The sequence below is a fragment of the Streptomyces sp. NPDC015139 genome, assembly GCF_043079785.1.
Classification (GTDB): domain Bacteria; phylum Actinomycetota; class Actinomycetes; order Streptomycetales; family Streptomycetaceae; genus Streptomyces; species Streptomyces albidocamelliae.
In genome coordinates this window covers 111,071-225,260 of the sequence record NZ_JBIBUW010000006.1, presented here as the reverse complement: position 1 = coordinate 225,260, position 114,190 = coordinate 111,071, and the positions used below count along the sequence as shown (strand labels likewise).

The window sequence follows — 114,190 nt, the reverse complement described above, 5'->3', positions numbered from 1 at the left end:
CGGCGCGGCCGAAGACGGCCAGGTCGTACGCGGAGGAGACCTGTCCGGGGGCGTCGTAGCCGTCGGGGGAGACGACGTGGGTGTCCATGGCGCCGAGCGAGCGGGCCTTCTGCTGCATGCGGTCGGTGGTGGCCCGCCAGCCGCCGTTCAGCGAGGCCAGTACGTGCACGGCGTCGTTGCCGGAGCTGAGGAAGACCCCGTGCCACAGGTCGGCGACCCGGTAGGTGTGCCCCTCCTCGACGCCGACGAGGCTGCTGCCCTCGCCGACGTCGGCCAGCTCCTGGTAGCGCACGGTGTGCTGGAGGCCGCTGGGCAGCGTGGGCAGCACGGTGAGGGCGAACAGGGTCTTCATGGTGCTCGCGGGCGGCAGTCTGCGGTGTGCGTGGTTCGCCGCCAGCACCTCTCCGCTGTCGGCGTCCGCGACCAGCCAGGAGAGCGCCGAGACCTCCGGCACCTCGGGCGCGCCGCGGTGCGGCCGGACCTGCGTGTCGGAGCCGTAGAGCAGGGAGGGCCCGGGCATCGCCGCCCGGGGCTGCGGCGGCGCGGGTTCCCCGGCGCGGGGCCCGGCGGCGGCGGTGGCCGGCGACAGCGCCAGCACTCCGGCCACGCAGAGGGCACAGGTCGATACAACCGCCCGATGAGAAAGTCCGGTGATCATATGATTCAACGTACGAACGGGAGCGCCGCCCAACGCGCTGCGAGGGCCGTTCGGCCCACGGGAGCAACCCGGACGATGCACCGGGCCGTCAGCAGGCGGGCAGCGTGGGCAGGATCCGCCGCAGGAACGTGGCGTTGTCCGGAGTGCTCCGCAGCCGCTCCAGGAGGGTGTCCAGGGGGGCCGGTCCGCCCTCGCGCGGGCGCAGGGCTCGGCGCAGCCCGTGTACGGCGGCCAACTCGGCCGGTTCGAGCAGGAGTTCCTCGCGGCGGGTGCCGGTGGTGTCGATGTCCACGGCGGGGAAGACACGGCGGCCGGCGAGCTCCCGGTCCAGACGGAGTTCCATGTTGCCCGTGCTCTTCAGCTCCTCGAAGAAGTAGCCGTCGGCGCGGGATCCGGTGTCCACCAGCGCGGTGGCGAGGATGGTGAGGGACCCGCCTTCCTCGGCCTGGCGCGCGGCGCCGAAGAACCGCTTGGGGCCGAGCAGCGCGCCGGCGTCGACGCCACCGCTCAGGGTGCGCCCGCCGGCGGCGGAGGCGTTGTTGTGCGCCCGGCACAGCCGGGTCAGCGAGTCCAGCAGGACGACGACGTCCTCGCCGGCCTCCACCAGGCGTTTGGCCCGCTCGACGACGAGTTCGGCGAGGGCGATGTGCTCCTTGGCCGGCCGGTCGAAGGTGGAGGCGTAGACCTCGCCGCGTACCGATCGGCGCATCTCGGTGACCTCCTCGGGGCGCTCGTCCAGCAGCAGGACCATGAGGCGGCACTCCGGGTGGTTGCCCGCCACGGCGGCGGCGAGTTGCTGGAGCAGTACGGTCTTGCCGCTCTTGGGCGGGGCCACGACGAGGCCGCGCTGGCCCTTGCCGACCGGCGCGAAGAGGTCGGTGACCCGTCCCGCGAGGCCGGACGCGGGATGTTCGAGGCGGAGCCGCCGGTGCGGGTGGAGCGGGGTGAGGTCGCGGAAGTTCCGGCGGGTGCGGAGTTCGGCGGGGACGCGCCCGTCGACGCGGGCGACGTCGGTCAGGGCGCGCCGGGCGTCGCGGACGCCCTCGACCAGGTCGCCCTTGCGCAGTCCGTACCGGCGGACGAGTGCCGCGGGGACCTGCGGGTCGGCGGGGGAGGGCAGGAGGCTCGCGCCCCGCAGGTGCCCCTTCCCCTGTGCGTCGACGTCCAGGACGCCGGTGACGAGTCGGGCGGCCGGTGGCTGCGGGGCCGCGGGAGGGTGTTCGAGTGTGGTGGTCATGCGGTGTCCTTTCACGGACGGAAGGGAGGAGCAGAAGGGGAGAGGCCGCGATCGGGAGGTGTGCACACCTGTCTCCGGCGGCGGGAACGGCACCTCGGGTACGGCGGCGAGAGCCCGCCGACGAGATGGTGCGGAAAAGCTGACGCGCCGAGAGCCGGAGATCCGGGACAACGGCGGAACGATCAGCGTGAAGAGAGGAACCTGCACCGGCGTCCATGGAAGGACGTGCACGAGTGCTTTCGGCACAGTACCACTGGACGGGTCGCTGTGTCCGTGACTCTCCCAACAAGGCGCCGCACCGGGGTATTCCCGCGGTCGGGAGAGGCAGGCCGGGCGTACGGCACCGCCGGCGCGGCCCGACGGCCTGCCGGTACCGCCCCGGCGACCCTACGATCGACCCGTCTTGTCATGGGAACGTCAGGAGATTCCGTGGAGCACCCGCCCGCCCGTACCCCGCACCGCCTCGACCCCTCCGGTGGCTGCCCGCACGCCGTCAACGCGCGTCTGCTGTCCGGGGGTGCCGTCGCCCCGGTCGAGCTGCCCGGCGGGATCGAGGGGATGGCCGTCCTCGGGCACGAGGCGCTGAAGGAGTTCCTGCAGCACCCCGAAGTCGCCAAGAGCGCAGCGCACTTCACGGCTCTGCGCGAGGGCCGGGTGGCGGAGGGCTGGCCGCTGCTGACCTTCGCGACGGTCCAGGGCATGACCACCGCGGACGGCGACGACCACCGGCGTCTGCGGTCGCTCGTCGGCCGCGCCTTCACCCCGCGCCGCGTGGAGGAACTCCGGCCCCCCGTCGAGGAGTTGACCGCCCAGCTCCTCGACGGGCTGGAGCGGGCCGCCGCGGCGGGCGGTGGCACCGCCGATCTGCGGCGGCATTTCGCGCTGCCCCTGCCGATGGACGTCATCAGCGAACTGCTCGGCGTGGACGTCGAGTTCCGGGCGCGGCTGCACCAGCTGAGCAGCAAGGTCGTGGCCACCGACACCGAGCCCGCCGACGCCATCGCCGCCAACCGCGAACTCGTCGCCGTCCTCGGGGAGATCGCCGCGGCCAAGGCGGCCCGTCCGGCGGACGACCTCACCAGCGCGCTGATCGCCGCCCGGGACGAGGGCGGGGACCGGCTCAGCCACCAGGAACTCATCGGCACCCTCGTGCTGATGATCATCGCCGGCCACGAGACGACCCTCAACCTCATCACCAACGCCGTCCGCGCGCTGTGCGCCCACCCGGACCAACTCGACCTGGTACGGGCCGGCACGGCGAGCTGGGCCGACGTGGTGGAGGAGACCCTGCGCTGGGACGCGCCGGTCAGCTACTTCCCGTTCCGCTACCCGGTGCGGGACCTGACCGTCGACGGGACGGTCATCCCGGCCGGCACACCCGTGCTCGCCGGCTACTCCGCGGCCGGCCGCGACCCGGCGGCGCACGGCCCGGACGCCGACCGCTTCGACGTCACCCGCCCGGTGCGGCCCGACGCCGCACGCCATCTCTCGCTCGGGCACGGCGCCCACTTCTGCCTGGGCGCGCCGCTGGCCCGGCTGGAGGCGACGGTCGCGCTGGAACGGCTCTTCACCCGCTTCCCGGCACTCGAACTCGCCGTACCCGAGGCCGAGCTGGCTCCCCACGCCGGTTTCGTCGGCAACAGCGTGCGCAGTCTGCCGGTCCGCCTCGCGCCCGCCGGAGCCTGAGCCGCGCACCGGCCACGCGCACCCCGGCCCGGTTCATGACCGCTGTGTCACGGAACGGCACCGGATGACCCCGGTCGTCGACGATCGCCGATCCCGGGGGACTTGACCGGCAACCGTCCACTATGTTCAGGACATGTCCACGCCACCGCAGTCCCCGCAGCCGGCCGACCAGCCGCCGCAGCAGCCCGCTCCGCAGCCGGCCGTCCCGTCGCAGCCGACTGCCTACCCGTACCCCGGCCCGCAGTCCGCTCCGCCGGGGAACTTCTACGCGCAGCCCACGCTGGTCGGCCACCCCGGTCAGCCGCAGCCGCCCGCCAACCCGTACACCCAGGCTCCCCCGTACGGTCCCGCACCCGCCCCGCCGCCCGCGACCGGTGGTGGCGGGGCCGGAAGAGCCGTGCTGTGGGCGGCCGTCGGCGCGGTCGTCGCCTCCGCCGCGTGGGCCGGCGGGGTCTTCCTGCTCGGCGGCACCGGCGGCAGCGCGGACCTGCGCGGCTACTCGGCGCCCGCGAACATGTGCTCCAGCGCCGACTACTCCTCCTTCAAGGACGAGTACACCCAGGACGACTCCGCGCCGACCCGGACCTCGCTCAAGGACCAGGCGCTGGACGAGAGTTACTGCAGCGTCAATCTGAAGAAGACCGGCTCCAGCTACGCCGACGCGTATCTGTACATGCAGCTGGACCTGCACAAGAAGACCGACCCGGGGCCCGAGTTCACCGCGACCTGGAAGAACTACGGGGACAGCCACAAGGACTACGACGTCGACCCGGTCGAGGGTATCGGCGACGAGGCCTACCTGGTCAGCCAGGACACCAGCAGCGGCTCCTCCAGCAGCGGCTCCCGGTACGCCACGCTCGCCGTCCGCGACGGCTGGGTGACGTACACGATGAGCTACAGCGCCTACCTGAGCTCCTACAGCCAGGACAAGACCCCGCCCGTCCTGACCGACGTCACCGACTGGCTGAAGACGGACGCCAGGGCGACCCTGAAGCAGCTCAGGGACTGACGCCCGTGCCTCCTCCGGTCGGCCGGCACCGCGCTCAGGCCGACCGGGCCTCCGCCTCCTTCGCGATCTGCTCGAAGCGTGCGCCCATGGCCTCGGCCAGGGCGTGCGCGCCCGACAGCGGCCGGACCATGACCATGAAGTCGTCGATCAGGCCGTCCTCGTTCACGTGCAGGAAGTCGCAGCCGGTCAGCCGGCGGTCGCCCACCCGGGCGGTGAAGACCAGCGCATGGTCGTGGCCCGCCGGGTCGCCGATCTCCCGCTCGTACCGGAAGTCCTCGAAGACCTGGGCGACCGCGCGCAGGATCGCCGCGGTGATCGCCTTGCCCGGATACGGCTTGAAGACGACCGGGCTGGTGAAGACGACGTCCTCGGCCAGCAGCGCCTCGGCGGCGTCCATGTCCCCGGCCTCGACCGCCTCGCGGAACGCGCGCATCGGATCACCTCGCATACTCAACTTTTTGAATAGGTGCGGATGACATTAATCAATGGCTGCTAGCCTGTCCACATGTCGCTCAGGTACGCCGTCCTGGCCGCCCTGCTGGAGGGCGAGGCCTCGGGCTACGAGCTGTCCAAGTCGTTCGACGTCTCACTCGCCAACTTCTGGCCCGCCACTCCCCAGCAGCTCTACCGGGAGCTGGAGCGGCTCGCGCAGGACGGGCTCGTCGAGGCACGCACCGTGCAGCAGGAACGCCGTCCCAACAAGCGGATGTTCACGCTCACCGGGACCGGCCGGGCGGAGCTGGCCGCGTTCGCCGCGGATCCGCCGAAGCGGCCCACGGCCGTCCGCGACGAACTCCTCATCAAGATCCAGGCGATGGACGGCGGCGACCCCGACGTCACCCGGGCGCTGATCGAGGAGCGCATGGGCTGGGTGCGCGGCAAACTCGACCGCTACCGCCGGGTGCGCGACCGCCTCCTCGACGGGCGCACCGAGGACGAGTACCTGCGCACCTCCGACCGCGTCGGCCCGTATCTCACCCTCATGGCCGGGATCGGCTTCGAGGAGGAGAACCTGCGCTGGTGCGAGCGTGCCCTGGCGGTCCTCCGGCAGCGCGTGACCATGGGCTGACGGCATGTACGGTCCCGACGGTCCCACCTTGCGCGAACTCGCCGTACAGGCGCTGTCGTCCGTCGAGCACGGGTACGACCTGCTGGCCCCGAAGTTCGACCACACCCCGTTCCGGACGTCCGACTCGATCCTGGAGTCCGTGGCGAGGGCGCTCGCCCCGGCGGGACCCTTCGGGGACGGACTCGACCTGTGCTGCGGCACGGGCGCCGGCACGGAGGTGCTCACCGGGCTCTGCCGGAACAGTGTCACCGGGGTCGACTTCAGCGCCGGGATGCTCGACGTCGCCCGGCGCCGGGTCCGGCCGGGCGCCGGGCCCGCGCTCGCGTGGGTGCGCGGTGACGCCCGGGCCCTGCCCTTCACGGCCGCCTTCGATCTCGTCGTCTCCTTCGGGGCGTTCGGCCACTTCCTGCCCCGTGAACTGCCGACTCTCTTCCGTCAGGTCCACGCGGCCCTGCGCCCCGGCGGCCGCTTCGCCTTCCCCGTCCTGGCCCCGCCGCGCCCCACGCACCCCGCCTACTGGACGCTGCTCGGCTTCGACGCGGTGATGCGGGTGCGCAACGCGCTGTGGCGGCCGCCGTTCGTCATGTACTACAGGGCCTTCCGCCTCGGGATGGTGCTGGAGGAGCTGGGCCGCGCCGGGTTCGCGGTCGAGCTGTCCGCGCTTCCCGGGTTCGGGCGGCGCGACGACGGCAGCCCGCGGGCCCGCCTGGTGGTGGCACGCCGGCTCAGCCCGCCGCCGGCAGCGTGAACTCGTAGACCAGGGCGTCCCGTTCGGCGTTCACCACCAGATCGGTGATCTCCAGTGGGCGGGCGTACTGGTCGTGCACCCGCCGCGTGACCCGGACCGAGGCCGTGTCCCCCACCTGCGAGATGGCGTCCCGGTGGTGCAGGGTCAGACCCGCTCTGCGCATCCAGTCGTAGGCCCGCCGCAGCTGCGCCGGGGTCGCGCCGTCCGCCCGGTCCCGGTAGCGGGCCAGCTCCGCCACCTCGGCCAACGCCACCGCCGAGAACGACGTCACCGCCGCCCGCAGCGAGCGACCGTCCGGCGCGACCGACCGGTAGCGGTGCACCAGGGTCGGCCGGTGCGGGGCCAGACCCAGTACCTCGGCGTGCCCGGCCGGGGGCACCTCCCAGGTCACCGTGGCCCGGTCGACCGCGCGCGGGTCCGCCGAGCGGGCGCCCACCGGGAAGGCGAGCGACTCGGGGGCCTCGACCGGCCCCCCGGGCAGCGTGGCGTGGCTGCCCCGCCGGTCGGTGGCGACGACGCCGTTGCGGCGCAGCATCTCCAGCGCCTGCCGGACGGTCTCCCGGCTGACCCCGAAGTGTGTCGCCAAGTGCCGTTCGGACGGCAGTCGTTCCCCGGGCGGGACGACGCCGTCACGTAGTTCGTCGAGGAGCAGTGTCGCGACCTGCGCGTAGAGGGGCCGGTCGGTGCTCTGCGGGGGCTGGTTCGGGGTGGTGCGGGCCATGCCGCGCCCTCCTGTGGTGACAAGACGTAGCCGTGCGGGCTCATTGCGCGACCACAATTAGCATTGGTCTAAACCACAAGGGAAGAGCGGTCGGGTGGTTCGGCCGAAAGAGACCCGCGCCCCGGCTCGCACCGTTCCCGGTGTCACAGAGCCTGGTACAGAGCCTCGACGAGTGCCGTCTTCCGTGGGTCGTCGGCGATACGGGGGCCCATCCGGTTCATGACGTAGCCCAGCGACACCCCCGCCTCCGGGTCGGCGAGCCCGCACGAGCCCCCGAACCCGTCATGACCGAAAGCCCGCGGGTTCGGGCCGTACGACCCGTGCGCCCCGCTGAGCCACAGCCCGAGTCCGATCTCCGTCTCGCCCTCGAAGCCGGCCCCGAGCACCAGATCGCGGCAGCTTCCCTGCCCCTCGCGCACCCGCTCGGCCGCCTCGGGCGACAGGATCCGCCGGCCGCCGTACGTGCCCCGCCCGGCCAGGACGCCGTACAGCGCGGCCACGGCCCGGGCGGTGCCGTGCCCGTTCGCGGCGGGGATCTCCGCCGCCCGCCACTCGGGCGAGTTCGCCTCGGCGGCACCGACCAGCGGATTGGCCAGGGCCGCCAGAGCCGCCGGCGCCAACTGCTGGAAGACCGCGCTCTGTTCGCCGCCCGCCGCGGGTGAGGGGCGCACCAGCTCGGCGACGCGGCCCGCCTCCTTCGCCGGCAGCCCGAACGTGAAGTCGATCCCGAGTGGCCCGGTGACCTCCCGTTCCAGGAAGGCCCCCGGCCGCAGCCCCGAGATCCGCCGGACGACCTCGCCGACCAGGAAGCCGTACGTCAGCGCGTGGTACCCGGACCGCGTGCCCGGCTCCCACCAGGGTTCCGTGCGCGCCAGCCGGGCGGTGGTCAGCTCCCAGTCGTACAGCTCGGACAGGGAGTGCGGCTCGCGCAGCCCGGACAGTCCGGCCCGGTGCGCCAGCAGATGACGTACCAGCACCCGTTCCTTGCCCGCCGCCGCGAACTCCGGCCAGTACGAGGCCACGGGGGCGTCCAGATCGAGCAGCCCCCGGTCCGCGAGGATGTGCGCGCACAGCGCCACCGGGCCCTTGCCGGTCGACCACACGTTCACCAGTGTGTCCCGCTCCCAGGGCCGGGTGCGGTCCGCGTCCGCCCACCCGCCCCACAGGTCCACCACCGTCTCCCCGCCGACGGTGACCGCCACCGCGGCGCCGAGTTCGCCCCGCTCGCGGAAATTCGCCTCGAAGACCTCGCGGACCGCGGCGAACCGCGGGTCGCAGTGTCCCTCGACCCGGACCCGCGCCGTCTCCTGCGTCTCGGTCCTCTGCGGTTCGTGCACCGACATGCGGCCTCCGTCGTCGCCGTGGAGCCCCGGCCGCGACGCTGCGAACGGGGCAGAGTGAACGTACCGACTGGTCGGACTGGAGGGAAGGGGGGGAGGGCGGCGGGGACCGCTCCGCACTGCTCCGCGCTACGCGTACGACCGCAGCCAGTGCAGCTGCGCCGCCTCCTGGTAGGGGCCGCCGCCCTCGTGGTCGTTGAAGTCGTAGACCTCGATCGCCTTGTCCTCGTGCGCCCAGGCGTTGAACGCGGCGAACACGGTGGACGGCGGGCAGGTCTGGTCCTCCAGGGCGGCCGAGAACAGGGCCGGGGCCCGGCCGCGGGCGGCGAAGTGCACCCCGTCGAAGTAGGACAGGGTGCGCAGCACGTCCGCCGCGCGGCCACGGTGCGTCTTCAGGAACAGGGCGATCTCCCGGTACGGATGACGGTCGGTCAGTGTCGCCGCGCGCGGGAAGTCGCACAGGAACGGCACGTCCGGGGCGACCGCGACGAGGTCCGGGACCAGGCCGCCCACCGCGAGGGAGATGCCGCCGCCCTGGCTGGCGCCGAGCGCCACGGTCCGCGTCGCGTCGGCCAGCGGATGCGAACGGGCCGCCTCGACCGCGCGGACGGCGTCCGTGAACACCCGGCGGTAGTAGTAGTTCTCGGGGGCGTCCACGCCCCGGGTCAGGAACCCCGGGTAGGCCGGCGCCGCTCCCACCGGGTCCGCGGTGCCGCCACCGCCGCCCCAGGCGCTGCCCTGCCCGCGCGTGTCCATCATGAAGTGCGCCCGGCCGCTCGACGCCCACAGCAGGTTCTCGTGCGGCAGCCCGCGCCCGCCGCCGTAGCCGAGGAACTCGACGACCAGCGGCAGCGGTTCCGTCGCGCCGGCCGGCAGCCGCAACCAGCCCTTGACGGGGTGGCCGCCGAAGCCGGCGAACGTGACGTCGTACACCTCGACCGTGGACAGTCCGCTCTCCACCCGCTCGAAGCGGGCGCCCAGTTCGTGCGCACGCGCCTCCTGGAGGGTTCCGTCCCAGAACGTGTCGAAGTCCTCGGGCTCGGTGGACTCACCGCGGTACGCGCGCAGTTCCTCGAGGGGAAGATCGAACAGGGGCATCAGCAACCGCCTTTCAGGTACTCGCCGTCCGGGGCGAACGAGTGGGTGAAGGTGAAGGCGTGCGGCGCGGAGCCGTGGTCGTGGAGGTGCTCCAGCCGGGAGACCCCGTCCTGCCAGGTGGGTGTCACGCCGTCGGAGACCCACCAGCTCACGTGACTCGGGTGCCCTGTCCTCTCGAACCAGTCGTGACGTGTGTGCAGCGCCGCGCGGTGCAGACCGGTGTAGACGGCGTCGAAGGCGGGGCGCAGACCGGTCCAGAGCGAGAGGGTCGCGGCCAGCGCGGTCGTCTCCGCCGTACGGCCCTTTCCGTACCAGCTCGGTACGGCGAACTCTCCCCACGCACCCCAGTCCGCGCCGAAGAGCACGCCCCGCTCGCCGTCTGCCGCTTCGGCACGCGCGAGGTACCCGGGGTGCTGACTGATCATCTGGTAGACGGCCTCCCCCATGTCGTAGAACTCTTGCGTGAGAGGTGCGGGATCGGCGAGAGGCGACTTCAGGACGCCGAAGGTGTACAGCGCGAGATGGGGCATGCGTCTCTTCCTGGTCGGGGGTGCCTGGTGTGGGCTTACGTCCGGGGGGGCTCAGCCCGAAGGAACTCCGGTGCGACCGTGGGCGATCGCCGAGGACCAGGTGAAGGTAGCCGCCTCCGCGGGCCCTGTCGAAGTTGCGTTCTCCCGGTGCAAGTGGCCTCTCGCACCGGCCGTCACGGCGGCCGCGGCGGTGAGGGTCGGGGCAGGCCGCGGGGTGCAGGTGACCCACTTCGGCCGGGCGGTTCACCCGCCCCGCCGGTCCGTCCACTTCTCCGCCGTCAGGTGAGTCGGCCCGCGTCCGCCCGCCGTACGCGGACGTGTCACGTCCTCGGCTGGGTCCACCTCGGGCCCGTCCTGGCCCATTCCCGCTCCCACTCGGCCAGCCGGTGGCGGAGCGCGAACCGCCGGGCGATCGCGTGCGCGAGGAGCACCGCGCCGGCCGCGCCGCCCGCCGCGCACAGGCCGAACGTCACCGAGTGCTGCCAGACCGCCACGTCGTCGGGCGGCGGTGCGACACTGCGGCCCCTGGAGTCGAACCACACGGGAACGACCTCACCGGTGTGCGTCCCCGCCGGGACACGGGCCCACGCCGTTCGGGGTGCCTTTCCCGGCTCCGTCCAGCGCACCTGGGCGCGATAGGGATGCCGACGCTCGCCCTGCCCGGAGGCCGGCCGCACGGGCGGGTCACCGATCACCGTGGCGCGCACCTGGTGACGTTCGGCCCGCTGAGCCGCGGCGAGCGACCGTGCCTGATCGTGGGCGTGCAGTCCCGCGGCGATCCCGACGAGTGGTACGACCACGGACAGCAGGACGGCGACCACCAGCACCGTCCACGCCTCCACGACGTCCGACCGGCGTCGCAGCGGATTGCGCCGCCAGCGCCAGCCACGCACCCGGGTACGCATGTCCACCTCCTCGCCGGGGCGGGAGGGTTGGAGCGAGCCGGTCCTCGGGCCCGTCGCCCCCTCCGCCCGCGCACACGCGCGTCCACACCCGTCTCGTACCCCGTACGGCGCACCTCGCGCATGCCGTGAACCGCGAGTTCGAGCCCGCGTGAAGCACGGAACGCGCCATGCGCCCCACCATCGCGCGACCGACCTCCTCGCGCGACCGGAGTACAGGGCGCAGGCACGCGGCTACGGACAGCCGCTGCCTGCGGGGGGTCTCCGGGCGGGGGCGCAGCTCCCCGGCGGGCGGGAGCGTTCGCCTCGAACGGGGACCTGGGCCTGCGCCCACGTCCTGGGGCGTGCGCGAGGGCCTCACGCGCCGCCTCCGGCTGATCTCGCCCGAGGCGACCGGCTGATCTCGGCCGAGGCCTCCGCTGATCTCAACTCACGCGCCGGCCGGAGGTCGGCAAAAGCGTGCAGCTGCCTCAGCCGAAGCGTTCGATGCGGATGCGTTCCGTCGGCTGGCCCGCCTCGACCAGGAGGCGGGAGGCGTGTTCGGCGAAGCCGTTGGAGCCGCACACATAGGCCTCCCAGCCGTCGGTCGGCCGCTCGGTCAGGAGCGATGCGACGTGTGCGGCCGTCATACGCCCCACCGGGACCCCCGCCGGGGCGCTGCGGGTGTACACCGGTGTCGTCTCCGTACCCAGTTCCCGCGCGTAGATCAGTTCTTCGGGGCTCCGCGCGGACACCAGCATCCGCAGCGGCAGGGTGAGGCCGCGCGTGCGGTGGTGACGGACCATCGACATCAGCGGCACGATCCCGGAGCCGGCCCCGAGCAGCAGCGCGGGTCGGTCGCCGGGCCAGGCGAAGAAGCCGCTCAACGGGCCGCGCACCTCGATCGTGTCGCCGGGCCGGGCCACCGTGTGGAACCACCCGGAGACCTCCCCGTCCGGCACCCGGTCCAGGGTCAGCTCGATGTGCCCGGAGTCGTCGGGCGCCGACGCGATCGAGTAGTGGCGCTGCGCCACATAGCCGTCCGGGGCGGTCAGCCGCAGCATCAGGTGCTGGCCGGGCAGATGGCCAGCCCACCGCGGCACCGCGAGCCGGAAGGTCGAAGCGTGGGGGGTCTCGCGCCGGATGTCCGTCAGGGTGGCGGTCTGCCACGTCGCGGCCACCTGACCGCTCACCTCGATGCGCCCGGGCACGGCGAACCGCGGCACGCCGGCGCCGGCCGGGGCGGGGGAGTTCGCGCTGCTCGTCACCGTCTCAGTCACCGGAGTACCGCTGCTCCTCCCAGGGGTTGCCCCGGGCGTGGTAGCCGTTCTTCTCCCAGAAGCCCGGCTCGTCGTGGTCGAGGAGTGTGATCCCCGCGATCCACTTGGCGCTCTTCCAGAAATACAGGTGCGGCACCACCAGCCGGGCGGGACCGCCGTGCTCGGCCGGCAGTGGCGCGCCGTCGTACTCCCAGACGATCCAGGCCCGTCCGCCGGTCAGGTCGGCGAGCGGCAGGTTGGCGGTGTACCCCGTGTGGGAACGGGCGACGGCATGTGTGGCGGACCCATGGGGCCGCACCACATCGAAGAAGGCGTCCAGCGAGACACCGCCGAAGCGCACGCCGAACTTCGACCAGCCGGTCACGCAGTGGATGTCACCGTCGTACGCCGACGCCGGGAGTGCGTGCGCCGCGTCCCAGTCCCAGGTGTGCGGCTGCTCCACCAGTCCGTCGATGCGGAAGGACCAGTCGGTCGCCGCGAGGGCGGGCGTGACCTCGGCGGACAGGACGGGCCAGTCGTCGCGTGCGTCGTACTGCCCGGGCGGCAGTCCCGGGTCGTGGACGCGCGGACGGCCCGTGAAGCCTCGCGTGACGTTCATGGTTCAACCGTACTGTGTCGTTCCGTGTGCCCCGGCCCTGGTCATCGGTGTGCGCCGGCCGGATCATTGCGGCCGCGTGAACTCCGCCCCGGCGCGGGAATAGGGGTCCGCCGCCCCTGCTTGCCCCTTCAGTGCGGCGCTCAGTGCCGGCTCCGGCGGCCGGTGACGATGCCGGAGGAGCGAGGAGAGGAAGAGGATGCGCAAGGCCCCCGTCTGCAGGACCGTGATCGAGGTGACCGCGTGAGCCCCACCACCGGTTCCGGCGCCCCCGGCCCGAGTGCCGCCGGCGTCCCCCACGTCCTCGACAACCCCGCCCTCGCCTCTCTGACGGGCCCGCACGCCCATTTCGCCGAGCGGCGCGGCCGGGTGCTGCGCTACCCCGTCGACGTGTCGCCGTGGCTGGCGCTGCCGGCCGATCCGGACGCGCGGGACTGGGCGGACCTCGCCGCCCTGGCCGGTCCGGGGGCCGAGGTCCCGCTGCCCGGCTTCCGCGGTCGGGTGCCGGCGGACTGGGAGATCACCTTCCGGATCGAGGGGGTGCAGCTCGTGGACGACGGCCTGGCCGCCGCACCGGATGCGGAGGCGGTCCGGCTCGGCCCGGCGGACGTACCCGAGATGCTCGACCTGGTGGAGCGCACCCGGCCGGGCCCGTTCCTGCCGCGCACCGTCGAACTCGGCACCTACCTCGGCATCCGTCGCGACGGCGCGCTGATCGCCATGGCGGGGGAGCGGCTGCACCCGCCGGGCTGGACGGAGATCAGCGCGGTCTGCACGGATCCGGCGTTCCGCGGGAAGGGGCTGGCCGCCCGCCTGATCCTCGCGGTCGCCCACGGCATCCGGGAGCGGGGCGAGACACCGTTCCTGCACACGAGCGCCGAGAACGCGAGTGCCATCCGGCTGTACGAGTCCCTAGGCTTCCGGCTGCGCCGCCGTACGGCGTTCCTGGCCGCGCGGGCGCCCGAGCGGCTGGCGGACGGCCTGGCCGCGGTGCCGGTGGCGTAGCCGGACGCGGGGCGGGCTCCGTCAGTCGGAGTCCGCGCCGGCCGGCCCGGCGTTGTACCGCTCCAGATAGGCCGCGAACCGGATCAGGTCCTCCGCCGGCCAGGTGGCGAGCCGCTCCCGGAACGCGGCCCGGCGGCTGCGGGTGACCTGGGCGAGGATCTCCTCGCCGGCCGCGGTCAGATGCAGCACCTGGACCCGGTGGTCCTCCGGGTCCAGCCGGCGTTCGATCAGCCCGGCCCGCTCCAGCGCGGCCACCTGGCGGCTCACCGTGGACTTGTCCAGTGCGTAGTGGGCCGCAAGATCGGTGGCCCGGCAGCCGCCTCGCTCCTCCAGGTGCCCGAGCAGGGTGTACGACACCAGGGACAGCTCGGGGTGCATGCGTCCCGCCGAGGCGCGGGCCCGGCGCGCGAAGACCGTCATCTCGCGCTGGATGGTCTCGACGGCCGACTCCGACTCCGCTGTGCTCACGGGAATACCTCCTCCGGCGTTCTAGTTGTATAGTACAACTTGAAGTGAGAGTTGTATAAGCCAACCATATGGAGGTCGTGCGCGATGAGGTCACCGGCACTGCGCCATGTGCTCACGCACCTGGTCACCCCGCTGCTGATGTGCATAGGCATGGGGCTCGCGTACATGGGGGCCTTCGTCACCCCGGAGCCGCACCACCTGCCGGTGGCGGTCGTCGGCAGCGGCCCCCGGGCCAAGGTCTTCGCGCAGACGGTGAAGGACACCGCGGGGGACAGACTCGACGTCCGTACCGTCGCCACCCGCGCCGACGCCGTCGGTCTGCTGAAGTCCCGTGAGGTGACCGGCGCCTACGTGCCCGGCGCCAGGACCCCCGAGCTGATGGTGGCCACGGCGGCCTCCGACATGGGCGCGACGGCCGTGGAGAAGGTGTTCACGCCGGTCGCCGCGAAGGAGGGCGCGCCGCTGAAGGTCACCGACGTGGCGGCGCCGGTCGCCGACGACCCCACCGGGCAGGGGCTGTTCTTCCTGCTGATCGCCCTGAGCATCGGTTCCTACGCCTCGGTCGCCGCGCTCGGTGCCGCGGGTGCCGCCCTCGCGATGCGGGTGCGCGCACTGCTCGCCGTCGGCGTCTCCGCCGTGGTCGGCGGCATCGGCGCGCTGCTCGCCGGGCCGGTGTTCCACCTCGCGCACCACGATCTCGCCGGCGTGTGGGGGATGGCCTGGCTGTACTCGGCGGGCATCCTCCTGATCGGCGTCGGCCTGCACACCTTCCTCAAGCGCTGGACCACGCTGACCATGATGGTGCTGTTCGTGATGCTGAACTTCACGAGCTCCGGCGGGTTGTTCCGGCCCGAACTGCAGAACGGCTTCTTCGGCTCCCTGCACGCCTTCTGGAACGGCGCGGGCTTCGTCGAGGGCGTCCGCAGCCTGCTGTACTTCGACGGTGACGGCCTTGCGTCCAACGCGTGGACCCTGGTGGTCTGGCTGCTCGTCGGCCTCGCCGCGACCGGCCTCGCGGCCCTGTACGAGCGGCCCCGCCGGGCTCGGCACGCGGCCGCCACCGGGAGCACGCCCGTGCCCGGGGCCACCACCGGATCCCCCGAACCCGTCGCGGAGCCGGACGCCGTACGGGCGGCGCGGGCGGCCGAGGAAGAGGCCGAGGAAGAGGCCGAGGAGACGGTCGGCGTCTGACCTTCGGGCCGGCACCGGCCGGGAAGCCCGGCGCCAGTCCTGGCTTCGGGCCGGCACCGACCGGAAGCCCGGCGCCCGACCTGCTGGCCGGCACCCGCCGCGAACATCCGCGTCCGACCTTCCGACCGGGGCCGGCGGCGAGCTATGGCGTCCCGTCTCCGGGCCGGCACCCGCCGCCAACGTCGGCGTCCGAGCTCCCGACCGGGGCCGGCGGCGAGCTACGGCGTCCGACATCCTGACCGGCACCGGCCGGGGAGGCCGGCGTCCGACCTCCCGACCGGCCCCGGCGGCGGACCCTGGCGTCCGCCCCCTGGCCGGGACCCGCACGCGAACATGGGCATTCGACCCCCTGGCCGGTACGGGCGAGAAATCTCGAGGCTCGACAGCCTGGCCGGTACGGGCGGGGGACCTCGGGGCCCGACGGTCTGGCCGGTACCCGCCGGAGCAGGGGTCCGCGCCCACCCGGGGCGGGGGCCCTTGACGTCTCCGGCCGCGGCCCGGCCCCCGTCCCGGTGGCCGCGCCCCGTCATCGCCCCGTCGCCCCGATCGTCACCACCCGGGCCCACGCCGGGGGTGTGTCCTGCCGGTAGTCGGGGTTGTTCTCGTTCGGGGTGCGGCCGGTGCGGGGGAACAGGCCCACCACCGTGCGGCAGGGCGGGCGTGCTTCCGGCCATGGCGTCTGGCCGTCGGTCAGGACCACGATCACGTCGGGGCGTGCCTTCAGCGCCCGGGCGAACCCCTGGCGCAGATCCGTCCCGCCGCCGCCCACCAGCTCGATGCCCTCCGCCCGGCACAGGGGCAGCACGGTGCCGGCCGCGGCGTCGCACGACACCACACCGACCAGATCCCGCCGCCCGCCCACGGCCCGGCAGATCGCCGCGACCTCCAGCAGCGCGCTGCCCAGTTCGGCGTCGCTGACCGATCCGGACGTGTCGACGACCACGCACACCCGCGGCGGCCTGCGCCGCAGGCTCGGCAGCACGACACCGGGCAGTCCGGCCGAACGCCGCGCCGGCCGGCCGTAGCTGTAGTCCTCGCCCGCACCCGGGCCGGAGACCGCGGAGCGCACGGCCGCCCCCAGCAACTGCCGCCAGGGCTGCGGCGGATGGAACGCCTCCTCGGCCCAGCGCCGCCACCCCTTCGGTGCGCTGCCCGGCCGGCCGTTGATGGCCTGCGCCACCCGGAACCGGACCGCGTCCCGCTCCTGGTCGCTCAGCCCGTGCGCGCCGTCCGGGCCCACGTCCCACTCCCGCGCGAGCCCGTCGGCCCCGCTGCCGCAGTCCAGCCAGGCCAGCCGCGCCAGGTGCGGCCCCAGCCGGAACAGGCGCAGGTAGTCCTCCATCAGCTCGCCCTCGGGCAGCCCCAGGCTTCCCGGGGTCACGGCTCCCTCGGGTCGCACGAGGCCGTCGCCGTACACGTCGTCGTTGATCTCGCAGTCCGCGGCGATGTTCATCCGCAGTCGGTCGCCGGCGCCGGTCAGCCCCCGTTGCCGGGCGACCCGGTCGCCACGCCCGTGATGGTCGCGCAGCAGATGGGCGACCTCGTGCACCCACACCCCGGCCAGTTCCTCCACCGGCGTGCGGTCCACGAACCCGGGGGAGACGTAGCACCGCCAGTGCCGGTCCACGGCCATCGTCGGCACCTGCCGCGACTCCACCGGATGCAGGGCGAACAGCGCCGTCGCCAGATAGGGCCGTACCCGTGCCGCGTGCAGCCGTGCGGCGAACAGCTTGCCGAGGTCCAGCGCCCCCGCCGCCTCCACCGTCATCGGTTCCCCCGGGCGGCGGGCGTCGCCCGGCGGGCGGCGTCGTCGGCCCGCCGGGCCAGGGTCACGACCCCGGACAGCTGCTCGATCGCCGCCGGTACGTCCCAGTCGTCGCGGCGCAGGGAGGCCAGTGTGGACGCCGGTACGACCACCACGTCCGGCGCGCCCGTCTCCAACGCCCGCACCAGCAGCTCCCAGGCCGCCTCCCAGCGGGCGCGTTCCGGCCGGTTGCGGACCGCGTCCACCACCCCGTCCAGGACGGCCTGCCGCAGATCCCCGCGCTGGGGCAGCTCGGCGCCCGCCGGGTCGGCGAGCAGCGTCTCCGGGTCGGGCAGGTCCATCCGGTCGAGGGCCGCCAGCAACTCCAGGCCCGGACCGTCCCCGACGGTGCCCCGGACCAGCAGCGACAGCACATCGCGGGACGCGCCGGCGGCGGTCGCGAAGGCGAGCAGCCGCAGGGTCGCCTCCCAGCTGCGGGGCGACGGCCACGCACCGCCCCGGCGGCTCTCACCGCCGGGCAGCCGGTGGACGAGCCCCGGGCGTGCGGTGAGGAACGCGCACACCGCGCGCCGGGCGTAGGACACGGCACCGGTCAGGCGCTCCGGGTGGAGCCGGGGCAGGGTGGCCCGCGGCCAGGTCCCGCCGAGCCCGCGTACGACGACGTCGTGGTCGTGGGTCCACTGAAGGTGCACGAACCGGTTGGCCAGGGGAGGGCTGAGCTCCCAGCCGTCCGCGGCCGAGGAGCGCGGATTGGCGGCGGCCACGACACGTACCCCGGGCGGCAGGCGCAGCGTACCGATCCGTCGCTCCAGCACGAGCCGCAGCAGGGCCGCCTGCACCGCGGGCGGGGCGGTGGACAGCTCGTCCAGGAACAGCAGCCCGCGGCCGGCGCGGACGAGCCGTACGGCCCAGTCCGGCGGGGCCATCGGAACGCCCTGGACGGCGGGGTCGTCGCCCACGACGGGCAGCCCCGAGAAGTCGGACGGCTCGTGGACGCTCGCGATCACGGTGGTCAGGGGCAGGTCGAGGGCCGTCGCCAACTGGGTCAGGGCCGCCGTCTTGCCGATGCCGGGCTCGCCCCACAGCAGTACGGGGAGGTCGGCGGTCACGGCCAGGGTCAGCGCCTCCAGCTGGATGTCGGCCCGCGGTTCGGTGGTGGTCTCGTGCAGCAGGGCCAACAGGGCTTCGGCCACGCCGAGTTCGGTGGCTTCGGAGGGATCGGGCATCGTGGCGGAAGTTGTGCGTGAGGGCATGGGGGATCACCTTTGGGTGTGAAGTGGGCGGAGAGGGAGTGGAGTTCAGCGAGCGGAGGCCGCGTGGCGCGGGCGCCGGCGGGGCTGACGTACACGGCGGTCGGTGGCGCCCGGCGTGACGGGAACGGCGTGTCCGGGGTCGTTCAGTCCGGCGCGGTAGAGGCCGTAGGCGATGTGCCGCTCGGCGGCCGTCGCCAGGGTGTCCCGCAGGGGGCCCTCGCGGAGTACCGCCTCGGGGCCCAGCAGGGCCTCGACCACCGCAAGGGCACCGGCGGTGTCGCCGTGGTCCAGCCGTTCCCGGACTCCGGAGAGGCAGTCCGGTCGCCGGTGCGCCGCGTCGACGGCCCGCAGGCAGGGCAGCGGAGGACCGCCGAGGGCGGCCAGCAGTTCCTCGCGGCGGATCTCGGCCGGGTCGTGGTCCAGCGCGGAGAGCACGCCGTCGACCAGTCCGATCCGGTGCGTCGCTCCCCGGCACGCCACGAGCCGCGCCCCGTGCGCCGGATCCGGGTCATCTGGCGGACCGGGGGCGGGGTGACCGGGCGCGAGCGCGGCGGCGACCAGCGGGTGCAGCCGGCCCGGGGCGAGCAGTCCGGCCCGCAGGAGTTGCAGGTCGGGCGAGAGCCGGGTCGCGGCGTCCGGCAGGACGGGCAGTGCGCGGAACCCGCCCGCCGGGTGCCCGGCCGCCACCGTCAGTCCGAAGCCACCGTCGTCCGGGACGAGTTGCAGCGCCACCCGGCCCGCGCCGCCGAAGCGCACCGCGAAGGCACCGGGGCCGCGCCCTTCGGCGCGGAGCAGGAGGGCCGCCTCCGCCGCCCAGCGGCCGACGGCACAGCCGAGGCCGGCCGGTACGAGCCCGAGGGGGTCGTGATCCGGAGGCGCCGGCCCGTCGGCCCCCGATCGGACCCCCAGTTCGGCGGCCCGGTCGGCGTCCCACAGATGGCGGTGCAGGTCGAGCCGGTACCGGCGGTTCGGCCGCGGGTGCGGATGGTTGCCGGCGTCGGGGCGGTCCGGGTCCCACAGGGCGAGACCGATCCGCTGGCCGGCGTCCGCCGAGGCGGGCGGGGTGCGCGCCACGAGATGCACGGCGGACGCGCGGCCGGGCCCCCCAGCCCGGCCGGGCTCCCCGTAGCGGGCCAGGGAGAGGGTCAGGCCCGGGCGCAGCAGCCCGTCCGGCGCGATCCTCGGCATGTGCCAGCGCAGCAGGTCCGGGGCGAGCCGGCGGAGGTCGGACCGCACGCGGGCGGCGAGTTCCCGCCCGTGGACGCGGGCGACGGAACGCAGATCGAGGTCGACGTCGACGCGGGCGGCGGCACAGGCGCCCGCCCAGTCGCCGGCGCCGCGGCGGACGGCCGCGGTCTCGATCATGGACGGTGGCACGGCGTACCGGCGTACGCGCAGCCACAGGGCGAGCCGGGAATCCCCGTACGCGGTCGAGGTGGGCATCAGCACTCACCTGGCGCGGACGGGACCCCCCATCGACATGAGGTCTGAGTCGTCATCGCGGCGAGCGTAGCCGCCCGCCCGGCGCCGGGCACGTGGTTTTCCCGGACTCCGTTCGGCCGACGGCCCGTCCGCACTGCTGGGGTAAGGTGGCCGTCCGGTCGCGGACGTCGCGGCCCGACGAGCCATGACGAGGGGGAGGTGAGACCCATCACCGCTGTGTCAGCCCGGGTGCTCTCTCCTCATGACGGCGCGGTACACCGGCAGCGGTGACCGCGGGAGCGCCACTGGGCCCCGCGCTCCCGAAAGGCCTTCGGCTTCCATGCCTTCATCGCCCTCATCGCCTTCTTCACCCGCGGATCCGTCCTCGCGTACGCCGTTGTCCCCCGCCCGGGTCGTCTCCGTGCTCCGCGCCGCCGGGTGCGTCTTCGCCGAGGACGAGGCGGAACTGATCCTCGCGACCGCCCGTTCCCCAAAGGAGGCGGCCTCGATGGTGGACCGGCGCGTCGCCGGGCTCCCGCTCGAACAGGTCCTCGGCTGGGCCCTGTTCCACGGCCTGCGCATCACCGTGGAGGCGGGGGTGTTCGTGCCCCGCCGCCGTACCGAGTTCCTCGTCGACCAGGCGCTGGCCGCGGCGCCGCAGGCGAGCGTGGTCGTGGACCTGTGCTGCGGTTCCGGCGCGCTCGGCGCGGCCCTCGCCGCCGCCCTGGACGGTGCCGAGGTGCACGCCGCCGACATCGACCCGGCGGCCGTCCGCTGCGCCCGGCGCAATCTCGCGGCCGTCGGCGGCCGGGCCCACCAGGGCGACCTGTACGACGCCCTGCCGGCCGGACTGCGCGGCCGCGTCGACGTCCTGACGGCCAATGTGCCGTACGTCCCCACCGCCGAGGTCCCCCTGCTGCCGGCCGAGGCCCGCGACCACGAACCACTGGTCGCCCTGGACGGCGGCGCGGACGGTCTCGACGTGCTGCGCCGGGTGGCCGCCGGGGCGCACGAGTGGCTGGCACCGGGCGGGTGCCTCCTGACCGAGACCGGTGAGCATCAGGCGGCGGTGGCCGGGGAGGTGCTCACCCGGGCCGGCCTGACGACCCGTCTGGCGGCCTCCGAGGAGCTGTACGCCCATGTGCTGATCGGCGTACGACCCTGACCGGCGTACGACCCTGACCGGTGTGCGGCCCCGGGCCCGCTCCGTCGGGTCCGGAGACCCGCCGTGCCCACCCCGACGCCCGCTCGACGGCGCCTGTGCGGCCGTCACGGCAGCTGCTGCGCCCGGGCGATGAGCAGGGCCACGTCGTCGTGGTTGTCGGGGTGGTGCAGCGTCCGCAGGAGGAAGTCGCAGACCTCCTCCAGCGGGCGTTCGGGGTCGTCGAGCAGGGACAGCAGCAGGTCCAGCCGTTCGTCCAGCGAGTGGCGCCGGGTCTCCACCAGACCGTCGGTGTAGAACACCAGCTCGTCGCCCGGCTCGAAGTCGACGGTCACGGTGGTGAAGCCGACCCCGCCCACGCCGAGAGGAACCCCGGTGGGCAGGTCGAGCAGTTCCGGCGGGCGGCCGGGCCGGACCCGGACGGGCGGCAGATGGCCGGCGTTGGCGATCCGGCACTGCCGCAGATGCGGGTCGTGGACGGCGTAGACACAGGTCGCGATGGAGTGGTCCAGGGCCGAGGTCGTCTTGTCCAGGTGCTCCAGCAGCAGGGCCGGGTCGAGTTCGAGCGAGGCCAGCGTGGTCGTGGCGGTACGGAGCCGGCCCATGGTCGCCGCCGCGCTGATGCCGCTGCCCATCACGTCGCCCACGACGAGCGCGGTCCGGCCGCCCTCCAGCGGGATCACGTCGAACCAGTCGCCGCCGACCTCGCTGGTGGCGCCCGCCGGCTGGTACCGGGAGGCCACCTCCAGGCCCGTGGTGACCGGCGGATGGCTCGGCAGCAGGCTGCGCTGGAGGGTGAGCGCGGTGTTGCGGGCGTTCTGGTACCAGCGCGCGTTGTCGATCTGCACGGCGGCACGGGACGCCAGCTCCCGTGCGAGCAGCAGGTCGTCCTCGTCGAACGGCGCCGGATTCCTGGTCCGCTTGAGGTCGAGCGCACCCAGCACCTCGCCGCGCGCGATCAGCGGCACCGCGAGGTAGGAGTGCAGGCCCGCGCGGCCCAGCAGCACGGCGGCCTCGGGAGAGCGGGCGATCCGGGGCAGGTCCTCGTCCTTGACCTGGGGCACCAGCACCGCCTCGCCCGACCGCACGCATTCGGTGACCAGACGGTCGGGTGCGTACCGGGCCATGTGCCCGGGCGGATCGGCGGCCCGTACGGCGTCCGAGCCGTCCTCCGGGCGGAGCGCGAAGGCCCGGAGCATCGCGGACTCCGAGGGCCCGAGCGTGCTGGGCCGGCCCTCCACCACCGCCTCCAGCAGGTCCACGGCCACGACGTCGGCGAGTTCCGGCACGGCCACCTCGGCCAGCTCGCAGGCCGTGCGGTCCAGTTCGAGCGTCGTCCCGATCCGGGCCGAGGCGTCCGCGATGACGGCGAGCCGGCGTCGCGCCCGCTCCGCCTCCACCGAGGCCCGGTACTGCTCCGTGATGTCGGCGAGCGACACCGCCACCCCGAGCACGTTGCCCATGGCGTCCTCGAGCCGGTACAGCGAGTGCGACCAGATGTGGTCCTGGTCGGGATCGGCGGACGTGCGGCCGACGAGCGTGTCGTCGATCGAGGGCGTGCCCGTCTCCAGCACCCGCCGGGCGGCGGCCTCCAGCGCCTCGGTCTCCACCAGCGGCAGTACTTCGCGCGGCGTCCTGCCCACGTGCTCGGCGGCCGGCAGACCGCTGATCCGCTCCAGGGCCGGGTTGACCGAGACGAACCGCAGCCGGATGTCCAGGACGCCGTAGCCGATCGGCGCCTGCTTCACCATCCGCTCGGACAGCGCCACGTCCTGCTCCAGCCGCCGTACCGTCGACTGATCGGCGGCGAGTCCGAGCGCGTACACCTCGCCGCGGTCGTCCAGCAGCCGCATGTTGCGGAACTCCACCACACGGGTGCTGCCGTCCTTGTGGCGGATCGGGAAACCGCCGGCCCAGCTCTGTCCGGTCCGCATGACGTCCGCGAAGAGCGTGCCGACCAGATCCAGATGCCGCTCGTGCACCATCAGCCGGGCGGCGAACTCGCCGAGCGCCTCCTGCGCGGTGTACCCGAACAGCTCCTCCGCCTGCGGGCTCCACAGGACGATGCGGCCGTCGGTGTCCAGCACCACCGAGGCGACGCCCAGCACGTCGAGCAGCCCGCCCGGCCGCATCGCGCCGCGCGCGGGCCCGTCGCCCTCGGCCACCGGAGCCTCGGCTGCACTCATGCCACGCACCGCCTTCGCCCGTCCGCACGGCACGCCGTCCCCCGTGCCGACTCCCCTTGTTCTACCGCGCTCACACCCGACTCTCCGAGGCCTTCGCCGTCCACCTCCACCATCTCTCGACACGACGGCGGACGTCCGCCGCGGCCACCACGCCGGCGGTGGTCGCGGTGCGGGCCTCCTGCGGAGACCGTACAGGCCGGTTCCGCGGTCCGTGAGAGTTCACGCTCATGTTGCTGCATTGGCCTGTACATGACTAAGGCGCCACGCCAGACTGTCCGCCGACCGAGTGCCCCACACCCCCCACGCCCGAGGAGTCGGCCATGCCCGCACGCACCCGGCAACGTCGTCACACAGCCCTCGCCGGACTCGTCACCCTCGCCACCGCAGCCACCCTGTCCCTCGCCGTGTCCCCGCCCGCCACCGCGGCCGGCACCTGGACCGAGACCGGCTCCGACCGCGCCGACCCGCTGACCGAGAGCCAGGGCCTGACCTCGGTGGAGGTGCCGGCGAACAGCCCCAACCGCTACACCGGCATCGGCACCATCCCCCTCGGAGTCTCCAGCCGCGGCTGGAACCACGTCGGCGACCCCGACGCCTCGTACAACGGCTACTACATCGAGCCCTACCAGCGGGACTCCGGCAACTCGAAGATGTACCGCGTGCAGGCGCCCGGCGGTACCTGGTCGGAGTACGTCCACACGCTCGGCCCCGGCGAGGCCCTCAACAACTCCTGGGACGCCGTCTCGCCCGACGGCCAGTGGATGCTCTCGGGGGAGTGGGGCACGATGACCCGGCTGCTGGTCTTCCCGGCCCCCGGGATCAACGCCGCCACCTCGCCCTCGGCGAACCTGCCGCAGGTCTCGACGGTCCGCCTGGACCACGCCGTGCGCGACGTCCAGGGCTGCGACTTCTCCGGCCCCACCACCCTGCTGTGCTCCTCCGACGACCCCGAGGGCAGCCTCTTCGGCATCACCAAGCCGCTGCTCCAGATCGACCTGTCGGCCGCGCCGAACGGTTCGTCGGACGTCACCGGCCATGTCACGGCCCTGCGGCAGCTGCCGCTGCGCAGCTCCTGCTCGGGCGGCTTCGAGGCGGAGGGCATCGACTACGACCGGCGCACCGGCGTGCTGCGCGTGATCGTGGTGTCGCCGGGCTTCTGCGTGCTGACCGACAGCAAGACGTACAAGTTCTCACGCGGCTGAGGTGTGCTCGCGGGACCGTGGTGCTTTCCTGGGGATGGACGCGGTTCGGCGGGGTACCCCGTTCCACCGCAGCGCGGCCACGAGAGGAGCGATCAATGGCAGACACGGAGCGGTCGCATCCGGAAACGGTCACGGTGGAGATCAGCGGCTCCAAGGAAGACGCCCGGCTCGTCTTCGAGGCCCTGAGGTCCTGCTTCGCGTCCGACCGGGGCGCCGACGAGGATCCGCAGCAGCTCCACGAGACCCGTCCGATGGTGTGGCTCGGAACGTACGACGTCGCGGACAGCCGTGAACACGGGTGTCCGCCGGTCCACCTCGATGCGTCCGTCCAGGCGGACATCCAGGGCGGCTACTGGGCCGTCGACCGGTTCCGCACCACCCTGGACTCGATGTTCACCGTCGAGGAGACCTGCGCGGCCTCCGGCGACCAGGAGAGGGACTTGCACCTCCGCCTGGAAAGCCGCTGACGCCACAGGTCCGTACGACGCCCACGCCCCGGTCCGGCCCACCGCCGGCCGGGGCGTCCGCGTGCCGTGCCGTGGCCGCCGTCCGGCGGGGAGTGGTCCGAGTCACCTCCACGCGGTTGTGCAACTAGTTGCATAAAGAGTCGGGGTTCCTCTACAACAAGAGTCGACGACACCGCGCACGGAGGGCCCAAATGAGCCGTTACCCCCACCTGACGACCCCGCTCGACCTGGGCTTCACCACGCTGCCCAACCGCGTGCTCATGGGGTCCATGCACGTCGGCCTGGAAGAGGCCGAGCGCGGTTTCGAGCGGATGGCGGCCTTCTACGCGGCACGCGCGCGTGGCGGCGTCGGCCTCATCGTCACCGGTGGCATCGCGCCCAACGACGAGGGCCGGCCCTACGAGGGCGGTGCCAAGCTCACCACCGAGGACGAGGCCGGGCAGCACCGCACCATCACCGAGGCCGTGCACCGCGAGGGCGGCCGGATCGCCATGCAGATCCTGCACTTCGGGCGGTACGCCTACCATCAGGACCTGGTCGCCCCGAGCGCGCTCCAGGCGCCCATCAGCCCCTTCGTGCCGCGCGAGCTGTCCGACGCCGACGTCGAGCGGACCATCGACGACTACGCGCGCGCCGCCCGTCTCGCCCGGCAGGCCGGCTACGACGGCGTGGAGATCATGGGCTCCGAGGGCTACCTCATCAACGAGTTCATCGCCGCGCAGACCAACCGGCGCGAGGACCGCTGGGGCGGCTCGTACGAGAACCGGATGCGCTTCCCGGTGGAGATCGTGAAGCGGGTGCGCGAGGCGGTCGGCGAGGACTTCATCATCATCTACCGCCTGTCCATGCTGGACCTGGTGCCGGGCGGCTCCTCCCTGGCGGAGGTCGTCACCCTCGCCAAGGAGATCGAGGCCGCCGGGGCCACCATCATCAACACCGGCATCGGCTGGCACGAGGCCCGCATCCCCACCATCGCCACCTCCGTACCGCGCGGTGCGTACGCCTGGGTCACCAAGAAGCTCATGGGCGAGGTGTCCGTGCCGCTGGTGACCACCAACCGCATCAACACCCCCGAGCTGGCGGAGGAACTGCTCGCCGAGGGCTACGCGGACATGGTGTCGATGGCGCGCCCGATGCTCGCCGACCCCGACTTCGTCGCCAAGGCCGCCGCCGGGACGCCCGAGGCGATCAACACCTGCATCGGCTGCAACCAGGCCTGCCTGGACCACACGTTCAGCCTCCAGATCACCTCCTGCCTGGTCAACCCGCGCGCCTGCCACGAGACCGAGCTGGTGCTCGCCCCGACGCGGCTGAAGAAGCGCGTCGCCGTTGTCGGCGCCGGCCCGGCCGGTCTCGCCTGCGCGGTCTCCGCCGCCGAACGCGGCCACGCCGTCACCCTGTTCGACGCCGCGAACGAGGTCGGCGGCCAGCTCAACGTGGCCCGCAAGGTCCCGGGCAAGCAGGAGTTCGACGAGACGCTGCGCTACTTCCGCCACCAGCTGGACGCCCACGGCGTCGACGTACGCCTCGGCACCTGGGTCACCCCCGAGACCGTCGCCGACTTCGACGAGGTCGTCGTCGCCACCGGCGTCACCCCGCGCACCCCGGACATCCCCGGCACCGACCACCCCCGGGTCGTCGGCTACCTCGACGTACTGCAGGGCGGCGCCCCCGTGGGCGACCGCGTGGCGATCCTCGGCGCCGGCGGCATCGGCTTCGACGTCGCCGAGTACCTCACCGACGGCGGCGACAAGGCGAGCGAGTCCCCGGAGACGTACTTCCGCAACTGGGGCGTCGACATGGACTACCGGGCGCCGGGCGGCCTCGCCGCGCCGCGGCGGCCGGCCCCGCCGCGCACCGTCCACCTGCTCCAGCGCAAGACCACCAAGGTCGGCGCGGGCCTCGGCAAGACCACCGGCTGGATCCACCGCGCCGAGCTGAAGCACCGCGGCGTGACCATGGTCCCGGGCGTGCGCTACGACCGGATCGACGACGCCGGCCTGCACATCACCGTCGGTGACGAGAGCACGGTGCTGGAGGTCGACACCGTCGTGCTGTGCACCGGCCAGGACCCGCGCCGGGACCTGTTCGACGCGCTGGTCGCCGCCGGGCGCAGCGCCCATCTGATCGGCGGCGCGGACGTCGCGGCCGAGCTGGACGCCAAGCGGGCGATCAAGCAGGGCACGGAGCTGGCGGCGGCGCTGTAGGGCCGCGAGTGACGTCCCTAGGATGAGCCCATGTCACTCCCGCACGCGATCCTCACCGCCCTGCTGGAAAGGCCGTCGTCGGGGCTGGAGCTGACCCGCCGCTTCGACAAGTCGATCGGCTACTTCTGGTCCGCGACGCATCAGCAGATCTATCGCGAGCTGGGGAGGCTGGAGGCCGAGGGGCTCATCCGCACCCTGCCGTCCCCGCAGCCGGCCCGAGGGCAGAAGAAGAGCTACGAGGTGTTGCCGGCGGGCCGCGCGGAACTGGCCCGCTGGACCGCCGCGGCCCAGGACCCCAAGCCGCTGCGGGACTCCCTCCTGCTGCGGCTGCGGGCGGCGGCCGTGGTCGGCACCGCGGGCCTCGAGGACGACCTGCGCCGCCATCTGGAGCTGCACCGGAAGCAGTTGGCCGAGTACCGGGAGATCGAGAAGCGGGACTTCCCACCGGACCGCGACGCCCCGCAGGACCGGATCCGTCATCTGGTCCTGCGGGCGGGCATCGACCTGGAGACGTTCTGGACGAGGTGGCTCGCCGACGCCCTGACGGACCTCACCGGTCCGGCCGGTCTCGGCGAACTCCCGGACGACGTAACGGCGCCCGCCGAGCCGCCGGAGAACTGACGCGTTCCACGGGCCGGTTCGACGGCCGCCGGCCGTCGGGACGGCCGGCGGTGGTCGAACCGGCCGGCCGTCGGGACGGTGCCGCTGTCTCAGAGGCGGTACGGCTTGGAGCGGCGGCGCAGGAACCAGGCCGTCGCGACGACGCCGGCGCCGACCAGCGCCCCGCCGACCCCCACGGTCAGCGGGCCGTAGTCACGGGACGCGCCGCCCAGACCGCCCGCGACACCGCGGGAGGGAGCCGCCGTCGCCGTCGACGCGGTCGTCGGCGGCCTCGCGGCGGAGGAGACGATCACCGACTGGCTGCCCGCGGTGCTGCCGCTGGAGCAGACCACCACCACGGTGTAGGTTCCGGGGCTCACGCCCGACCAGGCGGCGGACTGACTGATGGTGGTGCCCGCCAGGGCCACTTGACGGCCCTGCGAGAAGCTCGCCTGGCTGCTGGTGAGCAGCGCGGCGCTGCCCCAGCTGCCGTTGATCTGCGAGCACGCGCTGGTGACCACCGAGACCGTGGTCCCGGTGGTGCTGACCGAGATGCCCGAGGCGGCGGCGGACGGCCCGGCGAGCGCGGCCGGGAGGGTGGCGGCGGCCGCCAGGGTCAGGCCGGCACGGAGGAGATGACGCGTTTTGTCCATGGGCTTAGGCCTCCGGCGGCACGGTTGGCGGTACGTCCCATGCGCCGCCGAGGGTCGGGAAACGCCCGTGCTGCCTCCACCGCAGCCAACGCGGTCCCGGCCCCACCCGCACGCGGGAGGCGCCCGGTCAGGTGACGGGTTCCTACGTCCGGCGCAAGACGACACGCCGTGGAGGTGCGCCCGTCAGCCGCCCGTGGTCACCGTCCGTTCCGCCGAGTAGCCGCCCCAGGTCCCGTCCGGCAGCCGGGCCCGCAGCCGCACCCGGTGTTCCTCCCCGGCGGCCCGGCCCAGGTAGAAGCTGTACTTCGCCCGGCCGCGCGGCGGATCACCGCCCCAGACCAGCGAGGTGGCCGCAGCGCCGTCGAGCCGGATGCGGTACTCGGTGATCACGCCGTCCGTGCGCGGCGGATCCCAGGACAGATCGAGGTAGTAGGCCCCGCCGGTTCGGTGGGTCGCGGCCGTGAAACCGGTGGGCGCGGTGCCCCGGCCGTCGTCCGTGCCGGGGGTCCGCAGGCGGACCGCGGCGCTCGCGGGGGAGAGGTTGCCCGCGGCGTCCCTGGCCCGCACCGTGAACGCGTAACCGGTGCCGGGACGCAGCCCGGTGACCACGGTCGCCGTCTGGTTCCCGCCGACACTGTGGATCTTCGCCCCGCCCTGGAAGACGTCGTACGAGATCACGCCCCGGTCGTCCCGGGACGGACTCCAGGACAGCTGGACCGCGCGGCTGCCGACGGCGCGCCCGGCGGCCGCCGGCGGCCTGGTCGGCGCCGCGCGGTCCGCCGCCACCCTGGCCGGCGTCCGCGCCCGCGCCGCACGGCTGGGCGGGCCGAGCCGTCCCCGCGTGTCACGGGCCCGCACGGTGAACGCGTACAGGGTGGACGGCCTGAGCCTGGTGACGTCCACCATGTGCTGCGAACCTGGCACTTCCCTCACCTTCGTGGCGCCGCGATACACCTCGTAGAGACGGATTCCGGGGCCCGCCGGGACGGCGTTCCACATCACGTGCACGCTGTCGGCGCTGCCCGCCGTCGCGGTGACCCCGGCCGGAGCGCCGGGGGCCCGGCCCTCGTCACCCTCCGAGGAGGGGCTGAAGCCGCAGGCCGCGGCCATCAGAAGGACCGCGCAGACCAGTACGGGCGGAAGAGGAACGCGGCGCACGGCTCTGCCTCCCCGGGGACGGCGTGTGGGCGGCACGGCAAAGGTCCGGACCAATATGACGCGCCGGTGCGGCGGCGGCAAGAGGGAGGCGCGGGCGAGTGCGCAAGTCGCCGTTCTCGGGGGTTTCTTGCCGGCCACCCGGCGGGGTTACGTATGCTGAACTCTCCTGTATGGCTGAACTGCCCTTGAGATCAGGGAAGTTCACGTCTGTGGCGCGGACACGCTGTCGTCGCCGACCCGCGCCGCGGCGGGCGGCCGAGGGGTCCGGGATTATCATCTGCCCGGATCCTCGGCCCCTGTTGTCCACTACGCCCGTGTTCGCCCCGTTTTGCCGCCGACTTCGTGCGGTGTCCCCTCACGGGGTGTCAGAAGCGTGCTCCATCCGGCCCCTTCGGTGCTGCCGTGACGGCCCGTTGCTCGCGGGCGCCCCACAGTGGGCTGGTCTTCCCCCGTGTCCCCGAGGAGAGGGTCCCCCGTCGTGCGTGTGCGTGTCCCTTCGCTGACGCTGGCCGCGGCCGGCGCCGCCCTGCTAGCCCCGGCATCGCTGCCCGTCCCGGCAGCCGCCGTCCCGGCCCGGGAGGAGCCGGTGGCCCACAGTGAGAGCAAGGTCGCCGCCGCCGACCTGCTGGCCCGACTGGGGTCGTGCTCCCAGGTCTCCAGAGGCCGCTACCGCACCGACGCCGACAGTGCCAAGAAGGTGCCCGTCTGCGGTACCCGGGACGCCGTGTACTGGAAGGCCGATCTGGACATCGACTGCGACGGACAGCCCACGGCCCGCTGCAACCGCCGTACCGACCCGCTGTTCGCCGCCTCCACGGCCTTCCAGCAGTCCGACGGCCGCCACCTGAAGGCCGAGAGTCTGCCCTACATCGTCGTCCCGCCACCCAGCCGCATCTGGAACCACCGCGCCTCCGGTGTGAAGGGCGGCTCGGTCGCCGCCGTCGTGTACCGGGGGCGCGTGCAGTACGCCGTCGTCGGCGACACCGGACCGCGCGACATCATCGGCGAGGCCTCCTACGCCACCGCCCGCGGCCTCGGCATCCAGGCCGACCCGCGCGACGGCGGGGCGGCCTCCGGCGTCACCTACATCGTGTTCCGCGACTCCCGGCTGCGGCACATCGAGGACCACGCCGCAGCCGTGGCCGAGGGCCGGCGACTGACCGCCCGCCTCATGGCGACCCTGCTGGCGAAGAGGTAACGGGCGGAGCCCGGACGCCCCTTGGCGGCCCCGGTGCGCGATGGCGGCAGCCGCACTGCGGCCGGGGAGCGGCCTGTTACCACGCCCACGGAGCGCTGCGCGGGCGGGCGTCCGCGACGGCGGTGGCAGGCCGCGCCCCTCGCGTGGTTCCCCTTCGTCACCGGGCCTGCCGTTCTCCGGATGCCCGGACGGTGTCAGACCTTGCGGTAGCCGTACGCCTCCGTGGCCGCCGCCTCCACCGCGGCCAGGTCGGCACCCGTGGCCGCGGTGACCACCGCGGCCACCGCGCCCTCCAGGAACGGGGCGTCCACCAGCCGCGTGCCGTCCGGCAGTTCGTCGCCCTCGGCGAGCAGCGCCTTCACGGTGAGCACGGCACTGCCGAGATCCGTGAGCACCGCGACCCCGGCGCCCCGGTCCACGGCGGCCGCCGCCGCGGCGATCAGCTCGGCACTGGTGCCCAGTTCGCCGCCCTCCGTGCCGCCCGCGGGCGCCACCGGCACCGACGCGGCCCCGCCCGCCAGCCCCTTGGCGAGCTCGGCCACCGAGGCGGCGACCTGCGCGCTGTGCGACACCAGCACGATCCCTACCCGCTTGTCGTCGCTCAACGGTCAGCCCTCCACCCCGGCGGCCGCCTCCTCGAGCGCGGCGATCAGCAGCGCGGAGGAGGTCGCCCCGGGATCCTGGTGGCCGATGCTGCGCTCGCCGAGATAGCTCGCCCGGCCCTTGCGCGCCTGGAGCGGGGTGGTGGCCACCGCGCCCTCCTCGGCGGCGGCCCGCGCCGCGGCGAAACCGTCCCCGAGGGCGTCCACGGCCGGCACCAGGGCGTCCAGCATCGTCTTGTCACCGGGGGCCGCCCCGCCCAGAGCCATCACCCCCTCCACGCCCGCGCGCAGCGCCTCGGCCAGCTCGGCCCGGTCGACCTCCGCGCCCTCCCCGAGCGCCTTGCCGGTACGGCGCAGCAGGGTGCCGTACAGCGGACCGGACGCGCCGCCGACCGTCGAGATCAACTGCCGTCCGGCGACGGTCAGGACGGCTCCGGGGGTGTCCGGCGCCTCCTTCTCCAGGGTGGCGGCCACGGCGCGGAACCCGCGCTGCAGATTGCTGCCGTGGTCGGCGTCCCCGATGGCCGAGTCGAGGGCGGTGAGCCGTTCCGCCTCGCGGTCGACGGACGCGGCGGCCACCATCATCCAACGGCGGAAGAAGTCGGCGTCGAGCACTGGATCTCCTTGCGTGGTAGGGCTGTTGACCGGTGCGCTGACCGGCGTGCCGGGGAAGGTGAACGCCTCGTCCGCGCGCTCACATCCCCCAGCGCAGCGCCGGGGTCCGCACCGGCGCGTCCCACAGCCGCAGCAGTTCCTCGTCGGCCTGGCACAGCGTCACCGAGGCGCCCGCCATGTCCAGGGAGGTGACGTAGTTCCCGACGAGCGTGCGGGCCACGGCGACCCCGCGTTCGCGCAGCACCCGCTGCACCTCGGCGTTGAACCCGAACAGCTCCAGCAACGGGGTCGCGCCCATGCCGTTGACCAGGACCAGCACCGGACCACGCGGAGGCATGTCCTCCAGGATCGCGTTCACCGCGAAGTCGGCGATCTCCCCGGAGGTCATCATCGGCCGCCGCTCCCGGCCCGGTTCGCCGTGGATGCCGATACCCAACTCCAGCTCCCCGTCGGGCAGATCGAACGTCGGGCTGCCCTTGGCCGGGGTCGTACAGGCGCTGAGCGCGACACCGAAGCTGCGGGAGTTCTCGTTCACCTGGCGGCCGACGGCCTCCACCTGCTCCAGCGGCCGGCCCTCCGCGGCGGCGGCTCCCGCGATCTTCTCCACGAACAGCGTGGCGCCGGTGCCGCGCCGGCCGGCCGTGTACAGGCTGTCGGTGACGGCCACGTCGTCGTTGACGAGCACCTTGGCGATCTGGATGCCCTCGTCCTCGGCCAGCTCGGCCGCCATGTCGAAGTTGAGCACGTCGCCGGTGTAGTTCTTCACGATGAACAGCACTCCGGCGCCGCTGTCCACGGCCGCCGCGGCACGGGCCATCTGGTCCGGCACCGGCGAGGTGAAGACCTCCCCGGGACAGGCGGCGGACAGCATGCCGTGGCCGACGAACCCGCCGTGCAGCGGCTCGTGCCCCGACCCGCCGCCCGACACGAGGCCGACCTGCCCGGCCACGGGTGCGTCCCGGCGGACGATCACCCGGTTCTCCACGTCGACCGTCAGGTCGGGATACGCGGCCGCCATCCCCCGCAGCGCGTCCGCCACGACGGTCTCCGGCACGTTGATCAGCATCCTCATCGGTATCTCCTAGTGAGCCTGGCTTGTGGGCTGCGTGGTCCGACGTCGGGCCGAGTTCGCCGATAGGGCTAATGGCAGTATCGACCTTGCACCAGTCGTGGTCACGTGCAAGCGCCCGTCGTCACGGTGCGCGACGGCCGGGGCGCCGTGGCCGCCTCCCGGCCGGCCCCCCGCGCTACACAACGTGAGGAGAGCCGGGGGCCGTGTGAGACCCCGCATCGGCCGGGCCGCGCGGGGAACCCGGGCAGCCGGGGCACGGAGCCGCCGGGCGGCGGCGGAGGAGGTGCCGTAGCCGTGGACGACTGGGAGATGTGGGACATGCACGACGAGGTGCGGCTGTCGCCGCGCGAACGCATCACGCTGCTGCAGATAGAGGCGGACCTGCGCAAGGACCGCCGGCTCACGCGCCGCATGGCCGCGGTGCGCCGGCCCGGGCGACGCGAGATCTGGCTGCCGGTGTCGGCGCTGCTGCTCGCCGCGGCGTCGGTGTTCGTGGCCGTCATGGGCATCCGTACGTCCGACACCACGCTGCTGTGGTGCTTCGCGCTGCTGTGGCCGCTGACCCTCTTCCAGGCGTTCCGTCTGCTGTGCCGCGCGGCCGGCCGCGGCCCCCGTGCGAGCGGCCGGACCACACCCTGGCTCTGAACCGGACCCCGCACCCGGACCTGCTCCACCCGGCCCACCTGCCCCCGTGAGTCACGGAAAGCCCCCGTGACACGGAAAGCCTCCCGGTACCCGCCGCCCCGAGGGCCCGCTGGAACCGGGAGGCCGGTCTCCCTCTGTACGGCGGCCGGAGCCGCCGCGCTCGGCTTCCCCCGCGCCGCCCGCGCCTCAGCCCTCCTTGCCCCGGCCCGAGAGCGCGTCACGCATCCGGTCGACCAGCCCCATGCCCGGCGCCAGCAGCTTGTTGGCCGGGGGAGTGTCGGGCGCCGACGGGTGCGGCCGGGTGGGGGCCGTCTTCTTCGCGCGGCGCACCTTGTCGCCGAGATCCATCAGCGCGTCCGGGGGACAGGCCTTCTGCAACTGCGGGAAGAGGTTCTGCTCCTCGTCCGCCACGTGGGACCTGATCTCGCTCATCAGCTGCGCCATGAGCGTGTCGAACCGGGGGTCGTCCGCCTGACAGCCTTCGAGATCCTTCATGATCTGCTCGGCCTTGGCGTGGTCCTCCAGTTCCTTGTCGGCCAGGGCGTCCCCACCCGTGATGTGCTCGCGCACCGCCGGGTAGAGGTAGGCCTCCTCCGCGACCGAGTGGCGCACCAGCTCGATCGTGACCTGGTCGGCGATGTCCTTGCGCTCCTTGGCGCCCGACGGCAGTGCCTCGATGCGGGCGAACATCTCGTCGACCTCGCGGTGATCGGTCGTCAGCTCCTGGATGACGTTTCCGCCGTGACCCATGTCGATACCTCCTGCGAGAATCGCGGCGACCGTGACCGGCCGGCCGTCGCCGCGCCGAGTGCCCCGGCCCCGCCGCGTTACACGGCTCCCGGGCCCGTTCGGCCCCCCCGGGCGCCCACGACCACCCGTCCGGCCCGCTCACCGGCACCGAGGGCGGGCACCGGTGCGCGGTGGGTTGCGGACGACGGTCCGCCCAGGGACCGGCGGTCCGGCGACCGGGCCCGTACCGCCGTGCGGGGAGCTTCGGACGGTTGCGGACCCCGCCGCCCCCGCGCCGCCGTGGTGCGAGGTTCTGCCCGCCGTGGTATCAGCTTCTCGAAGTCGCGCGAGCAGCCCCCGTTCCGGACAATAGGGGTCAACGTGTGAACCCAACCGGCAGGGGAACCCTGCCTGCCGGTGCCGTCCAGCCAGTGGCGGCCGACCAGGGCGGTCCTCCGGAGCAGCGGGGGCCCGGGCCCTGTCCTCTGTTCCCCCCCGGGCCGGCGACCGGCCCGCGGACGCGACGCGCGCCGAAACGCCCAGGCAGGAGCGTTCCCAGCGGCGCGGGCGAGCGCACGACGCGGACGAAGGAATGGACCTCATGACTGGTGACACACCGTTCTCCTGGCGGCGCGCCCTCGTGACCGGCGGCGCCGGCTTCCTCGGCTCCCACCTGTGCGAACGGCTGCTGGATTCGAACGTCGAAGTCGACTGTGCCGACAACCTGGCCTGCGGGCGCCGCGAGAACGTCGCCCACCTGGAGGACCGGCCCGGCTTCCGCTACCTGCACTGCGACGTCTGCGACCCCCACTGCCCGCGGGAGCTTCCCGGCCCCTACGACCTGGTGCTCCACTTCGCCTGCCCGGCCTCGCCCGCCGACTACCTGCGCCTGCCCCTGGAGACCCTGGACGTCGGCAGCCTGGGCACCCGCAACGCCCTGGCGGTCGCCGCACGCGACGGCGCCCGCTTCCTGCTCGCCTCCACCTCCGAGGTCTACGGCGACCCGCTCGTGCACCCCCAGCACGAGGGCTACTGGGGCAACGTGAACCCGGTCGGCCCGCGCAGCGTGTACGACGAGTCCAAGCGGTTCGCCGAGGCCCTGGTCACCGCCCACGCGGGCACCAGGGGAACGAACGCCGGGATAGTGCGGCTGTTCAACACCTACGGCCCGCGCATGCGCGCCCACGACGGCCGGGCCGTGCCCACGTTCATCAGCCAGGCCCTGGCCGGGGAACCCCTCACGGTCACCGGCGACGGCAGCCAGACCCGCTCGCTGTGCTACGTGGACGACACGGTCGACGGCATCCTGCGGGTCGCCGAGAGCCGCTCCGTGCGCCCGGTGAACATCGGCGGCAGCGACGAGATCACCGTCGCCGAACTGGCCCGCCGGGTGGTCGCCCTCACCGGCTCCCGTTCCCCGATCGCGTTCGTCGACCGCCCCGTCGACGACCCCGGCCGGCGCCGCCCCGACACCACGCTCGCCCACGAACTCCTCGGCTGGTCGCCCCAGATCCCGTGGGAGGAGGGCCTGAAACAGACCATCGCCTACTTCGCGGCGCTGCCTCCGCTCCTCCTCCGGCCGGAGGGGGACAGCGCCCCGCGGCAGACCTGACCGCCCGCCCACCGTCGTACTGGAGACAGCGCATGCACGTCCTCGGTGTCAACGCACTCTTCCACGACCCCGCAGCGGCCCTGATCACGGACGGCAGGGTCGTGGCGGCGGCGGAGGAGGAGCGGTTCTCGCGCCGCAAGCACGGCAAGCGGCCCGTGCCCTTCTCCGCCTGGGAACTGCCCGAGCAGGCGGCCCGCTGGTGCCTGGAGCACGCCGGCCTCACCCCGTCCGACCTGGACGCCGTCGCCTACTCCTACGACCCCGCCCTCGCCCGCCCCGCCGACCGGATGGGGCTCGACGACCCGTGGGACCCTCTGCGCCAGGAGTACGCCCGCCGTGCCCCCGCCTTCCTCGCGGAGGCCCTGCCCGGCCTGGACCCCGCCAAGGTCCGCTTCGTGCCCCACCACGTGGCGCACGCCGCCTCCGCCGGACCCGTCTCGCCGTACCCCGACTGCGCCGTCCTCGTCCTCGACGGCCGCGGCGAGTGCGGCTCCCACCTGGCCGGCCGCTACACCAACCGTGAACTGACCGTCCTCGGCGCCCAGGAACTGCCCGACTCCCTCGGTCTCTTCTACGAGGACCTCACCCAGCACCTCGGATTCCTGCGCAGCAGCGACGAGTTCAAGGTCATGGCACTCGCCTCCTACGGCACCCCGCGCTTCGCCGGCCGGCTGCGGGAGTACGTCCGGCCCGACGGCCGGGGCGGCTTCCGGGCCCGCCCGGTCCCCTGGACCGACCTCGTGCCGCCACGCCCGGCGGGGGGCGCCTGGCACCAGGATCACGCCGACCTCGCGGCCAGCGCCCAGCTGTGCCTGGAGGAGACGATGCTCGCCCTCGCCCGGTGGCTGCGCGAGCACACCGGCGAGGACGCGCTGACCATGGCCGGCGGCGTCGCGCTGAACTGCGTGGCCAACACCCGGCTGTGGCGGGACAGCGGCTTCCGGCACATCTGGGTGCAGCCGGCCGCCGGGGACGCCGGCACCGCCCTCGGCGCGGCCGCGCACGTCGCCGGCCGGAAGGACACCCTCGAACCGATGCCGACCGCGGCGCTCGGCCGCGGCTGGAGCGACACCGAACTGCGCGACCGGCTGGAGCGGGCGGCCGTACCGTACGAGGAGCCCCCGGACGTTGCCGAGACGGCCGCCGAGGCACTGGCCGCCGACGGCATCGTCGCCTGGTTCCAGGGCCGCGCCGAATACGGGCCGCGTGCGCTCGGCCACCGCTCCCTGCTCGCCCACCCCGGCCGGGCGGAGAACGTGGAACGCCTCAACGCGGTCAAGGGCCGCGAGGAGTTCCGGCCCGTCGCCCCGATGGTCCTCGCGGAGCGGGCGGCCGAGCTGTTCGACGGACCGCTGCCCAGCCCCCACATGCTCTTCGTGCACGACGTGGCCGCCGACTGGAAGGCCCGCGTCCCGGCCGTCGTCCACGTCGACGGCACGGCCCGCATCCAGACCGTGGACCGCGCCGAGGAACCACTCGTGGCCCGCGTGATCGACGGCTTCGCACGGCGCACCGGGCTGCCCGTCGTGGTCAACACCAGCCTCAACACCGCCGGACGCCCCATGGTCGACGACCCCCGGGATGCCCTGGAGTGCTTCGGCTCGGCACCCGTGGACCTGCTGGTGCTCGGCCCGTTCGCGATCCGCCGTGGAAGGGCGTACGCATGACCGACGCTCCCGCCTACACCGTCGTCGTGCCCACGATCGGGCGCCCCTGCCTCGCCGAGTGCCTGCGGGCCCTCGCCGCGGCCGACGACCACGCCCCGCACGAGGTGATCGTCGTGGACGACCGGCCCGAACCGGACGGCGACCTGCCGCTCCAGTCGGCCGGACCGCTCCTCGACCGGGTCCGGACCCTGCGCACCTGCGGCAAGGGGCCGGCCGCCGCCCGCAACGCCGGCTGGCGGACCGTCCGCACGCCGTGGACGGTCTTCCTGGACGACGACGTCCAGGTGCTGCCGGACTGGTCCCGGATGCTCGCCGAGGACCTGCGGGAGGCCGGCGAGGACGTCGGCGGCATCCAGGGGCGGCTGCGTGTCCCCCTGCCCCCGGACCGCCGGCCCACCGACTGGGAACGCAACACCAAGGGCCTGGAGAACGCGGCCTGGGCCACCGCCGACATGGCCTACCGCACCCGGGCGCTGACCCGGGCCGGCGGCTTCGACGAACGCTTCCCGCGGGCCTTCCGTGAGGACGCCGACCTCGCCCTGCGCATGCAGCGGGCGGGCTGGTCCCTGATCCGGGGCCGGCGCGTCACCCGGCACCCGGTCCGCGCCGCCCACTGGTGGGCCTCGCTGCCCGCCCAGCGCGGCAACGCCGACGACGCCCTGATGAACCGGCTGCACGGCCGCGACTGGTGGGACCGCGCCCAGGCACCCCGCGGCCGGTTCCGCCGGCACCTGCTGGTCACCGGCGCGGCGCTCGCCGCCGCCTCCTGCGCCCTGACCGGCCGGCGCCGCGCCGCGACGGTCTGCGCGGCGCTGTGGACGCTGGGCACCGCCGAGTTCGCCCTCGCGCGCATCATGCCCGGCCCGCGGACCGCACGCGAGATCACGGGGATGCTCGGCACCAGCGTGCTCATCCCGCCCCTCGCCGTCCGGCACTGGCTGCGCGGAGTCGTCCGCCACCGGCACGCCGAGCCCCTCGGGGGTGCCGGATGACGAGCGTGTCCGCCGTCCTGTTCGACCGCGACGGCACGCTCGTCGCGGACGTGCCGTACAACGGGGAACCCGGCCGGGTCCGGCTGCTGCCGGGCGCCGCGGAGGCCGTCGCCCTGGCGCGGTCGCACGGCCTGGCCACCGGGGTGGTCAGCAACCAGTCCGGCATCGGGCGCGGGCTGCTCACCACCGAGCAGGTGCTGCGCGTCAACCGGCGCGCCGACGCGCTCCTGGGCGGTCTGGACGCCTGGGTGTTCTGCCCGCATGCCCCTGACGCCGGCTGCGGGTGCCGCAAACCCCGGCCCGGCCTGGTCCTCGCGGCGGCCGCGCGACTGCGCGTCGCACCCGCCGCGTGCGTGGTGGTCGGGGACATCGCCGCCGACGTCCTGGCCGCCCACGCGGCCGGCGCCCGGGGGCTTTTGGTCCCGAACGCGGTCACCGCACCCCAAGAGGTGGAACGTTTCGCCGATCTGACCGCCCCGGACCTGCCCACGGCGGTACGCCGAGTCCTGGACCGGTGGCACCGCCCGGCGCCGGAACCCGGTCACCGGGACGGCGCTCGTCCGGCCCCCGGTCGCGGGCGCACGCACCGCCCGGCCGCCCACGGCACGCCGGTCACGCCGGCCGGCCGGCGGTCGCCGTGAGAGCCCTGGTCGTGCGCCTCGACGGCTTCGGCGACGTGCTGCTCGCCGGCCCCGCCGTGCGCGCCGTCGCCGCCCGCTCCGCGCACGTCACCCTGCTGTGCGGCCCGCGCGGCGCCGACGCCGCCCGGCTGCTGCCCGGCGTCGACGAGGTGCTCGTCTGGGAGTCGCCCTGGGAGGGCTTCGACCCGCCCCCGGTCGACCCGGCGGACATCGACGCACTCCTCGGCCGGCTGCGCACCGGGTCCTACGACACCGCCCTGATCCTCACCTCGTTCCACCAGAGCCCCCTGCCCACCGCGCTGCTGCTGCGGCTCGCCGGCATCGGGCGCATCGGCGCCGACAGCGTCGACCACCCCGGGCGGCTGCTGGACGTACGCCACCGCAGGGCGGCGGACCGGCACGAGGTGGAAGCGGCGCTCGACACGGCCGCCGCCCTGGGCTTCCCGGCACCGGCCGGGGACGACGGGCGGCCGCGGACACTGCCGCCCCCCGACACCGCCGGCCTCACCGGTCACGGCCCGTACGTCGTCCTGCACCCCGGGGCCAGCGCCCCCGCCCGTGCCTGGAGCCCCGGCCGCTGCGAGGAGGCCGTCGCCCTGCTCGCCGACGCCGGGCACCGCGTGGTCGTCACCGGCGGCCCGGACGAGACCGCCCTCACCCGGCGGGTCGGCGGGCACGTGGCCGTCGACCTCGGCGGCCGGACCGATGCGCGCACCCTGGCCGGGGTGCTGCACACGGCCGACGTCGTGATCAGCGCCAACACCGGCCCCGCCCATCTGGCCGCCGCGGTCGGCACGCCCGTGGTGTCGCTGTTCGCGCCGGTGGTCCCGGCCGGACGCTGGGCGCCGTACGGCGTCCCCGTCATCCTGCTCGGTGACCAGTCGGCGCCGTGCGCGGACACCCGGGCCCTGACCTGCCCGGTGCCCGGCCATCCCTGCCTGGACGAGGTCACCGGACAGGACGTGGTGCGCGCGGTCCACAAGCTCATCCAGGAGCGGCCCTCATGAACATCCTCGTCTGGCACGTGCACGGATCGTGGCTCACCGCCTTCGTGCAGGGCCCGCACACCTACCTGGTCCCGGTCACCGGGGACCGCGGCCCCGACGGCCTCGGCCGGGCCCGGACCTGGGACTGGCCAAAGACCGTGCGGGAGCGGACACCGGCGGAACTCCGGCACTGCGAGATCGACCTGATGGTCCTTCAACGGCCGCACGAACCCGGCCTCGCCCGGCGCTGGACCGGCCGCCGGCCCGGCGTCGACGTGCCCGCGGTGTACGTCGAGCACAACAGCCCCGACGAATCGCCCGAGCGGCAACGGCACCCGCTGGCCGGGCAGTCCGCGATCCCGGTCGTCCACGTCACCCACTTCAACCGGCTGATGTGGGACACCGGCCGGGCCCCGACCGACGTCGTCGAGCACGGCATCATCGACCCCGGCCCGCTGTGGACCGGCACCGAACGGCGCGCCGCCGTCGTCGTCAACGAACCCGTGCGCAGGGGCCGTACCACCGGCACCGACCTGCTGCCCCGGTTCGCCCGGTCCGCGCCCCTGGACGTCTTCGGGATGCGCACCGAAGGACTCGCCGACCACCTCGGCCTGCCGCCCGAGCGCTGCCGCACCCGCGACCTGCCCCAGCACGCGCTCCACCGCGAGATGGCCAGGTGCCGGGTCTACCTGCACCCCGTGCGCTGGACCTCGCTCGGCCTGTCCCTGCTGGAGGCGATGTTCCTCGGCATGCCCGTGGTCGCCCTCGACACCACGGAGGTCCGGGAAGCGGTCCCCGACGGTGCCGGGGTGGTCTCGAACCGCCTCGACGTACTGGAGGACGCCCTGCGGGTGTACCTCGCCGATCCCGAACAGGCCCGCCGCACGGGCGGGACGGCCCGGGCCGCGGCACAGGCCCGCTACGGAGAGCGGCGCTTCCTGGACGACTGGGAGCGCCTGATCAAGGAGGTCACCCGATGAGCCGTATCCCGCACACGGCCGGGCGTGTCGCCATGGTCTCCGAGCACGCCAGCCCTTTGGCCGCGCTCGGCGGACCGGACGCGGGCGGCCAGAACGTGTACGTGGCACAGGTCGCCGGGCAACTCGCGAGAAAGGGCTACCGGGTCACGGTGTACACCCGGCGGGACTCGGCGGGCCTGCCGGACCGGATGACCCTCATCGACGGGGTGCAGGTGGTGCACGTGCCGGCCGGGCCGCCCGCACCCGTCCCCAAGGACGAACTCCTGCCGTACATGGCCGAGTTCGGCGACTTCCTGGCCCGGCAGTGGTCGCCGGGCCCGCCCGACGTCGTGCACTCCCACTTCTGGATGTCCGGCCTCGCCGCCCTGGCGGGCGCCCGGGGCCTGGGCATCCCCGTCGTGCAGACGTACCACGCGCTGGGCACCGTGAAGAAGCGCTACCAGGGCACCGCCGACACCAGCCCGGCCGAACGGCTCGCGATCGAGGAGGCCGTCGGCCACGACTGCGCCCGCATCATCGCCACGTGCAGCGACGAGGTGGCCGAACTCAAGGCCATGGGGCTGCCCGAGGACCGGATCGGCATCGTGCCCTGCGGTGTCGACCCCGACCAGTTCACCCGCGCCGCCGACACCCGGCTGCCCGGCGCGCGCCGGCGACTGCTGTCCGTCGGCCGACTCGTGCCCCGCAAGGGCTTCGACCGGGCCATCCGCGCCCTCGCGGGCGTCCCCGACGCCGAACTCCTCATCGCGGGCGGCCCCGAGGCCGACCTGCTCGGCACCGAGCCCGAGGCCGCGCGCCTCCACGCCGTCGCCGGCGAGTGCGGGGTCGCCGACCGGGTGACCCTGCTCGGCGGGGTGGGCCGGGACCGCATGCGGCGGCTGATGGCCGGCGCCGACCTCGTCCTGTCCCTGCCCCTGTACGAGCCCTTCGGCATCGTCCCGCTGGAGGCCATGGCCTGCGCGACCCCGGTCGTGGCCACGGCGGTGGGCGGCCAGCTCGACACGGTCGTGGACGGCTCCACGGGCGTCCTCGTCCCCGCCGACGACGACTACGACCTCGGCGCGGTCGTCCGCTGCCTGCTCGCCGACCCCGACCGGCTCGCCCGCTACGGAGCCGCAGGCCGCGAACGGGTCCTCGCCCACTACACCTGGGACCGCGTGGCCGACGGGGTGGCAGGTGTCTACGGCGAGGTGTCCCCGATCCGCTCGCTCTCGGGAGTCGTCCGATGAAGACCGTCACCGACACCACCCACTGCGACGACCTGGTCAAGGCGCTGGAGACGTTCCGCGACAGCGGTCCACTCATCGAACGCTGGGGCACCGAACTCGCCCGGCGCCTCGGCCGCGGCTCCCGGCTGCTGGTGGCCGGCAACGGCGGCAGCGCGGCGCAGGCACAGCACCTGACGGCCGAACTCGTGGGCCGCTACCGGGACGAACGGCCGCCGTTCTCCGCGGTCGCCCTGCACGCCGACACCTCCTCCACCACGGCGATCGCCAACGACTACGGCGTCCAGGAGGTGTTCGCCCGCCAGACCGCCGCCCACGGCCGCCCGGGAGACGTCCTCCTGCTGCTGTCCACCAGCGGGGCGAGCGCCAACCTGCTGGCCGCCGCCGAACGCGGCCGCCGGCTCGGCATGGCCGTGTGGGCACTGACCGGACGGGCGCCCAACCCCTTGCAGCTCGGCGCGGACGACTCGCTGTGCGTGGACGCACCCGTCGCGGCCACCGTGCAGGAACTGCACCTGGTGGCCGTGCACATGCTCTGCGAGGCCTTCGACGAGGCGGTCGAGCGGGGCGAGGCCGACCGGGCCGCCGCCGACGCGGACGACCTCCCCGGCCCCGCCGGCCGGCCGGAAGCCCATGACCCGACAGCTGTCGACGGCACGCCCTGCCCCGACGGCAAACCGGGTGTCGTCGGCCGGCTCGTGGGCCGGGCCCGCACCGTCGGCCGGGCCGCGCCCCACCGGCCCGCGGCCCCCGGGAAAGGTCACGCATGAGCACCCCGCGCACGCCCCTGGTCGTCGTGGGCGACGCCCTGCTCGACCACGACCTGTGCGGCCGGGCCGAGCGGCTGGCCCCGGACGCGCCCGTGCCGGTGGTGCACGGCACCCGGCGCAGCTCCCGCCCGGGCGGCGCGGCCCTCGCCGCCTGCCTCGCCGCCTCGGACGGCCGACCCGTCACCCTCGTCACCGCGCTCGGGACCGACCCGGCCAGCGACACCCTGCGCGAACTGCTGTCCGGCCGGGTCACGTTGGTGGAAGTACCGCTGGAAGGCGCGCTCAGCAGCAAGACGCGCGTCCTCGCCGGGGACCGGCCGCTGCTGCGCCTGGACGACGGCGACGGACGCGCCCGCGAGACGACCAGGCCCGCCGTGGCCGCCGTGACCGGGGCCGGCGGCGTCCTGGTCGCCGACTACGGCCGTGGCACCGCCGACGTCCTCCGGGCGGCCCTGACCACCGCCGCCGCCGAGGCGCCCGTCGTCTGGGACCCCCATGTGCGGGGCCGGGCGCCCGTCCCCGGCGTCCGCCTGGCCACCCCCTCGGCACAGGAGGCCCGCGCCTTCGCCCGCCGACTGGAGGACGGCCGGGACTGCGACGAGCAGGCCGGGCTGCGCACCGCGGCGCGGGACGCCCGCACCCTCGTCCGGGCCTGGCGGGCCCGGGCCGTCGCCGTGACCCTCGGCGAGCGCGGCACCCTGCTGTCCCACGGCGAGACCCCCCTGCTCGTGCCGACCCCGGCGGCCGCCGCCGGCGACCCGTGCGGAGCGGGCGACCGGTTCGCCGCGACCGCCGCCGCACTGCTCGCGGACGGCGCCCTGACCGAGGCCGCCGTACAGGAGGCCGTGCACGCGGCGACCCGCTACGTCGCGGAGGGCGGCGCCCGGGCGCTGGCCGTGCGGGAACTGCACGACGCGCCCGAACACGTCCCGGCCGACGCCGACACCACGGCGGACGCCGTACGCACGGCCACCCGGGTCCGGGCGGCGGGCGGCACGCTCGTCGCCGCGGGCGGCTGCTTCGACCTGCTGCACGCCGGTCACGTGGCCCTGCTGCAGGCCGCCCGCCGGGCCGGCGACTGCCTGATCGTCTGCGTCAACTCCGACGACTCGGTGCGCCGCCGCAAGGGCGGCGGCCGGCCCCTCGTCCCGGTCGCCGACCGGGTCCGGGTGCTGCGCGCCCTGGAGTGCGTCGACGCCGTGGCCGTCTTCGACGACGACACACCGGAACGCATCCTCGGCGAACTGCGCCCGCACATCTGGACCAAGGGCGGCGACTACGCCCGCACCCCGCTGCCCGAACAGCCCCTCGTGGAGAGCTGGGGCGGACAGGTCCTCCTGCTGCCCTACCTCGACGGCCGCTCCACCACCGGCCTCGCCCGTCGTGCGGCCCTGTCCCCGGCACCCGCCACGGGACCGGCGCGATGAGCCACCGCACGCGCGAGCCGGCTCCGGTGCCCGCACGCCGCCCAGGCCGGCCGCCGCGACCGGCGCCCCGGATCGTCCCGCCGATCGGGGTACCCGGGCGCTGCCACCACCCCGCCCCGGCATCCACACCTACCGGAGGTCCGACCCGGTGACCCGAACCCCGCACCCCCCGACCGTCCTGGTGCTGCGTGCGCTGGGGCTCGGTGACCTGCTGGCCGGAGTGCCCGCGCTGCGCGGTGTCCGCCGCGCCTTCCCCGGCCACCGCATCGTCCTCGCCCAGCCGGCGGGCCTCACCGAACTCGCCCTGGCCACCGGTGCGGTCGACGCCGTGTTCCCGGCCGAGGCACCCGGCCGCGCGGTGCCCTCACTCGCCCACTGGGCCGCACCCGCACCGGACGTGGCGATCGACCTGCACGGCAACGGTCCCGAGAGCCGCGACGCGCTCGCCGCCCTGCGCCCGCGCCGGCTGCTCGCCCACGCCTGCCCGGACGGGCCGCCGTGGCGCGGGCACGCCAACGAACGGGACCGCTGGTGCGCCTTCCTGCACGCCTACGGCATCCCGGCCGACCCCCTGGACCTGAGGCTGCCGCCGCCCACCGCGCCGTCCCCGGCGCCGGGCGCGGTGCTCGTGCACCCCGGGGCCGCCTCGGGCGCCCGCCGCTGGCCGGGGGAGCGGTACGCCGCCGTCGTACGGTGCCTGCGCGCCGCCGGACACCATGTGGTGCTCACCGGCGGCCCCGGCGAGGAGGCACTCGTGCACTCCGTGGCCGAGCGCAGCGGTCAGCACACCCGCGACGTGCTGACCGGCGGCCTGCCCTTCGTGGAACTGTCCGCCCTGGTGGCGGGCGCGTCCCTGGTGCTCAGCGGCGACACCGGCCTCGCCCATCTCGCGGTGGCCCACGGCACCCGCTCGGTCACCCTGTTCGGACCGGTCTCCCCGCGGCTGTGGGGCCCGCCCCCGGGACCGCACCACCTGGCCCTGTGGAAGCCCGGACCCCCCGGCGACCCGCACGGCCGCACCCCCGACGCCCGCCTGCTGCGCCTGCGCACCGGCGAGGTCGCCGCGGCCTGCCTCATGCTGCTCCGGCCGGTCCGTGCCGAAGCCCGGCGGCCCGGACCGGAGATCGCGCACGCCCGCTGAGCACGCCACCGGCCACGCTCGCCGCGCGCCCCGGAGTGCGGCCCCGGAGTGCGGCCCCGGAGTGCGGCCCACGGATCGGCCACCCGAGGCCCGGCCTGCTCGCCGCCCGCACTCTGGCCGGCGAGCGGGCCGCCGGGGATCTGCTCGACGCCGTCCTCGCTGCGTCACCCCTGCCGCCGGAACCCGACTTGCCCTGCTGCCCGGCGCCCGGCTTCCCCCCTGCGCCGCGTGGTGCGCGCGCCGACAGGTCCTCCGGAGCGCGGGCGGCCTCCACCCGCCGCTCCCGCCCGCCCACGACTCGGCCGCCCGGGGCCGGGGCGTCTTCGGGCCGCTGCGCGCCCTCTCGACACGGACGCGCCGGAACTCACCCGCCCGGCGGTACGCCGGCCGACTTCCTGGACGCGGAGCCCGTCACGGCGGCACACGGACGGGACGCGGGCCGGGCGGGCCGCGCCGGGCCCGGCCCGACACGCCCGGGTGACGTCGTTGCGTCCGGCCCGCGCCCGGGGGCACTCTGATGCCCCGGTCAAGACGCGGCCGGCTGGTCCTTTCCCGTCCAGGAAGCCGGATCCCCATGGAAAACGGTCAGCTCTCCCATGCCCGCGTCCGCCCCGGCGGGCCCTCCCCGCTCCTGCTGCGGACCGTGCACGAGCACCGCCCCGAGGCCGGGGACGTCAGCGTCCTCAAGGCCCGCGGCACGGTCGACGCCTCCAACGCCGCGGACTTCTCCGCGGCCCTCGCCGGGCACATCGGCCACGCCGACGACACCGGGGAACACCCCGTGCTGGACCTGACGGAGGTGTACCTGGCCTGCTCGGACGCCATGCGCGCCCTGGAGCGGGCGACCGCGTTCCTCGCCGTGTCCGGCCGTGTCCTGCCCGTCGTGGAACCGCGACCCCACGTGCGGGAGGCGCTGCGCACCGCCGGACTGCCGGGTGTCCGGGTGCATGCCACGATGGCGTCGGCCCTGAACACGCCGGAACCCCGACCGGCACCGGAGCCACCCGGCGACACCCACTGACACCGGCGCGGGACGATCCCGCGCCCCCACCCCCGGGACCCGCGGGCCGGGGTCGGCAGCCTGCCGTACGAAGTGGTTCATCGAGGTCGGGAAGAGGCCGACACACTTCTGCGCGACGTCCTGACTGGTGGTGCGATGAAAGCCTCTTCCGACCGTCCCGGCGCACCGGCCCCGCTCGTCATCGAGTCCTCGGTGGTCGAGGGACTGCCCGCCGAGGGCGCGCTGCTCCTGCGCATGTCCGGCAGCCTGGACGCCCAGGGGGCCGAAGCCTGGTCGGAGGAGCTGCGCGGCCACCTGGACCAGGCGGACCGCGCCGGGCTGCGGCCCGTCCTCGACATGGCCCATGTGCAGCTCGGCGGTGCCGCGGTGCTGCGCACCCTCAGCGAGACCACCCGCGTCCGCACCGGACGCCCGGACCTGATCATCGTCCGCGCCCGGCCGGGGGTGCGCGAGGCGGTGCACCTCGCCCGCCTGGACGGCGTCCGGCTCTTCGCCACCCTCGACGAGGCGCTGCGGGAACTGGCCCGCACCGCCACCCGGGTCGAGGAGCTGCCCACGTGGCGGTCGCAGATGTCGGACCCGCTGCGGCCCTCGTACGAGGAGCTGCACAAGGAGGTCCGGGCCCTGCGCGCCCGGGTGCGCACCGCCCCGGTGATCGGCATGGCGCAGGGCACGCTGATGGTGCGCTACGGCCTCCCGGACTCGGGCAGCGCCTTCCGGGTGCTGCGGGAGGCCTCGCAGCGGTTCAACGTGCCCCTGCGGGTGCTCGTCTCCGCCGTGGTCGCGGCCCGGCCCCCGGACGGCGAGGAGTGGTTCCCGGGCCGCCTCCCGCTTCCGGTGCCCCAGCTGCGGCTCCTGGGACGCGGCGGCCGTGATCCGCGCTGCCGGCGGCAGATGATCGACGCCGTGCTGCACGAGTCGCTGGCCGTCGGACGGGCCCCCGCCGGATACGTGCAGTTCGTGGACCCCGCCGTCGGCACGCTGGCGCCGGAGACCCACCACGGCTGTGCGGAGACGTTCCTCGACCATCTGGTGCGGGGCCGGGACGAGGGCACACCGGACGCGCTGGCCCGGACGCGGCGGCGCCGGGTGAGCGTCCCCGACGTGGCCGCCGACACACTGCTCTCCGAGGACTGGCGGCGCGTCCTGCTGACCACGGGCACCCGCGCCCTGCACAGCGTCCCCGTCCTGTCCTCGGCCGGTTCCTGCACCGGCGTGATCACCCTGCACTGGGCCGAGGCCGGGCACCGGCCGACCGCCGCCCAGGCCGAGACCGTCGCCCTGCTGGCCGCCGACACGGCCGCCTGGCTGAGCTGGTACCACCGCTCCGTCCTCCTCGACGCCCTGGAACATCTCCACCGGGCGCTGACCGACTCCGGGTGAGGCGATCCGCCGGCGGTGCGCGTCACCCGGGCCGTGCTGGGAACCCGGACCCCGCAACGATCACGCACCACCCGGAGGGAGTCCGGCGCATGTCCAATCCGCAACAGCCCGAACAGCGGCGCAGTGACAAGGGAGGCGCCACCCCGCAGGACAGCGGCAGGCTCAAGGCGGGCCAGCCCACCGACCGCGGCACGGGCGGCCACCCGCACGGCTCGGACAAGGGCCGCAAGGGCGGGGGCGAGGGCGGCGGAGTGCCCCCGGCGCAGAAGCCCGAGCACCCCTGACCGACCGGCCCGAGCCGGCTCGGGGGCCATCCGCCCCGGCTCCGGGCCACGAGACCGTCGCGGCTGAGACCGTCACGGCCGAACGGCCCCGCAGGCGACTGCGGGGCCGTTCTCCGTGGGCGGTCCGCCGGCGCCCGGCAGGGGCTACGCTCCGCGGTATGCGGATCTCCGTCTCCTCCGACATGGACGAACCTGTGGCCCGCCGCCTCGTCGAGGATTTGCGCGAACGCGGCCACGAGGTGCGCGTCCACGGCGCGCTGCGGCCCGGCGCCGACGCCCGGTGGGCGGTCTGCTCCGAGGCGGCCGCCCGGGACGTCGCCGAGGGCGCGGCCGACCAGGCGGTGGTGTGCTGCTGGACCGGCACCGGGGCGTCCATCGCGGCGAACAAGGTGCCGGGCGTGCGCGCGGCCCTGTGCACCGACGCCGCGACGGCGGACGGCGCCCGCCGCTGGAACGACGCCAACGCGCTGGCGCTGAGCCTGCGGCTGACCTCACAGCCGCTGCTGACGGAGATCCTCGACGCCTGGTTCGCGGCCGAACCGAGCCGGGACGCGGAAGACGTGCAGAACGTGGCCCGCGTCGGCCACCTGGACGCCGCCCGGAAGGATTCCTAGGGGGCGTCCGGCGGTCCGGCGCGGGCCGGGGGACCGCCGGACTCGTCGAAGGGCTCGAGGGTGGGGGCCGTCCGGGCGCCGTTCACTCGGGCCCGGGCCGCCGGATCAGTGGGCGCCGAGTCCGCCGCCGCCGAACGAGCCGCTGGATCCGCTGCTCCAGCGCGGCCGGTCCTTGGAGTCGCTGGGTCTGCTGTCCATGTTGCTCAGCTCGTACGGGGTGAGCGGGCGACCGCCCTCGGGCATCTGCGGAACCTCCTGGGATTCCCTGTTCTCCCGGACCTCGTGCACCGGTCCTTCCGGTGGCAGCTTGGGCTGCTCGTCGGGCCTCGGGCGGGGGGACTCGCGGTACTTGACGCGGGAGTTCATCCAGAATCCGCCGCCGAGCAACGCGAGCAAGGCCACGGCCACGAGGAAGAGCACGAGGCTCATGAGGCCGCTCGCCGCGGCCAGCTGCATCGATGCGGTACTCATAGAACAGGGATACCCCACCCAGAACAGGGCGAACCGGACACTTTACGTGACCGGGTGCCGACGGGCGGCGACACGACACGCACCCCGTCCGGCGGAGGGTCCTTCCGTGTCGCCGGGGAGTGTTTGCCGCTGCCCGCCCCGGCTACCCGCACGGTGTGACGACGCCGACTTCGCAAGCGCAGCTCTACAGGTTCCTGGAGGACCGCTTCACCTGTGCGCAGGCCTGCACGGAGTGCGCCCGGGCCTGCGCGGTGCGGGCGAGCCTGGTGGACCCGGACGGCACCGAGCGCCAGGAACGGGTGCGCCGGCTGGGCATCATGTGCGCGGAGGTGTGCGACGCCACCTGCCGTGTGCTCTGCGAGGAGAACCACCAGGACGAGGAAGGCATCCGGGTGCGCCTGGAGTGGTGCCGCTCGGTGTGCCTCGAATGCGCCAAGGCCTTCGACGAGTACCCCGGCGCCGAGTCCGCGGCGGCGACCTGCCGGGCCTGCGTCGACGCGTGCTCGGACTTCCTGGACATCCTTCGCTGACCGCTTCCGCACGGCCGTGAGGCCTTCCCCGGCCCCAACTCGCCGGAGCCCCGGGCATTCCCAATTACTGGAACACGTTCTACGGTGTGCGCCGTCAGGACCGCCCTTGGGGACCCTGGAGGCGCCGTGCACCTCGATCACACGCCCGAGCAGCAGCGACTGCGCGCCGAGCTGCGCGCCTACTTCGGCCGGCTGGTCCCGGACAACGCCTACGCGCGCTACGCCGACCCGGCCGCCCAGAAGCGGTTCTACCGTGACACCGTCCGCCGGCTCGGCGAGGACGGCTGGCTCGGCGTCGGCTGGCCCCGGGAGTACGGCGGGCGCGGCATGACGGCGATGGAACAGTTCATCTTCTTCGACGAGGCGGCGCAGGCCGGCGTACCGCTGCCGCTGATGGCCCTGAACACGGTCGGTCCGACGCTCATGCGGTTCGGCACCGACGAGCAGAAGGCGTACTTCCTGCCGCGCATCCTCTCCGGCGAGATCGACTTCGCCATCGGCTACAGCGAGCCGGACGCCGGCACCGACCTGGCCGCCCTGAAGACGCGGGCCGTACGCGACGGCGACGAGTACGTCGTCAACGGGCAGAAGATCTGGACCACCAACGGCGACACCGCGGACTGGGTGTGGCTCGCCGTGCGCACCGACCCCGGGGCGCCCGCGCACCAGGGCATCACCATGCTCCTGGTGCCGACCTCCGACCCCGGCTACTCCTGCACGGTCATCAACACCCTCGCCTCCCACGACACCACCGCGAGCTACTACGAGAACATCCGCGTCCCCGTCTCCCGCCGGGTCGGCGAGGAGAACCAGGGCTGGCGGCTGATCACCAACCAGCTCAACCACGAGCGGGTCACCCTCGCCGCGCACGGCACGATGGCCGTCCGCGCCCTGCACGACGTGCAGCGTTGGACGCACGAGACCAAGCTCGCCGACGGCCGGCGGGTGGCCGACCTGCCGTGGGTGCGCCGGCTGCTGGCCCGCACCCACACCCGCCTCGACGCGTTGAAGCTGCTCAACCGGCGGATGGTCTCGGCCGTCGAGAACGGCACGCTCACCCCGCAGGACGCCTCCGCCGTCAAGGTCTACGGCTCCGAGGCCCGCCGGGACGCCTACGCCTGGCTCATGGAGATCGTCGCCGCCGCAGGCCCGCTGAAGGAGGGCTCCGCGGGCGCCGTCCTGCACGGCGAACTGGAGCGCGGCTACCGATCGGCGGTCATCTTCACCTTCGGCGGCGGCAACAACGAGATCCAGCGCGAGATCATCTCCTGGATCGGCCTGGGAATGCCGCGCGTACGGCGGTAGCCGGCGTGGTGACCAAGCATGTCAGTGGGCACTAAGGCTGGATGAATGACATCGGCTCGTCGTCACCCACCCCGGTGCACGGGTCCTGATCCGTCACCTTCCGTCGCCACGGCGGCCCGCACCCGCCGCTCCTCGCGAGCAGAGCCGACGTCCCGTTCCAGGGGGGTGCGGCTCACGGCTGTCGCGAGGTCCTCCAAGGCCCGTTTTTGCAGTTCCGCCTCGCGCCGCACGACCGGGCTCCCGTTGCCGGCGGCGGCGTCCTCCCACGCGTGGAGCGCCTCCTCCACGCGTCCCCAGTCCGGATTCCTGTGCTCGCGCACGGCGACTGCCGCCTTCGCGGTGTCCGTCTCCAGGGCCTCGGCGAATTGCTCCGCCTCGGGGACGAAACGGCTGTCGGCCCGCGGGACGTGGCTCTCCATGAGCATCGCTGCCCGGCCGAACCCCTTGAGCGCCTCCTGCGCCTCCTGCGCCTCGCGCGACGTCAGACCCCTGGGGCGGACCGGTTCCTGCCTTGCCCGGTCGTATGCCTCCTGCCAGGCGGCACGTGCCTCCCTGCTCTCCAGCAGTGCCCTGCGCATGTCGGCGTGATGCTTCCGGGTCGGTTCGGCATAGTTGCGGAGCACCGCGGCCGCATAGCGGCCGTTGGCGGCGAGCCAGTCCGCAAGCCGACTCGGCAGTCGGGGTGTCTCCCATGCGGGGTACACCACGTACGCCAGCATGGCCAGGGCCCCGCCGAGCAGGGTGAGCACCACCCGCTCCGGGACCGTCTGCTCCCATGCCTGGCCGCCCATGCCGAGCAGGAAGACGACGTACGCGGCGGTGAAGCACTGGGAGTAGGCGTAGCCGGTACGGTTCAGCGTGTACGACAGGCCCGCCGAGACCACCGCCAGCGCGCCGGACACACGGGCGTCCGTGCCCAGGGCCCGCACCATGCCGGTGGCGAGTGCGACCCCGGCCAGGGTCCCGGCGAGACGGGCCACCGCACGCGCGTACGTCCGGTGGAAGTCCGGCCGCATCACCATCACCGAGGCGATGGGCGCCCAGTAGCCGTGGCCCAGGGGTAGCCGGGCGGCGATCAGATAGCCGAGTGTGGCCACCGCCGCCAGGCGGACGGCGTGCCGGAACACGGGCGAGTCCCGGCGGAGCTCACGGCGCACCGCCCGGACGACGACCGGGACCAGCCGGAGCATTGTCGGGCGCACCAGAAACTGAGCGCCGGCGGGGCCGGGCGGCGTGGGCGTCCTCCCGCGCGCGCAGCCGCTCCCGGCGATCTCCAACGCCTCACCGAGCAGTTCCACGAGCCGCTCGGCGGTTTGCCGCGCGGAACCCTCCAGGACCTCGTGCTCCTCGTCGACGCGCAGGACGTCCGTGCTCTCGGGCCGCACCTCGGCGGGAGTGCCGCGTCGGATCGAACGGGCGGCCGCGTCCAGGACGTCGGCGGCCGCGTCGAGCAACTCCCGCGCCCGGTCCCGCCCCGGTCCCTCCGCCGGGGCGCCCACGTCCGGGTCGGCGAGCGCCGCGACCACCGGCCGAATGCGCTCGGCGAGTCCCCGGGGGCCGTGCAGGACGGGGGGACGGGTGCGGGCCTGTGACGGCGTCACGGCAGCCGCGTCCCTGGCCGTCATCAACGCCTCCGGGTCGAACGGTGCGGTCGGGTCGTGCCGCAACCGTCGGGCGTAGTCCGCCACGGCGGCCAGGGCGTCGGCGAGCGCGTCACGATGCGCTCCCCAACGCCGGATCGGGAACAGCAGGATCAGCACGGCCTGCGTCACGCCCCCGAGTGCGATGATCCCGGCGTGCTCCAGGGCTCGCCCGACGCTCGTGGGCAGGGTGATGGTCACCAGCATGCTGCCCACGGTCGTCGCCGCGACGATCCCAGCGGTCGATCCGACGGCCCACGCCATCCCGGCGGCAAAGGCCCATACGGCCAGCAGCGGAAGGAAGGTCACGAGTCGCCCCGCCGCCAGGTAGCCCACGAAGGTGCTGAGCGCCAGACCCGCGCCCGCGCCGAGCGCGACCACCTTGCGCGGACGCCAGCTGCGCTGGAAGGTGGCCCCACCCGCGGAGTAGGCGCCGAGGGCGGCGGACGCGGCATACGCAGGGGAGACCAGCCACAGCGTCGGCCCGATGACGATCGCCACCCCGGCGGCCGTGCGCAGCGCGAGCAGGGGCTCCAGCCGCGTCTCCTCGATCGTGAGCCCGGATCGCACGACCTCCCCGAAGGCCCGCAGCCACGTCACGGGTGTCCGCCTGGCCGGAATGCCCTGCCGGGTCGAGTCGGCCTGGTCGAGGTGCGGCAACCGTAGGGCAAGGAAGCCTCCCACACGGCCCGCCGGCCGGCCGGCGGCCGCAGCCGCTGGGCGGGGCTGCCACGGCGGACACTGCTGAGCGTCCGCCGTCCGTCCTCCGGGCCGGCCAGGGAAACAGGGGGCACGGCGGCCCTGGGTCTCTTACCGCTTGTGGCCGTTGCCGTGTCCGTTGGGGTGCAGGACGACCTTGGTCCAGCCGTCGTCACGGGCGTCGAAGTGCTCGTAGGCGGTGGGGGCCTCGTTCAGGCTGAGTTCGTGGGAGACGACGAAGCTCGGCTTCGCCTTCCCGCCGGCGATCAGATCCCGCAGCGCCCGGTTGTACTTCTTCACCGGCGCCTGCCCGGTCCCCATGTGCTGGCCCTTGAACCACATCATGCCGAAGTCGATCGGGACCTTGCCCTGCGCTTCCAGTTCCCCCTGGGCCTCGGCGCCGCCAGGGTCCTGGGGCAGGAACACGCCCACCACGCCGATGTCGCCCGTGAACCGGACCGAGTCGATCAGTCCGTTGAGCGTGAGGCTGGCGTCCTCGTGTCCCTGGGGGTCGTGCGCCTGGTAGCCGACGCATTCGCAGCCGTTGTCGGCGCCCAGCCCGAGGGTGGCCTCCTTGACGACCTCCGCCGGGTTCTGCTCGGCGGTGTTGATCGGGATGGCCCCGATCTCCTCCGCCTTGCGCAGCCGGTCGGGCTGGTGGTCAGCCGTCCAGACGCGCCCGGCGCCCTTGAGGAGGGCCGAGTAGGTCGCCATCAGCCCGACGGGACCGGCCCCGAAGACGATCGTCTGGTCACCCGGTTTCACATGGGCCATCTCGGTGGCGTGGTACCCGGTCGGGAAGATGTCGGCGAGCATCACGTAGTCGGTCTGCCGCTCGGCGGCGTCCTCGCCCAGACGCAGCGCGTTGAAGTCGCCGTAGGGCACGCGCAGCAGTTCCGCCTGGCCGCCCTGGTAGGGGCCCATGTCGGCGAATCCGTAGGCGGCTCCCGCGAGGGCCGGTTCCGGCTGCATGGTCAGGCAGTAGTTGGTCAGCCCCTGCTCGCACTGCTTGCAGAAGCCACAGGCGATGTTGAAGGGCAGGACCACGTACTCGCCGACCTGGACCTTGCGGACGGCCGAGCCGACCTCCACCACCTGGCCCAGGTTCTCGTGTCCCAGGGTGCGGCCGGACTCGAACGAGGTGCGGCCCTCGTACATGTGCAGGTCCGAACCGCAGATGTTGGTGGAGGTGATCTTGACGATGATGTCGCAGGGGTGTTCGATCTTCGCGTCCGGTACGTCCTTCACTGTGACCGTTCGCGGGCCTTCGTATACCGCTGCTTTCATGGTGGCTTCCCTGATGTCGCGGTACGGCGGTGATGGGGAAGGCGCAGGGAGCCCGACTCTCGGAAGTGCTGCGAGGGAGTCCGGGGCTCCGGCACGCCTCTGTGGGCCGTTCACCTGGATCAGGTGGGACGGTCGTTCTGCCGCCGGTCCCGCCAGGCGGAGCTTCGGCGGCGTGCCGTGCGGGTCCCCGTCGGCCCCCGAGGCGAAACAACCACGCACCGACCGATCAGCGGAACCTGCGGACCCGGACGACCACCGGCACATCTCCGACCGAGGTCACCCGTCAGTCACCATCACCGCGGTCGTCCCGCAGCATGCTGCGACGCTCCTGTTCGCGCTTGGAGTAGGCGGCCGCCCGGATCGCCTCGTCGCTCTCCAGGCCTGATCCCAGCGCGCCGCCCACCGTGGCGACCGAAGCGACGAACCAGGACAGCGTCCAGTACTCCGCGGCGTGCAGCGGGGTCCGTGTCGTGGAGGCGAAGACTTGGTCGTTGAGGATGAACAGCGCCCACACCAGGTTGATGACCATCAAACCCGCGTAGCAGACGATCACCCCGATACCCACGGTCACGACCGTCGAGGTGTTGTAGAGAGCCGCCCTCTTCCTCGCCTCCGGTGAAACCTCATCCGTTCGATGCCACAGGTTCGCGTCCACGATCAGCCAGCCGATCATGAGAGCGACAGACCCGACCGTGGCGATCACCAGGCGTGGCGTGCTCAGGTAGGTGGCCAGGTTCCAGATGGTGGAGTTCACGGTGGCGACCGCTCCCGTGGCGAGTGCGGCCGCCAGGGCTTTCGACAAGCCCGGCACCAGACGCCACGGCCGGTTGGCGCGGACCATACCGAGGAGCACCCTCAGGTAACCGCGCGGCCCAGTGACGACGTACCGCAGATCGGCGATCTCCTCCTCACCGACCTGGCCCGGATGGATGGGCGCGAGACGACCGACGAAGGGCCCCCGCAGCGGCTGACTTCCCAAAGACCCCTCGGACTCGGTGGCCTGCGGGCCCGCCAAGCTGAGCACGGCTTCTTCCACGGCCTGCCGGGCCCTTGTCTGCAGCCGGAAACCCCCCAGCGTGGGAAGAGACAGCAGTGCCAGGCCGTGTTCGTGACTCAGATCCACCACGAGCTTGCGCCCATGTGAGTGCAGCGGAAGGTCGGTGAGGGCCACGACGATGTCCCAGTTCCCCTCGCTTCCACGGTCCATGATCCGGCGCGTCAATGTGGACAGGTCCTCGGTCCCCGCGGTGAAGGGCTCACTGACCACCTCGACGTCGAACCGTCGCCCCGGGCCCGACCTGTCGGCGAGCCGATCGGGAAGCATCGGGGCCATGCGCTGCGCGATCTCCGTCGGCGCATCCGGATCCGCCAGAAGAGCCACGACCGTAACGCCCTTGGACGACACCCGCATGACTCCCTCACGTCGGCCACCCCGCGACCGCGAGTGCCCACAGGATGCCCCCGACGTAACGCCGACGCCGCGTGACACGCCGGGCCCTGCCGGCAGGTGCAGACGGTACGGTCGGATCTCCTCGTGCTCCCCCGCCTCCGAAACACCTGGCGAGGACCCGCGCGCGTGAGGCGGCCACTGCTACTGACACCGAACGCGCAAAAGCTCCGGTGAGGCATCAGCCGGGTCCGCCCAGCACGATCTTCCACACTCGGGTCGCCACCTGGAGGTTCAGCCGGTCCTCGACGTTCGCGAGGTCGTGGCCGCTGATGTCGCGGATGCGCTGGAGCCGATAGCGCAGCGTGCTGCGGTGGATCGTGAGGTAGTCGGCGGTCTCGTCGTAGTTGCCGCCGCAGTCGAAGTACCGGGACAGGGTCTCCACCATGGTCGCGTGGTGCCGGGAGTCGTAGTCGATGAGCTGCCCGAGCCACTCCTGGACGAACGTCTCCAGTTCCCGGTGACCGCTGCCGGGTCCCAGGATGCGGTAGAGACCGAGCTCGTCGAAGAACGTCGCGCCGTAGCGCTCGCGGGAGTGGCGGCGCACGTCCAGGGCGCGCTGCGCCTCCTCGTAGTGGTGGGGGATGTCGTTCAGGGAGCCGGAAGGGGCGCTCACCCCGATCGTCCCGGACCGTGTTCCGGTCTCCCGGGCGAGCGCCTCGTACAGCGCGCGGGCGTCCGGCCTCTCGTCGGCGATGAGGACGACGTGGTCGGAGCGGCGGGTCAGCAGCGAGCGCATGCCCACGGCAGCGGCCGCCCGCCCCACGGTCCGTGCGAAGGAATCGTCGGCGGTCCGGTTCGACCACTGCACCACGACGATGTAGTGGCTGCGGTGCAGGTCGTGTCCGACTGCCTCGGACCGGGCGTAGGCGCTCGGCTCGTCCGTCCCTGCCAGGAGGTCGTCGGCCAGCTCGCGATGCAGCCTCAGCTCCGTTTCGGCCAGATTGCGCAGGTGCGTCATTTCCAGGGCGAGAGACGCGGCGGCGTGTTCCAGCGCGAGCACGGTGCGCTCGTCGGCCTCGGCCCCGGCATCGACCAGGGCCAGCACGCCCAGGATCTCGCCGTGCGGGCGGATCAGGGTGATCAGCCGGTCCCTTCTGCGCACCGGCCCGGCCTCTTTGGCGACGGCGTGCAGCATTTCGTCCTGGCGCACGGGGTCCGGTTCGGGATAGGGGACGGGGCGGCCGGGGCCGGTCCAGGACCTCAGCCGACCGAAGCGGTCCTCGACCAGCGCGGGGAGCCCGGTGAGCCCGTGCAGTGCGCGGGTGACAGCTTCCTCGCCGCCACCCGAGGCGGCGACGTCGGCCAAGAGAGCGTGAACGGCTCGCTCGTAGCCCAGCTCAGCCACCGCGGAGATCAGCTTCCGCTGGAGGGCTGTGCGTTCCTCCCTCAGCCGGTGCATCTCCAGCGCGTCCTCGCGTTGGCGGCGGTGCGCGAAGGCGACCGACAGTGCGGCAGCGGTGTGCCGGACGAGCAGGGCGAGCAGGGATCGCTCGACCTTGGTGGGCGGGGAGCGGGACGTGACCACGAGGTAGCCGTGGAGTACCTCAGGTCCGCGGAGCCCCAGGGCCCGGCCCCAGCGTCTGCCGGCCACGGTCACGGTGCCGTCCCGCCCGGCCAGGTCCCGCACCCTCCGGCCCACGGCCAAGGCATGCGTTCGCCCGTTCCACGGGCTGGGGACCAGGTCCCCGCCCACCTTGAGGTATCCGGCCTCGGCGCTGTAACGCCCCGCGGCGACTATGTGATCCATGGCCAGGCGCAGGATCTCGCCTTCGTCCGGAGCGTCGAACTGGGCGCGGGAGAGCGCGACCAGTTCGTGGAGGGCATGGGCGGCCGGGGTGCGAGCGGGCAGGCGGGGCCGCCTGGGCGCGGCCGTGGGATGCCGCCGGCCGCTGCCTCGCGCAAGGCTGCCGGAGCAGCGGTGGTACAGGCTGTACGCCCGCCTGCCGGCCATGGGATCACTCCGTCCTTCGGAGGTGAGCGGCTTTCGCGTACCCGCTCCCGGGCCGGCTACCCGAGACGTGTGGGTTCTTTCTCTCGTACTCGTGGGGCGATCGGACCCGTGCATTCCTGACTCGCCAGGCGCAGGCGTGGAGCCACCCGGTTCGTCACCCTGGGGAGTGCTCGAGACCCTCCGTGCGCACCGCTCGGAAACCGGCGGATTCCCACCTCTGTCCGAACGAACGTGATCCGGAGAGTCGACGCAGGCGCTGCACCGGGAGGAGTTCCTCATGGCCAAGGCAGTGGGCATCGACCTGGGTACCACCAACTCGGTGATCGCTGTGTGGGAGGGCGGCGAGCCGTCCGTCGTGCCCAACAGCGAGGGCAACCGGACGACACCGTCCGTGGTGGCCTTCACCGACACCGGGGAACGTCTGGTGGGCCAGCTGGCCCGGCGCCAGGCGATCCTCAACCCCAAGGGCACCATCTACTCGGCCAAGCGGTTCATCGGCCGGCACTTCGACGAGATCTCCGACGAGGCCAGGGCGGTGGCGTACGACGTCGTCGAGGGCGACGGCGGGGCGGCCCGCTTCAAGGTGCGCGACAAGTTGTACGCGCCTGAGGAGATCAGCGCACAGGTGCTGCGCAAACTCGCCGACGACGCGTCCAAGCAGCTGGGGGAGCGGGTCACGGAGGCGGTCATCACGGTGCCCGCCTACTTCAACGACGCTCAGCGCACCGCCACGAAGGACGCCGGACGGATCGCCGGACTGGAGGTGCTGCGGATCATCAACGAGCCGACGGCCGCCGCCCTCGCGTACGGCATGGACAAGAAGGAGCACGAGACCGTCCTCGTCTTCGACCTGGGCGGCGGCACCTTCGACGTGAGCATCCTCGACGTCGGCGACGGCGTGGTGGAGGTGCGCTCCACCGCCGGTGACAGCCACCTGGGCGGCGACGACTTCGACCGGCGTCTGGTGGACTACCTGGCGGACGACTTCCAGAAGGAGAACGGCATCGACCTGCGCAAGGACCCGCAGGCGCTGCAACGACTGTTCGAGGCGGCGGAGAAGGCCAAGACCGAGCTCAGTTCGGTGACGCAGACGCAGGTCAGTCTGCCGTTCATCACCGCCGACGCAGCGGGCCCCAAGCACCTGACCGACTCGATCATGCGGTCCACTTTCGAGCAGATCACCGGCGACCTGGTGGAGCGTTGCCTCGGACCGGTGCAGCAGGCGATGGCCGACGCGAAGGTCGGCGAGAACGACATCGACGAGGTCATCCTCGTCGGCGGTTCCACCCGCATCCCCGCCGTCCAGACTCTGGTCCGCCGGCTGACCGGCGGCAAGGATCCCAACATGAGCGTCAACCCCGACGAGGTCGTGGCCCTGGGCGCCGCGATCCAGGCCGGGGTGCTCAAGGGCGAGGTCAAGGACGTCCTGCTGCTCGACGTCACACCCCTGTCGCTGGGCGTGGAGACGCGCGGCGGAGTGATGACGAAGATCATCGAGCGCAACACCACCATTCCGGTGCGTCGCAGCGAGACCTTCTCCACCGCCGAGGACAACCAGCCGGCCGTCGATGTGGTGGTCCTCCAGGGCGAGCGCGAGCGGGCCGCCGACAACCGGGTGCTGGGCCGGTTCCAGCTCACCGACATCCGGCCGGCGCCGCGGGGCGAACCACAGATCGAGGTCACCTTCGACATCGACGCCAACGGCATCCTCAACGTCAAGGCCCGCGACCGGGACACCGGCAAGGAACAGGGCATCACCATCAGCGAGAGCTCCAACCTGGACCGCAGTGAGGTCGAACGCATGGTCCAGGAGGCCGAGCGCAACCGGGGCGAGGACCAGACGCTCCGCGAGGCCGTCGACGCCCGCAACGAACTCGACGCCGTCGCGTACCAGGTCGAGAAGCGCCTCGCCGAACTGGGCGACGCAGCGCCCGCGCACGAGAAGGCACGCGCCGAGATGCTCGTGTCCGACGCCCGGGCGGCGGTCAAGGAGGAGGCGGGCGTGGAGCGCGTGCGGCCCCTGACCTCCGAACTCCAGCAGGTGCTCGCCGGGCTGTCGGCCCATCAGGGCGCCGCCCCGGGCGGCGGTCCCGGCCAGGACACTGCCACCGGCGGTCCCACGAGTGACGGTGGCGGTGACGATGATGTCATCGACGCCGAGTTCGACAAGGGCTGAGGCGCGCCATGCCCACCCACCCCAAGGAACCCGACCGGGCCGCGTCGGATCCGGGCGCACGGGTCCCGGAAGGCGCCGGACCCGCTCCTCGCGGGGACTTGCCCCAACCGGGCCCGCCCCGGCCCGAAGCGGCGAACGGCGGACCGGGGCCCGATGCCGCCGGCCCCGCGCCTGCCGAGGACGAGTACACGACCGCGATCCAGGAACTGGAGGACCGCTGGCGGCGCGCGCTCGCCGACCTCGACAACCTTCGCAAGCGTCACGCCAGGGAACTGGAGCGCGAACGGGCGGTCGAGCGGTCCCGCACCGCGGCCGCCTTCCTGCCCGTCCTCGACAACCTCGAACTCGCCCTGACCCATGCCGGCGCCGATCCGGGCGCGATCGTGGAGGGCGTCCGGGCCGTACGCGACCAGGCGGTGAACGTCCTCGAACTGCTCGGCTACCCGCGGCACGCGGAGAGCGGTGTCGCCTTCGACCCGGCCCGGCACGAGGTGGTCGGTGTCGTCCAGGACCCCGACGCCCCACCGGGCACGGTCGTCGAGGTGCTGCGCCCCGGCTACGGGGACGGCGAGCGGCAGCTCAGGCCGGCCGCCGTGACCGTCGCCAAGCGGGAGTGACCGGCGATGGCACGGGATTTCTACGAGGTGCTGGGCGTGCCGCGGACCGCGAGCCAGGACGAGATCCAGCAGGCATATCGCAAACTCGCCCGTAAGTACCACCCCGACGTCAACAAGGACCCCGGGGCGGAGGAACGCTTCAAGGACCTCAACGAGGCGTACAGCGTCCTGTCCGATCCCCGGACCCGGGCCCGCTACGACCGCTTCGGCGAGGACTTCCGCAAGATCCCCGAGGACTTCGACGAACGGGTCGCGGCCGGAGCGGGCGGCGGCTTCCGCGGTCGCAGGACCGCAGGCGCGGGCGGCCCTCGCGTCCGGTACACCACCGGCTTCGGCGACGACTTCGGAGCGGAGGGCATCGACATCGAGGACCTGTTCGGCTCCATGTTCGGAGCCGGCGCCGCCCGAAGCGGCGTCCCCGGAGCGGACCAGGAGGCCGAACTGCCGCTCACCGTCGAGGAGGCGTACCGAGGCGGCCGCCGCACCGTCACACTCGCCGGCCCCACCGGGCAGCCGCGGCGATACGAGGTCGACGTGCCACCGGGCGTCACCGACGGGCAGCGCATCCGGCTGGCGGGTGAGGGTGGCCAGGGCAGTGGCGACGCAGCCGCGGGCGACCTGTACCTGCGCGTACGTATCCAGCCCCACCCCCGGTTCCGGCTGGACGGCCGTGACGTGCACGTCCAGGTCCCGGTCGCCCCGTGGGAGGCGGCCCTGGGTGCGACCGTGCCGGTGCCCACGCCCGGCGGCGGCACGGCGAAGGTCACGGTGCCCGCGGGCTCGTCCAGCGGCCGGCGGCTGCGGCTGCGCGGCGAGGGCATGCCGAACCCGCGCGGCGCGAACGGCGACCTGTACGCCGAACTTCGCGTCATGGTGCCTCCCGCCCTCGGCGACCGGGAGCGCGAACTGTTCGAGGAGCTCGCCGCCACTTCCTCGTTCGACCCCAGGAGGACGCGATGAACGACCGACCCGCGGGAGCGGGAGGCATCGGCCGGGCCGGCGCGGGCGCCCGTCCGGTACGAACGGGCGCCGACATCACCGCCTCGACGGCTGTCCGGTACGCGCTCGTGCCCGTCCCCAAGCTCTCCCTGGCCGCCGTGGCCCTTCGCTCGGGCCTCCACCCCGATCTGATCCGCCGATTCGTCGCCCTAGGCCTCGTCGACGCCGAACGCGACTCCGCCGGGCGACTGGTCTTCGACCCCACGGCCCCGGCGGTTCTCGCCCGTATTCAGCGGCTGCGCACCGGACTCTGCCTCAACTACGCATCCATCGGCCTGGTGCTCGACCTGCTCGACCGCATCAGCCTGCTCGAAGCCGCCCTGCGCGGCCGCGGCACGAGGAGTGAAACACCCCCATGGACATGAACCGTCTCACCCAGAAGTCGCAGGAAGCCCTCCAAGAGGCCCAGAGCGCGGCCGTCGGCATGGGGCACACCGAGGTCGACGGGGAACACCTGCTGCTCGCGCTTCTCGATCAGGAGGACGGTCTGATCCCGCGGTTGCTGCAACAGGCCGGCACCGAACCGAAGGAGCTGCGCGCGGCCTTGCGCGAGGAACTCTCCCGCCGCCCGAAGGTCACCGGTCCCGGCGCGGCACCCGGCCAGGTCTTCGTCACTCAGCGCCTGTCCCGGCTGCTCGATGCCGCCGAGCGGGAGGCCAAACGCCTCAAGGACGAGTACGTGTCCGTGGAGCACCTCCTGCTCGCCCTGGCCGAGGAGGGGTCGGTGACCGCCGCCGGACGCCTGCTCAAGGAGCACGGCGTGACCCGGGATTCGTTCCTGAGCGCGCTCACCCAGGTCCGCGGCAACCAGCGCGTCACCTCCGCCAACCCTGAGGTGGCCTATGAGGCGCTGGAGAAGTACGGCCGCGACCTGGTCCTCGAAGCTCGGTCCGGGCGGCTGGACCCGGTCATCGGCCGTGACGCGGAGATCCGCCGCGTCACCCAGATCCTCAGCCGCAAGACCAAGAACAACCCCGTCCTCATCGGCGATCCCGGCGTCGGCAAGACCGCCATCGTCGAGGGCCTGGCCCAGCGCATCGTTCGCGGCGACGTCCCCGAGGGCCTGCGCGACAAGACGGTGTTCGCCCTCGACATGGGCTCCCTGGTCGCAGGCGCCAAGTACCGCGGCGAGTTCGAGGAACGCCTCAAGGCCGTGCTGTCCGAGGTGAAGGCCGCCCAGGGGCGCATCCTGCTCTTCGTCGACGAACTCCACACCGTCGTGGGCGCGGGTGCCGCCGAAGGGGCCATGGACGCGGGCAACATGCTCAAGCCGATGCTCGCCCGCGGCGAACTCCACATGATCGGCGCCACCACCCTCGACGAGTACCGCAAGCACATCGAGAAGGACGCCGCCCTCGAACGCCGCTTCCAGCAGGTGCTGGTCGACGAGCCGAGCGTGGAGGACACCATCTCCATCCTGCGCGGACTACGCGAACGTCTGGAGGTCTTCCACGGCGTGAAGATCCAGGACACCGCGCTGGTCTCCGCGGCCACCCTCAGCCACCGCTACATCACCGACCGGTTCCTGCCCGACAAGGCCATCGACCTCGTCGACGAGGCGTGCGCCCGGCTGCGTACCGAGATCGACTCGATGCCCGCCGAACTCGACGAGATCACCCGCCGCGTCACCCGCCTGGAGATCGAGGAGGCGGCCCTGTCCAAGGAGACCGACGCCGCCAGCAAGGCCCGTCTGGAGGAGCTGCGCAGGGAACTGGCCGACCTGCGCGGCGAGGCCGACGCCAAACACGCCCAGTGGGAGGCCGAACGGCAGGCCATCCGCCGCGTGCAGGAGCTGCGCCAGGAACTCGAGCAGGTCCGTCACGAGGCGGAGGAGGCCGAACGCGCCTACGACCTCAACCGCGCCGCCGAACTCCGCTACGGCCGCCTCCAGGACCTGGAGCGCCGGCTGAAGGCCGAGGAGGAGCAACTGGCCGCCAAACAGGGGCAGAACCGGCTGCTGCGCGAGGTTGTCACCGAGGAGGAGATCGCCGAGATCGTCGCCGCCTGGACCGGCATCCCCGTCGCCCGTCTCCAGGAGGGCGAACGCGAGAAGCTGCTGCGCCTCGACGAGATCCTGCGCGAACGCGTCATCGGCCAGGACGAGGCCGTCAAACTCGTCGCCGACGCCATCATCCGCGCCCGCTCCGGCATCCGCGACCCGCGCCGCCCCATCGGCTCGTTCATCTTCCTCGGCCCTACCGGCGTCGGGAAGACCGAGCTGGCCAAGACCCTCGCGGCGGCCCTGTTCGACTCCGAGGAGAACATGGTCCGCCTCGACATGAGCGAGTACCAGGAGCGGCACACCGTCAGCCGGCTCATGGGCGCACCACCCGGATACGTCGGCTACGAGGAAGGCGGCCAGCTCACCGAGGCCGTACGCCGCAAGCCGTACTCGGTGGTGCTGTTCGACGAGATCGAGAAGGCGCACACCGATGTCTTCAACACCCTGCTGCAGGTCCTCGACGACGGCCGCATCACCGACTCCCAGGGCCGCACCGTCGACTTCCGCAACACCGTGATCATCATGACCTCCAACATCGGCTCCGAGCACCTCCTCGACGGCGCCACCGCCGAGGGCGAGATCAAGCCGGACGCACGCGCCCTGGTGATGGGCGAGCTGCGCGGGCACTTCCGCCCGGAGTTCCTCAACCGCGTCGACGACATCGTGCTGTTCAAGCCGCTCGGTGAGCGGCAGATCGAGCGGATCGTGGAGCTGCAGTTCGACGAGCTGCGCCGCCGGCTCGCCGAACGCCGCATCACCGTCGAACTCACCGAATCGGCACGGGAGGTGATCGCCCACCAGGGCTACGACCCGGTGTACGGGGCCCGGCCGCTGCGCCGCTACATCTCCCACGAGGTCGAGACGATGGTCGGGCGCGCCCTTCTGCGCGGCGACGTCCAGGACGGCGCGACGGTCCGCGTCGACGCCGAACACGGAGAGCTGGTGGTCACCTACGACCAGCCCGAGAAGGTCCAAGGAGCGCGGGCGGCATGAGCACGATGCGGGCGACGACCGTCGGATGTCCCCATTGCGGGCGCACCAACCGGGTGCCCGTGGCCGCGGAGGGCCGTCCCAAGTGCGGCCACTGCAAGCGGCCCCTACCGTGGATGGTGGACGCGGGCGACGACGACTTCACCGAGGTCGCCGAGCGGGCCGACGTCCCTGTCGTGGTCGATCTGTGGGCCACCTGGTGCGGCCCCTGCCGCATGGTCAGCCCCGCACTGGAGAAGGTCGCCACCGATCTCGCCGGCCGCATCAAACTCGTCAAGGTCGACGTCGACAAGAACCCGCGACTGTCACAGCGTTTCGAGGTCCAGGCCGTACCGACCCTGCTGATCCTCGACCGGGGCGAGACAGTCGCCCGGCAGGCGGGGGCGGCGCCCGCCCCCGCTCTGCGCCGATGGGTGGAACAGTCGATCGCCGCCCGGAAAGGGTGATCCGGATGACCCTGCACGCAGACCCCCACCTCGCGCTCGTCCGGCCGGTCCGGCCGCTGACCCCAGAAGGGTGTCAGGAGTGTCTGATGCTCGGCGCCCCGTGGGTCCATCTGAGGCTCTGCCTGACCTGCGGGCACGTCGGCTGCTGCGACTCCTCGCCGAACAAGCACGCGCGCAAGCACGCGGCCGCCGTCGCCCATCCGATCGTGCAGTCGTTCCAGCCGGGCGAGGAATGGCGCTGGTGCTTCGTTCACGAGGCGTTCGTCTGATGTCCGGCGACCAGTCGCTGCCGGGCGAGGAACCGGTGCCGGAGAAAGCGGACGAGGCCGCCTTCTGGGAGACCCCGGACATCTACGGCGCGTATCCGCGCCTCACGGAGGACCAGACAGCACGTCTGGCGGAGCACGGGCAACGCCGGCCCATGGCTCCGAACGACGTGCTGATCCGGGAGGGGGAGCGCTGCGAGACGTTCTTCGTCGTCCTCAGCGGTACCGTCGCCGTCGTCGAGGACTACGGCACTCCGGAGGAGCACGTGCTGCGCGTGCACGGCCCCGGTCGCTTCATCGGCGAACTCGGCCTGCTGCACGGACAAGTGGCCTTCTACACCGCTGTCGCCAGGGAGCCGGGCGAGGTCCTGGTCGTCTCCTTGGACCAGTTGCGCCACCTGGTGTCCCAGGACTCCACCATCGGGGACATCGTGCTGCGCGCCTGCCTGTGCCGTCGCGCGCTGCTCGTCGGACAGGGCGCCGGCTTCCGCATCATCGGCTCGCGCTACTCGCCCGAGACCAGACGGCTGCGCGAGTTCGCCGTCCGCAACCGGCTGCCGCACCGCTGGATCGACCTGGAGACCGACGAGGAGGCCGAGGAGCTGCTGCGCCGCTTCGGCGTCGGCCCGGAGGAGACACCACTCGTCATCTGGCGGGACACCACCCTGTTGCGCAACCCCAGCAACGCGGAACTGGCCCGGCTCATCGGCCTGCCGTCACTACCCGCCGGAGACCGTCACGGCGACGTCCTCATCGTAGGCTCCGGACCCGCCGGCCTCGCTGCCGCGGTGTACGCCGCCTCCGAGGGCCTGAGCACCACGGTGGTGGAGGCGATGGCCACCGGCGGCCAGGCCGGCACGTCGTCCCGCATCGAGAATCTGCTCGGCTTCCCGTCCGGCATCTCCGGCGCCGAACTCACCGAACGCGCCGTGCTCCAGGCCGACAAGTTCGGCGCCGGGATCAGCCTTCCGCTGGAGGCGACCGGTCTCCGTCCCCAGGACGAGGACCACTACGTGGTGGCGTTCGCCGACGGCAGCGAGATCGCCGCCCGCGCCGTCGTCCTGGCCATGGGTGCCCGCTACCGCCGGCTCCAGGTGCCCGGCATCGAACGCCTGGAGGGCACGAGCGTGCACTACTCGGCGACCGTCTACGAGGCCCAGCAGTGCCGCACCGACCCGGTGGCCGTCGTCGGCGGAGGCAACTCGGCCGGGCAGGCGGTGCTGTTCCTCGCCGGGTACGCGCCGAAGGTGCACCTGCTGGTCCGAGGAGCCGGCCTCGAGGCCAACATGTCCCGCTACCTGGTCGACCAGGTCGAGCGCCATCCGCGGGTGGAGGTCATGCTGCACACCGAGGTCACCGAGGTCCTCGGCCAGGAAGTGCTGGAGGAGCTCGACGTGGTCGACAACCGCACGGGCGGGCACCGCCGGCTCGCGGTACGGAGCCTGTTCGTCTTCACCGGAGCCGACCCTCACACCGAGTGGCTCGCCGGCACCATCGCCCTCGACTCCCGCGGCTTCGTCCTCACCGGGCCGGAGGCCCAGGAAGCCTGCGCCCACCCCGAGGTGTGGCACGGCCGCGGGCGCTCGTGCATGACCCTGGAGACCAGTCTGCCCGGGGTCTTCGCGGTGGGGGACGTCCGCAGCGGCTCGGTGAAGCGGGTTGCCTCCGCGGCCGGTGAGGGCGCGATGGCCATCCACTTCGTGCACCGGCACCTGGGGGACTCGGCCGTACCCGGCACCACGGGCACGTCCGCTCTCGCGGGCCACTCGGACGTCTCCCCACGCATACGTCACAAGGAGTCCGCATGGCTCGCATGACGAATGGCGCCCGTCCGGCGCCACGGCGGTGGCGCCCTGCTGGATGGACACTCCGTGCGGGTGCGAGAGGCCGCCGGGCCGGGACGCCACCTGCCCGGCGCCGAGTGCCGGCCTCAGCAGCAGCGGCCGCTCCGTCAGGCCGCACGACCGGGCACCAGCAGTTCAGGATCGGTGCCGCGTACGACTACAGCATCGATGTCGGCAGCCTCACCGACACCTCCTAGCTGCGGACCGTCACCGCGCACGTCGACGACGCCGTCGCCAAGGGCGCCACCGTTCCCGGTGTCGGCCTCGCGGGAGTGATGTCGCCGGAAGGCGTGACGGGCGGTGCCGCGGCAGACCCGGAGGGCCCCAGGTGGTCGCCGTGAGCGACGAGCACCCGGGGCCCTTCCACCGCGGGCACGGTCACGCGGCGCCCTGTGACGCGGACAGCCAGGCACGGTAGCGGCGCAGGGCCCGTCGCTGCTTGCGCTGTTCGGAGACGAGGGCGAACGCCGGGTGGGTGCGGGGTGTGGGGCGGCTCCCACGGGCGATGCGGCGCATCTGGTGGCGGACCTGTGCCATGCCGGCGGCCGACGCGAGGACCTTGTCGGACCAGGTGACCGGCCGGAGCCGCTCGCCGGCCTCGCGGCCCTGGCGCCAGCGGTCGGGCAGGTCGGGGGTGACGGCGAGGGCCGTGCCCATCCCGACGATCGCCACGCCGCCGCCCAGGGCCCGCTCCGCGGTCCGGCGGTGGGTGATGCCGCCGGTGAGCATCAGCGGCAGCGGGCTGGTCCTGACCAGGTCCTCCGCCAGATCGAGGAAGTACGCCTCGCGCGCCTGGGTGCGCGCGTCGGCGGGGCGTCCCGACATCGCCGGGCTCTCGTAGCTGCCGCCGGACAGTTCGACCAGGTCGACGCCGAGCGGCGCGAGCATCGCGATCACCTGGCGGGCGTCGTCGGCGTCGAAGCCACCGCGCTGGAAGTCGGCGGAGTTGAGCTTCACGGCGACCGCGAAGCCCGGGGAGACGGCGGCGCGCACGGCGCGGACGACGTCCAGCAGCATCCGGGCCCGGTTCTCCAGCGATCCGCCCCACTGGTCCGTGCGCGTGTTGACCAGGGGGGACAGGAACTGCGACAGCAGGTAGCCGTGCGCGGCGTGGACCTCGACGCCGTCGAAGCCCGCCTGTTCGGCGCGCCGCGCCGTGACGGCGTACCGGGCCACGGTGGCCTGGATCTGCTCGGGGGTCATGGCGACGGGTTTGCCGAAGCGGCTGCTGTGCTTGCCCACGTCGACACCTACCGCGGACGGGCCCCACACGACTCCGGGCATGTCGGAACCGACCTGGCGGCCGGGGTGGTTGATCTGCATCCAGATCGCCCCGCCGCCGGATTTGCCCGCCTCGGCCCACGCGGTGAACGGCTCCAGCGGAGCGGCGGCGTCGAGAACCACGCCGCCGGGGCCGGTCAGCGCCTCGGCGTGGACCATCACGTTGCCGGTGATCAGGAGTCCGGCGCCGCCGGCGGCCCAGCGCCGGTACAGGCCGAACAACTCCTCGTCCGGGAGCTGGCCGTCGCCGGCCATGTTCTCCTCCATGGCCGCCTTGGCGATCCGGTTGTCCAGTGTCTGCCCGGAGCGCAGGGTCAGGGGTGTGAACAGCTCGCTGGTCATCGGAGTGTCCCTCTCGATCTCGATCGCCTAGAATGTGTGCAGCGTTCACATTAGGTCAGCGATGTAAGCAACGTAAACATGAGGGAGGGTGACCTGTGTCCCAAGCGGGCGGCACCTATCACCACGGCGATCTGCGCGCCGCCTGCCTGCGCGCCGCGCGGGAGCTGCTCGAGGAGGACGGCAGCGCCGGGCTGTCCCTGCGGGCGGTGGCGAGGCGGGCCGGCGTGTCGGCGACGGCTCCCTATCGCCACTACGCGGACCGTGACGCGCTCGTCTCCGCGGTCGCCGCACAGGGCTACCGCGAACTCGCCGAACATCTGGCCGCGGCGCACCCCTCACCCACCGCTCCCGACGAGCTCGCGGCGGTCGCCGTCGCCTACGTGCGCTTCGCGCTGGAGCGCCCGGCGCTGTTCCGGGTGATGTTCGCGGAGCCCTGCGATCCGCACAGCGAGGAACGGGTCGCCGCGACCGCCGCGATCTCGGAGTACCTCCGCGGCATCGTCCGCGGCGCCTTCCCCGGGGCCGACGCGGAGACGCTGTCGACCACGGTGTGGGCCCTCGTCCACGGCCTGGCGTTCCTGCACCTCGACGGCAAGCTCGACACCTCCACCCCCGACGTGGTCGCCGACCAGGTCCGCACCGCCGTCCACGCACTGTTCACCGCCCCCGCGGCGCTGTCACGGGCGAGGCCGTAGCGGCGCCGGGGCGGCCCGGCAGGGGCACGGGACCGGCCACGAACGGCCGGCGCCGGCGCGTCGCCCGTGCCTCCGGGCGGCCGGCCCCGTCGGCATCGGCGCGGCCCGTGAAGGTTGCCTTGTGCCCACCGGCGAGCCCGGTCAGACTGCGGGCATGGGCGACCCCGGGTTGTTCACGCCGGACTCCGTGACCTGGCAGATGCACGGCGACCCCATGATGTGGGTCGCGGGCATCCGCGCGCTCTACCTCCAGGCCCTGCACCCGCGCGCGGTCCGCGGCGTGATGGAGAACTCCGACTTCCGGCGCGACGCCTGGGGGCGGCTGATGCGCACCGCGGACTTCGTCGGCACCACGACGTACGGCACCACCGACGCCGCCGAACGCGCCGGCGCCCGCGTGCGGAAGATCCACAGCATGCTCGGGGCGACCGACCCGGGCTCCGGTGAGCGGTTCGGCGTGGACGAGCCCGGGTTGCTGCTGTGGGTGCACTGCGCGGAGATCGACTCCTATCTGCACGTCCTGCGCCGCTCCGGGTTCCCGCTCACCGACGCGCAGGCCGACCGGTACCTCGCCGAACATCGCGTCAGCGCCCGTCTGGTGGGCCTCGACCCCGCGGCCGTACCGGCGAACCGGACGGAACTGGCGGCCTACTTCGAGCGGATACGGCCCGAACTCGCCGCGGGAGCCGACGCACGCGCGGTGGACGATTTCCTGCTCCGTCCGCCGACGCACCCGCTCCTCGTCCCGGCGCGCGCGGTGCTGTGGCGGCGCGTGGCACATCTGGCGTACGCCGCCCTGCCCCCGTACGCCCACGAGTTGTACGGCAGACCCGCCCCCGCACCGGCCGTCGTCACCCGCAGACTGCGGGCCACGGGTGCCGTCCTGCGGCACGTCCCCGCACGTGTGCGCTGGCAGCTGCCGCCCAAACACATCCTGCGGGCGATGGCGAGGCTCGGCCCCGACGCCCGTCCCGCACCGTACAAAGTCGGGCGATAGGCCGCCATACTGGACGGGCAGGGGGGTGTGTCACGGACCGGGACGACCGGACACGGTCGTGCGCGGTCCGGTGACGGTTCTCCGGATGCTGGGCGGACGGCGACGGGGGCGGCGGATCGCTATGGGGGAGAACGGACTTGTCCAGGGCAGGTACCGGCTGCTCGACCTGATCGGGCGCGGCGGGATGGGAGAGGTGTGGCGGGCCCGGGACGAGCGCCTGGGCCGGCAGGTGGCGGTCAAGCGTCTCAAACCGCTCGGCCCGCACCGTGACCCGTCCCTCGGCGGGGTGCTGCGGGAGCGGTTCCGCCGCGAGGCGCGGGTGGCCGCCGCGCTCTCGCACCGCGGGGTGACCGTCGTCCACGACTTCGGCGAGGACGGCGGAGTGCCCTATCTGGTGATGGAGTTGCTGCAAGGACGCGACCTGAGCCGGCTCCTGGAGGACGGCAGGGGGCATCCGCTGCCCGTGGACGCGGTGGCCGACATCGCCGGGCAGATCGCCGCGGCCCTCGCGTACACGCATCGGCAGGGCATAGTCCACCGGGACCTGAAGCCCGCCAACATCGTGCTGCTGACCGACGGCACCGTGAAGATCTGCGACTTCGGCATCGCCCGCCTCGGCCACGACATCGGCTTCACCGCCCGGCTGACCGGCACCGGGGTCGCCCTCGGCACCCCGCACTACATGTCCCCCGAGCAGATCGGCGGCGACGCGGTCGACCAGCGCAGCGACCTGTACTCGCTGGGGTGCGTGCTGTACGAGATCGCCACCGGCGTACCGCCGTTCGACCTGGAGGACGCGTGGGCGATCCTGATCGGCCACCGTGACACCGCGCCCCGGCCGCCCCGTGAACTGCGCACCGAACTGCCCGCGTACCTCGACCGGATCATCCTCGACCTGCTGGCCAAGCATCCCGCGGAACGGCCCTACGACGCGGAGGAGTTGAGCGGCCGGATCCAGGAGGGACGGGCCGGTGCCGCCTTCCCGCCCCCATGGCCGTACCGCGCACCGGAGTCCGGCCAACGGCTCCGGGCCGCCGTCGTCCCCACGTGCCCGCTCCCGCCGCCGGACCTTCCGCGCGAAGGCCGCCTGCCGTCCTGGAGCCAGGGCATGGCCACCGGCCACAAGGCGGTCGGTGCGGGCCCGCGCGCGCTGCCCCCGGACCCCGGGGCCGCCCTGACCGGCCGATGGGCCGAGCCGGCGGCCCCGCTCGACGACCCGTCGACGCAGGCCCTCGCCCCTTGGGCCGCACGGCACACCGAGGGCGTCCGGCCCGCCGGGCGGGGACGCCGGCCGGACACGGACGAGGCGCACCTGGCCGTGCCCGCCGAACGCGCCGCCCTCCGGGGCCCGCATCACCCCGAGGTCCTGGCGGCGCGTCACGATGCCGCCGTGGCGTTGCTGCGGTGCGGCCGGGCCGCCGAGGCGCTGGCGGCGTTCGGGGAGGTCGCCGGGGGCTGGGGCCGGGTGCTGGGAGCGGAGCATCCCAAGACCTTGGCGGCGCGTCATGACGTCGCCGTGGCGTTGCTGCGGTGCGGCCGGGCCGCCGGAGCGCTGGCGGCGTTCGGGGAGGTCGCCGAGGGCAGGGCCCGGGTGCTCGGCCGCGATCATCCCGACACGCTCGCCTCGCGTCAGGAGACCGCGTACGCCCTGGGCCGGCTGGGCCGTCACGCGGAGGCCCGGCGGACCTACCGCGAGGTGCTGGACGCGCGGGAGCGCGCCATGGGCCCGGAGCACCCGGACACCCTGCGCTGCAAGCACAACCTGGCCTGCACGCTGGGCCGGCTGGGGCGGCCGGCCGACGCCTGCCGCATGGCCGGCGAGGTGGCCGCCGCCCGGACCCGGCTGCTCGGCCCGGACCATCCCGACACACTGGCCTCCCGCTGCGAGGTCGCCCACGCGCTGGGCCAGTCCGGCCGCTGGGAGGAGGCCCTGCACACCTACCGGGAGGTCGCCCGGACCAGGGCGCGGGTACTCGGCGCCGACCATCCCGACACCCTCGCCGCCCGCTACGAGACCGCGCTCAGCCTCGGCCGGCTCGGGCGCAGCGCGGACGCCCTCGACGTCTACCGCGACCTGATCGCGGACCGCACCCGGGTGCAGGGCCCCACCCACCCCGAGACCCTGCGCGCCCGGCACGGTCTCGGCGTCCACCTCGGCCGGCTGGGACACCGGGAGGACGCGCTGAGCGAGGCCCGCGACGTGTGGGCGCTGCGGGAGCGGGTGCTGGGCGCGGACCATCCCGACACGCTGGTCAGCCGCCGCGAGGTGGCCGTCGCCCTCGGCTGGTTGGGCCGCTGGGCGGACGCCCTCGGCGAGTACCGGCGGGTCGCCGCCACCCGTGAGCGGATCCTCGGCCCGGACCATCCGGACACCCTCGCGGCCCGCGACGACGAGGCCCACTGTCTCAGACGCCTCGGCCGCACCCCGGAGACCGGAGACGTGTGCCGCGGCGTCGCGGTACGCCGCCACCACCTCCCCTCGAACGGCGCCTGACGGACGCCGGCCGCGGCGAGTCCGGGAAGGGCCCCGGCCCACCCGCCCGGACCCGCCTCTGGTCGCCGTGGATCATCGCGTGTTACGAAGAACCATGCCTGCTGACGAGGGAACCCACGCGTACGACGCCGTCATCGTGGGCGGTGGCCACAACGGACTGGTCGCCGCCGCCTACCTGGCCCGGGCCGGCCGCTCGGTGCTGGTGCTGGAGCGCCTGGACCACACCGGCGGCGCCGCCGTCTCCACCCGCCCCTTCGCCGGTGTCGAAGCACGCCTGTCGCGCTACTCGTACCTGGTGAGCCTGCTCCCGCGGAAGATCCTGCGCGACCTCGGGCTGGACCTCCGCCTGAGCTCCCGCACCATCTCCTCCTACACCCCGGTGGAACGGGAGGGGCGGCCCACCGGGCTCCTCGTCGGCGGGGGCGAGCAGCGCACCCGGGAGGCCTTCGCCCGGCTGACGGGCGGCGAGCGCGAGTTCGAGGCCTGGCAGCGCTTCTACGGCATGACCGCCCGGGTCGCCCAGCGCGTCTTCCCGACCCTCACCGAGCCGCTGCCCACCCGCGACGAACTGCGCCGGCGCATCGACGACGACAGCGCGTGGCGGACCCTGTTCGAGGAACCGATCGGGGTCGCCGTGGAGGAGAACTTCGCCGACGACCTGGTCCGGGGCGTGGTCCTCACCGACGCGCTGATCGGCACCTTCGCCGACGCCCACGACCCCTCCCTGGCCCAGAACCGCTGCTTCCTCTACCACGTCATCGGCGGCGGCACCGGCGACTGGGACGTGCCCGTCGGCGGCATGGGTGCCCTCACCGACGCACTCGCTACGGCCGCCCGCTCGGCGGGCGCCGTCATCGCCACCGGTCACGAGGCGATCCGGATCGACACCGACGGACGCACCGCCGAGGTGACCTTCCGCACCGCCGACGGCGAGGGCGTCGCCGTCGCCCGCGACGTCCTGGTGAACGCCTCCCCGCAGGAGCTGGCCGTCCTGACCGGTGGCGCGGCGCCCGAGCCGGCCGAGGGCGCCCAGCTCAAGGTCAACATGCTGCTGACGCGGCTGCCGAAGCTGCGCGACCCGGACACCGACCCCCGCGAGGCGTTCGCCGGCACCTTCCACATCGCCGAGGGTTACCGGCAGCTGGCCACCGCCCACGCCCAGGCCGCCGCCGGTGAACTGCCCGCCGCGCCGCCCTCGGAGATCTACTGCCACTCCCTGACCGACCCGACCATCCTCGGCCCCGAACTCGCCGGGCGCGGCTACCAGACGCTCACGCTCTTCGGCCTGCACACCCCGGCCAGGCTCTTCGACCGGGACAACGACGGCGTCCGCGAGGAACTGCTGAAGTCCACCCTCGCCCAGCTCGACGCCCACCTCGCCGAACCGCTCGCGGACTGCCTGGCCACCGACGCCGACGGCCGGCCCTGCATCGAGGCGAAGACCCCGCTCGACCTCGAACGGGACCTGCGGCTGCCCGGCGGCAACATCTTCCACCGGGCGCTGTCCTGGCCGTTCGCCCAGCAGGACACCGGCCGTTGGGGCGTGGAGACCGCCCACGCCAACGTCCTGCTGTGCGGCGCGGGCGCCGTACGCGGAGGAGGGGTGAGCGGAGTGCCGGGACACAACGCGGCGATGGCCGTGCTGGAGCGGGACTGACCGCCCCTCCCCGGCCGTTCAGTCGGCCGACGGCTCCCAGCCGGCGGCCGTGATGCGCGCCGTGTCCGCCGGACGCGCCCCGTCGAACAGCACCGCCCGGCCCGCCTCCACGCGCAGGGCGTCGACGTAGGCGCCCCGGCCGACGTACGACCGGTCGGTGGTGTACCGCCACCGCAGCGTCAGGCGCGGGTCCGCCGGGACGGACGCGGTCACCCGGTGCCAGACGCGCCCCGACCAGCCCGTGACCGCGCCCGACGGATGGTCCTCGGCGTCCTCGCCGCGGCGGGAACTGGTGAACGGGACAGGCGTCCAGGTGGTGCCGCCGTCCGTGGTGGACTCCAGTACCAGGGCGTCGGACGCGGGCTCGGTGTCCCACCACAGGGCGCAGCGCAGCCGGGCCGTGCCGGGGGAGGTGTCCAGCGCCGGGAGGGCGAGCGTCGCGGACGTGCCGCTCGCCATGCCCGAGAACCATGCCGTACGGCCCCGCGCCGGCCGGACCGGGACCGCGCGGGCCAGGTGGTTCCCGGCGGCGACGCGTGGCGCGGACCCGGACCGCCACGTGCGCACCGGGTGCACCGAGTTGCCGAGGACGACCAGGAAGGAGTCGGTCGTGGGATCGAGCACGAGCGAGGTGCCGGTGAAGCCGGTGTGGCCGGCCGTGCGCGGGGTGGCCAGCGCGCCCATGTACCAGTGCTGGTAGAGCTCGAAGCCGAGGCCGTGCTCGTCGCCCGGGAAGGCGGTGTTGAAGTCGGTGAACATCAACCGCACCGACTCCGGCCGCAGCACGCGGGTCCGGCCGTAGGAGCCGCCGTTGAGCAGCGTACGGCCCAGGACGGCGAGGTCCCACGCGCACGAGAAGACCCCGGCGTGCCCCGCCACCCCGCCGAGGCTGTACGCGTTCTCGTCGTGCACCTCGCCCCACACCAGCCCGCGGTCCAGGCCGGACCAGGGTCTGCGCGCGTCCTCGGTGGCGGCGATCCGCGGCTTCCAGGAGGCGGGCGGGTTGTAGCGCGTGCTGCGCAGGTCCAGCGGCCCGGTGATCTCCTCGTGCAGGAGCACGTCCAGGGTGCGGCCGGTGATCCGCTCCAGCACCAGCTGGAGGGAGATCATGTTCAGGTCCGAGTAGAGGTACGTGCTGCCGGGCGGGTTCTGCGGCGCCTCGGCGTAGATCCGCCGCAGCTTTTCTTCGTGCGTCGGCGCCTCGTAGAGCGGGATCCACGCGCGGAATCCCGACGTGTGCGTCAGCAGCTGACGGACGGTCACGTCCTGCTTGCCGGCGGCGCCGAACTCCGGGACGTACGCCGCGACCTTCCCCTCTAGCTCCAGCGCGCCCCGCTCGATCTGCTGCACCGCGAGGAGCGAGGTGAACAGCTTGGAGACGGAGGCCAGGTCGAAGACGGTGTCCCGGGTCGTCGCGAGCCGCTGGTCGGGCGGGAACTCGACGCCGGTGTCGGTCTTCTCGTCGTACGACGCGTAGCGCACCGCCGACCCGATCGGCTCGTGCAGGGCGACGGTCCCGCCGCGCCCCGCCAGCAGGACGGCACCGGCGTACCACGGATGCTTGGGGGAGGGGCCGAGGAACGTCTCCGCGTCCACGACGAGTTGCCGCAGATGGGCGGGGAGCAGCCCGGCGTGTTCGGGCGAGCCGTGGTGCAGCGTCGGGCGCCCCCGGGCGGGAGTCGCGGCCGCGGGGCCCGCGGGAAGCGCGGCCAGGGCCAGCGCGCCGCCGGACGCGAGTCCTCCCGCCATGATCTGACGACGTGTCATGCCGTCCGCCCGTCCGCCTGTCAGGTCCTCCGCCATCGCGCGGCCTCCCGTCTGAAAGTATCTTTCGGGGCTTGCCCTGCACGGTGAAACTTTCCGGTCAGGCGGGCGCCGTGTCAACGAGGCGTGCGACTGCCGTCGTCGCGTCGGACGGTCCGTCAGCCGACGACGTCCTGCCCCCCGACCAGGTCGGCCACTCCCCGTTCGTACAGCGATCGGGCGAGGGCGGTGACGGCCTGGGCGTGCTCGGGTCGGGCGATCGCCTGTTCCAGGCGGAAGGGCCTGCCCGCGGTGAGGTGTTCCACCAGGTGGGTGACGTGGGCGGCGTCGGGCTGGCGGCTCATCCCGCCGAGGACGAACAGCAGGCCCGTACCGTCGCCCGCGCGCAACAGGACGACCGGGCTGTCCGCGCGACCGCGCAGGACGCTGTCCGCTGTCAGTTCGGGCGCTTCGCGGAGTGCTCCGCCACCGCCGATGACGCCACTGGAAGTGGAGCGGGCGAGATGGTGCACCGTGAGGCTGTCGCGAACGGCCTGCAGGAGGGCTTCGGCGTGGGCGGGCAGTTCGACGTCGGCCAACGACGTGAGGACACCGCCGGGCAGGCGGGGATGCGACTCGGCGCGCTCATTGAACTGCGGCATCTGGAGCGCGGCCTTGATGGCCGGCTGGAACGCCGCGGCGGGTGTGCCGTTGCTGAACACGCCGATGGACAGGGCGAGACTGGTCTCCGCGGAGGGCAGCTGGTTGTAGTGCCACCAGTTCTCGGGGATGAAGAGGATTTCGCCGGGCGCGGCCTCGAGGACCAGGGCATCGGCCGCGTAGGGGGCGACGTCGACGTGACCGAAGCAGATCCCGTTGAAGGCGGCCTTCTCCTCCAGCCCCTTGTCGGCGAAGTAGCCCGGCTCCCAGAGCATGATCTTCTTTCGCCCGTGCACCGGCACGAGGAAGGTGTTGCACCAGTCGTTGTGCAGACCGATCCAGGTCTCCTGGTAGTGCCCCGCGATGTAGACGACGTTGATACCCGGTGCGGGGATCCCTCGGCGGTCCACGAAGCCGCTGATGAACGAGCGCGTCATCATCGCTACGCGGTCGGAGTGCCGCAGGCAGTAGTCACGGGTGTAGGTGACGGCCTCGGCCTGGTTCCGTGCTGCCAGCTCGGCGAGGTACCGCTCGAATTCCGCGACGTTCGTCGGCGGGGTGCCGGGCAGTTCGGGGTTCTTGAGGAGCACCCCGTCGACGTTCACGGACACGTCGCCGGCGTTGAGGATGTTGGCGCCGAGTTCGAGGACGTCCTCCATGCGGAACAGGCGGCCGGAGGGGTCGGGAACCGGGAGGACGGCGGGACGGGTGCAGTCGGCGGTGGCCTGGAGGGCCTGTTCCCAGAAGTCGGCGGGGACCTCCGGGAAGCGGATGGCCGAGGGGTCCGCGGGGGCGGTGGTCATAGGGCTTCCTCCTGGGGGAAGGCGTGCGGGTACAGCCGGGCGTAGGCGTCCGGGATGCCGTCGTCGGGCAGTGTCAGGACGGTGCGCAGGTCGGGGCTGAAGGCGCCGACGGCGGTCGCGGCGAGGATCGCCGCGCCGAGCACGGCCATGCCGGGTCCCTCACCGAGGTGTTCGGCGAGGAATCCGCCGAGCAGGTTGCCGATCGGAATGGCCAGGCCGGACAGGAAGGCGACGCTGGCGGTGACGCGGTTGCGCATGCCGGCGGGAGTGGCCAGAACCCGCACGGTGGAGTTGGTGACCGTGATCATGATGAGGCCGACACCACCGATGAGGAAGCTGACGGCGAGTGCCGCGGCCAGGACGACGGGGTGGTCGGTGATCGAGGCGGCGGCGATCCCGCCGGCGAGAATCGAGAGCCCGGTGATGGTGAAGCCGGCCATCACCGTGGTGAAGCGGGTGGTCCTGCCTCGCGTGCGGCGGGCGACCGGCCCGGTGCTGCCCAGCAGCAGTCCCACGCCGAACGCGGCCTCGGCGACTCCGATCAGCCAGGTGTCGTCGGGGAAGGAACGGCGGGTGAGCGCGGGCAGCAGGACGGCGAAGACGGGGAAGAGCGCGAGGTTGACGGCGAGAGCCAGCATGGCGAGCTGGAACTCGGACCGGATCCGGTAGATGGCCTGCCAGCCGTCGAGGGTGCTCCGGTACCACGTCGACAGGGGAGGCTGCTTCGTCCTCTCCGCGCCCGGTGCGTCGTCGGGCGCGTCCGCGGTGGCAGAGGCGCCGGTCATGAGCAGAAAGCTGCCGGCCACCGCGGCGGTGTTGATGGCGAGAGTGGCTCCGGTGCCGACGAAGCCCAGCAGCACGCTGGCCACGATCGGCCCCAGCACCGAAGCCAGTGCCATGACGCTGCCGCGGCGCCGCATCGCCGTCTCCACCAGCGGGACCGGCACCAGCGAGCGCACCACAGTGGTCTGCAACGGCTCGCGCACACCGTTGCACACGCCGATCACGGCGAGGCCCACGGCCAAGGCCGCCGGATGGTAGAGGTCGCCGGCGTACAGTCCGGTCAGCCCGGCGATCAACAGGGTGCTGATCAGATAGCAGGCGGCGATGAGCCGGTCGGGCCGGTAGGTGTCGCCCAGCCAGCCCAGCAGTCCACGGGCGAGGATCTCGGCGCCCGAGCCGGCCGCCACGAACGCGGCGAAGGTGGCGGCGCTGCCGGTCTGGTCCAGCGACCACCAGGCGACCGCGAGTTGTCCGCAGCGCGTGCCGACGCCGTTGAGGAAGGCCGCGCCCTGCACGGCGTGGAACGCCCGCCCCAGCCGGTTCTCGTCCATGGTGGTGGCGGGGGGTGTGGTGATGGAATCTTGCATCAGGAAGCTGCGGTCTCTTTCCCGGGAACGGAGTGGATGTGTAGCTCCCGGGCGGCGGCAAGGTCGGCGTGGACGAGGCGTCCCACCGGAGTGAGCTCGGGATGGTCGGCGGCGGTGGTGACACAGCCGCCGAGGTAGTCGGCGAGTTCCGCACCGCGCCGGTGTGAGGTGGCGTCGGCGCCGGGACGGAGGAAGTAGCGGGCGGCCGCGGCCGCGAAGTGGCCGGCCAGCAGCACTCCTCGCAGCGACTTGCCCGCGGTGCCGGAGGGCAGGGTGAACCGGGTCAGCGAACCGTCCGCCTGGAGATCGCACAGTTCGGAGACGAAGGTCAGCCATACGTGGGCGTGCTCATGGATGAGGGTTTCTTCCAGCAGGCGGTCGTGAGCGAACGCCGGGGTGCCCAGGAAGACGGTCTGCGGAATGAGGGCCGTGGTGGCGCTGATGTGGGTCCCGGGCATGTGGCGGTAGCGGATGGGAATCCGGAACAGCGGTGCCCACGAGGGTATGCGGTCGGTGATTCTCCCGGTGGCTTCGTCGAGCTGCCGGAGCAGCGCGGGGTTTTCGAGGGGTTCGGACTCGATGCCCTCGGTCCGGCAGCGGGCATGGTCGCGGAAGACGTCGGCGGCCTTCGCCGGGTCGAGGTAGTCGGCCAGCGTCGGGAAGGCATGAGGGGCCGCTCGTCGGCGAGTGGCCGCGGCCAGGCTGAGCAGGGTCCGCGGCTCGAAGGTGTCCGCGAGGAACGGGGTGCCGCCGAGCGCTCGCCACAGTTCCGCCGCGCGGGCGGGCGAGGTCATCAGACTGTCGGCTGCCACGGCTGCTCCTTGAGGAAACGAAGAAGGTCGTGCTGCTTGGTCCGAAAGGCATCGAAGTTCGCCAGCTCGGCCCGCACGACTGCCGCGGGCAGGCCGCCGCGTTCGGTGAGGGCGTTCTTGAGAGCTCCCAGGGTGCGGTCGGCGTACCAGCGTTGCTTGAGATCGTCCACGATCGCGGCCGTCTGCTCCTCGGCGAGCAGTTGACGGCCGGTGAGGTCGGCGAGGAAGCGACGGATGTGGAACATGGGCTCCGACATGGGCCGGAACGGTGGTTCGCTGCTGTGCATCAGGGCGACCTCGTCGTCGTCGAGGTCGGGGTCTTCGGCATAGGCCTCGAAGACCTCGCCGAACCCGCGCATGCCCAGGGTGTGCATCTCGGCGGCGCGGATGGCGCCCATCGAACACAGGCCCCAGATCTGCCAGCCCTCGGCGAGGGCGGTACGGATCTCGGCGTGACCCACCGCCGGATAGCTGTGGAAGGTACCGTCGGCGATGGCCAGGATGCCCGGCTCGACGGACCGCAGGGCGTCGATGTCCCCGCGCCGGGCCGGCGGGCGCAGGGTCACCCCCGCGTCCGCCCACAGGGTGGCGTCCATGCCCCAGCCGGTGGGTCCCACGAACAAGGACACCGATGAGGTGTTCACGCCTGCTCCTCAGGTTGGTCCATCATGTGCACAAGGCGCGGGCCGACCCGCTTGAGGTTGGGCTGGAACGACTCCAGCTTCGGGGCGATGATCTTCACGACGGCCAGCGGGGACTCCGGGCGTGACAACACCACACGCAGCACCTGCTCCACTCCGCATGCGGCCAGCGAGGCGAGCATGTCGGCCATCGCCTCCTCGACGGAGGTGATCCCGTCCGCGCTGGGGATCTCGGAGTAGGCGATGCTACGGCCGGCATCGGTGACCCGGCGGCGCAGTTCCCGCTCGGCGGCCCGTTCCTTGTCCGCGCCTTCTCCGGCGAAGTAGTCGAACCGTTCGATCAGGTCGTCGCGACCGCCGTGGATGTAGGACAGGCGGGACTGGGCGGCCTCGGCCAGCGCTCTGACCGCGGCGATCTCCTTGATCGGGTGCAGGCCGGATCCGACCGAGATCGCGATCGGGTCGTCGTCCGTGGGCTCCATGATGAAGCCCTGGACGTAGGGCAGCCCGAACTCACTGGCGGTGTAGCGGACTTCGGCCCGCAATCCGGCCGCCGCGACCCGGGAGCGCAACTGGTCCAGGTCGGGAGCGGGCACGTCGAAGTCGATGAGCCGGGACGCGTCACGGAAGTGGTTGAGCGCCTGCACGTCGCGCTCCATCAACTCCGCGAGGCCGTGGACGGTGGCCTCCAGCACCGAGTTGCCGGAGGCGAGCCCGTTCGTGCTGGTCCCGAAGATGACCTGACCGGGGTTCTCCGGGTACGGGGAGAAGACCAGCTCGGCCGGCACGAGAACGGGCCGGCCGGTCACCACGTCGTGCGCCTCGACGCAGGCGAGCGGGCCGTCGGCCTCCACCTTGCGGCCCAGCTGCGGGCACAGGTCCACGAACCGGAAGGATGTTCCCGCCTGCGAGGCGACCTCGCCGGGCGTCGACATCACCACGTCCAGGTGGGTGTGGCGGTACTCGGCCAGCGCGAACTCGATGGCCTCCATATAGGCTCCCACCCGCGCCTCGTCCGGGTGGACGCCTTTGCCCGCGTTCACGCACAGCGATGCCGGCATCGCGCCGGGCCGGATACTGGAGAACACCGGGATGCCGATGCGGTCCAGCCACGTGGTGTCGGTGACCCGGGTGATCCCCAACTGGTCCGCCACCTGACGGGCCGTGGCCAGAGTGTCCGCGAGCGACGTGGTGCGAAGGCTTGAAGTCATCCGGTGCATACAGAGGCTTCCTCGTTCGGTCCCGGCCTGCGTCGTGAAGTACACGCGGCCCGCCCGCGCGGAGTACCGCCGGGTCGGAAGCGCCACAGGACACACTCCGTGCGTGCGTTCGGAGGAGTCCGGCCAGGCCGTTGCGGCGACCTGGGGCCGCCGCAACGACTTACGCTGGTCAGTCGCGGCTCGGCGCGGGCTCCTGCGGCACGAGGTTGTTGGACTCGTGGATCACGAAGCCGGCCTGCATGACGCCCTCGTCCTGCAGCAGGTTCGAGAACTTCTCCACCGCCGCATCGTCCAGGACCAGGCTGTTGACCAGGTTTTCCGGCATGGTGCCCTCCTTCTGGTTGTCCCTCCGACCGACAAGATCGTCGACCGGGCGCCGACTCTAGGGCAGGCGGCACGCTCCGGCTGTGAGACAACTCACCGCTGAAATACTCCCGAAATACCGGGGAGTTGACGAAAAAAAGCCGCAGGACGATGCGAACGGCGGGGCTTCTTGTCCGGTGATTTCGGAACACCTCACGCCATTCCGAGCGCGGCGCCGGAACCGCCCGGGTTCCCGTCGGTGGTGTGAATGGCTGATTACCATGCGTCAAAAGTCCACAGGTTCCGTCAAACATGCGAGTCGCGCGTCGGACCCGGGGGCCGCCCCCGCCGCGCCGACAGGGGAAGGCCGAGTGCCGGCAGTCCCCACCGAATCTGACGATCCATCAGGAAAGGTCTTCCGTCCACCGGACGGCTGCGGCATCCTGCGCCCATGCAGACGGAGCTGAGCAAGCGCCTGGGAATCGAGCACGCCGTCTTCGGCTTCACGCCGTTCCCGGCCGTCGCCGCGGCCATCAGCCGCGCCGGCGGTTTCGGCGTGCTCGGCGCGGTCCGCTACACCGACCCCGACGAACTCGCACGCGATCTCGACTGGCTCGACGCGCACGCCGAGGGGCGGCCCTACGGGCTGGACGTGGTCATGCCCGCCAAGAAGGTGGAGGGCGTCGGCGAAGCGGACGTGGAGGCGATGATCCCCGAAGGGCACCGCCGGTTCGTACGGGACACCCTGGCCCGGCACGGCGTGCCGGAGCTGGCCGAGGGAGAGGCGTCAGGGTGGCGCATCACCGGGTGGATGGAGCAGGTCGCCCGCGGCCAGCTCGACGTCGCCTTCGACCACCCCATCAGGCTGCTCGCCAACGCCCTCGGCTCCCCGCCCGCCGACGTCGTCGCCCGCGCCCACGACCACGGAGTGCTCGTCGCCGCGCTCGCCGGCAGCGCCCGGCACGCCCGCAAGCACCAGGAGGCGGGCATCGACATCGTCGTGGCCCAGGGCTACGAGGCCGGCGGCCACACCGGGGAGATCGCCTCCATGGTGCTGACCCCGGAGGTCGTGGAGGCCGTGGACCCGCTGCCCGTGCTGTCGGCGGGCGGCATCGGCAGCGGCCCGCAGGTGGCGGCCGCCCTCAGCCTCGGCGCCCAAGGGGTGTGGCTGGGCTCCCTCTGGCTCACCACCACGGAGGCCGACCTGCACTCGACGGCCCTGACCCGCAAACTCCTCGCCGCCGGGTCCGGGGACACCGTCCGCTCCCGCGCCCTGACCGGGAAACCGGCACGACAGCTGCGCACCGGGTGGACCGACGCCTGGGACGACCCGGCCGGCCCCGGCACCCTGCCCATGCCGTTGCAGGGCCTGCTGGTCGCCGAGGCCGTCTCCCGCATCCAGAAGTACGAGGTCGAGCCGCTGCTCGGCACGCCCGTCGGCCAGATCGTCGGCCGGATGACCAGTGAACGCAGCGTCCAGGCCGTCTTCGACGACCTCACCCGCGGCTTCGAACAGGCCGTGGACCGCATCAACCGCATCGCCGGAAGGAGCGGCCAGTCGTGAGCACACCCCCCGCCGGGTTCTGGGCACAGGCGGCCCAGAACCCCGACCGCACCGTCCTCGTCGACCCCGACGGCGAGGAGTGGACCGCCGGACGTCTGCACTCCGCCGCCAACCGGCTCGTGCACGGGCTGCGCGCGGCCGGCCTGGAACGCGGCGACGCCTTCGCCGTCGTCCTGCCCAACGGCGTCGAGTTCCTCACCGCCTACCTGGCCGCCAGCCAGGCCGGCCTCTACCTCGTCCCCGTCAACCACCACCTGGTCGGACCCGAGATCGCCTGGATCGTCGCCGACTCCGGCGCCAAGGTGCTCATCGCGCACGAGCGGTACGCCGCCGCGGCCCGCGCCGCCGCCGACGAGGCCCGCCTCCCCGCGGCCCACCGCTACGCGGTCGGCACGGTCGAGGGCTTCCAGCCGTACGACCGGCTCCTCGACGGCCGGCCCGCGTCGGCCCCGGAGGGACGAGAACTCGGCTGGGTCATGAACTACACCTCCGGTACGACCGGACGCCCGCGCGGCATCCGCCGCCCGCTGCCGGGCAGGACGCCCGAGGAGGCCTACCTCGGCGGATTCCTCGGCATCTTCGGCATCCGGCCGTTCGACGACAACGTCCACCTGGTCTGCTCGCCGCTGTACCACACCGCCGTCCTGCAGTTCGCCGGAGCGTCCCTGCACATCGGCCACCTCCTGGTGCTGATGGACAAGTGGACCCCCGAGGACATGCTGCGGCTCATCGACACCCACCGGTGCACCCACACCCACATGGTCCCGACCCAGTTCCACCGGCTGCTGGCCCTCCCGGACGAGGTCAGGGCCCGCTACGACGTCTCCGCCATGCGGCACGCCATCCACGGCGCCGCGCCCTGCCCCGACCACGTCAAGCGCGCGATGATCGACTGGTGGGGGAACTGCGTGGAGGAGTACTACGCGGCCAGCGAGGGCGGCGGCGCCTTCGCCACCGCCGAGGACTGGCTGAAGAAGCCCGGCACCGTCGGCAAGGCCTGGCCCATCAGCGAACTCGCGGTCTTCGACGACGACGGCAACCGGCTCCCGCCCGGTGAACTCGGCACCGTCTACATGAAGATGAGCACCGGCGGCTTCCAGTACCACAGGGACGAGGCCAAGACCCGCAGGAACCGCATCGGCGACTACTTCACCGTCGGCGACCTCGGCTACCTGGACGAGGACGGCTACCTCTTCCTCCGCGACCGCAAGATCGACATGATCATCTCCGGTGGGGTGAACATCTACCCGGCCGAGATCGAATCCGCGCTCCTCGCCCACCCGGCCGTCGCCGACGCCGCCGCCTTCGGCATCCCGCACGACGACTGGGGCGAGGAGGTCAAGGCCGTCGTCGAACCGGCCCCCGGGCACGAACCGGGACCGGACCTGACGGCCGCGCTGCTCGCGCACTGCGCCGGCCGGCTGGCCGGCTACAAACGGCCGCGCACCATCGACTTCATCGAGGAGATGCCCCGCGACCCCAACGGCAAGCTGTACAAGCGGCGCCTGCGGGAGCCGTACTGGGAGGGCCGCACCCGGCCGGTGTGACCGGCGCGCCACCGGGCGGACGGGCCACGCCCGGTGGCCCCTCGGCGCGCGACCGGCCCGAACGCCGGGGCCCGGTCCTTGACCGGTACGGCCGGTGGGCCGAGGATCGGCTGTCATGATGCAGGGACACGGCAGCACGGTCGACGGGGTCCTGCGACGCAGCGCCCGGCGCACCCCGGCGCGCGTCGCGGTGGAGTACGGCACGCGCAGATGGACCTACGAGGAACTCGACGACGCCGTCTCCCGCGCGGCCGCCCTGCTGCTCGCCGAGGGCCTCGTGCCCGGCGACCGCGTCGGCGCCTACGGCCACAACTCCGACGCCTATCTGATCGGGTTCCTCGCCTGCGCCCGCGCGGGCCTGGTCCATGTGCCGGTCAACCAGAACCTCACCGGCGAGGACCTCGCCTACCTCGTCGGCCAGTCCGGCAGCTCGCTCGTGCTCACCGACCCGGGCCTCGCGGCACGGCTTCCGGACGGGGTGCGGCGGTTGCCGCTGCGGGACAGCGAGGACTCCCTGCTCGCCCGGCTGCCGGACACAGCGCCGTACGACGGGCCCGAGCCGCGCACCGAGGACCTGGTGCAGCTGCTCTACACCTCCGGCACCACCGCCCGGCCCAAGGGCGCGATGATGACCCACCGGGCCCTCGTGCACGAGTACCTGAGCGCCATCACGGCCCTCGACCTGAGCGCCGGGGACCGGCCGGTGCACGCGCTGCCGCTGTACCACTCGGCGCAGATGCACGTGTTCCTGCTGCCCTATCTCGCCGTCGGCGCGACCAGCATCCTCCTGGACGCGCCCGACGGCGACCGGCTCTTCGACCTGATCGAATCCGGCCGCGTGGACAGCCTGTTCGCACCGCCGACCGTGTGGATCGGCCTGGCGAGCCGGCCCGACTTCGACACCCGCGACCTCGGCGGCCTGCGCAAGGCCTACTACGGCGCCTCCATCATGCCGGTGCCCGTGCTGGAGCGGCTGCGGGAACGCCTGCCGAAGCTCGCCTTCTACAACTGCTTCGGCCAGAGCGAGATCGGCCCGCTCGCCACCGTACTCGGCCCCGGCGAGCACGAGGGCCGGCTGGACTCGTGCGGCCGGACCGTGCTGTTCGTGGACGCCCGGGTGGTCGACGACGACGGCGCGGACGTGCCCGACGGCACGCCGGGCGAAGTCGTCTACCGGTCACCGCAGTTGTGCGAGGGCTACTGGGACAGGCCCGAGGAGACGGCCGACGCCTTCCGGGACGGCTGGTTCCACTCCGGCGACCTCGCGGTGCGCGACGCCGACGGCTACCTCACGATCGTCGACCGGGTGAAGGACGTCATCAACTCCGGTGGCGTGCTGGTCGCCTCACGTCAGGTCGAGGACGCCCTGTACACCCATGAGGCGGTCGCCGAGGCCGCCGTGATCGGTCTGCCCGACGAGCGGTGGATCGAGGCCGTCACCGCGGTCGTCGTCGCGCGCGGCGAGGTGACCGAGGACCAGCTGATCACCCATGTGAAGGAGCGGCTCACCGCCTTCAAGGCGCCCAAGAAGGTGCTGTTCGTGCCCGAGTTGCCGCGCAACGCCAGCGGGAAGATCCTCAAGCGCGACCTGCGCGACCGCTTCCGCGACCAGGCACCCTGACCGCCGCGTCGCCTCGTTTTAGGGAAAGGCGTTGCCGGCTTACGGCACCGCCCCGGATGATCGGCGGCATGCCCACCTTCCTGACGACCGACGGCACCCGGCTCGCCTACCACCTGCGCGGCGAGGGCGAACCCCTCGCGGTGCTGCCCGGCGGCCCCATGCGTGCCTCCGCCTACCTCGGCGACCTGGGTGGGCTGACCGCGCACCGCCGGCTGGCCCTGCTGGACCTGCGGGGGACGGGCGACTCCGCGGTGCCGGCGGACCCCGAGACCTACCGCTGCGACCGGATGGTCGAGGACGTGGAGCTGTGGCGCGCCCACATGGGGCTGGAGCACATGGACCTGCTGGCCCACTCGGCGGGCGCCGCTCTCGCCATGCTCTACGCGGCCCGCCGGCCGCACCGGATCCGGCGGCTCGTGCTGATCACCCCCAACCCGTCCGCCCTGGGCCTGCGGGCCACCCCCGAGGACCGGCTGGTGGCGGCGGAACTGCGCAAGGGCGAACCGTGGTTCGCGGACGCCTTCCCCGCCTTCCGGGCCTGGCTCGCGGGCGAGGCCGGGTTCGACGACGTCTTCCTGCCGTTCTTCCACGGCCGCTGGGACGACACCGCACGGGCCCACACGGACGCCGAGCTGACGCAGACCAACGAGGAGGCCGGGGAGCGCTACTTCGCCGACGGCGCCTTCACCCCGGACGAGACCCGCGCCGCCCTGGCCGGACTGACCGCCCCGGTCCTCGTGTACGCGGGCGAACTCGACGGCGGACCACGCCCCGACCTCGCCCGCCGGGCCGCGCGGGCCTTCCCGGACGCCGAGACGACCGTCCAGCCCGGCGCCGCCCACTACCCCTGGCTCGACGACCCGGAACACTTCCGCGCCCGCGTCCTCGCCTTCCTGGACGGGCCCGCGCCCGCCGCTCCGCCGTCGGCAGAGCGGACGCCACGCCACCGACCGCACGACTAGCCTGGCCGGCATGGACACCGCGCCGCCGTACGCCGTCGAGGCGAACGGGATCACGCTGGCCTGCCGCGCCTGGGGGCCGGCGGACGCAGCGCCCGTCGTCCTGCTGCACTGCCGGGGCGCCGACGGCGCGGACTGGACGCGGATCGCCGAACGGCTCGCGGCGCCACCGCGACCGCGCCGCGTGTACGCCCCCGACCTGCGCGGCCACGGACACAGCGGCCGGGCCGGGGACTACACGGCCGAGACGATGAGCGAGGACGTCCGTGCCCTCATGACCGCCCTGGGAATCGGCACGGCCGACGTCGTCGGCCACTCCCTGGGCGGCCTCGTCGCGTACCTGCTGGCCCAGCGCCACCCCGCGGCCGTACGGCGCCTGGTGCTGGAGGACGTGTGCGCCCCGGTACCGCTCGACCCGCCCCGGCCGCCCGCCGAACACCCCGGCGGTGAACTGCCGTTCGACTGGGCGATGGTGCGGGCGACCGACGCTCAGCGCAACGCGCCCGACCCGGTGTGGTGGGACCACATGGACCGGATCACCATGCCGGCGCTGGTGATCGGGGGCGGTCCCACCAGCCTCGTCCCGCAGGACCAGGTGGCGCTCCTCGCGGAGCTGATCCCGGACGCCCGGCTGGTGACCGTCGACGCCGGTCACCTGGTGCACGAGAGCCGACCGGAGGACTTCCTGGCCGTCCTGGAGGACTTCCTCGACCGCTGACCCCGGCCGGCGGTCCGCGGGGCGGTTTCCGCGGCTACCGGAGGTCGGCCGCGACCGCCACCTCCCGTGCCCATCGGTAGTCCGCCTTGCCGCTCGGTGACCGCTGGACCAGCTCGGTGATCACCAGCTGGCGGGGGATCTTGTACCCGGCCAGCCGGGTACGGCAGTGGCTCTGGATGTCCGCCAGTGACGGCCGAGGCGCTCCCTCGCGCAGCTGTACCACGGCGGCCACGTGGTTGCCCCACGTGGCGTCCGGCACGCCCGCGACCAGCGCGTCGTACACGTCCGGATGCGCCTTGAGCGCCTGCTCGATCTCCTCGGGGTACACCTTCTCGCCCCCGGTGTTGATGCACTGCGAGCCCCGGCCGAGCACGGTGACCACGCCGTCCGCGTCGACCGTCGCCATGTCGCCCAGCAGGACCCAGCGCCGCCCGTCCTTCTCGAAGAAGGTCTCGGCGGTTTTCCGCGGGTCGTTGTAGTAGCCAAGCGGGACGTTGCCGCACTGGGCGACCCGGCCGACCTCGCCGACGGCGACCGGCTCGTGCGTGGCCGGATCCACCACCAGCGTGCGGGAGTTGACCCGGATGCGGAAGCCGCGCTCGGGTCCGGAGTCGTCGGTCGCCGTCCCGTTGAAACCGGACTCGGAGGACCCGAAGTTGTTCAGCAGCAGGGCGCTCGGCACCAGCTCACGGAACTGCCGGCGGACCGTCTCCGACATGATGGCGCCCGACGAGGACACGCTGAACAGGGCGGAGCAGTCGGTGCCCTTCATCGGCCCGTTCAGCGCGTCGATCAGCGGCCGCAGCATCGCGTCCCCGACCAGGGACACGCTGGTGACCTTCTCCCGTTCGACGGTCCGCAGCACCTCCTCCGGCACGAACTTGCGGTGCAGGACGACGCGCTGGCCGAAGTTGAACCCGATGAACGCGGTGAGGGTCGACGTGCCGTGCATCAGCGGGGGAGTGGGGAAGAAGGTGATCCCGGAGCCGCCCGCGGCCACCCGCCGGGCCAGCTCCTCCGGTGTCTTCACCGGCTCCCCGGTCGGCGCCCCGCCCCCCAGCCCGGCGAAGAACAGGTCCTCCTGACGCCACATCACCCCCTTGGGCATGCCCGTGGTGCCGCCCGTGTAGATGATGAACTGGTCGTCCCCCGACCGCGCCGGGAAGCCCCGCCCGGGCGAGCCGGCGGCCTCCGCGTCGGCGAAGGGCGCCGCGCCGGGCACCCGGGCCTCACCCGTGCCGACGCGCACCAGGTGCCGCAGGTCCGGAGTGCGCGGCAGCGCGCCAGCCACCCGCTCCTCGAACTCCGCGTCGAAGACCAGCGCGACGAGGTCGGCGTCCCGGTAGAGGTAGACCAACTCCTCCTCGACGTACCGGTAGTTGACGTTGACCGGGACGATCCGGGCCTTGAGGCAGGCCAGTACCGTCTGCAGGTACTCGACCCCGTTGTACAGGTGCAGACCGAGGTGCTCCCCGGGCCGCAGGCCGCTGTCCGTGAGGTGGTGCGCGACGCGGTTGGCGGCGGCGTCCAGCTCCGCGTAGGTCAGCCGGCGCTCCGCGCCCGTGCCGGGGTGGTCGAGGTACACGAGCGCCTCGCGGTCCGGGACCACGTCGACGACCGACTCGAACAGATCGGCAAGGTTGTACTCCACCGCTCCTCCTGACCCCGGCAGCCCGGACAAGAAAGGCGCATCCGTCGGTTCGCCGGTCATCAGAGCAAAGGGGACCGCAACTGGGAAGGCCCCGCACCAATAAATCTGACTGACTGTCAGAAAACCCTTGAAGTGGTCCCCCGCCTCCTGCAACCTGTTCTCGTTCTCACCGAGGGGAGATGGCCCATGGGCGGGACGGAACACCTCACCGTGCGGCGCGAGGGCGCCACACTGGTGCTCACGCTGAACAGGCCCGACGCAAGGAACGCGCTCTCGCTCCCGATGCTCGTCGGCCTGTACGACGGCTGGATCGAGGCCGACGAGGACGACGCGATCCGCTCGATCGTGCTCACGGGGGCCGGCGCCGCCTTCTGCGCCGGAATGGACCTGAAGGCGCTGGCCGGCGACGGCATGCAGGGGGAGCACCACCGCGACCGGCTCAAGGCCGACCCCGACCTGCACTGGAAGGCGATGCTGCGTCACCACCGCCCCCGCAAACCGGTCATCGCCGCCGTCGAGGGACACTGCGTCGCCGGTGGCACCGAGATCCTCCAGGGTACGGACATCAGGGTCGCCGGCGAGTCCGCGACCTTCGGCCTCTTCGAGGTCCGGCGCGGACTCTTCCCCATCGGCGGCTCCACCGTCCGGCTGCAGCGCCAGATCCCCCGCACCCACGCCCTGGAGATGCTGCTCACCGGCCGGCCGTACAGCGCCCGGGAGGCCGCGGACATCGGCCTGATCGGCCATGTGGTGCCCGACGGCACCGCGCTCGCCGAGGCCCTCCGGATCGCCGAGCTGATCAACGCCTGCGGCCCGCTCGCCGTGGAGGCCGTCAAGGCGTCCGTCTACGAGACCGCCGAGATGACGGAGGCCGACGGGCTCGCCGCCGAACTCGCCCGCGGCTGGCCCGTCTTCGACACCGCCGACGCCAAGGAAGGGGCCCGCGCGTTCGCCGAGAAGCGGCCCCCCGTCTACAAGCGCGCCTGACCCGAGGAGCCACCCGATGCCCGAAGTCCTCAAAGCTCCACTCGTCGTCGAGTTCCCCTTCACCCGCTCCCTCGGCCCCGTCCAGAGCGCCTTCCTCACCGGTCTGCGCGAAGGCGTCGTGCTCGGCGTGCGCACCACCGACGACCGTGTCCTCGTACCGCCCGTCGAGTACGACCCCGTCACCGCCGACGAACTCCGCGACCTGGTGGAGGTCGCCCCCACGGGCACCGTCACCACCTGGGCCTGGAACCACGAACCCCGCCGCGGCCAGCCCCTCGCCACCCCGTTCGCCTGGGTCCTGGTCCGGCTCGACGGCGCCGACACCGCCCTGCTGCACGCCCTCGACGCCCCCGGCCCCGACGCCGTCCGCACCGGCATGCGGGTCCGCGTCCGCTGGGCCGCCGAGCGCACCGGCGCCATCACCGACATCGCCTGCTTCGAGCCGTACGAGGGCGAACCCGTGCGGCCCGGCACGCACTCCGGCGTCTTCGCGGACCCGCTCACCGGGATCGTCGCACCCGCCCGCCTCGACTACACCTACTCGCCCGGCCGCGCCCAGACCGCCTACATCGGCGCCCTGGCCCGGCGGCGCACCGTCGGCGAACGCTGCCCGTCCTGCCGCAAGGTGTACGTCCCGCCCAGGGGCGCCTGCCCCACCTGCGGACTCGCCACGCACGAACAGGTGGAGGTGGGCCCCCGCGGCACGGTCACCACCTACTGCATCGTCAACATCAAGGCGAAGAACCTCGACATCGACGTGCCCTACGTCTACGCACACATCGCCCTCGACGGCGCCGACCTCGCCCTGCACGCCCGGATCGGCGGCATCCCCTACGACCAGGTCCGCATGGGCCTGCGCGTGGAACCGGTGTGGACCGAGGGCGCCCGCCACCCCGACCACTACCGGCCCACCGGCGAGCCCGACGCGGACTACGAGACGTACAAGGAGCTGCTGTGACCAGCGACCACCGCGCCGCCCGGGACATCGCCGTCGTCGCGTTCGCCCAGACCGACCACCGGCGCTCCACCGAGGAGTCCTCCGAGGTCGAGATGCTCCTGCCGGTCCTGCACGAGGTCCTGGACCGGACCGGACTGAAGACCGCCGACATCGGCTTCACCTGCTCCGGGTCCAGCGACTACCTCGCCGGCCGGGCCTTCTCCTTCACCCTCGCCCTCGACGGGGTGGGCGCCTGGCCGCCCATCTCCGAGTCGCACGTCGAGATGGACGGCGCCTGGGCGCTGTACGAGGCCTGGACCAAGCTCCTCACCGGGGAGGCCGACACCGCGCTCGTGTACTCCTACGGCAAGTGCTCACCCGGCTCGGTCCGTGACGTGCTGACCCGCCAGCTCGACCCCTACTACGTCGCCCCCCTGTGGCCCGACGCCGTGGCCCTCGCCGCCCTCCAGGCACAGGCCCTCATCGACGCCGGGCACACCGACGAGCCCGCCCTCGCCGCCGTCGGCGCCCGCAGCCGGGCCGACGCGGGCGCCAACCCCCACGCCCAGCTCAAGGGCCGTGTCCCGCAGGGCGACTACGTCGTACGGCCCCTGCGCACCGGCGACTGCCCGCCCATCGGCGACGGCGCCGCGGCGGTCGTCCTCGCGGCGGGGGAGAAGGCCCGGGAACTGTGCGAGCGTCCCGCCTGGATCCGGGGCATCGACCACCGCATCGAGGCCCACGCGCTCGGCGTCCGCGACCTGACCGACTCGCCGTCCGCCCGGCTGGCCGCGGAACACGCCGGGGCCTTCGAACGACCGGTCGACACAGCCGAGTTGCACGCGCCGTTCACCTCGCAGGAGGTCGTCCTGCGCAAGGCCCTCCGCCTCGGTGACGACGTACGCGTCAACCCCTCGGGCGGAGCGCTCGCCGCCAACCCGGTGATGGCCGCCGGGCTCCTGCGCATCGGCGAGGCCGCGGCCGCCGTCCACCGCGGCGAGTCCGACCGCGCCCTCGCCCACGCCACCTCAGGCCCCTGCCTCCAGCAGAACCTGGTCGCCGTACTCGAAGGGGATCCGCGATGAGCAAGGAACCCGTGGCCGTCACCGGCGTCGGCCAGACCAAGCACGTGGCGGCACGCCGCGACGTGTCGATCGCCGGACTCGTCCGCGAGGCCGCCCACCGTGCCCTGGAGGACGCCGCGTTGACGTGGGCCGACGTCGACGCGGTGGTCATCGGCAAGGCGCCCGACTTCTTCGAGGGCGTGATGATGCCCGAGCTGTACCTCGCCGACGCCCTCGGCGCGGTCGGCAAACCCATGCTGCGGGTGCACACCGCCGGCTCCGTCGGCGGGTCCACCGCGCTCGTCGCCGCGAACCTCGTCGCCGCCCGCGTCCACGGCACGGTCCTCACCCTCGCCTTCGAAAAACAGTCCGAGTCGAACGCCATGTGGGGGCTGTCCCTGCCCATCCCCTTCCAGCAGCCCCTGCTCGCCGGCGCCGGCGGATTCTTCGCCCCGCACGTGCGCGCGTACATGCGGCGCAGCGGCGCCCCCGACACCGTCGGCTCCCTCGTCGCCTACAAGGACCGGCGCAACGCGCTCAAGAACCCCTGGGCCCATCTCCACGAACACGACATCACCCTGGAGAAGGTCCAGGCCTCGCCCATGCTGTGGGACCCGATCCGCTACTCCGAGACCTGCCCGTCCTCGGACGGCGCCTGCGCCATGGTCCTCACCGACGGTGCCGGAGCCGCCCGGGCGCCCCGCCCGCCCGCCTGGCTGCTCGGCGGCGCCATGCGCAGCGAGCCCACCCTGTTCGCCGGCAAGGACTTCGTCTCCCCGCAGGCCGGCAAGGACTGCGCCGCCGACGTCTACCGGCAGGCCGGCATCACCGACCCGCGCCGGGACATCGACGCCGTCGAGATGTACGTGCCCTTCTCCTGGTACGAGCCCATGTGGCTGGAGAACCTCGGGTTCGCGGAGGAGGGCGAGGGCTGGAAGCTCACCGAGTCCGGCGTGACCGCACTCGACGGCGACCTGCCCGTCAACATGTCGGGCGGCGTGCTGTCCACCAACCCCATCGGCGCCTCCGGGATGATCCGCTTCGCCGAGGCCGCCCTCCAGGTCCGCGGTCGGGCCGGGGCGCACCAAGTGGACGGCGCGCGCAGGGTGCTCGGCCACGCCTACGGCGGAGGCTCGCAGTTCTTCTCCATGTGGCTGGTGGGATCCGAGCCCCCCGATTCCTGAAAGGTCCCCGGAACGTGGCCTGTCGGCCGTCGAGAGCGGTCGCTAGGCTGACCGCGGACGACGAACCGGGAGGAGCACGGACGTGGCCGAGAGCACCATCCAGCAGCAGCCGCTCACAGGCTGGGACAAGCCGGAGCTGGATCTCAGCAGGGCCGACTGGCAGTCCAGCAGCCGAGGTCTGGGGGATGTCCAGATCGCCTTCGTCGAAGGCTTCATCGCCATGCGGAACAGCGGCCGTCCGGGAGGCCCTTCCCTGATCTTCACCCCCGCCGAATGGGGTGCCTTCGTCTCCGGCGCGCGTGAGGGCGAGTTCGATCTGACCTGAGCGAGGGGTGTTCCGGCCGGATTTCCGGACACGCGACCGACAGCGCCCTGCCGGGGCCACGCCTGAGCGAGGCTGGCCCCAGCAAGGGGAAGGTCGTGTTCCGGAGGTGGGCAAGGATGAGCACTGCGCCGGTCATCGCCGCGGTCGACGGTTCCGAGGACAGCCTGCGGGCCCTGGAGTGGGCCCTGGAGACCGCCGGCCGCCGCGCGGCACCGCTGCGGGTGGTGCACGTACGGCAGTACGCCGCCTGGGGCCAGGCCGACGTGCTGGTCGCCGCACCACCGGAGGCCGAGGGCGATCCGGTGCTCGACGAGGTACGCGCCCGGCTCGCGGGCCGCGTGCGGGAGCCGGCCGTCGAGTACGTCGCCCTGGAGGGCGTACCGGGCGCCGTCCTGCCCGAACTCGGCCTGGATGCCGAGCTGCTGGTCCTCGGCTCGCGGGGCCGCGGCGGCTTCGCCAGCCTGCTGCTCGGCTCCAACGGCCTCGCCGTCGCACGGGACGCCGAGTGCCCGGTGGTCGTCGTCCCCGCACCCGGCCGTGAGGTGCACGGGGACAAAGCCGAGGAGCCGGGGCCCCGGGTGGTCGTGGGCCTGCACGCCGACAGTCCCGACGACGCCGTCCTCACCTTCGCGTTCACCGAGGCCGCCCTGCGGGGCGCCCGGGTCCAGGTGATCGCCGCCTACCCGTGGCCGGTGCAGACGTGGTCCGCCCCCGGCCAGCTCGTGCCGCCCCCGGTCGACCGGGACGCGATCGAGAACGAGACCCGTGCCCTCGCCGAGGGCTTCCTCGCCCCGCACCGAAAGCGGCGCCCCGAGGTCCGTGCCGACGTGCAGGCGCTCCCCGGCGACGCGGCGGGCCTCCTCGTCGCCGCCTCCAAGGACGCCGAGCTGGTCGTCGTCGGCCGGCACCGGCGACGGCTGCTCGCCCCGGCCCGCATGATGGGCTCGGTCACCCAGGCCGTGCTGCTGCACGCGGCGAGCCCGGTCGCGGTGGTGCCGCCGGGGGCGCCCGAGGAGTGAGGCCGGGCCGGGCGGTAGCAGAGCGCACGGCACCCCGCAATGCGTCCGGAGTCGACCGGCCCGGCCGTGGCTGTGGTGCCGCACGCCATGGCGGCACCCCCTGCGGGAACCTACGGTTCCGCCACGCCCGGTGCTCCAGGCGCCCCCGCGCCGGAGCGGCCGGGACCGTGCGCCCACCGAAGGAGCCGCCATGCGCCCGCCCTCCGCGTCGAAGGCACCACCCGCAGCCCACCGCGAAGCCCTCACCCCGACGACCGCGCCCGGGCGATCCACCCGCCGCCCGCGACGCCTCCTGGCCCGTCTCCTGGCCGTCGTGGCCGTCGTCCTCGGCACCGCCCTCGCCGGCCCCCTGCCCACGGCACACGCCTCCGTCACCCTCACCCGGGTGAGCGGCTTCGGGTCCAACCCGGGCGCCCTCACCATGTACGTGTACCGGCCCGCGTCCCTCACCGCGCACCCACCGGTGGTCGTGGCCCTGCACGGCTGCACCCAGAGCGCCCAGGTGTACGCCGACAACTCCGGGCTCCCGCAACTCGCCGACCAGGACGGGTTCCTGCTGGTGCTCGCCGAGACCACCACCGCCAACAACGCGAACAAATGCTTCAACTGGTTCCAGAGCACCGACAACCGGCGCGACCAGGGCGAGGCCCTCTCCGTCCGGCAGATGGTGGGTCAGGCCGTCACCGCCTACGGCGCCGATCCCCGACGGGTCTACGTCACCGGCCTGTCCGCGGGCGGCGCCATGACCTCGGTCATGCTCGCCACCTACCCCGACGTCTTCACCGCCGGCGCGGTCGTCGCCGGCCTGCCCTACGACTGCACCAGGGACAACAGCCCCTACCTCTGCATGAATCCCGGCGTCGACCTGACCCCCGACGCGTGGGCCCGGCGCGTACGTGACGCCCACCCGTCGTACCAGGGACCCTGGCCGCGCACCGCCATCTGGTACGGCGACCAGGACACCACCGTCGCACCACGCAACGCCACCGAACTGCGCGACCAGTGGACGGCCCTGCACGGACTCTCCCAGACCCCCACCCGCACCCGCACGATCGGATCGGACGCCACCCGGCAGGACCAGTACCTGGCCGCCGACGGCACGGTCGCCGTCGAGGTCGACCGCGTCCCCGGCATCGGCCACGGCACCCCGGTCGACCCCGGCACCGGCACCGAGCAGTGCGGTGCCACCGGCGCCCCCTACTTCCCCGACTCCATCTGCTCCAGCCGCTGGATCGCCCGCTTCTTCGGCCTGGACACCACCGACCCGGGCGGCTCCGACCCCGGCGACGGCGGCACCGCCGCCTGCTGGACGGCGAGCAACTACGCCCAGGTACAGGCCGGACGGGCCACCACCAGCGGCGGCTACGCCTACGCCGTCGGCTCCCGCCAGAACATGGGCCTCTACAACACGTTCGTCACCCACACCCTGAAGGAGTCGCCCACCGGCTACTACACCCTCGCCGACAGCGGCTGCCCCTGACAGCAAGTCAGCCGACGACGGGTCGCCATGGTGGCCGGCAACGCTGTGAGGGCCGCCATCATGGAGGCCCCACACATGTCCGGCGCCACCACCACGCCCCTAACCTCCAGCGCGTCCCCATACACCCGATCCGCCGGAGGCACCGCATGCTCCCACACCGCACCCCACCACTCGGACGGCCGGCACGGCGTGCCGCGCTCGGCGCGCTCTCCCTCGCCGCCGCCTGCTCCCTCCTGGTCACCCCGGCCACGGCGGCACCCACCGCAGCCGGGGCACCGGCCGGCCACTGCGCCGGCCAGGAGCGGCTCCGCGTGCCCGGCGCCGCCCTCCAGCGGACCGACTGCCTGGACGAGCTGACCACCGCCGGGACCGTGGCCTCCGGCCACACCGACCCGGCCGACTACGCGGGCCTCACCCCGAAGGACCTGGCCACGCCCAGCGGAGTCCCCGGCATCCAGATCGACGGCTACTTCCCCGACACCTCCACCACCAACACCAACCACGGCTGGCAGCACGACTCCCAGTTCGTCGTACGGCTGCCCGACCACTGGAACGGCGGCCTGGTGGTCGCCGGCACCCCGGGCAACCGCGAGCAGTACGCCAACGACCGCGCGATCGCCGACTGGGTGCTGGCCCGCGGCTACGCCTACGCCGCCACCGACAAGGGCAACACCGGCACCGCCTTCCACCGCGACGGACGCCGGCCCGGCGACGCCATCGCCGAATGGAACACCCGCCTCACCCAGCTCACCCGCGCGGCCCGCGCCGTCGTCGCCCAGCGCTACCACCGGCCCCCGGCCCGCACCCTCGCCACCGGCATGTCCAACGGCGGCTACCTCGTGCGCTGGCAACTGGAGAACCACCCCGAGCTGTACGACGGCGGAGTCGACTGGGAGGGCACCCTCTGGCGCGGCGACGGCCCCAACCTGCTGACCTCCCTGCCGGCCGCGCTGCGCCACTACCCGGCCTACGCCGCCGGCGGACCCGGAGCCGCCGAGGCCCGGACGGCCCTGCAGCGGGCGGGCTTCCCGGCCGGCTCCGAGTTCCTGTGGCCGTACCACTACCAGGTCTACTGGGACCTCACCCAGCGCATCTACCGCGAGGAGGTCGACCCCGGCTACGACGGCGCCACCGAGGCGGGCACGCCGTACTGCGCCTCCGGCACACCCGCCTGCGACGCCGACTACGACTACGCGGCCCGCCCGGCCGCCGTCCACCGCGCCGTCGACCGCATCGCCCTCACCGGGCGCATCGGCAAACCCCTGATCACCCTCCAGGGCACCCTCGACGTACTCCTGCCGATCAGCGAGGACTCCGACGTCTACGCACGCATGGTTCACGCGTCCGGGCGCGGCGGCCTGCTGCGGTACTACCGCATCGAGGACGGCACGCACACCGACTCCCTGGTCGACGCCTTCCCCGGCCGGCTCCGCCCGCTCGTGCCCTGCCACCGCGCGGCGTTCACGGCCCTCGAAGGGTGGATCACCTCGGGCAGCCGCCCGCCCGCCGACCACACGGTGGCGCGGCCGGCCGGCGCGGACGCGACGACCCTGCTCACCAGCTGCCCCCTGGGCTGACGTCCGCCACCCGCCGGTGCGCCACCCGGCGCCCGCAGGTCACCGACCCGAGCCCGGGCACGTACCATGGCCGCATGTCGTTCCTCCGCCGCCGCAGCGCCACTCCCGCCGGACCCGACTTCGACGTGCTGGCCATGGACCCGGGCGACTGGCCGGGCAACCTCGGCGCGGGTCTGCTGCCCGCCCCAGACGGCACCTGCCAGGGCGTCTTCCTGCGCTACGACCTGTTCGGCGGCCGCGGCCCCGCGATGATCATCGGCAACCTGCCGGAGGGCTCCCCGGCCCGCGACGTCGCCGAGGACGAGATCCCCTTCGAGGTGGGCCAGCTGCTGCTGGCCCTGGAGAACGACGAGGAGATCACCGTCGTCGAGACCGAGGACACGCCGGTCCTCCAGGGCGACAACCTCCTCATCGTGCGCCGTCTGAAGCTGTCCGAGAGCCGGATCTCCTGCGTGCAGTTCGACCGCAGCGACGGCGTCCTCGTGACCATCGCCGCCTGGGACCGCCCCATCACCGACGACCTGTACGCCCTGCTGAAGCCGCTCCCGGCGGAGCTTTTCCAGCAGGGCTGAGACACCGGACCCGCTAGCGGGCCGAGCCCTCCAAGGTCACGTCCGCCGCCCGGACGAACCCGACGCGGTGGCCGTACTGGATCTCGTAGTACAGGTCCTCGCCCACCACGACCCGGTGCGAGTCGGTGGTGAAGGTGACCGCGTAGTAGTACTCGCCCGGCATCTCGTCACCGACCACGTACCGCTGGCCGGCCGGGATCGAGTACGGCAGCGGCACCACCGACTGGGCGGGGACGCCCGCCGGGTAGGCCTCCTTCTCCGGATAGGCGCGCCCGTAGACCGGGATGCTCGCCAGGCCGTCCTTCGGGGTCACCACCAGGCCCTTCGCGGACACCGCCGCCGGGTCCTTGCGCGGGTTCTGGAACCAGGCCTTCTGCCCCAGGTACCAGATCGCCGTCCAGTCGCCCCAGCGGTCGGCGACCGCGTACTGCTGGCCGGTGGAGACCCGTGAGGACAGGTCGTTCACCCCGTCGGTCGGCTCGGTCTTCAGCCCGATGTCCTTGATCAGGGGCGCGCTCACGTCGTGGTCCGAGTACAGCCGCACCTCGCTGGAGCCGTGCGCCGTGCAGGGCTCGCCCTTGGTGGTGCAGCCCGTGTAGACGGGCCGGTTCGACGCGTAGTCGGGCAGGATCGTCACCAGCCCGGACCGCTTGCCGCCCGCCCGCTCGAAGGGGTGGCCCAGCAGCTGGAAGTAGTGCCGCCAGTCCCAGAACGGGCCTGGGTCCGTGTGCATCCCCGGGATGGTGGACGTGGTCGGCCCGGGCACGTTGTCGTGGCCCAGGATGTGCTGCCGGTCCAGCGGAATGTCGTACTTCCGGGAGAGGTACTTCACCAGCCGGGCCGACGACCGGTACATCGCCTCCGTGTACCAGGCGTCCGGGTCGGCGAGAAAGCCCTCGTGCTCGATGCCGACGGACCGGGCGTTGACGTCCCAGTTGCCCGCGTGCCAGGCCACGTCCTTGGCCTTGACGTGCTGAGCGATCAGCCCGTCGGTGGAACGGATGGTGTAGTTCCACGACACATAGGTGGGGTCCTGGATCAGGTTCATCACCCCGTCCCAGGCGCCCTCCGTGTCATGGACGACGATGTACTTGATCCGCTGCGACGCCGGGCGGTCGCCCAGGTCGTGGTTGCCGTAGTCGTCGTTCCCGAACTGCGCGTAGGGCGCCGGGACCGACTCGCACGACACCGACTTCGGGCACTCGACGCCGTCCGTCGGCAGGGTGCGCAGCCCGGCCCGCCCCAGCTGGGCCCGGTCGGGGACCAGCCGCGGCCGGGCGGCCAGCGCGACCTGCTGGCCGTCGTCCGTGGTGCGCTCCTCACCCGAGCGCAGCACGTCGTACACGTCGTCCGCGTACGCGGCGGCGGTCGCCGTGTCGTCGGCGCCCGAGAAGCGCGCCACCGCCCCGTACCAGTCCGCCGGGTCGGCGCTCAGCGGCTCGCCGAGCTCCTTCTGCGCGGCGGCGAGCAGGGCGGCGCCGCCGGACACGTTCGCGGCCGGGTCGGTGCGCAGGTCCGCGGCCGGGATGCCGGTCAGCTCCGCCGCCTTGCGCAGCGTCCGCAGCCGGGCCGGCACCGCCGACTCGGCCGGCACCTCGACGTGGGGCCGGCGGGCGGCGCGTGCCGTGTCGCCCCGCGCGTCCTCCGTGCCCTCGGTGAAGTGCTCCGTGGTCGCCACGGCGGCCCTGGCGTCGGTGAGGTGCATGGGGCCGTACCCGCCGGTGACGCTGGGCGCCCCGCCGTGCCCGTCCCAGCGGGACTGCAGATAGGAGACGGCCAGCAGGACGCTCTGCGGCACGTGGTGGTCGGCCGCGGCGGTGGCGAACGCCTGCTGCAACCGGTCGGCGGAGGAATCGGTGGCGCCGTGCGCCGGTGCCGCGCCGAGCAGCGGCAGCAGCAGGGCCGCGGAGGCGAACGGGCCGGCGGCCCGCCGCAGATGTCTGTGGCCGGGCGTGGACGTGGGATCGGTGGCGGGACCTCGCAATGCGGCCTCCTGTGACGGGCGGGCGTGGCGGGGCGTGCGGTGCCGAACTGGGTCAGTGCTACCCGCTTGCCGACGATCCGTCAATAATGCCTACGGCACAGCGATTTCCCACGTCACGACGGGTCTCGGCGAGTTTCGTCGCGGCGGCGGCCGGGCCTGCGGAGCGTCACTGGCATACACCAGTGGACGCGGCGATCCGGTCCTCGCCGGTACCCGCGCGGATTCGCGCCGGACCCGGACACACGAAGGTCCGCGGTGCGCCGCCGCTCCGGGCGCACCGCGGAACCGTCGTCCCCGTCAGCGAGTGCCGACCGCCGCGCGGACGGCCCGGCGGGCCATCTGGCAGTCGTCGTGCAGCCGCCTGAGCAGCAGCCGCTGTTCCTCGCCGGACGGCGCAGCACTCGGGTGGGCCGTGCCCGGTGCCGCCGGGGCCGTATCGTGCATCGAACGCTGCACGGCCGTCTCGTAGGTACGGATCTCCCGGGTGAGCAGCAGCATCAGGTTCACCAGGAAGGCGTCCCGGGAGGCCGGACCCGCCGACTGGGCGATCTGGCTGATCTGCCGCCGGGCCACCGGCGCGTCCCCGAGGACGAGCCACAGCGTGGCCAGGTCGTAGCCCGGCAGGTACCAGCCCGCGTGCTCCCAGTCCACCAGCACTGGACCGGCCGGTGACACCAGGACGTTCGAGAGCAGCGCGTCGCCGTGGCAGAACTGGAGCATGCCCTGCCGGCCCACCTCATGGGCGATGCCGTGCAGCAGCTTCTGCAGATCGCCGAGGTCCCGGTCGGTGAGCAGACCCAGTTCGTGGTACCGGGAGATCCGGGCCGCGTAGTCCAGCGGCATGTCGAAGGTGCCCGCCGGGGGCCGCCAGGCGTTCACCCGGCAGACGGCGCCGAGCGCGGCCCGGATGTCCGCGCGGGGCGGGGCCTCCAGCGGATGCCGCTGAAGTGCCAGCGTCCGGCCGGGGGTCCGCTCGATGACCAGCGTGCAGTTGTCCGGGTCCGCCGCGATCAGCCTCGGCACACGGACCGGAGGCCGGTGCCGGACGAACGAGCGGTACACCGCTATTTCGTGGCGGCTCCGCTCGGCCCAGGCGGGCGAGTGGTCCAGCAGGCACTTGGCGACGGCCGTGCTGCGCCCCGTCGTCCCGACGAGCAGGACGGACCGTCCGCTGCGCCTCAGCACCTGCACCGGCGCGAACTCCGGACAGATCCGGTGCACCGCGGCGATCGCGGTGCGCAGCTGCGCGCCCTGGGGGCCGGACAGATCCAGTCTGCCGCTGAGCTGCTGGGAGCCGGGCTGGCCCGGCACCCGCCGGGGCCGGCCCGCACCGAGCACGGGGCCGCCCGGCCGCACCGCCGGGTCGAGGTACGGTCCGCCGCCCGCCGGGCGGGAGCGCAGCGGCCGGGGCGGGGCGGACACGGAGGACGATGCTGCGTACATGGGAGATACAGATCCCTTCGTGTGCCTGCGTTGCCTGCCTGTAAGTCCTTGCGCACAACCCGGCCCGGTCACCCGGGAACACCCTGGGGAATGTGCCCGTCGCACTTGGCGGAACCGCTGGGGGACCGCCGTACGCCCTCCGTCGGGAGGGCGGCGACCGGGTCGGGGTGGCGCATTCCTACCTGACACCCGATGCCCAGTGGCACACCATCTGGCGGACCCTGGCGAACCGTGGCGAATAGTCGCCCGGCAACCTCCGGCGGGCTACTGTCAACTCAGCCGAGAACCTGGGGGCTTGACGTGAGCGGACAACCCAACACCCGCCTTGCGGACCTGTTCGGCCTGGCCGGCTGGTCCAAGGGTGAACTCGCGAGACTGGTCAACCGGCAGGCGGCGGCCATGGGCCACCCCCAGCTGTCGACCGACACCTCCCGGGTGCGGCGTTGGATCGACACGGGAGAAATCCCGCGCGATCCCGTGCCGCGGGTGCTGGCGGCGTTGTTCACCGAGCGTCTCGGCCGTGTCGTGACCATCGAGGACCTAGGTCTGGTACGGCACGGGCGTGCGGGGAAACGGCAGAGCGACGGGATCGAGGAACATCCCGACGGTGTGCCGTGGCCGCCCGAGCGGACCGCCGCGGTCCTCACCGAATTCACGGGAATGGACCTCATGCTCAACCGACGCGGCTTGGTGGGCGCGGGTGCCGCGCTCGCCGCGGGATCCACACTCAGCAGCGCCATGTACGACTGGTTGCACACCGACCCGGCCCTCAAGGCCGACGCCCCCGTCCTCGACGACCCCCTGCACGCCGACCCCGCTGGGTTCGACCGCTATGAGGCCGCCCCCATCGGATCGCAGGAGGTCGAGGAACTGGAGCGTTCGGTCGAGGTGTTCCGCGCCTGGGACGCGGCCCGCGGAGGCGGGCTCCAGCGCAAGGCGGTCGTGGGCCAGCTGAACGAGGTGGGCGGCATGCTCGCCTACCACCACCCACCCCATCTCCAGCGGCGCCTGTGGGGCGTCGCCGCCAATCTCGCCGTCCTCGCGGGCTGGATGTCGCACGACGTCGGCCTGGAGCCCACGGCCCAGAAGTACTTCGTCATCGCCGCCCACGCCGCCCGCGAGGGGGGAGACCGGCCGCGCGCCGGCGAGGCCCTGTCGCGGGCGGCCCGCCAGATGGTGCACCTCGGCCGGCCGGACGACGCGCTGGACCTGATGAAGCTCGCCCACTCCGGCTCCGGCCACCGCCTGCAGCCGCGTACACAGGCGATGTTCCACACCATCGAGGCCTGGGCGCAGGCGTCGATGGGCAAGGGCCAGGCGATGCGCCGCACTCTCGGCCGGGCGGAGGATCTCTTCGTCTCCGACCGGCAGGACGTGGAGCCACCGGACTGGATGCAGACCTTCAAGGACGAGGACCTGTACGGCATGCAGGCCCTCGCCTACCGCACGCTGGCCGAGTTCGACCCGACGGCGGCCACGCACGCCCAGTACTACGCGGAGAAGGCCCTGGCCCTGCGCGTGGACGGACGGGAGCGGTCGAAGATCTTCGACCATCTGTCCATGGCGTCGGCCTGCTTCATCGCCAACGACCCCGAGCAGGCCGACCGTTACGCACGGCTGGCGCTGATGTCGATGGGCTCGAACTCGTCCCGGCGCACCTGGGACCGGCTGCGCGAGATGTACCGGCTGACCGCGGAGTACGCCGGCTACCCGAGGATCAACGAACTGCGGGAGGAGATCCGGCTCGCCCTGCCCAAGCCCCGGTCCAAGGACAACAGCGCACAGGCGTAACGGGCCTGTGCGCCACGGTCTCGGGATTTCGCTCGTGGAGTCCTGAACCCGAAGTCCGTCCCGCGTACCGATCCGCGTCCGTGTTCTCGCGCGCCCGCGTGCCGGTTCAGCCGGTGACCCTGGCGACGAGCACACACCCGTCGTCGGCGCGCCCGGCCTCGCCGAACTCCTCGACGACCGCCCGTACACAGTCCTGCGCGGTGGTCGCCGCGCCGAACCGTGGGGCGAGGCCGAGCAGTCGGTCCACGGCCGCCGACGTGCGGCACCCGGCCACCAGCCCGTCGGTGTACAGCAGGAGGAGGTCGCCGGCCCGGAGGTGCTCGACGGCCTGCCCGTAGGCGGCTCCGGTGGTCGCGCCGAGCAGGACACCGTCCGGCGCGTCCAGCACACACCCCGTCCCGTCGCGGTACAGCAGCGGGGCGGGGTGTCCTGCCTGTGCCCAGAGCAGGGTGCGGGTCTCCGGCCGGTAGCGGCAGCACAGGGCGCTGCCGAGAACCGGCTGCACGGTGGCGTCCAGTAACTGGTTGAGCAGGGCGAGCAGGTGGCCCGGCTCGGTGCCGGCCATCGCCATGCCGCGTACGGCGCCGAGCAGCGTCGCCATGCCGGAGGCGACGGCGACCCCCTGTCCGGTGAGGTCGCCGACGCTGAGCAGGGTCTGCCCGTCGGACAGGTCCAGCGCGTCGTACCAGTCCCCGCCGATCAGCCGGCCGGTCGTCGCGGGCAGGCGGTGGCCGGCGAGGTCGAGGGCCGGTGGTGCCCGGTGCGGGAGCCGCAGGGAGCCACGGGCCGGCGGCAGTACGGCTTCCTGCAGCTCGGTCGCGATCCGCTGCTCGGTCTCCTCCTGCCGGCGCTGGTGCCGCAGCGAGTCGCGGCTCTCGCGCACGTCCCGCCGGCGGCGCCGCAGTTCGCTGACGTCCCGCAGCACGGCCCACATCGAGGCGGTGCCGCCGTCGGCGCCGAGTACGGGCTCCCCCATCATGTGCACGGTGCGCACGGTGGTGTCGGGCCGCAGGACACGGAACTCGCCGTCGATCGGCTTCCCGTCGACCAGGCAGTCCGTCACCATCGCTGTCAGCGTCGGCCGGTCCTCGTCCACGACCAGGGAGGGCATCTCGTCCAGGGTGAGGGCGGGTTCTGCCGGGTCGCGGCCGAGGATCTGGTACAGCTCCCCGGACCAGGTGGCCTCGTCCGTCAGGAGGTTCCACTCCGCACTGCCGACGCGGCTGAGCAGGGACCCGCGCGGGGCGCCGACCGGCGGCCGGACGGCCGGGGGAGCGGGGGGCTCGGCCGGAGCGGGCTCCGGGCCGTCCCGCAACTGGGCGAGGTGCGCGTCCAGATCGTCCAGCTGGTGCAGCGCGAGGTCGTACAGGGCGCGCTGCCAGCGGTCCTCCGGGTCCGAACCGTCGCTCCTGGTGTCCCGCCGTACGGCGTCCACGTCCCCCTTGAGGCGCCGCGCCTGGGTGATCAACGCCTCCACCGAGCCGCGTCCGGGTGGCTGGGCGGCTGAGCGGTCCGCGGAGACTGGGGACGGCATGACGACTCCGAAGGGGGACGGTACGGCCAGGGACGACAGGCGGGGACCGTTACGACTGTGGCACAGCCCGCGACGCCCCGTAAGGGATTTGGCAACACACGATACGGTGGTGCTTCCGGCATATGCCAGAGTCTTCCCGGACCGTTCCACGTGTACGAATGGTGTAGGCGTTGCGCAAATGAAGTCGTAGACGGCCTACGGGAGTTGCCCCTTGCCGACGGTCATCGTGCGGTGATCACGCAGGTGTTCGACGCTCATGTGTTCCCTCGCCTGGACGAAGGCCGGTACCGGCCGAATTCTGACCGGATTTGGCGCCATGCGAGGGGCCCCGACAGACTCCATTAAGGCATGGACATCTGCATCGAACAGCCCGCCCACGCACGGCTCATCACCGCGGAGGACCGGGAGGTCCCGGTGACGGCCACCCTTCGCTACTCCGCCGCCGATCCGCTCGCCGTCTTCGTGGACTTCCCCGCCGAGGCCGCCCTGGACGGTGAGGAGCTCACCTGGATCTTCGCGCGTGCCCTGCTCGACCAGGGACTGCGGGCCCCGGCCGGCCACGGGGACGTGCAGATATGGCCGTGCGGCGGCACGCGGACGGTGCTGGAGTTCCACTCGCCCTACGGACTGGCCCTGCTGCAGTTCCAGACCTCGGCGCTGCGCCGCTTCCTGCTGCGGACCTATGAGCTCGTCCCGGCCGGGCACGAGGACCTGGCGGCCGTGGTGGAGCGGGGGCTGAGCGCCCTGTTCGACGGGGTGTGAAGCGCCGGGCGGGAGGCTCCCCCGGGCCTCCCCTCCTAGCGCGGGCGGGGACGCGGAGCGAGATCGACGGCGACCCGGCCGCCCGTTTCGAGGGACCGCACGCCCGCCTCCGCCACGGCGGCCGCGGCGTAGCCGTCCCAGACGCCCGGTCCGGTGACCTCCCCGCGCCGGGTCGCGTCGACCCAGGCCTGCACCTCGCGGTCGTAGGCACCGGCGAACCGCACGAGATAGTCCTGCGCCACCTCCTCCGCGGCGCCGCCCCTGGTGGTGACCACCATGGTGTGCTCGTCGCCGATCCGGGCGCTGCCCCTCTCGCACACGGCCTCGCAGCGCACCTGGTAGCCGAAGCCGCTGTTGACGAAGACCTCGACGTCGACGAGCGCGCCCCGCTCGGACTCCAACAGCACGAACTGCGGATCTATCAGGCCCTCGGGAGCGTCCGAGGACGGGGCGGGCCGCAGCACGGTCACCGCGGTCAGCTCCTGCCCGAGCAGCCAGCGGGCCGCGTCGATCTCGTGCGAGACGGAGCTGTTGACCAGCATGGCGCTGGTGAAGTGGGCGGGGGAGGAGACGTTGCGGTGGGTGCAGTGCAGCATCAGCGGCCGGCCGAGGCGCCCCCCGTCGAGGAGTGCCTTCAGTCGCCGGTACTCGGCGTCGTAGCGGCGCATGAACCCGATCTGCGCGAGCCGCCGGCCGAGTGCGGCCTCCGCCTCCACGACCCGCAGTGCGCCGGCGGAGTCCGGCACCATGGGCTTCTCGCACAGCACCGGCAGCCCGCGCGCGAAACAGGCGAGCAGCGCCTCCTCGTGGGCCGGACCGGGGGAGGCGACGAGGACGGCCGCCACGCCGGGCGCGTCCAGGGCGGCGAGGTGATCGGTGTGCACGGTGACGCCGGTGAGGCCCGCCGCGGCCTCCTTCGCCCGTTCGATGTCGGGGTCGGCCACGGCCGCGACCCTGGCGCCGCTGACCACTTGGTCGAGACGGCGTATGTGGTCGGCGCCCATGTGACCGGCACCCAGTACCGCCACACCCAGCAGGTCACCCATGTGCGAACTCCCTCCCGCCGACGATCACGCCGTAGCGTACGCCGACGGGAGACGGCGTCCCCGGGTGGCCCGGCGGGGCCGCCTCGGGGACGCCTCGGGGTCCGTGCGGGGCAGGGGCAGGGGCAGGGGCAGAGGCTTCAGTACCGCAGCACGCCGGCGATGCCGTCCGAGTCGCTCAGTGTGCCGTCGGGGACGAACCGCACCTCGGCGCCGGTCTCCAGGCACTGCTCGACGATCTCGTCCACGATGTCCTCGCGGGCGTCGAGGTCGCCGGCCGCGGCCGGCACCAGGTGCTCGCCGTAATCACGGACGACGGCGCGGTAGTTCTCCTCCACGGCGAGCAGCCGGACCCGGCCTTCCCGGGCGTTCTGCCACAGCTCGTCCAGACCGGCCGCGTAGTTCCGGTGCCCCCGCGCGGAGGTCAGCTCGCGGACCACGGACGAGGTGCCCCTGGTCGACTCCGCCTCCAGGACGGGGCCGACGGCCTGCCACACGGCGTCGGGCCCGCCGTGCGCGAGACCTCCGTGGCGGACGTGCACGCCGCACCTGGCGACGCTGCCGACCTCCTCCATCAGGGAGAGCGCCGCCTGTTCGCCGGTGATGTACAGCGGACGGGGCTGCTCGCGCAGGATCGCGGTCATCGCGGTGTCCGCCTCCCGCAGGAACTGCCGGGTGCCCTCGTCGCGGAAGGTGCTCGGTGAATCACCGATGCGCATCTGGCGTTCGGCGTCGAAGTTCGGCCGGGCGCGGTCGAGCGGGAAGTCACCGGAGTTCGCCTCGACGACGCGGTCCGGTCCGCCGCTCCACAGCGTGACGCGGTCGGCGGAGACCGACAGCACCCAGAAGGGCCGTTCCGCGGCCTGCGCGGCGACCAGGTTGCGGGTGAGGAAGGTGTCCGACAGCACCACGCGTTCGGGGACGGTGCGGGCCAGCGACCACACCTGGTGCTCGCCCGGCGCGGCGAAGATGACGAGGCCGTCCTCGGCGTGCGTCAGGTCCACCTCCGACAGCGCCCGGTCGAGTTGCGCCTCGACGTCGGCGCGCCGGTCGCGGCTGACCGCGGGATCGGACTCCAGACGCTTGCGGGCCTCGGCCACGACGTTGCGCAGCCGGACCGGATCCTGGCCGCTCCCGCGTTCACGGCGGTGCGTGGGGGTCAGCACGGACACCGCCGGGTAGGGACGCGGGCGCCGCAGTCGGGCAAGGGTTGCGGGACTCAGTGCGTGCTCCATGACACGACGATAGGGCCGATTCGCCTTTACGGCATTCGGGCTAATCCGGGGCGAAGGCGCCCTGCCCCTCCCCGGCGCACGCCGGTGACGCGGTGCCCCGCGCACCGTTACCGTACCCGTCAGTAACCGGACCGTACCGCGCCCCAGGAGGCCCCCATGCCGCAGCTCGAACTCGACGGAGCGGCCCTGACGTACGACGACGAGGGGCCCCGCGACGCGGCGGACGCGCCCCTGGTGTTCGTCCACGGCTGGACCGCGAACCGGCACCGCTGGGACCACCAGACGGCGCACTTCTCCGGCAGACGCCGGGTGATCCGCCTGGACCTGCGCGGTCACGGGGACAGCACGGGCGCCGGGGTGCGCACGGTCGCCGAGCTCGCCGAGGACGTCCTGGCCCTGCTCGACCATCTGGAGGTCGAGCGGTTCGTGCTGGTCGGCCACTCGATGGGCGGGATGATCGCGCAGACCATCGCCCTCGCCCATCCCGCGCGGGTGGAGCGGATGGTGCTGGTCAACTCCATCGGCAGGATGGCGTACAGCCGCGGCCGGGGCCTGCTGATGGCGGCGTCCACCCTCGTGCCCTTCAAGCTGTTCGTCGCGGCCAACATCCAGCGGGCCTTCGCGCCCGGGTACCCGCGCGAGGAGATCCGCGAGCACGTCCGGGCCTCCGCCGGTACTCCGCGCGAGGTCGTCATGACGCTGTACGGCGCCATGCGGGCCTTCGACGTGCTCGACCGGGCCGGGGAGATCCGCGTGCCCACCCTGATGGTGCACGGCTACCACGACGTCCAGCTGCCGGTGCGGCAGATGCTCCGGATGGCCAAGGCCTACCCGGACGCCGAGGTGCGCATCCTGGACGCGGGCCATGAGCTGCCCCTGGAGAAGCCGGCGGAACTGACCGCGACGCTGGAGCGGTTCGTGACCGTGAAGGCGTGAACCTCCGGGGTGTTTGGAGAAGTCTTTGCCCGTGGCCGGTTCCGGACGGAGCCGGCCCGGCGACGCGGGCCTCGCCGGATTTCGCGAAGGCAAAACGCGGCCGGAACCACGGGGGTGGAGCGGCCGTCCGGCGGACGGCCGCGTTGACCGCGCGCGAGCGCCGACGGAGGCTCGTCATCTAGGTGCTCGATACATCTGGTTGGGTCGCGGGCCCCGGCCGCCCGCGGGTGCGGGCGGGCGGCGGTCCCGGGGCGGGCCGGAGGCAGGAGGTAGCGCATGTGCGGCATCACCGGATGGGTCTCCTTCGACCGTGAGCTGACCGCCGAGGCACCCACCTTGCACGCGATGACCGAGACGATGGCCTGCCGGGGCCCGGACGACCGCGGCACCTGGGCCGAGGGGCCCGCCGCGCTCGGTCACCGCCGGCTCGCCGTCATCGATCTCCCCGGCGGCCGTCAGCCGATGTCCGTGCGGGCCCCCCGGGGGGACCGTCGCCCTGGTCTACTCCGGGGAGGCGTACAACTTCACCGAGCTGCGCCGGGAACTCCAGGGCCGCGGCCATCGCTTCACCACCGACTCCGACACCGAGGTCGTCCTGTACGGCTACCTCGAGTGGGGTGACGTGGTCGCCGAACGCCTCAACGGCATGTACGCGTTCGCCGTCTGGGACGGCCGCCACGACAAGCTCGTCATGATCCGCGACCGTATGGGCATCAAGCCCTTCTACTACCACCCGACCCCCGACGGCGTCCTCTTCGGCTCCGAGCCCAAGGCGGTCCTCGCCAACCCGCTGGCCCGCCCCCGCGTCTCACTGGACGGCCTGCGCGAACTGTTCGTCCTGGTCAAGACGCCCGGGCACGCGATCCGGGACGGCATGCGCGAGGTGGAACCGGGCACCGTCGTCACCGTGGACCGTTCCGGCCTCACCACCCGCGCCTACTGGCGGCTGGAGACCCGCCCGCACACCGACGACCGCGACACCACGATCGCGACCGTGCGCACCCTCCTGGACGACATCGTGCGCCGGCAGCTCGTCGCCGACGTACCGCGCTGCACCCTGCTCTCCGGCGGCCTCGACTCCTCGGTGATGACCGCGCTCGCCGCCCGCCGGCTCGCCGAGCACGGCGAGAAGGTGCGCAGCTTCGCCGTCGACTTCGTCGGCCAGGCGGACCACTTCGTCGCCGACGAACTGCGCGGCACCCCCGACACCCCCTTCGTGCACGACGTGGCCGGGTACGCCGGCACCGACCACCGGGACATCGTGCTCGACGCGGACTCCCTCGCCGACCCCGCCCTGCGCGACCAGGTGATCCGCGCCCGCGACCTGCCCGCCGGCTTCGGCGACATGGACACCTCGCTGCTGCTGCTCTTCCGCGCCGTCCGCGAGAAGTCCACCGTCGCCCTGTCCGGCGAGTCCGCCGACGAGGTCTTCGGCGGCTACCTCCAGTTCTTCGACGAGGAGGCGCGCGCCGCCGACACCTTCCCCTGGCTGGTGCACATGGGCCGCCACTTCGGCGACGACTCCGACGTGCTCCGTCCCGACCTCGCCAAGTCGCTGGACCTGGCGGGGTACGCCGCCGACGGCTACCGCGCCGCCGCCGCCCGGGTCGACCGGCTGGAGGGCGAGAGCGACTTCGAGTACCGCATGCGGCGCATGAGCCATCTGCACCTGACCCGCTTCGTCCGCGCCCTGCTGGACCGCAAGGACCGGATGAGCATGGCCGTCGGCCTGGAGGTCCGGGTGCCGTTCTGCGACCACCGGCTGGTCGAGTACGTCTACAACGCCCCCTGGGCGCTGAAGTCCTTCGACGGCCGGGAGAAGAGCCTGCTGCGGGAGGCCGGGGCGGACGTGCTGCCGCGCTCGGTGTACGACCGGGTCAAGAGCCCCTACCCGTCCACCCAGGACCCGCGGTACGCCCGCGCGCTCCAGGAGCAGGCCAAGGACCTGCTCTCCCGGCCCTCCCACCGCGTCTTCGACCTGGTCGACCGGGACCGCGTCCGCCGGGCCGCCGAGCGGCAGGAACCGGTGGGCAGTCAGTGGGCCCGGCGCGGCCTGGAGCGCACCCTGGACCTCGCCCGCTGGCTCGACCTGTACACGCCCGAGCTGGACCTCAGCTGAGGCCGATGGCCCGGTCGGCGGCCGCCGCCGACGTCTTCCACCAGGTCGTCACCGGTTCCCACACCGGGACCTTCCTGCCCGTGCCGAGCCGTGCGGCGGTGAAGGAGCGGCCCCAGTGCGCGGCCGACGCGGCGACGGTCAGCGAGTCCGTCCGGCGGGCCTCGGGGTCCGCCGGGTCGCCGATGGTGCGGACGTCCGCGTAGGCGGTGCCGCCCGCCGCGAGCCGGTAGGTGCCGGTGCCGCCCGCCGGCGCGGGCAGCGCGGCCCCGTCGAGGTCCCCGAAGGTCACCGTGGGCACCCGGTCCACGGCACAGGCGCGGGCACCGCGGTTGGTGACGCTCATCCGCACCACGGTCCGGTCGGCGGCGACGGCCTTCGCCCGGACCGTCAGCGCCTTCTCGGCGCAGGGCGAGGCCGGGGCCCGCCCGGTGGCGGCCTGACTCTGCGGCGCGGTCAGCAGCAGGGCGGCGGTGGCGGCCGAGGCGGTGGACACGGCGATGGTGGCGCGGAGGCGCATGGTGTTTCCCCCTGTCGGGTCACGTACGGGAACGGGCGGCCGAGGCTCGCCTGCCCGGTGAGACCGCCGGGGAATCCGGACGGTTGTCACGGATTCACGTCCGATACCCGCTTGGGTGGTTCCTGTCACTCGTCGGGGTGTTCGCCCCTCTCAGTCGGAGGTGCCCACGCCGGCGCTCCAGTCCTTCCCGTTCGCCGGGCAGGAGCTGCCGTTCGGCGGCAGGGAGCCGTAGAGCAGGAAGTCGTTGATCCTGCGGTGCACACAGGTGGAGGACGAGTAGCCGGTGTGGCCCTCGCCCTTGTTGTCGAGGACGACGGCCGACGGGCCGAGCCGCTTCGCCGTCTCGACGGTCCACCGGTACGGCGTCGCCGGGTCGCCGCGTGTGCCCACCAGCAGCATCTTGGCCGCGTCGACGTCCTTGACCCGGTCGCGGATGAAGTCCGTGCCCCGGGGGCGGCCGAAGCACATCAGCAACTGGGTGAGCCGGTAGCGGCCGAAGACCGGTGACGCCCGGTCGTAGGCGGCCCGCAGTTCCCGCAGGTCCGCGGTGAGCCGCTGCTCGTCGGGCCGGTCGGGGTCGTCCGCGCAGTTGATCGCCATCAGGGCGGCCGACAGGTTGTCCGCCGGCACCTCGTCGGCGTCCACGAGCCCGCCGTCACCGCGGTGCCGTGCCCCGTGCACGCCGATGCCACCGCCGGCGAAGTTCAGTACCCCCCGGGTGTCGCCGTCCTCCA

Annotated in this window: 99 protein-coding genes and 2 pseudogenes (2 of these 101 cut by a window edge); 59 read left to right on the top strand and 42 right to left on the bottom strand. The window is 73.3% G+C overall.

Annotated features, from left to right (window positions below; genetic code table 11):
- Window positions 1–520, bottom strand: a pseudogene (locus ACF08B_RS18600) (D-alanyl-D-alanine carboxypeptidase family protein) (its annotated part extends 176 nt beyond the left edge of the window); the annotation flags it as partial.
- Window positions 521–746: 226 nt separating this feature from the next.
- Window positions 747–1,895, bottom strand: coding sequence for a transcription termination factor Rho (rho, locus tag ACF08B_RS18595; protein WP_392318325.1), 1,149 nt, complete (start codon window positions 1,893–1,895; stop codon window positions 747–749).
- Window positions 1,896–2,303: 408 nt separating this feature from the next.
- On the opposite strand from rho, the gene ACF08B_RS18590 reads away from it, so the two are divergent.
- Both ACF08B_RS18590 and ACF08B_RS18585 read left to right on the top strand, forming a co-directional pair.
- Entirely contained in the window at window positions 2,304–3,581 is a 1,278-nt protein-coding gene (locus ACF08B_RS18590; RefSeq protein WP_392318324.1) for a cytochrome P450, read from the top strand.
- Between the two features lie 133 nt (window positions 3,582–3,714).
- A complete protein-coding gene (locus tag ACF08B_RS18585) occupies window positions 3,715–4,590 on the top strand; it encodes a hypothetical protein (protein ID WP_392318323.1) in 876 nt (291 codons plus the stop codon).
- Window positions 4,591–4,624: 34 nt separating this feature from the next.
- Here the strand turns inward: ACF08B_RS18585 and ACF08B_RS18580 are convergent, their stop codons facing one another.
- The gene (locus ACF08B_RS18580) at window positions 4,625–5,023 is read right to left on the bottom strand and encodes a nuclear transport factor 2 family protein (RefSeq protein WP_093479626.1); all 399 of its coding nucleotides are present in this window, start codon (window positions 5,021–5,023) and stop codon (window positions 4,625–4,627) included.
- 72 nt (window positions 5,024–5,095) lie between these two features.
- Between ACF08B_RS18580 and ACF08B_RS18575 the strand changes: the two genes are divergently transcribed.
- Together ACF08B_RS18575 and ACF08B_RS18570 are read left to right on the top strand one after the other, a co-directional pair.
- Complete coding sequence (locus ACF08B_RS18575; protein WP_392318322.1) at window positions 5,096–5,659, top strand: PadR family transcriptional regulator; 564 nt, start codon at window positions 5,096–5,098, stop codon at window positions 5,657–5,659.
- Window positions 5,660–5,663: 4 nt separating this feature from the next.
- Entirely contained in the window at window positions 5,664–6,407 is a 744-nt protein-coding gene (locus tag ACF08B_RS18570; RefSeq protein WP_392318321.1) for a class I SAM-dependent methyltransferase, read from the top strand.
- Here the strand turns inward: ACF08B_RS18570 and ACF08B_RS18565 are convergent.
- From ACF08B_RS18565 to ACF08B_RS18535, 7 genes are all read right to left on the bottom strand, one after another.
- Window positions 6,385–7,128, bottom strand: coding sequence for a GntR family transcriptional regulator (locus ACF08B_RS18565; protein WP_392318320.1), 744 nt, complete (start codon window positions 7,126–7,128; stop codon window positions 6,385–6,387). The two genes, ACF08B_RS18570 and ACF08B_RS18565, sit on opposite strands and share 23 nt — an antisense overlap.
- 143 nt (window positions 7,129–7,271) lie before the next feature.
- Entirely contained in the window at window positions 7,272–8,471 is a 1,200-nt protein-coding gene (locus tag ACF08B_RS18560; RefSeq protein ID WP_392318319.1) for a serine hydrolase domain-containing protein, read from the bottom strand.
- 126 nt (window positions 8,472–8,597) lie between these two features.
- Window positions 8,598–9,566: an acetylxylan esterase gene (locus ACF08B_RS18555; protein WP_392318318.1), complete on the bottom strand. Its 969-nt coding sequence runs from the start codon at window positions 9,564–9,566 to the stop codon at window positions 8,598–8,600.
- Window positions 9,566–10,096: a DUF3291 domain-containing protein gene (locus ACF08B_RS18550; protein ID WP_392318317.1), complete on the bottom strand. Its 531-nt coding sequence runs from the start codon at window positions 10,094–10,096 to the stop codon at window positions 9,566–9,568. The genes ACF08B_RS18555 and ACF08B_RS18550 overlap by 1 nt, the downstream gene beginning before the upstream one ends.
- Window positions 10,097–10,416: 320 nt before the next feature.
- Complete coding sequence (locus tag ACF08B_RS18545) at window positions 10,417–11,001, bottom strand: hypothetical protein (RefSeq protein ID WP_392318316.1); 585 nt, start codon at window positions 10,999–11,001, stop codon at window positions 10,417–10,419.
- 467 nt (window positions 11,002–11,468) lie between these two features.
- Complete coding sequence (locus ACF08B_RS18540) at window positions 11,469–12,188, bottom strand: ferredoxin reductase (protein ID WP_392318558.1); 720 nt, start codon at window positions 12,186–12,188, stop codon at window positions 11,469–11,471.
- A gap of 61 nt (window positions 12,189–12,249) precedes the next feature.
- Entirely contained in the window at window positions 12,250–12,855 is a 606-nt protein-coding gene (locus ACF08B_RS18535) for a sulfite oxidase-like oxidoreductase (protein WP_392318315.1), read from the bottom strand.
- 240 nt (window positions 12,856–13,095) lie between these two features.
- Here ACF08B_RS18535 and ACF08B_RS18530 point away from each other — a divergent pair, with 240 nt between their 5' ends.
- Window positions 13,096–13,857, top strand: a complete 762-nt coding sequence (locus ACF08B_RS18530) for a GNAT family N-acetyltransferase (RefSeq protein ID WP_392318314.1) — start codon at window positions 13,096–13,098, stop codon at window positions 13,855–13,857.
- A 21-nt stretch (window positions 13,858–13,878) separates the two neighbouring features.
- Here the strand turns inward: ACF08B_RS18530 and ACF08B_RS18525 are convergent, their stop codons facing one another.
- A complete protein-coding gene (locus ACF08B_RS18525) occupies window positions 13,879–14,277 on the bottom strand; it encodes a MarR family winged helix-turn-helix transcriptional regulator (RefSeq protein WP_392318557.1) in 399 nt (132 codons plus the stop codon).
- 132 nt (window positions 14,278–14,409) lie between these two features.
- Here ACF08B_RS18525 and ACF08B_RS18520 point away from each other — a divergent pair, with 132 nt between their 5' ends.
- Window positions 14,410–15,516 (top strand): hypothetical protein, encoded by a 1,107-nt coding sequence (locus ACF08B_RS18520; RefSeq protein ID WP_392318313.1) that lies wholly within the window; start codon window positions 14,410–14,412, stop codon window positions 15,514–15,516.
- Between the two features lie 526 nt (window positions 15,517–16,042).
- Here ACF08B_RS18520 and ACF08B_RS18515 read toward each other — a convergent pair.
- The 3 genes from ACF08B_RS18515 to ACF08B_RS18505 are packed head-to-tail and all read right to left on the bottom strand — an operon-like array spanning window position 16,043 to window position 19,977.
- Window positions 16,043–17,284, bottom strand: a complete 1,242-nt coding sequence (locus ACF08B_RS18515) for a VWA-like domain-containing protein (RefSeq protein WP_392318312.1) — start codon at window positions 17,282–17,284, stop codon at window positions 16,043–16,045.
- On the bottom strand, window positions 17,281–18,534 hold the full coding sequence (locus ACF08B_RS18510; RefSeq protein ID WP_392318311.1) for an AAA family ATPase: 1,254 nt from the start codon (window positions 18,532–18,534) through the stop codon (window positions 17,281–17,283). Before ACF08B_RS18510 ends, ACF08B_RS18515 begins: the two co-directional genes overlap by 4 nt.
- A 45-nt stretch (window positions 18,535–18,579) precedes the next feature.
- A complete protein-coding gene (locus tag ACF08B_RS18505; protein WP_392318310.1) occupies window positions 18,580–19,977 on the bottom strand; it encodes a hypothetical protein in 1,398 nt (465 codons plus the stop codon).
- A 319-nt stretch (window positions 19,978–20,296) separates the two neighbouring features.
- On the opposite strand from ACF08B_RS18505, the gene ACF08B_RS18500 reads away from it, so the two are divergent.
- Window positions 20,297–21,121 (top strand): putative protein N(5)-glutamine methyltransferase, encoded by an 825-nt coding sequence (locus ACF08B_RS18500; protein ID WP_392318309.1) that lies wholly within the window; start codon window positions 20,297–20,299, stop codon window positions 21,119–21,121.
- Between the two features lie 104 nt (window positions 21,122–21,225).
- On the opposite strand, the gene ACF08B_RS18495 is transcribed toward ACF08B_RS18500, so the two are convergent.
- Window positions 21,226–23,304 carry a SpoIIE family protein phosphatase gene (locus tag ACF08B_RS18495; RefSeq protein WP_392318308.1) on the bottom strand — a complete coding sequence of 693 codons (2,079 nt, stop codon included), beginning with the start codon at window positions 23,302–23,304 and terminating at the stop codon, window positions 21,226–21,228.
- 320 nt (window positions 23,305–23,624) lie between these two features.
- On the opposite strand from ACF08B_RS18495, the gene ACF08B_RS18490 reads away from it, so the two are divergent.
- The 4 genes from ACF08B_RS18490 (at window position 23,625) to ACF08B_RS18475 (ending at window position 27,801) form a co-directional block, all read left to right on the top strand.
- Window positions 23,625–24,506, top strand: a complete 882-nt coding sequence (locus ACF08B_RS18490) for a hypothetical protein (protein WP_392318307.1) — start codon at window positions 23,625–23,627, stop codon at window positions 24,504–24,506.
- Between the two features lie 95 nt (window positions 24,507–24,601).
- Window positions 24,602–24,973 carry a hypothetical protein gene (locus ACF08B_RS18485; protein ID WP_392318306.1) on the top strand — a complete coding sequence of 124 codons (372 nt, stop codon included), beginning with the start codon at window positions 24,602–24,604 and terminating at the stop codon, window positions 24,971–24,973.
- A 191-nt stretch (window positions 24,974–25,164) separates the two neighbouring features.
- The gene (locus ACF08B_RS18480) at window positions 25,165–27,180 is read left to right on the top strand and encodes an FAD-dependent oxidoreductase (protein ID WP_392318305.1); all 2,016 of its coding nucleotides are present in this window, start codon (window positions 25,165–25,167) and stop codon (window positions 27,178–27,180) included.
- 30 nt (window positions 27,181–27,210) lie between these two features.
- Window positions 27,211–27,801, top strand: a complete 591-nt coding sequence (locus ACF08B_RS18475; RefSeq protein ID WP_392318304.1) for a PadR family transcriptional regulator — start codon at window positions 27,211–27,213, stop codon at window positions 27,799–27,801.
- Window positions 27,802–27,890: 89 nt separating this feature from the next.
- Here the strand turns inward: ACF08B_RS18475 and ACF08B_RS18470 are convergent, their stop codons facing one another.
- Together ACF08B_RS18470 and ACF08B_RS18465 are read right to left on the bottom strand one after the other, a co-directional pair.
- Complete coding sequence (locus ACF08B_RS18470; RefSeq protein WP_392318303.1) at window positions 27,891–28,433, bottom strand: hypothetical protein; 543 nt, start codon at window positions 28,431–28,433, stop codon at window positions 27,891–27,893.
- Window positions 28,434–28,616: 183 nt separating this feature from the next.
- A complete protein-coding gene (locus ACF08B_RS18465) occupies window positions 28,617–29,543 on the bottom strand; it encodes a fibronectin type III domain-containing protein (RefSeq protein ID WP_392318556.1) in 927 nt (308 codons plus the stop codon).
- 532 nt (window positions 29,544–30,075) lie between these two features.
- Here ACF08B_RS18465 and ACF08B_RS18460 point away from each other — a divergent pair.
- Complete coding sequence (locus tag ACF08B_RS18460) at window positions 30,076–30,789, top strand: glycoside hydrolase family 75 protein (RefSeq protein WP_392318555.1); 714 nt, start codon at window positions 30,076–30,078, stop codon at window positions 30,787–30,789.
- Between the two features lie 194 nt (window positions 30,790–30,983).
- Here ACF08B_RS18460 and ACF08B_RS18455 read toward each other — a convergent pair whose 3' ends face one another.
- The 3 genes from ACF08B_RS18455 to dhaK form a co-directional block, all read right to left on the bottom strand.
- Window positions 30,984–31,394: a PTS-dependent dihydroxyacetone kinase phosphotransferase subunit DhaM gene (locus tag ACF08B_RS18455; protein WP_093479647.1), complete on the bottom strand. Its 411-nt coding sequence runs from the start codon at window positions 31,392–31,394 to the stop codon at window positions 30,984–30,986.
- A 3-nt stretch (window positions 31,395–31,397) separates the two neighbouring features.
- Entirely contained in the window at window positions 31,398–32,006 is a 609-nt protein-coding gene (dhaL, locus tag ACF08B_RS18450) for a dihydroxyacetone kinase subunit DhaL (RefSeq protein WP_392318302.1), read from the bottom strand.
- 79 nt (window positions 32,007–32,085) lie between these two features.
- Window positions 32,086–33,078: a dihydroxyacetone kinase subunit DhaK gene (gene dhaK / locus ACF08B_RS18445; protein ID WP_392318301.1), complete on the bottom strand. Its 993-nt coding sequence runs from the start codon at window positions 33,076–33,078 to the stop codon at window positions 32,086–32,088.
- A gap of 294 nt (window positions 33,079–33,372) precedes the next feature.
- Here dhaK and ACF08B_RS18440 point away from each other — a divergent pair, with 294 nt between their 5' ends.
- Window positions 33,373–33,723: a DUF3040 domain-containing protein gene (locus ACF08B_RS18440; RefSeq protein ID WP_392318300.1), complete on the top strand. Its 351-nt coding sequence runs from the start codon at window positions 33,373–33,375 to the stop codon at window positions 33,721–33,723.
- Between the two features lie 186 nt (window positions 33,724–33,909).
- Here the strand turns inward: ACF08B_RS18440 and ACF08B_RS18435 are convergent, their stop codons facing one another.
- Entirely contained in the window at window positions 33,910–34,473 is a 564-nt protein-coding gene (locus ACF08B_RS18435) for a hemerythrin domain-containing protein (RefSeq protein ID WP_392318299.1), read from the bottom strand.
- 580 nt (window positions 34,474–35,053) lie between these two features.
- Here ACF08B_RS18435 and ACF08B_RS18430 point away from each other — a divergent pair.
- The 14 genes from ACF08B_RS18430 (at window position 35,054) to ACF08B_RS18365 (ending at window position 49,196) form a co-directional block, all read left to right on the top strand.
- Window positions 35,054–36,064, top strand: coding sequence for an NAD-dependent epimerase/dehydratase family protein (locus ACF08B_RS18430; RefSeq protein WP_392318298.1), 1,011 nt, complete (start codon window positions 35,054–35,056; stop codon window positions 36,062–36,064).
- A 32-nt stretch (window positions 36,065–36,096) separates the two neighbouring features.
- Complete coding sequence (locus ACF08B_RS18425; protein ID WP_392318297.1) at window positions 36,097–37,731, top strand: carbamoyltransferase; 1,635 nt, start codon at window positions 36,097–36,099, stop codon at window positions 37,729–37,731.
- Window positions 37,728–38,723 (top strand): glycosyltransferase family 2 protein, encoded by a 996-nt coding sequence (locus ACF08B_RS18420; protein WP_392318296.1) that lies wholly within the window; start codon window positions 37,728–37,730, stop codon window positions 38,721–38,723. Before ACF08B_RS18425 ends, ACF08B_RS18420 begins: the two co-directional genes overlap by 4 nt.
- Window positions 38,720–39,364 (top strand): D-glycero-alpha-D-manno-heptose-1,7-bisphosphate 7-phosphatase, encoded by a 645-nt coding sequence (locus ACF08B_RS18415; RefSeq protein WP_392318295.1) that lies wholly within the window; start codon window positions 38,720–38,722, stop codon window positions 39,362–39,364. Before ACF08B_RS18420 ends, ACF08B_RS18415 begins: the two co-directional genes overlap by 4 nt.
- Window positions 39,361–40,371, top strand: coding sequence for a glycosyltransferase family 9 protein (locus tag ACF08B_RS18410; RefSeq protein ID WP_392318294.1), 1,011 nt, complete (start codon window positions 39,361–39,363; stop codon window positions 40,369–40,371). Before ACF08B_RS18415 ends, ACF08B_RS18410 begins: the two co-directional genes overlap by 4 nt.
- On the top strand, window positions 40,368–41,330 hold the full coding sequence (locus ACF08B_RS18405) for a glycosyltransferase (RefSeq protein ID WP_392318293.1): 963 nt from the start codon (window positions 40,368–40,370) through the stop codon (window positions 41,328–41,330). Before ACF08B_RS18410 ends, ACF08B_RS18405 begins: the two co-directional genes overlap by 4 nt.
- Window positions 41,327–42,559 carry a glycosyltransferase gene (locus ACF08B_RS18400; protein WP_392318292.1) on the top strand — a complete coding sequence of 411 codons (1,233 nt, stop codon included), beginning with the start codon at window positions 41,327–41,329 and terminating at the stop codon, window positions 42,557–42,559. Before ACF08B_RS18405 ends, ACF08B_RS18400 begins: the two co-directional genes overlap by 4 nt.
- Entirely contained in the window at window positions 42,556–43,326 is a 771-nt protein-coding gene (locus tag ACF08B_RS18395; RefSeq protein ID WP_392318291.1) for an SIS domain-containing protein, read from the top strand. Before ACF08B_RS18400 ends, ACF08B_RS18395 begins: the two co-directional genes overlap by 4 nt.
- Window positions 43,323–44,753 carry a PfkB family carbohydrate kinase gene (locus ACF08B_RS18390; protein WP_392318290.1) on the top strand — a complete coding sequence of 477 codons (1,431 nt, stop codon included), beginning with the start codon at window positions 43,323–43,325 and terminating at the stop codon, window positions 44,751–44,753. The genes ACF08B_RS18395 and ACF08B_RS18390 overlap by 4 nt, the downstream gene beginning before the upstream one ends.
- 148 nt (window positions 44,754–44,901) lie before the next feature.
- Entirely contained in the window at window positions 44,902–45,894 is a 993-nt protein-coding gene (locus ACF08B_RS18385) for a glycosyltransferase family 9 protein (protein WP_392318289.1), read from the top strand.
- Window positions 45,895–46,468: 574 nt separating this feature from the next.
- A complete protein-coding gene (locus ACF08B_RS18380) occupies window positions 46,469–46,915 on the top strand; it encodes an STAS domain-containing protein (RefSeq protein WP_392318288.1) in 447 nt (148 codons plus the stop codon).
- Between the two features lie 135 nt (window positions 46,916–47,050).
- Window positions 47,051–48,298, top strand: coding sequence for an ANTAR domain-containing protein (locus tag ACF08B_RS18375; protein WP_392318287.1), 1,248 nt, complete (start codon window positions 47,051–47,053; stop codon window positions 48,296–48,298).
- Window positions 48,299–48,387: 89 nt separating this feature from the next.
- The gene (locus ACF08B_RS18370) at window positions 48,388–48,582 is read left to right on the top strand and encodes a hypothetical protein (protein WP_123438849.1); all 195 of its coding nucleotides are present in this window, start codon (window positions 48,388–48,390) and stop codon (window positions 48,580–48,582) included.
- 158 nt (window positions 48,583–48,740) lie between these two features.
- Complete coding sequence (locus ACF08B_RS18365) at window positions 48,741–49,196, top strand: RpiB/LacA/LacB family sugar-phosphate isomerase (protein ID WP_392318286.1); 456 nt, start codon at window positions 48,741–48,743, stop codon at window positions 49,194–49,196.
- 105 nt (window positions 49,197–49,301) lie between these two features.
- On the opposite strand, the gene ACF08B_RS18360 is transcribed toward ACF08B_RS18365, so the two are convergent.
- On the bottom strand, window positions 49,302–49,667 hold the full coding sequence (locus ACF08B_RS18360; RefSeq protein WP_392318285.1) for a DUF6479 family protein: 366 nt from the start codon (window positions 49,665–49,667) through the stop codon (window positions 49,302–49,304).
- Window positions 49,668–49,822: 155 nt separating this feature from the next.
- Between ACF08B_RS18360 and ACF08B_RS18355 the strand changes: the two genes are divergently transcribed.
- A complete protein-coding gene (locus ACF08B_RS18355) occupies window positions 49,823–50,197 on the top strand; it encodes a ferredoxin (protein ID WP_392318284.1) in 375 nt (124 codons plus the stop codon).
- A gap of 126 nt (window positions 50,198–50,323) precedes the next feature.
- Window positions 50,324–51,502 (top strand): acyl-CoA dehydrogenase family protein, encoded by a 1,179-nt coding sequence (locus ACF08B_RS18350; RefSeq protein WP_392318283.1) that lies wholly within the window; start codon window positions 50,324–50,326, stop codon window positions 51,500–51,502.
- A 62-nt stretch (window positions 51,503–51,564) separates the two neighbouring features.
- On the opposite strand, the gene ACF08B_RS18345 is transcribed toward ACF08B_RS18350, so the two are convergent.
- From ACF08B_RS18345 to ACF08B_RS18330, 4 genes are all read right to left on the bottom strand, one after another.
- Window positions 51,565–53,742 (bottom strand): FUSC family protein, encoded by a 2,178-nt coding sequence (locus ACF08B_RS18345; protein ID WP_392318282.1) that lies wholly within the window; start codon window positions 53,740–53,742, stop codon window positions 51,565–51,567.
- A gap of 210 nt (window positions 53,743–53,952) precedes the next feature.
- The gene (locus tag ACF08B_RS18340; RefSeq protein ID WP_392318281.1) at window positions 53,953–55,128 is read right to left on the bottom strand and encodes a glutathione-independent formaldehyde dehydrogenase; all 1,176 of its coding nucleotides are present in this window, start codon (window positions 55,126–55,128) and stop codon (window positions 53,953–53,955) included.
- A 283-nt stretch (window positions 55,129–55,411) separates the two neighbouring features.
- Window positions 55,412–56,539: a hypothetical protein gene (locus ACF08B_RS18335; protein WP_392318280.1), complete on the bottom strand. Its 1,128-nt coding sequence runs from the start codon at window positions 56,537–56,539 to the stop codon at window positions 55,412–55,414.
- A gap of 217 nt (window positions 56,540–56,756) precedes the next feature.
- The gene (locus tag ACF08B_RS18330) at window positions 56,757–58,529 is read right to left on the bottom strand and encodes a PucR family transcriptional regulator (protein ID WP_392318279.1); all 1,773 of its coding nucleotides are present in this window, start codon (window positions 58,527–58,529) and stop codon (window positions 56,757–56,759) included.
- Between the two features lie 277 nt (window positions 58,530–58,806).
- Between ACF08B_RS18330 and dnaK the strand changes: the two genes are divergently transcribed.
- The 8 genes from dnaK to ACF08B_RS18290 are packed head-to-tail and all read left to right on the top strand — an operon-like array spanning window position 58,807 to window position 67,842.
- The gene (gene dnaK / locus ACF08B_RS18325) at window positions 58,807–60,705 is read left to right on the top strand and encodes a molecular chaperone DnaK (protein ID WP_392318278.1); all 1,899 of its coding nucleotides are present in this window, start codon (window positions 58,807–58,809) and stop codon (window positions 60,703–60,705) included.
- Between the two features lie 8 nt (window positions 60,706–60,713).
- Window positions 60,714–61,322, top strand: a complete 609-nt coding sequence (locus ACF08B_RS18320; protein ID WP_392318277.1) for a nucleotide exchange factor GrpE — start codon at window positions 60,714–60,716, stop codon at window positions 61,320–61,322.
- Window positions 61,323–61,328: 6 nt separating this feature from the next.
- Window positions 61,329–62,282: a DnaJ C-terminal domain-containing protein gene (locus tag ACF08B_RS18315; protein ID WP_392318276.1), complete on the top strand. Its 954-nt coding sequence runs from the start codon at window positions 61,329–61,331 to the stop codon at window positions 62,280–62,282.
- Window positions 62,279–62,686 (top strand): chaperone modulator CbpM, encoded by a 408-nt coding sequence (locus ACF08B_RS18310; protein WP_392318275.1) that lies wholly within the window; start codon window positions 62,279–62,281, stop codon window positions 62,684–62,686. The genes ACF08B_RS18315 and ACF08B_RS18310 overlap by 4 nt, the downstream gene beginning before the upstream one ends.
- The gene (gene clpB, locus ACF08B_RS18305; RefSeq protein WP_392318274.1) at window positions 62,677–65,316 is read left to right on the top strand and encodes an ATP-dependent chaperone ClpB; all 2,640 of its coding nucleotides are present in this window, start codon (window positions 62,677–62,679) and stop codon (window positions 65,314–65,316) included. The genes ACF08B_RS18310 and clpB overlap by 10 nt, the downstream gene beginning before the upstream one ends.
- On the top strand, window positions 65,313–65,759 hold the full coding sequence (trxA, locus tag ACF08B_RS18300; protein WP_392318273.1) for a thioredoxin: 447 nt from the start codon (window positions 65,313–65,315) through the stop codon (window positions 65,757–65,759). Before clpB ends, trxA begins: the two co-directional genes overlap by 4 nt.
- Window positions 65,760–65,764: 5 nt before the next feature.
- Window positions 65,765–66,028: a UBP-type zinc finger domain-containing protein gene (locus tag ACF08B_RS18295; RefSeq protein ID WP_392318272.1), complete on the top strand. Its 264-nt coding sequence runs from the start codon at window positions 65,765–65,767 to the stop codon at window positions 66,026–66,028.
- Window positions 66,028–67,842, top strand: a complete 1,815-nt coding sequence (locus ACF08B_RS18290; protein WP_392318271.1) for an FAD-dependent oxidoreductase — start codon at window positions 66,028–66,030, stop codon at window positions 67,840–67,842. The genes ACF08B_RS18295 and ACF08B_RS18290 overlap by 1 nt, the downstream gene beginning before the upstream one ends.
- Before the next feature lie 405 nt (window positions 67,843–68,247).
- On the opposite strand, the gene ACF08B_RS18285 is transcribed toward ACF08B_RS18290, so the two are convergent.
- On the bottom strand, window positions 68,248–69,492 hold the full coding sequence (locus ACF08B_RS18285; protein ID WP_392318270.1) for an NADH:flavin oxidoreductase/NADH oxidase family protein: 1,245 nt from the start codon (window positions 69,490–69,492) through the stop codon (window positions 68,248–68,250).
- A gap of 95 nt (window positions 69,493–69,587) precedes the next feature.
- Between ACF08B_RS18285 and ACF08B_RS18280 the strand changes: the two genes are divergently transcribed.
- The 4 genes from ACF08B_RS18280 to ACF08B_RS18265 all read left to right on the top strand — a co-directional run bounded on the left by ACF08B_RS18280 (window position 69,588) and on the right by ACF08B_RS18265 (window position 75,335).
- Window positions 69,588–70,187: a TetR/AcrR family transcriptional regulator gene (locus ACF08B_RS18280; protein ID WP_392318269.1), complete on the top strand. Its 600-nt coding sequence runs from the start codon at window positions 69,588–69,590 to the stop codon at window positions 70,185–70,187.
- A 154-nt stretch (window positions 70,188–70,341) separates the two neighbouring features.
- Complete coding sequence (locus ACF08B_RS18275) at window positions 70,342–71,184, top strand: oxygenase MpaB family protein (RefSeq protein ID WP_392318268.1); 843 nt, start codon at window positions 70,342–70,344, stop codon at window positions 71,182–71,184.
- Between the two features lie 121 nt (window positions 71,185–71,305).
- Window positions 71,306–73,678: a tetratricopeptide repeat protein gene (locus ACF08B_RS18270; RefSeq protein ID WP_392318267.1), complete on the top strand. Its 2,373-nt coding sequence runs from the start codon at window positions 71,306–71,308 to the stop codon at window positions 73,676–73,678.
- A gap of 94 nt (window positions 73,679–73,772) precedes the next feature.
- Window positions 73,773–75,335 (top strand): phytoene desaturase family protein, encoded by a 1,563-nt coding sequence (locus tag ACF08B_RS18265; protein ID WP_392318266.1) that lies wholly within the window; start codon window positions 73,773–73,775, stop codon window positions 75,333–75,335.
- Window positions 75,336–75,353: 18 nt separating this feature from the next.
- Here the strand turns inward: ACF08B_RS18265 and ACF08B_RS18260 are convergent, their stop codons facing one another.
- The 7 genes from ACF08B_RS18260 to ACF08B_RS18230 all read right to left on the bottom strand — a co-directional run bounded on the left by ACF08B_RS18260 (window position 75,354) and on the right by ACF08B_RS18230 (window position 82,909).
- Complete coding sequence (locus ACF08B_RS18260) at window positions 75,354–77,102, bottom strand: serine hydrolase (protein ID WP_392318265.1); 1,749 nt, start codon at window positions 77,100–77,102, stop codon at window positions 75,354–75,356.
- Between the two features lie 155 nt (window positions 77,103–77,257).
- The gene (locus ACF08B_RS18255; RefSeq protein WP_392318264.1) at window positions 77,258–78,541 is read right to left on the bottom strand and encodes a cupin-like domain-containing protein; all 1,284 of its coding nucleotides are present in this window, start codon (window positions 78,539–78,541) and stop codon (window positions 77,258–77,260) included.
- Entirely contained in the window at window positions 78,538–79,911 is a 1,374-nt protein-coding gene (locus tag ACF08B_RS18250) for an MFS transporter (RefSeq protein ID WP_392318263.1), read from the bottom strand. Before ACF08B_RS18250 ends, ACF08B_RS18255 begins: the two co-directional genes overlap by 4 nt.
- Window positions 79,911–80,723: an aKG-HExxH-type peptide beta-hydroxylase gene (locus ACF08B_RS18245; protein ID WP_392318262.1), complete on the bottom strand. Its 813-nt coding sequence runs from the start codon at window positions 80,721–80,723 to the stop codon at window positions 79,911–79,913. The genes ACF08B_RS18250 and ACF08B_RS18245 overlap by 1 nt, the downstream gene beginning before the upstream one ends.
- Window positions 80,705–81,367, bottom strand: a complete 663-nt coding sequence (locus ACF08B_RS18240; RefSeq protein WP_392318261.1) for a TfuA-like protein — start codon at window positions 81,365–81,367, stop codon at window positions 80,705–80,707. Before ACF08B_RS18240 ends, ACF08B_RS18245 begins: the two co-directional genes overlap by 19 nt.
- Window positions 81,364–82,575: a YcaO-like family protein gene (locus tag ACF08B_RS18235; protein ID WP_392318260.1), complete on the bottom strand. Its 1,212-nt coding sequence runs from the start codon at window positions 82,573–82,575 to the stop codon at window positions 81,364–81,366. Before ACF08B_RS18235 ends, ACF08B_RS18240 begins: the two co-directional genes overlap by 4 nt.
- 178 nt (window positions 82,576–82,753) lie before the next feature.
- Window positions 82,754–82,909 carry a hypothetical protein gene (locus tag ACF08B_RS18230; protein ID WP_358667269.1) on the bottom strand — a complete coding sequence of 52 codons (156 nt, stop codon included), beginning with the start codon at window positions 82,907–82,909 and terminating at the stop codon, window positions 82,754–82,756.
- Window positions 82,910–83,338: 429 nt separating this feature from the next.
- Here ACF08B_RS18230 and ACF08B_RS18225 point away from each other — a divergent pair, with 429 nt between their 5' ends.
- The 5 genes from ACF08B_RS18225 (at window position 83,339) to ACF08B_RS18205 (ending at window position 89,296) form a co-directional block, all read left to right on the top strand.
- Window positions 83,339–84,451, top strand: a complete 1,113-nt coding sequence (locus ACF08B_RS18225; protein WP_392318259.1) for an NAD(P)H-dependent flavin oxidoreductase — start codon at window positions 83,339–83,341, stop codon at window positions 84,449–84,451.
- Window positions 84,448–85,998 carry an acyl-CoA synthetase gene (locus ACF08B_RS18220; protein WP_392318258.1) on the top strand — a complete coding sequence of 517 codons (1,551 nt, stop codon included), beginning with the start codon at window positions 84,448–84,450 and terminating at the stop codon, window positions 85,996–85,998. The genes ACF08B_RS18225 and ACF08B_RS18220 overlap by 4 nt, the downstream gene beginning before the upstream one ends.
- A 115-nt stretch (window positions 85,999–86,113) precedes the next feature.
- On the top strand, window positions 86,114–87,619 hold the full coding sequence (locus ACF08B_RS18215; RefSeq protein WP_392318257.1) for an acyl-CoA synthetase: 1,506 nt from the start codon (window positions 86,114–86,116) through the stop codon (window positions 87,617–87,619).
- A 68-nt stretch (window positions 87,620–87,687) separates the two neighbouring features.
- On the top strand, window positions 87,688–88,581 hold the full coding sequence (locus tag ACF08B_RS18210) for an alpha/beta fold hydrolase (RefSeq protein WP_392318256.1): 894 nt from the start codon (window positions 87,688–87,690) through the stop codon (window positions 88,579–88,581).
- A 10-nt stretch (window positions 88,582–88,591) separates the two neighbouring features.
- Entirely contained in the window at window positions 88,592–89,296 is a 705-nt protein-coding gene (locus ACF08B_RS18205) for an alpha/beta fold hydrolase (protein WP_392318255.1), read from the top strand.
- 34 nt (window positions 89,297–89,330) lie between these two features.
- On the opposite strand, the gene ACF08B_RS18200 is transcribed toward ACF08B_RS18205, so the two are convergent.
- Window positions 89,331–90,947: an acyl-CoA synthetase gene (locus tag ACF08B_RS18200; protein WP_392318254.1), complete on the bottom strand. Its 1,617-nt coding sequence runs from the start codon at window positions 90,945–90,947 to the stop codon at window positions 89,331–89,333.
- A gap of 186 nt (window positions 90,948–91,133) precedes the next feature.
- Between ACF08B_RS18200 and ACF08B_RS18195 the strand changes: the two genes are divergently transcribed.
- The 9 genes from ACF08B_RS18195 to ACF08B_RS18155 all read left to right on the top strand — a co-directional run bounded on the left by ACF08B_RS18195 (window position 91,134) and on the right by ACF08B_RS18155 (window position 100,092).
- Window positions 91,134–91,934 carry a crotonase/enoyl-CoA hydratase family protein gene (locus tag ACF08B_RS18195; protein ID WP_392318253.1) on the top strand — a complete coding sequence of 267 codons (801 nt, stop codon included), beginning with the start codon at window positions 91,134–91,136 and terminating at the stop codon, window positions 91,932–91,934.
- Between the two features lie 16 nt (window positions 91,935–91,950).
- Window positions 91,951–92,892, top strand: coding sequence for a Zn-ribbon domain-containing OB-fold protein (locus ACF08B_RS18190; RefSeq protein WP_392318252.1), 942 nt, complete (start codon window positions 91,951–91,953; stop codon window positions 92,890–92,892).
- Window positions 92,889–93,956, top strand: a complete 1,068-nt coding sequence (locus tag ACF08B_RS18185) for a thiolase domain-containing protein (RefSeq protein WP_392318251.1) — start codon at window positions 92,889–92,891, stop codon at window positions 93,954–93,956. The genes ACF08B_RS18190 and ACF08B_RS18185 overlap by 4 nt, the downstream gene beginning before the upstream one ends.
- The gene (locus ACF08B_RS18180; RefSeq protein ID WP_392318250.1) at window positions 93,953–95,119 is read left to right on the top strand and encodes a thiolase domain-containing protein; all 1,167 of its coding nucleotides are present in this window, start codon (window positions 93,953–93,955) and stop codon (window positions 95,117–95,119) included. Before ACF08B_RS18185 ends, ACF08B_RS18180 begins: the two co-directional genes overlap by 4 nt.
- 82 nt (window positions 95,120–95,201) lie before the next feature.
- Window positions 95,202–95,444, top strand: coding sequence for a DUF397 domain-containing protein (locus ACF08B_RS18175; RefSeq protein ID WP_093479704.1), 243 nt, complete (start codon window positions 95,202–95,204; stop codon window positions 95,442–95,444).
- 116 nt (window positions 95,445–95,560) lie between these two features.
- Entirely contained in the window at window positions 95,561–96,463 is a 903-nt protein-coding gene (locus ACF08B_RS18170; RefSeq protein WP_392318249.1) for a universal stress protein, read from the top strand.
- Between the two features lie 190 nt (window positions 96,464–96,653).
- On the top strand, window positions 96,654–97,943 hold the full coding sequence (locus tag ACF08B_RS18165; RefSeq protein WP_392318248.1) for an alpha/beta hydrolase family esterase: 1,290 nt from the start codon (window positions 96,654–96,656) through the stop codon (window positions 97,941–97,943).
- A 146-nt stretch (window positions 97,944–98,089) separates the two neighbouring features.
- Entirely contained in the window at window positions 98,090–99,520 is a 1,431-nt protein-coding gene (locus tag ACF08B_RS18160) for a 3-hydroxybutyrate oligomer hydrolase family protein (RefSeq protein WP_392318247.1), read from the top strand.
- A 74-nt stretch (window positions 99,521–99,594) separates the two neighbouring features.
- The gene (locus ACF08B_RS18155) at window positions 99,595–100,092 is read left to right on the top strand and encodes a hypothetical protein (protein ID WP_093479708.1); all 498 of its coding nucleotides are present in this window, start codon (window positions 99,595–99,597) and stop codon (window positions 100,090–100,092) included.
- A 13-nt stretch (window positions 100,093–100,105) separates the two neighbouring features.
- Here the strand turns inward: ACF08B_RS18155 and ACF08B_RS18150 are convergent, their stop codons facing one another.
- Entirely contained in the window at window positions 100,106–102,076 is a 1,971-nt protein-coding gene (locus ACF08B_RS18150; RefSeq protein ID WP_392318246.1) for an N-acetylmuramoyl-L-alanine amidase, read from the bottom strand.
- A 297-nt stretch (window positions 102,077–102,373) separates the two neighbouring features.
- Entirely contained in the window at window positions 102,374–103,519 is a 1,146-nt protein-coding gene (locus tag ACF08B_RS18145) for an aminoglycoside phosphotransferase family protein (RefSeq protein ID WP_392318245.1), read from the bottom strand.
- 300 nt (window positions 103,520–103,819) lie between these two features.
- On the opposite strand from ACF08B_RS18145, the gene ACF08B_RS18140 reads away from it, so the two are divergent.
- Window positions 103,820–105,310, top strand: a complete 1,491-nt coding sequence (locus ACF08B_RS18140) for a hypothetical protein (RefSeq protein ID WP_093479711.1) — start codon at window positions 103,820–103,822, stop codon at window positions 105,308–105,310.
- A gap of 106 nt (window positions 105,311–105,416) precedes the next feature.
- Here the strand turns inward: ACF08B_RS18140 and ACF08B_RS18135 are convergent, their stop codons facing one another.
- The gene (locus ACF08B_RS18135; protein WP_392318244.1) at window positions 105,417–106,844 is read right to left on the bottom strand and encodes a PP2C family protein-serine/threonine phosphatase; all 1,428 of its coding nucleotides are present in this window, start codon (window positions 106,842–106,844) and stop codon (window positions 105,417–105,419) included.
- A 348-nt stretch (window positions 106,845–107,192) separates the two neighbouring features.
- Here ACF08B_RS18135 and ACF08B_RS18130 point away from each other — a divergent pair, with 348 nt between their 5' ends.
- Window positions 107,193–107,606: an SsgA family sporulation/cell division regulator gene (locus ACF08B_RS18130; RefSeq protein ID WP_392318243.1), complete on the top strand. Its 414-nt coding sequence runs from the start codon at window positions 107,193–107,195 to the stop codon at window positions 107,604–107,606.
- Window positions 107,607–107,641: 35 nt separating this feature from the next.
- On the opposite strand, the gene ACF08B_RS18125 is transcribed toward ACF08B_RS18130, so the two are convergent.
- Window positions 107,642–108,652 carry a Gfo/Idh/MocA family protein gene (locus ACF08B_RS18125; protein WP_392318242.1) on the bottom strand — a complete coding sequence of 337 codons (1,011 nt, stop codon included), beginning with the start codon at window positions 108,650–108,652 and terminating at the stop codon, window positions 107,642–107,644.
- 137 nt (window positions 108,653–108,789) lie between these two features.
- Window positions 108,790–109,884 (bottom strand): chemotaxis protein, encoded by a 1,095-nt coding sequence (locus ACF08B_RS18120; RefSeq protein ID WP_392318241.1) that lies wholly within the window; start codon window positions 109,882–109,884, stop codon window positions 108,790–108,792.
- Between the two features lie 156 nt (window positions 109,885–110,040).
- Between ACF08B_RS18120 and ACF08B_RS18115 the strand changes: the two genes are divergently transcribed.
- A complete protein-coding gene (locus ACF08B_RS18115) occupies window positions 110,041–110,820 on the top strand; it encodes an alpha/beta fold hydrolase (RefSeq protein ID WP_392318240.1) in 780 nt (259 codons plus the stop codon).
- A 276-nt stretch (window positions 110,821–111,096) separates the two neighbouring features.
- Window positions 111,097–112,939 (top strand): annotated as a pseudogene (gene asnB / locus ACF08B_RS18110) (asparagine synthase (glutamine-hydrolyzing)).
- Here the strand turns inward: asnB and ACF08B_RS18105 are convergent.
- Both ACF08B_RS18105 and ACF08B_RS18100 read right to left on the bottom strand, forming a co-directional pair.
- Window positions 112,932–113,456, bottom strand: a complete 525-nt coding sequence (locus ACF08B_RS18105; protein ID WP_392318239.1) for a DUF4232 domain-containing protein — start codon at window positions 113,454–113,456, stop codon at window positions 112,932–112,934. The pseudogene asnB and the gene ACF08B_RS18105 overlap by 8 nt on opposite strands.
- Window positions 113,457–113,606: 150 nt before the next feature.
- Window positions 113,607–114,190: the 3' end of an alpha/beta hydrolase gene (locus ACF08B_RS18100; protein WP_392318238.1), read on the bottom strand. 1,021 nt of this gene lie beyond the right edge of the window; only the last 584 of its 1,605 coding nucleotides appear in the window; the start codon falls outside the window, past its right edge — the gene reads right to left on this strand; the stop codon is at window positions 113,607–113,609.

Coding starts and splice junctions, on each gene's coding strand:
- ACF08B_RS18130 (WP_392318243.1), top strand. CDS start 107,193: ATGGACATCTGCATCGAACAGCCCGCCCACGCACGGCTCATCACCGCG.
- ACF08B_RS18395 (WP_392318291.1), top strand. CDS start 42,556: ATGAAGACCGTCACCGACACCACCCACTGCGACGACCTGGTCAAGGCG.
- ACF08B_RS18290 (WP_392318271.1), top strand. CDS start 66,028: ATGTCCGGCGACCAGTCGCTGCCGGGCGAGGAACCGGTGCCGGAGAAA.
- ACF08B_RS18490 (WP_392318307.1), top strand. CDS start 23,625: ATGCCCGCACGCACCCGGCAACGTCGTCACACAGCCCTCGCCGGACTC.
- ACF08B_RS18435 (WP_392318299.1), bottom strand. CDS start 34,473: ATGGGTCACGGCGGAAACGTCATCCAGGAGCTGACGACCGATCACCGC.
- ACF08B_RS18335 (WP_392318280.1), bottom strand. CDS start 56,539: ATGCGGGTGTCGTCCAAGGGCGTTACGGTCGTGGCTCTTCTGGCGGAT.
- ACF08B_RS18230 (WP_358667269.1), bottom strand. CDS start 82,909: ATGCCGGAAAACCTGGTCAACAGCCTGGTCCTGGACGATGCGGCGGTG.
- ACF08B_RS18365 (WP_392318286.1), top strand. CDS start 48,741: ATGCGGATCTCCGTCTCCTCCGACATGGACGAACCTGTGGCCCGCCGC.
- ACF08B_RS18500 (WP_392318309.1), top strand. CDS start 20,297: ATGCCTTCATCGCCCTCATCGCCTTCTTCACCCGCGGATCCGTCCTCG.
- ACF08B_RS18430 (WP_392318298.1), top strand. CDS start 35,054: ATGACTGGTGACACACCGTTCTCCTGGCGGCGCGCCCTCGTGACCGGC.
- rho (WP_392318325.1), bottom strand. CDS start 1,895: ATGACCACCACACTCGAACACCCTCCCGCGGCCCCGCAGCCACCGGCC.
- ACF08B_RS18405 (WP_392318293.1), top strand. CDS start 40,368: ATGAACATCCTCGTCTGGCACGTGCACGGATCGTGGCTCACCGCCTTC.
- ACF08B_RS18420 (WP_392318296.1), top strand. CDS start 37,728: ATGACCGACGCTCCCGCCTACACCGTCGTCGTGCCCACGATCGGGCGC.
- ACF08B_RS18190 (WP_392318252.1), top strand. CDS start 91,951: ATGCCCGAAGTCCTCAAAGCTCCACTCGTCGTCGAGTTCCCCTTCACC.
- ACF08B_RS18105 (WP_392318239.1), bottom strand. CDS start 113,456: ATGCGCCTCCGCGCCACCATCGCCGTGTCCACCGCCTCGGCCGCCACC.
- ACF08B_RS18260 (WP_392318265.1), bottom strand. CDS start 77,102: ATGACACGTCGTCAGATCATGGCGGGAGGACTCGCGTCCGGCGGCGCG.
- ACF08B_RS18370 (WP_123438849.1), top strand. CDS start 48,388: ATGTCCAATCCGCAACAGCCCGAACAGCGGCGCAGTGACAAGGGAGGC.
- ACF08B_RS18155 (WP_093479708.1), top strand. CDS start 99,595: ATGTCGTTCCTCCGCCGCCGCAGCGCCACTCCCGCCGGACCCGACTTC.
- ACF08B_RS18205 (WP_392318255.1), top strand. CDS start 88,592: ATGGACACCGCGCCGCCGTACGCCGTCGAGGCGAACGGGATCACGCTG.
- trxA (WP_392318273.1), top strand. CDS start 65,313: ATGAGCACGATGCGGGCGACGACCGTCGGATGTCCCCATTGCGGGCGC.
- ACF08B_RS18485 (WP_392318306.1), top strand. CDS start 24,602: ATGGCAGACACGGAGCGGTCGCATCCGGAAACGGTCACGGTGGAGATC.
- ACF08B_RS18195 (WP_392318253.1), top strand. CDS start 91,134: ATGGGCGGGACGGAACACCTCACCGTGCGGCGCGAGGGCGCCACACTG.
- ACF08B_RS18340 (WP_392318281.1), bottom strand. CDS start 55,128: ATGAAAGCAGCGGTATACGAAGGCCCGCGAACGGTCACAGTGAAGGAC.
- ACF08B_RS18250 (WP_392318263.1), bottom strand. CDS start 79,911: ATGCAAGATTCCATCACCACACCCCCCGCCACCACCATGGACGAGAAC.
- ACF08B_RS18400 (WP_392318292.1), top strand. CDS start 41,327: ATGAGCCGTATCCCGCACACGGCCGGGCGTGTCGCCATGGTCTCCGAG.
- ACF08B_RS18590 (WP_392318324.1), top strand. CDS start 2,304: ATGGGAACGTCAGGAGATTCCGTGGAGCACCCGCCCGCCCGTACCCCG.
- ACF08B_RS18480 (WP_392318305.1), top strand. CDS start 25,165: ATGAGCCGTTACCCCCACCTGACGACCCCGCTCGACCTGGGCTTCACC.
- ACF08B_RS18535 (WP_392318315.1), bottom strand. CDS start 12,855: ATGAACGTCACGCGAGGCTTCACGGGCCGTCCGCGCGTCCACGACCCG.
- ACF08B_RS18265 (WP_392318266.1), top strand. CDS start 73,773: ATGCCTGCTGACGAGGGAACCCACGCGTACGACGCCGTCATCGTGGGC.
- ACF08B_RS18560 (WP_392318319.1), bottom strand. CDS start 8,471: ATGTCGGTGCACGAACCGCAGAGGACCGAGACGCAGGAGACGGCGCGG.
- ACF08B_RS18565 (WP_392318320.1), bottom strand. CDS start 7,128: ATGGCCCGCACCACCCCGAACCAGCCCCCGCAGAGCACCGACCGGCCC.
- ACF08B_RS18315 (WP_392318276.1), top strand. CDS start 61,329: ATGGCACGGGATTTCTACGAGGTGCTGGGCGTGCCGCGGACCGCGAGC.
- ACF08B_RS18145 (WP_392318245.1), bottom strand. CDS start 103,519: ATGTACGCAGCATCGTCCTCCGTGTCCGCCCCGCCCCGGCCGCTGCGC.
- ACF08B_RS18320 (WP_392318277.1), top strand. CDS start 60,714: ATGCCCACCCACCCCAAGGAACCCGACCGGGCCGCGTCGGATCCGGGC.
- ACF08B_RS18545 (WP_392318316.1), bottom strand. CDS start 11,001: ATGCGTACCCGGGTGCGTGGCTGGCGCTGGCGGCGCAATCCGCTGCGA.
- ACF08B_RS18360 (WP_392318285.1), bottom strand. CDS start 49,667: ATGAGTACCGCATCGATGCAGCTGGCCGCGGCGAGCGGCCTCATGAGC.
- ACF08B_RS18465 (WP_392318556.1), bottom strand. CDS start 29,543: ATGGCCGCGGCCTGCGGCTTCAGCCCCTCCTCGGAGGGTGACGAGGGC.
- ACF08B_RS18510 (WP_392318311.1), bottom strand. CDS start 18,534: ATGCCCTCACGCACAACTTCCGCCACGATGCCCGATCCCTCCGAAGCC.
- ACF08B_RS18475 (WP_392318304.1), top strand. CDS start 27,211: ATGTCACTCCCGCACGCGATCCTCACCGCCCTGCTGGAAAGGCCGTCG.
- ACF08B_RS18425 (WP_392318297.1), top strand. CDS start 36,097: ATGCACGTCCTCGGTGTCAACGCACTCTTCCACGACCCCGCAGCGGCC.
- ACF08B_RS18215 (WP_392318257.1), top strand. CDS start 86,114: ATGATGCAGGGACACGGCAGCACGGTCGACGGGGTCCTGCGACGCAGC.
- ACF08B_RS18120 (WP_392318241.1), bottom strand. CDS start 109,884: ATGGAGCACGCACTGAGTCCCGCAACCCTTGCCCGACTGCGGCGCCCG.
- ACF08B_RS18505 (WP_392318310.1), bottom strand. CDS start 19,977: ATGCCCACCTCGACCGCGTACGGGGATTCCCGGCTCGCCCTGTGGCTG.
- ACF08B_RS18135 (WP_392318244.1), bottom strand. CDS start 106,844: ATGCCGTCCCCAGTCTCCGCGGACCGCTCAGCCGCCCAGCCACCCGGA.
- ACF08B_RS18180 (WP_392318250.1), top strand. CDS start 93,953: ATGAGCAAGGAACCCGTGGCCGTCACCGGCGTCGGCCAGACCAAGCAC.
- ACF08B_RS18210 (WP_392318256.1), top strand. CDS start 87,688: ATGCCCACCTTCCTGACGACCGACGGCACCCGGCTCGCCTACCACCTG.
- ACF08B_RS18225 (WP_392318259.1), top strand. CDS start 83,339: ATGCAGACGGAGCTGAGCAAGCGCCTGGGAATCGAGCACGCCGTCTTC.
- ACF08B_RS18380 (WP_392318288.1), top strand. CDS start 46,469: ATGGAAAACGGTCAGCTCTCCCATGCCCGCGTCCGCCCCGGCGGGCCC.
- ACF08B_RS18165 (WP_392318248.1), top strand. CDS start 96,654: ATGCGCCCGCCCTCCGCGTCGAAGGCACCACCCGCAGCCCACCGCGAA.
- ACF08B_RS18580 (WP_093479626.1), bottom strand. CDS start 5,023: ATGCGCGCGTTCCGCGAGGCGGTCGAGGCCGGGGACATGGACGCCGCC.
- ACF08B_RS18170 (WP_392318249.1), top strand. CDS start 95,561: ATGAGCACTGCGCCGGTCATCGCCGCGGTCGACGGTTCCGAGGACAGC.
- dhaK (WP_392318301.1), bottom strand. CDS start 33,078: ATGAGGATGCTGATCAACGTGCCGGAGACCGTCGTGGCGGACGCGCTG.
- ACF08B_RS18570 (WP_392318321.1), top strand. CDS start 5,664: ATGTACGGTCCCGACGGTCCCACCTTGCGCGAACTCGCCGTACAGGCG.
- ACF08B_RS18255 (WP_392318264.1), bottom strand. CDS start 78,541: ATGACCACCGCCCCCGCGGACCCCTCGGCCATCCGCTTCCCGGAGGTC.
- ACF08B_RS18330 (WP_392318279.1), bottom strand. CDS start 58,529: ATGGCCGGCAGGCGGGCGTACAGCCTGTACCACCGCTGCTCCGGCAGC.
- clpB (WP_392318274.1), top strand. CDS start 62,677: ATGGACATGAACCGTCTCACCCAGAAGTCGCAGGAAGCCCTCCAAGAG.
- ACF08B_RS18525 (WP_392318557.1), bottom strand. CDS start 14,277: ATGACGGTCTTCGCGCGCCGGGCCCGCGCCTCGGCGGGACGCATGCAC.
- ACF08B_RS18520 (WP_392318313.1), top strand. CDS start 14,410: ATGAGGTCACCGGCACTGCGCCATGTGCTCACGCACCTGGTCACCCCG.
- ACF08B_RS18550 (WP_392318317.1), bottom strand. CDS start 10,096: ATGCCCCATCTCGCGCTGTACACCTTCGGCGTCCTGAAGTCGCCTCTC.
- ACF08B_RS18575 (WP_392318322.1), top strand. CDS start 5,096: ATGTCGCTCAGGTACGCCGTCCTGGCCGCCCTGCTGGAGGGCGAGGCC.
- ACF08B_RS18285 (WP_392318270.1), bottom strand. CDS start 69,492: ATGACCAGCGAGCTGTTCACACCCCTGACCCTGCGCTCCGGGCAGACA.
- ACF08B_RS18555 (WP_392318318.1), bottom strand. CDS start 9,566: ATGCCCCTGTTCGATCTTCCCCTCGAGGAACTGCGCGCGTACCGCGGT.
- ACF08B_RS18390 (WP_392318290.1), top strand. CDS start 43,323: ATGAGCACCCCGCGCACGCCCCTGGTCGTCGTGGGCGACGCCCTGCTC.
- dnaK (WP_392318278.1), top strand. CDS start 58,807: ATGGCCAAGGCAGTGGGCATCGACCTGGGTACCACCAACTCGGTGATC.
- ACF08B_RS18310 (WP_392318275.1), top strand. CDS start 62,279: ATGAACGACCGACCCGCGGGAGCGGGAGGCATCGGCCGGGCCGGCGCG.
- ACF08B_RS18295 (WP_392318272.1), top strand. CDS start 65,765: ATGACCCTGCACGCAGACCCCCACCTCGCGCTCGTCCGGCCGGTCCGG.
- ACF08B_RS18585 (WP_392318323.1), top strand. CDS start 3,715: ATGTCCACGCCACCGCAGTCCCCGCAGCCGGCCGACCAGCCGCCGCAG.
- ACF08B_RS18515 (WP_392318312.1), bottom strand. CDS start 17,284: ATGACGGTGGAGGCGGCGGGGGCGCTGGACCTCGGCAAGCTGTTCGCC.
- ACF08B_RS18495 (WP_392318308.1), bottom strand. CDS start 23,304: ATGAGTGCAGCCGAGGCTCCGGTGGCCGAGGGCGACGGGCCCGCGCGC.
- ACF08B_RS18115 (WP_392318240.1), top strand. CDS start 110,041: ATGCCGCAGCTCGAACTCGACGGAGCGGCCCTGACGTACGACGACGAG.
- ACF08B_RS18470 (WP_392318303.1), bottom strand. CDS start 28,433: ATGGACAAAACGCGTCATCTCCTCCGTGCCGGCCTGACCCTGGCGGCC.
- ACF08B_RS18275 (WP_392318268.1), top strand. CDS start 70,342: ATGGGCGACCCCGGGTTGTTCACGCCGGACTCCGTGACCTGGCAGATG.
- ACF08B_RS18270 (WP_392318267.1), top strand. CDS start 71,306: ATGGGGGAGAACGGACTTGTCCAGGGCAGGTACCGGCTGCTCGACCTG.
- ACF08B_RS18125 (WP_392318242.1), bottom strand. CDS start 108,652: ATGGGTGACCTGCTGGGTGTGGCGGTACTGGGTGCCGGTCACATGGGC.
- ACF08B_RS18375 (WP_392318287.1), top strand. CDS start 47,051: ATGAAAGCCTCTTCCGACCGTCCCGGCGCACCGGCCCCGCTCGTCATC.
- ACF08B_RS18235 (WP_392318260.1), bottom strand. CDS start 82,575: ATGACTTCAAGCCTTCGCACCACGTCGCTCGCGGACACTCTGGCCACG.
- ACF08B_RS18160 (WP_392318247.1), top strand. CDS start 98,090: ATGCTCCCACACCGCACCCCACCACTCGGACGGCCGGCACGGCGTGCC.
- ACF08B_RS18415 (WP_392318295.1), top strand. CDS start 38,720: ATGACGAGCGTGTCCGCCGTCCTGTTCGACCGCGACGGCACGCTCGTC.